Here is a 115343-nt window from a genome sequence, read left to right on the forward strand (position 1 = left end):
CGATGTCATTGCCTTTGCCGCTGAAGGCCCCCGTGCCGGTAAAGGTCATGCGCTCGATGTTCGCCGCCAGGGTGTGTTCCTTGTAGCTGACGCGCACCTCATCGTTGCCGCCACCGACTTGCTCAATGGCTGTTACGCCGCCACCGTTGACGAAGTAGATGTCGTCACCAGCACCGCCCTCGAAGGTCGCGTAGCTGATAGCCGCAGCAGTGAAGGTATCGTTGAAAGCCGAACCGACAACTTTATCAATGTTGGTAAAGGTGTCGCCCTGCGCATCACCGCCGGTGGCCACTGAAGAAGTGCCCGGGCGAATTTCGACGTTGACCGCCTCGGCAGACGCCGAGTAATCCACGGTATCCCAGCCAATACCGGCACCACCGTCAAACGCGATCACGCGGCTGTCGGCGAAAAACGTATCGTTGAGCTTCGAGCCGGTAATCCCCTCGATGCTGTTGTAGACGTCACCCGCACCAATACCCGAGTTGATCCCGGTTTTCAGATTGATGGTCACGCCCACGGTGCTGTCGTCATAGGACACGATGTCCATTCCCGCGCCGCCGAAGAACTGATCGGCACCGCCACCGCCCTGCAGCGTGTCGTTACCCGCGCCACCGGTGATGATGTTGTCGATGTCATTGCCTTTGCCGCTGAAGGCCCCCGTGCCGGTAAAGGTCATGCGCTCGATGTTCGCCGCCAGGGTGTGTTCCTTGTAGCTGACGCGCACCTCATCGTTGCCGCCACCGACTTGCTCAATGGCTGTTACGCCGCCACCGTTGACGAAGTAGATGTCGTCACCAGCACCACCCTCGAAGGTCGCGTAGCTGATAGCCGCAGCAGTGAAGGTATCGTTGAAAGCCGAACCGACGACTTTATCAATGTTGGTCAAGGTGTCGCCCTGCGCATCACCGCCGGTGGCCACTGAAGAAGTGCCCGGGCGAATTTCGACGTTGACCGCCTCGGCAGACGCCGAGTAATCCACGGTATCCCAGCCAATACCGGCACCACCGTCAAACGCGATCACGCGGCTGTCGGCGAAAAACGTATCGTTGAGCTTCGAGCCGGTAATCCCCTCGATGCTGTTGTAGACGTCACCCGCACCAATACCCGAGTTGATCCCGGTTTTCAGGTTGATGGTCACGCCCACGGTGCTGTCGTCATAGGACACGATGTCCATTCCCGCGCCGCCGAAGAACTGATCGGCACCGCCACCGCCCTGCAGCGTGTCGTTACCCGCGCCACCGGTGATGATGTTGTCGATGTCATTGCCTTTGCCGCTGAAGGCCCCCGTGCCGGTAAAGGTCATGCGCTCGATGTTCGCCGCCAGGGTGTGCTCCTTGTAGCTGACGCGCACCTCATCGTTGCCGCCACCGACTTGCTCAATGGCTGTTACGCCGCCACCGTTGACGAAGTAGATATCGTCACCATCGCCACCTTCATAAGTCGCGTAAAGGTAAGCGTCAGTGGTGAAGCTGTCGTTGAACGCCGAACCGATAACCTTCTCAATGCCGGTCAGGGTATCGCCTTGCGCATCGCCACCAACACCTGCCAGACCAGTGCCCGGCCGGATGTCGATATTGACCCCTGCTGCGGAAGCCGAATAATCGACCGTATCAAAATCTGCGCCACCGTCGATCTTGTCCGCACCGGCACTGCCCTTGATCAGGTCGTTGCCACCCAGACCATTCATCTGGTCATCGCCACTGGTACCGATCAGCGTATCCGCGCCGTTTGTCCCATTTATCACTGCCATTACTTCTTCCTTGCCTTGTTAAGAACCGGTACCGGCTCGCGGTCGATCAAACGTCATCGCAGCGAACACCAAAGACTCGTGAATGTGTTGATATCGACAGGAAATGATCGAAGCTTGAGGCCCTGCAAAAAATTGTATCGAGATTGATGCAATACGATTTTCGCAGGCAAAAAAAGGCGACTCGAAAGTCGCCTGTTTTTTTGGGGAGGTGTTGCGCGAATCTGTCAGTCCGCCAGCCAGCCATACTCCCAATACCGCAGGTTATCGCCGCGCAGCACGTAATCGCGCAACACCACCTCACGTAATTCGTCACCCATGCGGTAACTGGCGTCCGGGTCGGCCAGGTGCATGCGGATCGCTTGCAGCCACTCGTCCGTGGTGTTGGTCTTGACCCGGGTACACGGCAAGTAGCCACGATAGGCCTCGGTGTCGGTACAGATCACTGGGTAACCGCAGGCACCGTACTCCAGCAGACGCAAATTGCTCTTGCAGTCGTTGAAGATGTGGAACTCCAGCGGGGCCAAGGCCAGATCGAGATTGAGGCTGGCCAGTTTCGCCGGATACTCATCCAGCGCGATCACCCCGTGAAACTCATGCATGTACGGACGCAGATCATCCGGGCACATACCGAAGAACACCCAGTCGACCTCACTGGCCAACTCTCGAACCACATCGGCAATCACCGCCAGGTCACCGTGGTGACTGGTACCACCACCCCAACCGACGCGGGGCTTTTTCGAGGTACGGCGTTTACTGCGCAGGTTGCTCCACAAGTCTTTGGCGAGCATGTTCGGTACGACACGAATATCGTGGTGCATGTCCGAGAGCACGTTGGCCAGAGGTTGTGTCGATACGACCACGCGATCACACAGACCGATGGCACGGCGGACCATGCGCTCCATTTCCTGTTTGCTCGGCATGTTGCGGATGTGCGCATTGCGATGAGGAACGTCGATGACATAGTCATCAAGCTCGTAGATCCGCCGGGCATTGAAATACTTCTTCAGCGGGGGAATTTCATCAATCGCGGGTTCCGAATAGCGCCCCTGCAGAACGATCACATCGGGGGACTGGCGCTCGATATCAATGATCGACGGCAAACCGTAGCAAATACGCCCTTCGATTCTGTTGGCCGCCTCCAGCTCGATCAGCGGCTGGCTCATGCGGTAATGGCCTATGGCAGAGGCATTGATCGGCACAGCCAGGACATTCGGCAACTGCGCCTTGGAAAATGCCCTCCAACCGGTACGCAAGCCCGGCTCAAGACTGAAACAGGTTGCCCCGATACCGTGCAACGCCAGGTTAACGTTGTAAGCCGGGTCATGCGCAATGAGTGGCAGCCAGCGCTGGTAAAACGCATCCTGCTCGCGCTCGTGCCGTTGTTGCTCTTCGCTCGTTGCCACGGCGACCGGACGCGCGCCCACAGCCAGCCGGGCATGTGGATTCCACACCACCAGATAACCTTCGCGACCGATTCGCAGGCACAGATCGACGACGTTGTACGCGACCTTCAAGTGCTGTTCGTCGAGCCCCGCGACCTCCTCGAAGACCGACTTGCGAATCATCAGGCAATCGCCGCCTACTGCGCTGAGGTCATGCACTGCCTGCAGACGAAACATGTACCCGTCCGCCTGCATCGGCTGACCATAGAACGGCAAACCGACCGGTCCCTGCAAACCGAGAATCAGGCCAGCGTGCAGCAAACAACCGTCCGGATTGAACAACTTGGCACCGACCACACCGACTTCCGGACGCTGCGCGTGATTAAGCAGTTCGTCCAGCCAATCGGCCTGGGTGATCACCGCGAAGGAGTTGAGCATCAACACGTACTCGCCGCGCGCCTGCCCTACCGCAAAGTTGTGCAAAGCCGCAGCGTTGCCCTTTTGCGGGTAGCTCACCACGCGAATCCGGTCACTGCCCAACTGCGCCATGCCTTCCAGCCAGGCCTGCGCTTCGGCGCTTTCGCTGGCGTTGTCGACCAAGAGCAATTCGTACTCGGTGTAAGCGGTCTTCTCCAGTAGCGTCTCGACACAGCGCTGCAAAGCGGCGGTCTGATCCTGAGTGACAATGATCACCGACACCAGCGGGCGTCGAGCGTGATGATAGTCAACCCGATTGAGCAACTCGCAGTTGCCGCGGCGAATTTCATGAGCAATTCCCAGACGCTGCAGATGCGCTTCGAGCAGCCGCGGGTTTTGCTTCATTACACCGGGTTCGGCAAGCCATTTGGAGAAATCGAACTTCGACTCCAGCAACACTTCGGCGATATGACCGACGACTTGTATGCCGTCGCTCTCAACCATCCGCCACAACACATCATGGGGGGCCAACTCGACGAACGTCGGTTCAAACCCGCCAAGCGCCAGAAACCGTTCACGCTGGAACGCCAGGGCACGCCCAACGTACGGATAACTGCGCATCAGGTCCAGGTTGAAGTCAGGTTTGAAAGCAGGCTCCGCCGGCTCGCCACTGCGCAGACTGCCTTCGTCGCTGTACAGACAGGTCAGCGTCGGGGTGTGAGCGATCCGGTCGGCCATGACCAACAACGCTGGCATTACCGGGCGATCCCCCGCCTGCAGCAGGTAGAACCAGTCGGCGCCATCCAGTTGCGCCAACAATGTGTTGATCTGCTCAAGGCCCTCGCCCTGCAACGGCATGCGAAACACTCGCCCGTCCAGCTCTGCCTCGGTACAGGAAGCAGACAGCACCAGAATCAGTTCTGGCAGGTAGTCCTGTGCGGCGAGTGCCTCCAGCGTGCGCTCAAGGCCATCGCGACTGCCCTTGGCATCGACGATGATCGGTACTATGCGGGGTTGCTGCGGCCAGCCGGCGAGCGTTTCCGGCAACAACTTGCGCTGCCCCTCGGTGAGCACCCGGCATTGCAACCACTGCGCGTAGAGTTCGCCAAAACTATTGCTGTCGACACCGACGCTCCACTCCTGACGGCTCTGCTTGGTGCCGAGTGTGCGACTCAGGGGCAGCTCCTCCCAGACCCGAGGATTCTCATCGGCTTTGGTCAAGGGAATGTAGCGAACCCAGCCCTGCGCAGGTGCCGACTCGCCGCTACGCACCTTGAGCATTTGCGTGAGCCATTCACGCTCTACTTCAACCGCATCCTTCATCGATTGTGTCGCGCTCAAACGCTCCGGATAGAGTCGCTCGGCACTGAGTACATTATTGGATACCGCCAGATTGCCGCGCCGCAGCAGGCAGACGTACAGGGCAAAATCCAGAGTCGCGACGAAGCAGCAGTCTTCTTGAGTCAATGCCGGCAACAGCTCGACAACATCGGCGCGCCGGAACAATGCATTACTGAATCCGCCGAGGACGTTGACCGGGAATTTCTCAAATATCCCCAATACGTCATCCCCATTGAGCAATCCGCTGGACGGCGACAACGAGGTATTTTCCAGACGCGTCGGCAGGATGATGTCGTTTGCATCCCAGAGCAGTCGCTGAGCGGTGACCAGACTGACTTCGTCGCGCAACATTTCATGCGCCTGCTGCTCGATGCAGTTCGAATATAGAAGATCGTCGTCACACAAAAACTTGATGAACTCGCCCTGCGCCTGTTCAAGGCAGGCTTTCAGATTGCCGACAAACCCCAGCGTACGCGGGTTACGCACATAGCGAACGGCGCCGCCTGTCTGCTCGATGACCGCGCCAACGATCTCTTCGATCTGCTGACCACGACTGTCATCACAAACAATGATTTCAAGATTGCCGTAACCCTGACCGACAGCACTGCGCAATGCCCGCTCGAAAAAGCGCGGATTGAAGGCGGGAATGACCAGACTGACAAGGGGAAGTGAATTCACGGCGGACTCGCAAGCGGCGGGAACCCGCCCGGAACAGCGAGCCCTCTGAAACCGCAAAAAAAGACAATTAAATACTCAAGAACCAAAGCAAACGGGCGCTCACGCGCCCGTTGACCATCAGATCTTGTTGAACAGGCCCAACTGGCTGATCTTGCTGAAAGCCAGCTGCGCGGCCTGCAGCATGGTTTGCTGCAGAGTCAGACGGGTCATCACCTCTGCCGGATCCGAATCGCGGATCGAGCCTTGAGTCGTGGCGTTCGCTGTGCTCAGACTCTGGTTGGTGACGGTCTGCGCGTCCAGAGACTGGCCACGGGCACCGATCGCAGTAACGGCGGCGCCGACCTGGTTGGTAGCGGCGTCGATGTTGCCGAGACCCGACTCCATGACACCCTGAAACTTCTGCTTGGCAACATCATCACCGTCAATTGGCGTATTCAATCCCGCAACCATCTGGCCCAGCGTATCGAGGATGTTCTGGGTCTGGTGGTTGTTTGACTGAATCGAAAACTGGTCACCGGCTGCCGGAACGTTACCCAGTGCGAAGGTCACGCCTGCGGCGGTCGCATTGCCACCGGCAACTGTACCCGACGACACCGGTTTGCTGTCGGCAGTGACTGGCGCAGCGTACAGATCGAAGGCCGTGGCGCTGGTGAACTTGAGCACTGCCCCGCCCTGCGGGAAGGCATTGTTGTACGCCGTCTGGTCAGTGATGCTGGAACCGGTGATCACGGCAGTCGACGGGTTACCCGGGCTGCGCGCCGTGGTGAACGAGTCAGGCGTAGCCACCAACTGGAAACTGTGCCCGGCAATCACTGCATCCGGGTTGGTGTCACCAGACTTCAGGTTGATGTTCAGCTTCATGTCGACACCACGAAAGCTGACCGTCTGATTGGCGCCGCTGCTGTTGGTGATAGCACCATTCTGGCTCGCCTCGGCGGTAACGTCGTTGCCCAGGGCATCCGTGATTTTCAGCTGGGTGCTGCTGAGGAAACTGACGGTGTAAGGCTCGCCACCGGTAAACTTGGAGTTGTAGCTGGCCGCAGAGCCGACCGTACCGTTGGACAACACTACACGACCGTCATCCACTGCCGGCGAAGTCATGGTGGTGTTGGTGCGACCGGTATTGATGGTCTGCTGGAAGGCATCCCAACCGGTGGTGTTGGTGCCGACCGTCATACCGTCGCCGATGCCCAGGTTGATCGTGGTCTGGTCACCGTTGTAGGAGTAGGTGCCGTCGGGATTCTGGGAGTATGGCGCGGTATCGGTTTTCGAACCGGAGAACAGATAGTTGCCGTTGGCGTCCTTGGAGTTCATCAGGCCCAACACCTGCTGCTGGATCTGCGACAGTTGCGCAGCGTAAGCCTGGCGATCCTTGTCGGTCAGGTTGCCGTTGTTGGCGGCCAGGGAGATTTCCTTGGCACTCTGCAACGCCGTGGTGATGGAATCCAGAGTGGTTTCCTGCACATTCAACGAATTTGTGGTGGTGTCGACATTGGTCTTGTACTGATCCAGCATCGCGGCCTGCTGGCCGAGTTGCAGCAAACGACCGGCACCGATCGGATCATCGGACGCATTGGTGATGCGCTGCAGGCTGCTCGCCTCGCTGGCGGTGGCGACAGCCTTGTTGAAGTTACGCTGATAGTCCGACGCTTGCGTGCCGTAATACTGGGCGGTGGAAATGCGCATGAATTACGACTCCTTAAAGGCTGTTGATCAGCGTGGCGAAAGTTTCCTGCGCAGCTTTGATGATCTGCGAAGACGCTGTGTAGTACTGCTGGTATTTGACCAGGTTGCCGGTTTCTTCATCCAGGTTGACCCCGGACAGCGAATCGCGGGCGCCTTTGGCGTTATCCAGAATCGCCGTGGTGGCGGCACTGTCGGACTTGCCTTGGGCAGTCTTGGTACCGACGTTGGTCACCAGTTTGTTGTAAGCATCAGTCAGGCTGATGCCCTTGCTTGCCGAACCGGTGTCCACGGTTTGCTTGGTTTGCAGACCGACCAGTGCCTGGGCATTACGGTTGTCGGACGAAGCCGCACCGGTCAGGTTCATGGTGAAGGTTTCGCCGGACTTCGGCGTGCCGCCCACGGTGGTCTGCACGTTGAAGGTTTTCTGCACCGGCGGCACAACACTGTTGTCCATGACCTTGTTGCCGTTGGCATCAAGGACGCCCACTTTCAGGTTCAGGGTGTTGGCCTGCCCAGGAACAATGGTACCGGTACCGATGGACTGACCCTTGGCGTCGACCATGGTGTAGGTCTGGCTGCCGCCGCTCGCATCACCGAACACCAGCTTTACGGGTGTCGAGTTCTTCAGCGCCGCCTGCAGATCGGCCTGGGCCGCCGGATCATAGATATTGATCGTGTCGCTGAGCACTGGCTGGGTGTAAGTGCCAGAGTTGCTGGCGCTGGCCACACCGGTCAATGGACCTGCCGCAGCGATTTTCTTTGGATCGGTGAGGACAGTCTGAATGCTCGCTGCGGCGTTACGGGTCGGGGTCACCTTGAAGGTGTCGCCCGCGCTCAACGCACCGCCATTGAGTGCCAGGGTGAAGCCGTCGATTACCGGTGGCGGATTGGTCGTCGTGCTGAAGGCGCCCATGTCGGTGCCGTCCGAACGCTTGACGGTGTAGTCGGTAGCGCTGGTGAACGTCACCTGATAATCGCTGGTGGTCAGCTTGCCGGTGTCCTTGATGGTAACGTCAAGGTTGCCCGAGCCGGTGCTGTTGCCCGACTGCGCGATACTGCGCTGACTGATCAGCGCAGCACTGTTGATGTTGTTGAAAATCGCCGCGCCGAAGTCACCGTTCTTGTCGATGCCCTGTGCTTGCTGGCTGTTGACCTGATCAGCGATCACCAGTGCCACTCGGCCCAGCTCGTTGAGCGACGGGTCAAGGACCTCTTTGCGGTAAGTCAGCAGGCCGCCGATTTCACCGCCGGTCATCGCCGAGGTGATGTCGATGGTGCTCGAACCGCGATCCATCTGGATGGCCATGCGCGACGGATCGTCTTTGCTTGCGACCATGCTCAGGGTGTTAGTGGTGTTGCCGATCACCAGCGGCTGACCGCTGCCGATGTAGACATCGAAACTGGTACCACGCTCGACGACCTGTGCACCGGTCAGCTCGGAGAGCTGACGTACCGCTTCGTTACGGCTGTCGAGCAGATCGTTCGGCGCCCCACCGCTGGTGGAGATCTCGCCGATCTTCTGGTTCAAATTGGCAATCGAGGTGGCCAGTTTGTTCACCTGGGACGTCATGTCGCCAAGGCTGCCATTGATGGTGGTGTTCTGATCGTTGAGCTGTTTGGCGATGGTGTTGAAGCGGCTGGTCAGCGCTTGCGCACCGGTCAGCACCGATTGACGGGAGGTGTCATCGGTCGCCGACGTCGAGACGCCCTGCATCGTGGTAAAGAATTTTTGCAGCACACCGGTCAGGCCGGTGTTGGTGTCCGACAGCATGGAATCCAGCGGCGTGGCCTGCGCCAGAAACGCGGCCGACTCGCTGTCGAGCGAGGTGGCCGTGTGCAGTTGGCTTTCCAGGTACGAGTTGTACACCCGGCGCACGTCAGCCAGGGTGGTGCCCGTACCGATGAACACGGTGCCGAATTGCTGCGAGGATTTGGTGCCCTGCACGGTTTGCTGACGTGAATAACCGGCGGTGTCGACGTTGGCAATGTTGTTGCCTGTCGTAGCCAAAGAAGCTTGGCTAGCCGACAGCCCCGACATCCCGATATTGAGCAAACTCATGGTTCAGACCTTATACCTTGTGCCTTATAAAGGCGTGGTGGATACACCCGCCGCAGCGTAGTTTTCAAAACTGTTCATCTGCTTGGCAATCTGCGAAATCTTTGTCGCGTAGTTCGGGTCGGTGGCGTAACCGGCCTTTTGCAACTCACGTACAAACTGTTCTGGGTTATCGGCCGACTTCAGCACATCTTGATAGCGATTATTGCTCTGCAGCAAAGTCACCAGATCGTGGAAGCTGTCCTTGTACGAGGCGTAGGAACGGAACTCGGCCGTCTCCTTGACCATCGCGCCATTGCGGAACTCGCTGGTGATTGCGCGGGCGGAATCGCCCTTCCAGTTACTGCTCGCCTTGATGCCGAACAGGTTGTGGCTGCTGCTGCCATCCTGGGCGCGCATGACTGACTTGCCCCAGCCGGTTTCCAGTGCCGCTTGCGCCACGAGGTAACGCGGATCGACGCCGATGCGGTCGGCGGCTTCTTTGGCCATCGGCAGCATGGTGTTGACGAATTCGTCGGCAGAACTGAAGGCTTTTTTCGCCGGCGCCAATGGAATCTGCGCCATGGCGCGACCGTAAATCTGCATCTGGCCGCCGGAAGCTTTGTCGCTTTCAGCGCGAGCCAGCCAATCGCCGTTGTACAGGGCGCCAGAACCGGTCGCAGCGGTGGTAGCTGTGGTGGTGGCGCGTTGCGGCAGCTGCGTGTTGGTCGCCGTTGTCGTGGCGGATGGCACCAGCCCGGCGAGCAAACGATCGGCCAGTTTCGGCGGCAAGGCCAGACGACGCTGGTTGATCATTGCCATGTCGTTGCTGTGCGCCAGCTGCGTGTTCGGCGCCTTCACCGAACGCGATGCCCACAACGGACGCTCACCATTGAGGCGCGACAACGGGCCATTGGTGGCGACGGTGCCAGCGGCAATCGGCGTCTGCACGGCAGTGGCCTTGGCCAGGGCCGCTTCCTGCTTGGCGGCGGACGCGGCTGCAGCCTCACCCGGCGCCATTGGTTTGTTCTTCGACATCTGGCGCATCAGCACGTCAGCCAGGCCGATACCTCCGCCCTCCCGGGACATGGAAATGGCCAGTTGCTGGTCGTACATTTCCTGATACTGCTTGGCGGCCGGCGTGTTGAGCGGGTTGTCCTGCCCCAACGTTTCAGTGGCCGAGCGCATCGACTTGAGCATTTCGCCGAGGAAAAGCGATTCGAATTCCTGCGCCACCTTGCGCATGTTCGCATCGCTGTTCTTGTCGCCGACCTTGAGCTGATTCAGGCGATTAAGGTCAGAGTAAGAACCCGAATCGCTACTGCTGACCAGACCACTTTTGCGCATATCCATGATGGTCGGCCTCAGATCACAATCAGGTCGGCTTGCAATGCGCCGGCCTGCTTCAGTGCTTCAAGAATCGCCATCAAGTCACCCGGTGCTGCGCCGACCTGGTTCACCGCACGTACGATCTCGTCGAGGGTGGTGCCCGGGCCGAACTTGAACATCGGTTTGGCTTCTTGCTCGGCATTTACGCGCGAGCGCGGCACGACAGCAGTCTGGCCGTTGGACAACGGGCCTGGCTGGCTGACGATCGGATCTTCGGTGATGGTCACGGTCAGGCTGCCATGGGTCACGGCGGCTGGCGAGACTTTGACGTTCTGGCCGATGACGATGGTGCCGGTGCGCGAGTTGATGATGACTTTCGCCACTGCCTGGCCCGGATCGACCTCGAGGTTTTCCAGGATCGACAGGTAGTCGACGCGCTGGCTAGGATCGAGCGGTGCAGTCACACGCACCGAACCACCGTCGATGGCTTGCGCCACGCCAGGGCCGAGCATGTCGTTGATCTTGTCGACGATACGTTTGGCGGTGGTGAAGTCGGAACGGTTGAGGTTCAGCGTCAGGCTGTTGCCCTGGTTGAAACCGCTCGGCACCGAGCGCTCCACCGACGCACCACCAGGGATGCGACCGGCCGACGGAACGTTGACGGTGATCTTCGAACCGTCACGGCCTTCAGCGTCGAAACCACCCACCACCAGGTTGCCCTGAGCGATGGCGTAGACGTTGCCGTCGATACCCTTGAGCGGGGTCAGCAACAGGGTGCCGCCACGCAGGCTCTTGGAGTTACCGATCGAGGAAACGGTGATGTCGACCTGCTGACCCGGTTTGGCGAACGCCGGCAGATCCGCGCTGACAGACACTGCCGCGACGTTTTTCAACTGCACGTTGCCCGATCCCGCCGGCACCTTGATGCCGAACTGCGAGAGCATGTTGTTGAAGGTCTGCAGGGTGAACGGGGTTTGCGTCGTCTGGTCACCGGTGCCATTGAGCCCGACCACCAGGCCGTAACCGATCAACTGGTTGGAACGCACGCCGGAAATGCTGGCGATATCTTTCAGCCGCTCGGCGTGGGCACCAAAGGCTGCGGACATCAGTGCCGCAGCCAGCATCAGGTGTTTGAAATTCAACGTGGCCACCTAGAAAGGGAACAGCGGGCTGAGGAAGAAACGGTCGAACCAGCCTGGCTGACTCGCATCGGCGAACGAGCCGGTGCCCGAGTAGGTGATGCGCGCATCGGCGACCCGCGTCGAAGAAACCGTGTTGTCGGTGGCGATGTCATCGGCGCGCACCAGACCGGCAATCCGCACCAGTTCATCGCCCGTGTTGAGGGTCATCCACTTCTCGCCGCGCACTGCGATGATGCCGTTGGGCAAGACGTCGGCAACGGTCACGGTGATCGAGCCGGTCAGGGTGTTGCCCTGCGCAGCCTTGCTGTCACCCTTGGTCGCACGATCGCCTTCGTAACTGGCGCTCAGGCTCAGGTCATTGCCACCCAACGGATTGTTGGTCGTGGCGCTGCCGCCGAACAACGAGGTCAGACCAATGCCGGTTTTGCTGTTCTTGGCCACTTGCGAGTTGGCGTTTTTGCTTGCCTGCGTCCGCTCGTTCAGGGTGATGGTGATGATGTCACCGACCCGGAATGCCTTACGGTCGCCGTACAGGTTCTGCTCGAAGCCGGCCTGATAGATCGAGCCGTTATTGGCCGCAGCCGGCAACGGCGTGCGCGGCAACACCGGAGCGTAGTAAGGGTCATTGGGCTTGGGCGTCGGAGCGACGCAGCCCGCGAGCGAGACGACTCCACTCAATGCCAGAACAGATACGAAACGATTCATGACCCTACCTCACGGTGTTGCAGGCGACCTCATGGTCGCCTCATAGACTTGATTACAGATTCTGCGTTACGAACGAGAGCATCTGGTCGGCGGTGGAGATCACCTTGGAGTTCATCTCGTAAGCGCGCTGAGTGGTGATCATGTTGACCATCTCTTCAACGGTGCTGACGTTGGAGGTTTCCAGGGTGTTCTGCAGCGTGGTACCGAAACCGTTCAGACCCGGAGTACCGACTTGCGGTGCGCCGGAAGCTGCGGTTTCCAGGAACAGGTTGTTACCCACGGCTTGCAGACCGGCCGGGTTGATGAAGTCGGCGGTTTGCAGGTTACCGATCACTTGCGAAGCCGGGTTGCCGGCGATGGTGATCGACACGGTGCCGTCGCGACCGACCGTGAAGGTCTGCGCGTTGTTCGGGATGACAATCGCGGGTTCCAGGGCGAAGCCGCTGGCGTTCACGACCTGACCGTTGGAGTCGAGGTGGAAGGTACCGTCGCGGGTGTAGGACGTGGTGCCGTCCGGCTGCAGGATCTGGAAGAACCCACGACCGTCAACAGCCAGGTCGAGCGGCTGCTCGGTGGTTTGCAGGCTGCCGGCAGTGAAGTTTTTCTGCGTGCCGACGATGCGCACACCGGTACCCACTTGCAGACCCGACGGCAGTTCGCTGTCCTGGGTCGACTGGGCGCCTGGCTGACGCTTGATCTGATACAGCAGGTCCTGGAACTCGGCGCGGTCACGTTTGAAGCCCGTGGTCGAGACGTTTGCCAGGTTGTTGGAAATGGTGGTCAGGTTGGTGTCCTGGGCGGACAGACCGGTTTTGGCAACCCATAGAGCCGGAAGCATTCGATTCTCCTCGTGCGCCTGTTTTACGGCGCGACGTTCTGATAATTAGCTGATCTGCAAGACCCGAGCCATGGCCTGGTCGTCGTCTTTGGCGGTGTTCATCATCTTGACGTGCAACTCGAACTGCTTGGCCAGCGCCAGCACCGAGGTCATCTCTTCCACGGCATTGACGTTGCTCGACTCGAGGAAACCCGACACCAGTTTGACGTTGGCATCGGCCGGCGCCGGTTGGCCGTCCTTGGTGTAAATCGAGCCGTCGAGGCCCTTGTTCATGTTCTTGATGTCCGGGTTGACCAGTTTGATCCGGTCGACTTCAGCCATGACGCGCGGGCCTTCGCCCATCGCCCGAATGCTGATGGTGCCGTCTTCGCCAACTTCGACCTGCTGCTCAGGCGGCACGGCGATCGGACCGCCATTACCCATGACTGGCATGCCGTTGCCGGCGCGCAGTACGCCAAGGGCGTCGATATTGAGGCTGCCGGTGCGCACGTAGCTTTCGCCGCCGTTAGGGTTTTGCACGGCGATGAAACCGTTGCCGGTCACGGCAACGTCGAGGTCACGACCGGTCTGCACCAGCGAGCCCGGCGTGAAGTCGGTGGCGGGCCGTTCGCTCATGGCAAACGCGCGCGCCGGAAAGCTGTCACCAAACACCGGCATCGAACGCGCCTGCTCCAGATCGCGCTGAAAACCGTTGGTGGAGATGTTCGCCAGGTTGTTGGCATGAGCCTTTTGCGCCAGTGCGTTCTGGCTGGCGCCGGTCATTGCCACATAAAGGTACTTGTCCACACTCTTTCCTCTGCATGCCGGACGTTTGCCGCCCACCGCTGTACTGCTGAGCCTTAAGCAATTTGCAGACCAACTTTTTTCTGACGGCGCGAGGCCCGGTAAACAAAGGACTTGGAGGATTGAGAGGGGAAATTTGAAATGTATCGAAGTCGAAAAACCGGCGGTGTTATGCCGCTAGGCGGCAATCCCGATCTCTGAGGCAGATGCAAAACCTCGTGGCGAGGGGATTTATCCCCGTTGGGCTGCGAAGCCGCCCCAATACCGATGAAAGCGGCCCACCGGATACAACGCATTGGATGGCCTTGGGGGCTGCTTCGCAGCCCATCGGGGATAAATCCCCTCGCCACAGGAGTTTTACTTAGCTTTCGGGGTCTTTGCCGACTTCGTATTCACGCAGCTTGTTGGCAATGGTGGTGTGCGAAACCCCCAGCCGCTTGCCCAACTGGCGACTGCTCGGATGCTCGGAATACAGCCGCTCCAGCACTGCCTTCTCGAACCGGCCGACAATTTCGTCGAGCCCGCCCTCCAGCGAAAAATCGCCAAGCGGCTGACGCACGCCGTAATCCGGCAATCGAATGTGCTCAGCCTTTACCGTGCCGCCATCGCACAACGAAACCGCCTGAAACAGCACGTTCTCCAGCTGCCGTACGTTGCCTGGCCAGTGATAGTGACTGAGCCGTTCCATCGCTGCCGGCGCCAGTTTCGGCAGCGAACAACCGATCTGCCGGCTGGCCTGATCAAGGAAATGCTCGACCAGCGGCGTCAACCCGTCGAGGCATTCGCGCAGTGGCGGAATGTGCAGCGACAGCACGTTCAAGCGGTGATACAAATCCTGGCGAAACTCGCCGCGCGCGCACAGTTCGGACAAATCCACCTGCGTCGCGCAAATCACCCGCACGTCCAGATACACCTCTTCGTCGCTGCCGACCCGGCGAAAGCAACCATCTTGCAGGAAGCGCAGCAGTTTCACCTGCAAGCGCGGGCTCATTTCGCCGACGCCATCGAGAAACAGCGTGCCGCCCGCTGTCAGTTCCAGCAGGCCGAGCTTACCCTCCGCACGGGCGCCTTCGAACGCGCCAGGGCCGTACCCAAACAGCTCGGTCTCGGCCATCGATTCCGGCAAACCCGCACAGTTGAGCGCCATCAGCGGCGACTGCCCGCGCGGACTGGCGAGGTGGCAGGCGCGTGCCAGCAATTCCTTGCCGGTGCCGGTTTCACCCTCAATCAATAAAGGCGCATCGAGAGGCGCCATGCGCCGCGCTTCACGCACCACGGCGGCCATGACTTTCGAACTCTGGAAGATGCTGTCGAAGCCACGCAACTCTTGTTTGCGCACGTTATAGATGCGTTCGCCAACACGATCCGCACGGTGCAACGTCAGTACGGCACCGGCCATGGCCTCACTGTCGTCATGCTCTGATTGCAACGGCGCGATGTCAGCCAGAAAGACGTCGCCCTTGACCTTGACCCGCATGCCATTGATGCGCGATTTGTTCGCGCGCACCAGTTCCGGCAAATCGAAATCTTCGGCGTAACGCGACAGCGGAATCCCCGGCACCTCATCCACGCGCACGCCAAGCAACTGCGCCGCCGCGCGGTTGGCGGCGACAATCGAGCCGCCCATGTCGATCGACAGCACCGGAAACTCCAGCGCGCCGAGCAGCGCATTCAACTCCATGTGCCGCCGCTCGCTGGGCATCAGCCCTACCCGCTTGACGCCGAACACACCGGCGATCGACTCAAACTTGGGCCGCAGCGCCTGGAACTGGATGTTGATCAGGTTCGGACAATGCAGATAAATCGCGTTGCCATGCTCACCGCCGACTTCGCCGCGCGCGACGTTGATCCCGTAGGCCACCAGCAGGTTGAGAATGTCGCGCAGGATGCCGATGCGGTTCTGGCAGTGGACTTTGATGCGCATATAAATGACCCGACAATTTGGGGAATTAAACACAACTTCCTGTGGGAGCGAGCCTGCTCGCGAAGGCGCTAGCACATCCACCAATAGAGGCGTCAGGCAGATCGCATTCACGAGCAGGCTCGCTCCCACAAGGGACAGCGCCGCCAGTTTTCTTCGGTGGCGCGCAAACAGTTGTCAAGATTATGTGACAGTCGCCAACCTTTTCAAACCCGCCAATCGCCGCAAACGCGTGATATCGGCCAAAGCGTAACGAATACTTTACGAAATACCGGGAAATTTCCTACGCCAGCATGATTTAACCTACTGCACACCACCCCACTCTCAGGTAATTCTGAATCCATCGCTGGACATAACAAGAACGAATTCCCCTAGCAGGAGAGCAGTATGAAGCAGACGCAATACGTGGCCCGCGAGCCCGATGCGCAAGGTTTTATCGACTACCCCGCCGAAGAACACGCGGTGTGGAACACGCTGATCACTCGCCAACTGAAAGTGATCGAAGGGCGTGCCTGCCAGGAGTACCTGGACGGTATCGAAAAACTCGGTCTGCCCCACGACCGCATTCCGCAACTCGGCGAGATCAACAATGTGCTCGGCGAGACCACCGGTTGGCAGGTCGCCCGTGTACCGGCGCTGATTCCCTTCCAGACCTTCTTTGAATTGCTCGCCAGCAAGCAATTCCCGGTTGCCACGTTTATCCGCACCCGCGAAGAACTGGACTACCTGCAAGAACCGGATATTTTCCACGAGATCTTTGGTCACTGCCCGCTGCTGACCAACCCGTGGTTCGCAGAGTTCACCCACACCTACGGTAAACTCGGTCTGCAAGCGACCAAGGAAGAACGCGTGTACCTGGCGCGTCTGTACTGGATGACCATCGAGTTCGGCCTGGTCGACACCCCGCAAGGTAAACGCATTTACGGCGGCGGCATTCTGTCCTCACCCAAAGAAACCGTTTACTCACTGTCGGATGAGCCTGAGCATCAAGCCTTCGATCCGCTCGAAGCAATGCGCACGCCATACCGCATCGACATCCTGCAACCGCTGTACTTTGTCCTGCCGAACCTCAAGCGCCTGTTCGATGTGGCCCATGAAGACATCATGGCCATGGTCAAACAAGGCATGCAGTTGGGTCTGCATGCGCCGAAATTTCCGCCAAAGCCGAAAGCGGCCTGAACCGTCGCTTTTAGTGACAAGTGAGTCTGTCCGTCGTCGCGGCTTTGGTTTAGCGTGACGGCATTGACGCCCGTAACAGTTCTTATAAAAAAGACACCCGATCTCAGGAATCCAATCATGTCCACATTGAACCAAGCCCACTGCGAAGCCTGCCGCGCCGATGCGCCACAAGTCAGCGACGAAGAACTGCCGATCCTGATCAAGCAGATCCCTGACTGGAACATCGAAGTTCGCGACAGCATCATGCAGCTGGAGAAAGTTTTCCTGTTCAAGAATTTCAAGCACGCGCTGGCGTTCACCAACGCTGTCGGCGAGATCTCCGAGGCCGAAGGTCACCACCCGGGCCTGCTGACCGAGTGGGGCAAAGTCACCGTGACCTGGTGGAGCCACTCGATCAAAGGCCTGCACCGCAACGACTTCATCATGGCTGCGCGCACTGACGAAGTGGCCAAGACCGCAGAAGGACGCAAGTAATGCACTTCGACGCCATCGGCCGGGTCCCCGGCGACCCGATCCTCGGTTTGATGGAGGCGTATGCGCAGGACACTAACCCGCGCAAATTCGACCTCGGCGTTGGCGTCTACAAGGATGCCCAAGGCCTGACGCCGATCCCTGAAGCGGTGAAAATCGCTGAAGCGCGGCTGGTCGAAAGCCAGGACACCAAGACCTACATCGGTGGCCACGGCAATCCGTTGTTCGGCAAAGTCATCAATGAACTGGTGCTCGGTGCCGACTCGAAGCTGATCGCCGAGCAACGTGCCGGCGCCACCCAAACACCGGGCGGCACCGGCGCCTTGCGTCTGGCTGCGGACTTCATCGCCCAGTGCCTGCCGGGCAAAGGCGTATGGCTGAGCAACCCGACCTGGCCGATCCACGAAACGATTTTCGCCACGGCCGGGGTCAAGGTCAGTCACTACCCGTATGTGGGCAGCGACAATCGCCTCGACGTCGACGCCATGCTCGCCGTGCTCAACGACGTGCCGAAGGGCGATGTGGTGTTGCTGCACGCGTGCTGCCACAACCCGACCGGTTTCGACCTGAGCCACGACGACTGGCAGCGCGTGCTCGACGTAGTGCGTAGCCGCAACCTGCTGCCGCTGATCGACTTTGCCTACCAGGGGTTTGGCGACGGCCTGGAACAGGATGCGTGGTCGACACGGTTATTCGCGGCGGAGCTGCCAGAGCTGCTGATCACCAGTTCCTGCTCGAAGAACTTCGGCCTCTATCGCGACCGCACCGGTGCACTGATCGTCTGCGCGAAAAATGCTGACAAGCTCATCGACATCCGTAGCCAACTGGCCAACATCGCCCGCAACCTCTGGTCGACACCACCGGATCATGGTGCGGCTGTTGTCGCGACTATCCTTGCCGACCCGGAGCTGAAAGCGCGTTGGGCGGATGAAGTGGAAGCCATGCGTTTGCGTATCGCGCAGCTGCGCAGCGGTCTGGTCGAAGCGCTGGAGCCGCACGGTTTGCGTGAGCGCTTTGCGCACATTGGCGTGCAGCGTGGCATGTTCTCTTACACCGGTTTGTCGCCGGAGCAAGTGAAGCAACTGCGCGAGCATCACAGCGTGTACATGGTCAGCTCGGGCCGGGCGAACGTCGCCGGTATCGACGCCACGCGCCTCGCCCTGCTGGCCGAAGCCATCGCCAGCGTCAGCAAGTAAATCCCCCTGTAGGAGTGAGCCCTGTGGTGAGGGGATTTATCCCCGACCGGCTGCGAAGCAGCCGTAACCCATTGACCGCGGAGTATCAGACGCTCCGCGATTGCAGGGTTTGGGGCTGCTTCGCAGCCCATCGGGGATAAATCCCCTCGCCATAAAGGCTCGCTCCCACATTTGCATCCTCGGTGATCCTCTGTTCCGCCCCCTGCGGCCATCTGTCGCATTAATTTCAATTAAAAGTCTGATTGTCATTTTTCCTGCTGTATCCTGCGCAGGCTTTCTAAAAGCGCGGATCTACCAGATCTATCAACAGACTTAGCGAGGAGCGCAACCATGCACGAGATTCCTAATCTCCCCTTCCCAAGCCTGCACGTACCTGAGCAGACGACCACGCAACAAGCCGGCGCCCAACAGCCCGAGCCGAAAGAAGCCGTTGAGAGCCGTCCGGCCGACAACGAAGAGTAAGACCCCGTCGTACAGACCGTGTGGAAAGCGCTAACATGCGCTTTCCACACTGCCTGACCCCGAGCCTGCCATGACCGACGAATTCTCTGAAAACCAAGCTGCCATTCTGATCAGCGCCACCGAGAAAATGATCGAGATCTGGAACCGCCTCTCCCCCGAGAAACAAGCCGCCCTGCTCGCCCGTTTCGGCAGTGAAGAAAACGCCCTCGCTGCACTGGTCACCACGCAACTGGTCGCTCCGGCCAAACCGTGAAGTCGCCACCCGGCAAATAGTTTTACTTTTCCCGCCCCAGATTCGTCCGCGCCGGTATCATGAGCAGCCTATCTAATCTGCCGCTCCCGTGGATCGTTACCCATGTCGTTTTCTATGTCAGAGCCCCAGCGCCCCCTGGCGGTTACGCTGCAAGTCGTCTCCATCGTCCTCTTCACCTTTATCGGCTACCTGAACATCGGCATTCCGCTGGCAGTGTTGCCGGGTTACGTCCACAGCGACCTCGGTTTCGGCGCGGTGATCGCCGGGCTGGTGATCAGCGTGCAATACCTCGCCACCCTGCTTAGCCGTCCATACGCCGGCAAGATCATCGACAACAAGGGCAGCAAACTGGCGGTGATGTACGGCCTGGCCGGTTGCGGTTTGAGCGGTGTGTTCATGCTGATCTCGGCGTGGACGCCGAACATGCCGATGCTCAGCCTGATCAGTTTGTTGATCGGTCGACTGGTGTTGGGCAGCGCGGAAAGCCTCGTCGGTTCCGGTTCGATTGGCTGGGGCATCGGCCGCGTCGGCGCGGCGAACACCGCCAAGGTGATTTCCTGGAACGGCATCGCCAGTTACGGCGCGCTGGCAATCGGCGCACCGTTCGGCGTGTGGCTGGTCAGCCGTCTGGGCCTGTGGAGCATGGGCGTCAGCATCATCCTGCTGGCGATCATCGGCTTGCTGCTGGCGTGGCCGAAAACGGCGGCACCGATTGTTGTCGGCGAACGCCTGCCATTCATGCATGTGCTCGGCCGCGTCTTCCCTCACGGCTGCGGCCTGGCACTGGGCTCGATTGGCTTCGGCACCATCGCCACCTTCATCACCCTGTATTACGCCACGCAGCATTGGGACAATGCGGTGCTGTGCCTGAGCCTGTTCGGCGCCAGTTTCATCGGTGCGCGGCTGTTGTTCGGCAACCTGATCAACCGTCTCGGAGGCTTTCGCGTGGCGATAGCCTGTCTGTCGGTAGAAACACTCGGCCTGTTACTGCTGTGGCTGGCACCAGACGCTCACTGGGCGTTGGCCGGCGCGGCGTTGAGCGGTTTTGGCTTCTCGCTGGTATTCCCGGCGCTGGGCGTGGAAGCAGTGAACCTGGTGCCCGCCTCCAGCCGTGGTGCGGCGGTCGGGGCTTATTCGCTGTTCATCGATTTGTCGCTGGGCATCACCGGACCGTTGGCCGGAGCGATTGCGGCGGGATTCGGCTTTGCTTCGATCTTCCCGTTCGCCGCCCTCGCCTCGCTGAGCGGCCTGGGGTTGAGCGTCTATCTATACAAGCACACTGCCAAGTATCGCGAAGACTAGAAATCCACCTTGCCACGCCCGGCCTTGATGCTGCCGCGCTTGGTTTTCGATTCAAGCCGACGCTTCTTTGAACCAAGTGTCGGCTTGGTCGGGCGGCGTTTCTTTTCGACCTTGGTGGCGCTGAGAATCAGCTCGACCAGTCGTTCCAGCGCATCGGCACGGTTGGCTTCCTGCGTACGATATTGCTGCGCCTTGATGATCAACACGCCGTCGCTGGTGATGCGACTGTCGCGCAGCGCCAGCAGGCGTTCCTTGTAGAACTCGGGCAAGGACGAGGCCGGAATGTCGAAGCGCAAGTGCATGGCGCTGGAGACCTTGTTGACGTTCTGCCCACCGGCGCCCTGGGCGCGGATGGCCGTCAATTCGATCTCGGCATCCGGCAGATGCACATTGTTGGAAATCACCAGCATGGAAAAGCGTCCGTATTCAGAGCGCGCAGGATACCGCGAAACCGCTCCCGAACCTGCCGAAGATCCACTGTGCAAGCGAGCCTGCTCGCCATTTGAATCGGACCCTCACCGTGTTTGGGTTACCATTCAGGCTTTTGCACTCACTACATCAATGCAGGAAGCATAAGCATGACCAACAAAGCAGTTATCGTTTTCAGCGGCGGACAGGACTCGACCACCTGTTTGATCCACGCCCTGACTCATTACGATGAAATTCACTGCATCACGTTCGACTATGGTCAGCGTCATCACGCGGAAATTGAAGTTGCGCAGCAACTCTCCAAAAAGCTCGGCGTGACCGTACATAAAACGCTGGACGTGTCACTGCTCAATGAACTGGCCATCAGCAGCCTGACACGCGATAACATACCGGTCCCGACCGTGAACAGCTCCGGCGAAACGCTGCCAAGCACCTTTGTACCGGGGAGGAACATTCTGTTTCTGACCCTCGCCTCTATCTATGCTTATCAAATTCAAGCCAAAACAGTCATTACCGGTGTTTGTGAAACGGATTTCTCGGGCTACCCTGATTGCCGGGACGAGTTCGTCAAAGCACTGAATAAAGCCCTTGAACTGGGCATGGATTATAAGCTGCAACTGGATACGCCATTGATGTGGCTGAACAAGGCTGAGACTTGGGCGTTGGCTGATTACCACCATCAATTGGATCTGGTTCGCGAAGAAACACTGACTTGTTATAACGGCATCAAAGGTGTCGGCTGCTCCGATTGCGATGCCTGCAATCTTCGCGCAAAAGGTTTGAATGAGTTCCTGAACAATAAAGAGCAGGTTAGTCACAGCCTGAAAGCAAAACTAAACCTGAAATAAACCACAGCAAGAAGCGCTCACTCGGCATGACAACAACAACCTGCCGAGTGAGCGCTATCGCTTCTTTATTGCGTCTGAGCACCCGTCAGATATTTCTTGAACAAAGACCTTGCGCCGTAAGCAGGCAAGATATTGAAGAATGCGAAGCCTACCTTGATTGCGATCTGAACGTAGATCATGCCCAGAATCGCGCTATTCTCCATCGTTCCGTAAAAAGCGATGTAGCAGAAAAGAAAACTGTCGATGATCACCGCAAACAACGTACTTAAAAACACCCGCAAAAACAGGAATCTTGAATTTGTCAGCTCTTTGATTTTGCACAACAAATAAGAATTTATATTCTCCGAAACCAGAAACGATACAGAAGACGCTACCAGGACGGCGGACAACTGACTGATCACATCATTGTAGGCGCCATCGAGCTTCCAACCCGGCAGCCCTGGAAGATGCGTCGTAATGGCCAACAGAATGATAATGGCGGCGTTGCTGATGAATGCGAACAGTATCGCCTTTCGAGCAAGCCTTAGGCCAAACGTCTCATTGAGCAAATCCACGATCAGAAACGTCAGCGGATAAAGGAAGGTACCCGGCGTTACGACGATATCAAAATATTCCAGATAAATAGGCTTCGTCGCGGCAATACTGGTGAAGATATAGAGCGTGAACAACATCAGGTTCAGGATGATGTAGATCATCCAGGAACCCTCATGGCGGTCATTGATTTCGTAGGCGGTAAGTGCCCCGCCCTGGGAGTAGAATTTCTTGTAGAGGTTTTTCACTTCTATTTTATTCAGATTATCCATAATCTCACTATTCAACACTTCACTGAGCTTTATTTTAATTATCTTGCCTGTCGCAATCACCATGATAACGGCCAGGCTTTTTCCGTTTTCGAATCCCAGCAACTTGTACTTGCTGTTTTCCATTTCAACACTGCAATCCATTAAATCGTTCCTCGATTATATCCCCGATCACACACACCCGATCTGTATCAACGCCGCCCTCATGATTGATCGAAAACCTCCCTGTGATTTTGTCATACACCAGCTTTTCCCTGTCACTGTTCGAAGTTCCTTTCTGCACGATCAATAGATCGCCCACCTCGTGCAAACCACTTATTTCATTTTCCAGCAGCACGCCAATCAGATTAAAAGAAGTACCGAAGTAATAGGTCAATGGATAGAGGGTCGCCAACTCACCAATTCTTTTATCGAGACTCTGGATGACCAGACTTTCCTTGATCACCGGCACGGCGGCCGGGTTCATATTGCCCTGCGGAGAGATGCTGCTTTCGATGATTTCCTTTTCTTCAAAATCAATCGTTTCTATTTCCTCGTAGGACACCCCGAAGAAATCAGAAATCTTGCGAACCGTGGAATGCTGTACGTTGACCACCTTGCCTTCGAGAATGTTATAGATGGTCGTTCGGGTCAAACCACTGGAACTGCACAATGACAACTGAGTTTCGCCACGACTCTTTATCAAGTACTTGATATTGTTTTTGAGATTCTCCGATCTTTCTTTTCTGTGCATAAATGCTTACCATCTTTTTATAAAGGCAATTAGAAACACGCCACGAACGAGCATTCAGTGGTCACACAGGAAAACCATGCAGATAGTTGTACTGGTATTGGAACCGCCAGCGATCATAGCATTCTCCATCCTTGGTTTCGGTACAAACGTCAGTTACTTCACGACGTGTACCGACTCGTTAGTTCTGGCCGTCATCAACCGTACACCCTTCCCGACGCATTTTTACACCTTCCAGCACTAAAAAAAGAATCATTTTATTTGAACAATGTTCATTTTTCTGATTAATTTTCTGGCGTTCCTCACCGAAAAACCTATGATGCGTCGAGCTTCCCTTCTCCGATCAGCGATCGAAAACGCAGGAGCAGTGGTGGCTTGTACAGGCGTCAGTTTTGCGCGCATTGCCCGCAAAACACGGAATGCGCCTGTACCGGTTGGCACGTACGGATGTACGCACAGATGTGAAACCAAGGAAGCCGCGCTGTTGACCGCAGCGCGCAACATACATGGAAGGAATACAAGCAATGGCAGTCAATACTGAACCGCTCAAGAACCAGGCTGACTTAGTGCAACGTGGCCTGACGGATCTTCGTGCCGAAGACGCTGAGCTGGCGGCAATTCTCGATGCCGAAGTCACACGTCAACAGCGAACGCTGTCACTGGTCTCCTCCTGCGCAGCCCAGCCTCGAACCTTGGTGGCATCCGCCTCAGCGCTGGTCAACGTGACCGCCGAAGGCATGCCCGGCAGGCGCCAGGGCGCAGGCTGCGAGAACGTCGACCTGGTCGAAACGCTGGCCATTCGCAGAGCGCGAGAGCTGTTCGGCGCCCAATACGCCAATGTGCAATCACACTCGTCCTCGAACGCCACTTACCAGGTGCTCACGGCCTTGCTGGAGCCTGGAGATACCCTTTTGGGCATGGCCGTCGAACACGGCGGTGATCACACGCAGGGCAGCGCCGCGGCATTCTCCGGCGCTTACTACAAGGCGATTCAGTACGGCACGACGTCAGAAGGCCTGATCGATTACGACAAGGTACGCAGACTGGCGCTCGCTCATCGCCCGCGCGTCATCCTCTGCGGTGCGACCGCCTACTCGCGAGTCGTGGATTTCGAGCGGTTTCGCGAGATTGCCGATGAAGCCGGGGCGATCCTGCTGGCGGACATTTCGCAGATTGCCGGACTGGTCGCCACCGGGCGGCACCCGAGCCCGATCGACTTCGCACACGTCACCACGACGTGCACGCACACGCAACTCGCCGGGCCTCGCGGTGGCCTGATCCTTTCCGGTCGCGATGCCGATACCAAGATTCCCGGCTTGAGGACGACCTTCAGGCGCCTCCTCGATCAAGCCGTTTATCCACGCATGCAGGACGCGCCCGCCGCCAATATTATCGCGGCCAAAGCAGCTGCGCTGGGCTACGCGCAGTCCGCGCAGTTCGATGCCTGCATGGAGCGGATTCGACGCACGGCAGATGCAATGGCCAGCGCATTTCAGGCACAGGATTATGAAGTTGTCGGTGGCCGCAGTGAAAACCACACTGTGCTGATTCGCTTGCGTGGCGGCATCACTGGCGTCATCGCGCAGTCGGCGCTGGAGCAATGCGGGATCATCGTCAACAAATACCGCGTACCGGGTGAGACGCGATCTTCACTGATCACCAGTGGGCTGCGTATCGGCACCGCAGCCTTGGCGCAACGTTACCTTGATGGCGAAGAATGTCGCGCGGTCGTCGACTTGATTTGCCGGATCCTCGACAACGTGATGCCACTTGGCGAGCAGGATTACACGCTGGAATCTGCGCTAGCGGAACAGTTCCGATTGCAGGTCGAAGGATTGTGCACGAACTACCCCATCGCCGATTACGTGTAACCGCGCGATAGACTGGCGAACACAAAAAACCCGGCGCTCAGGCCGGGTTTCTTGTTTGTGCGTTAACGCTTACTTGGCAGCACCTGCCGCGTGCACGGCTTGCTGCGCACCGCGCTTGTTCTTGATCACGTAGCAGACCCACATGAACACGACCCACAGCGGAATCGCATACACCGAGATCTGGATGCCCGGGATCAGCAGCATCACACCCAGGATGAACGCCACGAACGCCAGGCAGACGTAGTTGCCATACGGATACCACAGGGCCTTGAACAGCGGCGTCTGGTTTGTCTTGTTCATGTGCTGGCGGAACTTGAAGTGCGAGAAGCTGATCATCGCCCAGTTGATCACCAGGGTCGCGACCACCAGCGACATCAGCAACTCAAGCGCGTGCTGCGGCATCAGGTAGTTGAGCAACACAGCAACCAGCGTTACCGCTGCGGAGGCCAGAATCGAACGCACCGGCACGCCGCGCTTGTCGATCTTCGCCAGACCTTTCGGCGCATCGCCCTGCTCGGCCATGCCCAGCAACATGCGGCTGTTGCAGTAGGTGCCACTGTTGTACACCGACAACGCCGCGGTCAGCACCACGAAGTTGAGAATGTGCGCGGCGGTGTTGCTGCCGAGCATCGAGAACACTTGCACGAACGGGCTGCCGCTGTAGGAATCGCCGGAAGCGTTGAGGGTTTCCAGCAGGCTGTCCCATGGGGTCAGCGACAGCAGAATCACCAGCGCGCCGATGTAGAAAATCAGGATCCGGTAGATGACCTGATTGATCGCTTTCGGGATCACGGTTTTCGGCTTGTCGGCTTCCGCTGCGGTGAAACCGAGCATTTCCAGGCCGCCGAAGGAGAACATGATGATCGCCATCGCCATCACCAGCCCGCTGACGCCGTTGGGGAAGAATCCACCGTGCGACCACAGGTTGCTCACCGAGGCTTGCGGGCCACCGTTGCCGCTGACCAGCAGGTAGCTACCCAGCGCAATCATGCCGACAATCGCCACGACCTTGATGATCGCGAACCAGAATTCGGCTTCACCGAAGACTTTGACGTTGGCCAGGTTGATCGCGTTGATCAGCACAAAGAAAGCCGCCGCGGATACCCAGGTCGGGATGTCCGGCGCCCAGTAGTGAATGTACTTGCCGACTGCGGTCAGCTCGGACATGCCCACCAGAATGTACAGAATCCAGCAGTTCCAGCCCGACAGGAAGCCAGCGAAGCCGCCCCAATACTTGTGCGCAAAATGGCTGAAGGAACCGGCCACCGGCTCTTCGACGATCATTTCGCCGAGCTGGCGCATGATCATGAAGGCGATGAAGCCGCAGATGGCGTAGCCGAGGATCATCGACGGGCCCGCGGATTTCAGCACCCCGGCCGAGCCGAGGAACAATCCGGTACCGATCGCGCCACCGAGGGCGATCAGTTGAATGTGGCGATTTTTCAGGCCGCGTTTCAGCTCGCCTGATTGCGAGGGTTGTCCACTCATGAAAAAGGTCTCACGCAAGGTTTGATGATGTTCAGTAGACGTTGCTGCAAGGTTGCGATTTCAAGCAGCCCTGATCAAACCCCAGCGCAGGCACCAGGAGTTCAGCTTATTTACAACGGTCATGCGTCACCTGTTTGTTTTTATCTGTGACGAAATCGAACCCGACACGCTTGTGACGCGGCGGAGTGAACAAGGCGGATAGCCTTGAGATTTGCGCGATTACGCAGAGGGTCACAGTTAAAACGCGGCGCATTGTACACCGCTAACCCCCTGCTGCCAGACCCCGCTGGATCAGCGTGTCGGTTGCCGGGATTGCGTGTGTCCGCCTCGAGAGGTTCGAGCGGCTGCAAAATTTGAGTCAGGCCTTTGCAGGCCATCGACGGGGACGAGGAAAAAACCGTCCCACGGAGAGAAGTGGAGATCAGTCACGGCGTTCATTGCGCCTCCTTCTTGTTATGCGCCTGCACGACAGGCATGAGGCGCATCTCACCCTTCAAACGACTCTGAAACAAGCGCGCTAGAGCCCTGCGCAGCGCCTGACCCGACGGGCTTCGGCAGCTTTTCCTTACACCGGCGAATTGCGCGGTGTTCCATTGGGTTTTAGCGGGATTTTCGTAAACATTTATTTACAGTGCGTAACGTAAAATTTCCACTTCAGACATTTCCGTCAGACGTCTGCAAATTGACGGTAGCTAGCTTGCTAATGAAAACGGCCACTTAGTTTTTTGTTTTTAAATAAGAAAACAGCACTTGGAAAACAGAATAAAAAGTTCATTTAAAAATTAAATAAATAATTTTTTGCATTACAAAAGTCCCTGAACTAGGTTCTTCACGTCTTGCCGGCCACCTCGACCGGCCAGTCACAACCGTGAAAGTCATCTAGGAGATCGACCATGCAAGCACTGGAAAAAGACTTGGATACCGAACTGCAACTGGACGAATGGTTTGAAGCACCGACCCATGAGGCCGCCGTAGAAATGATGCAAGCTGATGCGGTCGTTCCGTTCGGCACGGCGATGTGGCCTCTGTAAGACATCCCGGGCAGGCACGATCCGGCCGGTCGTGCCTGCCGCTTTTTTCTCGGTCAGTCAGGGAGGACTCATGGATAAGCCCCGCGCGATCTCGCATTTCCTTTACTACCTCGAACATCACCCTGCCCTCGCCGGTCTCGAATCGGCGCAGGTATTGCTCGGCCACACTGCCGATTACGAGGCATTGACGGGCGCTATCGCCGAACAGGCTGGCGACCATCCCCGCTTCCAATTCAGCGCACGGCGCCTGGATCTGGAAAGCACCGCAGCGCTGACGGCGGCAATTACCGACAGCGATCTGTACATTTTCTTCTACGACTCTTCCACCCTGCCCCACCCACGTCCCGACGGCCCGGAGTTCGTCCGTGCGCTGCAAGCGGTGATGGCGGAAAACTGGAAGAAGTCGCTGCTGTTCAAGGATTACGGCGATTATTTCTACGATACGTTCAGTGTCACCCCGCAACGCATCGCGGGCTTGAACAGCCATTTGATTCAGCGCATGTCCCAGGCGACGACGCTGAGTTTCAAAGATGACGAGGGCTCATGGTTCGAAACGCCGTTGAGCAGCATCAAGAAGTGGACGGACATCAATGGCGTCGGCAACTTCGACCTGGCGCCCGGTGAGATCGCCACCCACAGTGAAGAAATCAATGGCCATGTGAAGTTCAAGGGCACCTTCCTCAGCACCATTCCGTTTGCACGCAAATATGGCGTACTCGAATCACCGCTGGAGCTATGGATCGAAAACTCGACCATCAGCCGCATCGCCACGGATGTGCCGGGACTGGAGCTTGATTTCAACAGGTACCTGGACGCCAATCCGTCGAACCGGCGGATTGAGGAACTGGGGATTGGCACCAATGAAGGCGTGAAGGATCTTTATGCGCGCAATGCCGGGTTTGAAGAGCGCCATTGTGGGTTGCACCTGGGGCTTGGGGGCGGGGCCAAGGGCAGCCATCATCTGGATCTGATCTTTTCTGGCGGAGTGTTGGCGCTGGATGACAAGCCGTTGTTTGACGGACGGTTTGTGTTCTAAGTCTGGAATCGATGGTGCTGCTTCAGGCCTCATCGCTGGCAAGCCAGCTCCCAGAGGGTTTTGTGTTATTCACAGATGTTATGTGCACCAATGAAACCTGTGGGAGCGAGCCTGCTCGCGAAGAGGCCGGATCGGGCAACACAAATCTTCTGGCAGACGAAAAAAAACGCCAACGCTGCGGTTGGCGTTTTCGCTTTAGCTTGAAGCTTGTCGCTAGAAGCTCACAGCTGCCTTATTCCGGCTTTTTGCGACCGAAACCTGGACGCTGACCGGAACCTGCCGGTGCACCGCGTCGCTTGCCCGACGGCTTGTCACCGTCGACCAGCTTGATGCCCGGACGCTTCGGCGCAGGCTTGGCCGGACGCTTGTTGGTAGTGTCCGCTGGACGATCCGCCACTGGCGTACCACGACCGGCAGGAGCCCCACGTTCGCCACCCTCAGTGCGACCGTTGGCCGGACGCGGAGCGCGCTCGCCGTCACGGGCGACTGGCTTGCGACCTGGGCGCTCGCCTTCGATCTGCGGCTCACGGCTCGGACGAGGGCCAGTCGGCGCGCCAGCGGCTGGACGCAGCGTGCGTACGCGCTCGGTCTTGCCCATCGGACGCGACGATTTACGCTGCATACGCTCAAGTTTGTCTTTGCTCTTGGCGTTCAGTTGCGGCATTGCCACCGGCGTCAGGCCGACTTCAGCACTCAGAATGTCGACTTCGTACTGGCTCATTTCGCGCCAGCGGCCCATCGGCAGGTCAGAATTGAGGAACACCGGACCGAAACGCACGCGCTTCAGACGGCTGACCACCAGACCTTGCGATTCCCACAGACGACGAACCTCACGGTTACGACCTTCCATCACCACGCAGTGATACCAGTGGTTGAAGCCTTCGCCACCCGGTGCCTGTTTGATGTCGGTGAACTTCGCCGGGCCGTCTTCCAGCACGACGCCGGCCTTCAGGCGCTCGATCATTTCGTCGTCGACTTCACCGCGTACGCGCACGGCGTATTCACGGTCCATCTCGTAGGACGGGTGCATCAGGCGGTTGGCCAGCTCACCGTCGGTGGTGAACATCAGCAAGCCAGTGGTGTTGATGTCGAGACGACCGATGTTGATCCAGCGGCCTTCTTTCGGACGCGGCAGCTTGTCGAACACGGTCGGACGGCCTTCCGGGTCGTCACGGGTGCAGATCTCGCCATCGGGTTTGTTATACATGATCACGCGGCGGACCGATTCGGCAGCCTCTTCGCGCTTGATCACCTTGCCATCAATGGTGATGGCGTCGTGCATGTCGACGCGCAGACCGAGGGTGGCGTCTTTGCCATTGACCTTGATCCGGCCCTGGCTGATCCAGGACTCCACGTCACGGCGCGAGCCAACGCCGATACGGGCGAGGACTTTCTGCAGTTTTTCGCCTGCTGGGCCGATTTCCTGGTCGTCTTTCTGATTGATGTCACTCATCTGGGCACCTCCCGGTGTGGTCTGTTCAACCGCCCGGAGTTGGGCGCCTGAAGCATAAAAATCTGGGTTCTTCGCCGAAGGGATCAGCAAAGGGTCGCGAATCATACGCGGATGTGAGCCGTCGCGCATCAGAGACTAGTCGATCACAACACGGTTATTTCTTTTTCCGCCGACCGGCGCCGCCGAGTTTGATCAGGCGCAGTGCAGCTTCGGCCAGCACGGTGCGCTTGTCGTCCTTGTCGAGTTTCTTCCAGGCTTTGATTTCGCGTTTACTGCGGCCGCAACCGACGCAGATGTCGTCGGTGAATTTGCAGACGCTGATGCACGGGTCTTTTGTTGAGCTCATACCTATCCTTCAACACAATTCCTGTAGGAGCTGAGCTTGCTCGCGAAAGCGCTGTGTCAGTCACATTAATGGTGTCTGACACTCCGCTTTCGCGAGCAAGCTCAGCTCCTACAAAAGAACGAGCAGCGGTCAGTCTTCGAACTCGCGGCGTTCGGCTTCGATGGCTTCGGCCAGGGCGCGGGCTTCGGCTTCTTCTTCGCTCAGTTCGGGTTCTGGCGCGGATTGTCCGAGGGCGGCGACAGCGGCCAACAGCTTTTCGCGGGCTTCGGCGACGCCAAGAATGTCCTCTTCCCGTTCGGCTTCTGGCTCGGCTTCAAGTTCAACTTCGATGGTTGGCTCGGCGATCTGTGGTTCAGACTCAGTCTTGATTTCTGCTTCAACCGTCGGTGCCTCGCCATCGGCGGCATCACGCAGCAAATCGTCGAAGTCGGTCTTGATCCCCTCTTCCATGCTGTCCAGTTCGAGCAGCAAGGTATGGAAACTGGTCTCTTCCTTCTCCTCTTCCGGCTCGGCGCTGGCGTCGACCCGTTCCTGCAAGCTCTGCGGCACCGGGGCGTCGTCGAAATCGAGCACCGGATCGGTTTCCATTTCGCGCAGTTCGGCCAGCGGCGGCAGGTCTTCAAGGTTCTTCAGGTTGAAGTGATCGAGAAATGCTTTGGTGGTAGCGAACATCGCCGGTTTGCCCGGCACGTCGCGATAGCCGACGACGCGAATCCACTCGCGTTCCAGCAAGGTTTTGACGATGTTGCTGTTGACCGCCACACCGCGCACGTCTTCGATCTCGCCGCGGGTGATCGGTTGGCGATAAGCGATCAACGCGATGGTTTCCAGCATCGCACGGGAATAACGCTGCGGACGCTCCTCCCAGAGTCGGCCGACCCACGGCGAAAATCTCTCGCGGATCTGCAAACGGTAGCCCGACGAGACTTCCTTGAGCTCGAACGCGCGGCCCTCGCAGGATTTGCCCAAGAGGGTCAGGGCTTTTTTGAAGACCGCAGGCTCGGGCCGTTCGCCTTCTTCGAACAGTTCAAAGAGGCGTTCCAGGGATTGCGGCTTTCCCGAGGCCAACAGAAAGGCTTCTAGCAGGGGCGCCAGCTCGCGGGGTTCAGTCAGGTTCATGTTTCGACTCGTTATTCGGCTCGGGCTCGCACGTGGATCGCGGCGAACGGCTCATTCTGCACCAGCTCGACCAAGGATTCCTTGACCAGTTCAAGGATCGCCATAAAGGTCACCACCACACCCAAGCGACCCTCTTCGGCGGTAAACAGCTCGACGAACGGTACAAAACCGCCGCCCTTGAGCCGCTCCAGCACATCGCTCATGCGTTCGCGGGTAGACAGCGCCTCACGGCTGACCTGGTGGCTTTCAAACATGTCACCACGGCGCAGCACTTCGGCCATGCACATCAAAATCTCTTCCAGCGCGACATCCGGCAACAGCTTGCGCGCGCGGGCTTCAGGCGCGTCGAGTTTGGGCACGATCACGTCGCGGCCAACCCGGCTCAGGCCATCGATACCTTCGGCGGCCGCCTTGAAACGCTCGTATTCCTGCAAGCGGCGGATCAGTTCGGCGCGCGGGTCATCCTCTTCGTCTTCGACGGTTTCGGCCCGTGGCAGGAGCATGCGCGACTTGATCTCGGCGAGCATCGCGGCCATTACCAGGTACTCGGCGGCGAGTTCCAGGCGCACCGACTGCATCAACTCGACATACCCCATGTACTGGCGGGTGATTTCCGCCACAGGGATGTCGAGGATGTTGATGTTCTGTTTGCGGATCAGGTACAGCAGCAGGTCGAGCGGGCCTTCAAAGGCCTCAAGGAAAACTTCCAGCGCATCCGGCGGGATATACAGGTCGAGCGGCATTTCCATGACCGCCTGGCCGTAGACCATGGCAAACGGCAGTTCCTGCTGGGCGCCGGCCTGGGGATCGACAACGGTTTCCACTGCGGACATTCAGGCCTCGACCATGAACGGCGTCGGATCGCCGCAACCGACGCGAACCACTTCCGGATCGTCGCCAGTCAGGTCGACTACCGTGGAGGCTTTGATGCCACCGAAACCGCCGTCGATGATCAAGTCCACCTGGTGTTCAAGCAACTGGCGCATTTCGTATGGATCGCTCAACGGATCTTCATCACCCGGCATGATCAGCGTGACGCTCATCAGCGGCTCGCCCAGCTCTGCCAACAACGCCAGCGCAATCGGATGGCTGGGCACACGCAGGCCGATGGTGCGCTTCTTCGGATGCAGCAGCAGGCGCGGCACTTCGCGGGTGGCGTTGAGAATGAAGGTGTAAGGCCCCGGCAGATGCGCCTTGAGAATGCGAAAGGTGCCGGTGTCGATCTTGGCGTAGTTGCCCAGTTGTGAGAGGTCACTGCAGATCAGCGCGAAATTGTGCTTTTCATCGAGCTGGCGCAGGCGTCGCACGCGCTCGATCGCGGTCTTGTCGCCGATCTGGCAACCGATGGCGTAGGAAGAGTCCGTGGGATAAACCACCACCCCGCCCTTGCGGATGATCTCGACCGCCTGTTTTATCAGGCGCGCTTGTGGGTTCTCCGGATGTATCTGGAAAAATTGACTCACATTTTCTACCTGTTCAGACGGCGGCAATATCTGTGTCATGTTTGAACCGACACCACAGGGGTGGAAGGTCCTCGGGAACCGGCCGGTACTGGCCGATCTCGGACCAGCCGCCAGGACCATGGAAGTCACTGCCGGCACTGACCAGCAGACCGAACTCACGGGCAAGGATTGCCAGGCTGCCGACCTGTTCCGCAGGCTGATGGCCATTGACCACCTCGATTGCATGCCCGCCCGCTTGAATATAGTCGGCAATCAGCTTTCGGCGCTTGCTGCGGGTGAAATCGTAGTGCCATGGATGCGCCAGGCTGACCCAGGCGTTGGCGGCACGCAGCGTGCCGACGGTGTCTTCAAGTGTCGGCCAGTGCAATTTGACGTCGCCCAGCTTGCCGGCGCCCAGCCACTTGCGGAACGCCTCGGCGCGATCCTTGACGAAACCTTCACGCACCATCCAGTCGGCGAAATGCGGACGGGCCGGCGCGTTGCCGCTGTCGCCCAGTTCCTGCTGGATCTTGCGGGCGCCGTCGAGGGCGCCGGGCATGCCTTTGAGGGCGAGCTTGCGGCTTATTTCTTCCGACCGCAGCCAGCGGCCATCGTGCAATTTGGCGATGGCCTCGACCAATGGCGCGGCGTTGACGTCGAAGCCGTAACCCAGCACGTGAATGGTCGCGCCGCCCCAGGTGCAGGACAACTCGACGCCGTTGACCAGTTGCATGCCCAGTTCATTGGCGGCCGTGCGTGCTTCGGCGAGGCCTTCGAGGGTGTCGTGGTCGGTCAACGACAGGACTCGCACGCCGTTTTCGAACGCACGCGCAACCAGAACCGCAGGCGCCAGGGCGCCATCGGAGGCCGTGCTATGGCAGTGCAAATCAACATTCACGGGGAGTTGTAACCTCAAATCAGCTGGCGCTATCGCGCGCCCATATGTTTGTTATTATGCCGCCACATCCAGCTTCTGGCTCTCACTGTGAAACAATTCATCGATTTCATCCCGCTTCTGCTGTTCTTCATCGTTTACAAACTTGATCCACGGGTCGTTGACATCGCTGGCCATGAACTCACTGTAGGCGGTATTTACAGCGCCACCGCGATGCTGATCATCAGCTCCCTGGTGGTGTACGGCGTGCTCTTCATCAAACAGCGCAAGCTGGAAAAAAGCCAATGGCTGACCCTGATCGCCTGCCTCGTGTTCGGCAGCCTGACTCTGGCCTTCCACAGCGAGACTGTCCTGAAATGGAAAGCCCCGGTGGTCAACTGGCTGTTCGCGCTGGCCTTTATCGGCAGCCACTTCATCGGTGACCGCCTGCTGATCAAGCGCATCATGGGCCACGCGCTGACCCTGCCAGATCCGGTCTGGACCCGCCTGAACATCGCCTGGATCGTTTTTTTCCTGTTCTGCGGCGCTGCCAACCTGTTCGTCGCCTTCACCTTCCAGAGCATCTGGGTCGACTTCAAGGTGTTCGGCAGCCTGGGCATGACCGTCGTGTTCCTGGTCGCACAGGGTATTTACCTGTCACGCCATCTGCATGATGCCGATAACACAACAACTCCAAAAACCGAGGACTGACATGCTCTACGCAATCATTGCCACCGACGTCGCCAACTCACTGCAAGCACGCCTGGCCGCGCGCCCTGCGCATCTGGAACGCCTGCAAGCGCTCAAGGGCGAAGGCCGCATCGTATTGGCCGGCCCACACCCGGCCGTCGACAGCAATGATCCGGGCGCAGCGGGTTTCACTGGCAGCCTGATCGTTGCCGAGTTCGATTCCCTGAGCGCCGCTCAGGCCTGGGCTGATGCCGATCCGTACATCGCCGCGGGTGTGTATGCCAACGTGGTCGTCAAACCGTTCAAACAAGTCCTCCCTTAAAAGTCCTGCGGTGAGGGGATTTATCCCCTCACCGCCTGCGACATTGCCTCTGGCAATGAACCTTCCTGGTTCTTGCCGCTCTCAATCGCTCATTATTCTCGTTTGCCTGCCGACAACCTGCCCAATATCCATTTGGAAGCAGGTGTCGCGATGCGCAAGGGTCCGTTGTGTCTGATGTTGGTCACGTTGTCGATCATGGCCCCCGCCCATGGTGAGGAAACCACCGAAGGCGGCAGCTCCACGCCATTGTCGTTAAGCGCCGGCAGCCAGATCACCGAGTTGCAGCAGCGCCTGAAAGCGAGCGAGCAGCAGCGGGAAGAGTTGAGCAAACAACTGCAAAGTGCCGACACTGCGCGCGAAAGCGCACAGCTTGCCCGGTTGCGCCAAGAGAACCAGCGCCTCAAGCTGCAACTCAAGGAAGCCCAGGCGAGTCCCCTGCCGCGTCTGTTGACCGATCAACAGCAGTGGTTCGTCACGGGAGCCGGAGTAGCGCTATTGGCGCTGCTCTGCGGTATCTTTGCCAGTGGAGCAAGCCGAAAACGTCGGCAATGGCTAAATTGAGTGAGTCATGAGCGAGCTGTTATTGATTGATGATGACCAGGAGTTGTGTGAACTCCTGAGTAGCTGGTTGAGCCAGGAAGGCTTCCAGGTGCGCGCCTGCCACGACGGTCAGAGCGCCCGCAAGGCGCTGGCCGAAACCGCCCCGGCGGCGGTGGTGCTGGACGTGATGCTGCCCGACGGCAGTGGTCTGGAACTGCTCAAGCAATTGCGTGCCGATCACGCCGACCTGCCAGTGCTGATGCTCTCGGCCCGTGGCGAGCCGCTGGATCGTATCCTCGGCCTGGAACTCGGCGCCGACGATTACCTGGCCAAACCGTGCGACCCGCGTGAACTGACCGCCCGCCTGCGCGCCGTGTTGCGCCGCAGTCACCCGGCTGCCGTCTCGACGCAGCTGGAACTGGGCGACTTGAGCTTCAGCCCGGTGCGTGGCGTGGTCAGCATCGACGAGAAAGAACTGACCCTCACCGTTTCCGAAAGCCGTCTGCTCGAGGCCCTGCTCAAACAGCCGGGCGAGCCGCTGGACAAACAGGAACTGGCGCAGATCGCCTTGGGCCGCAAGCTGACCCTGTACGACCGCAGCCTCGACATGCACGTCAGTAACCTGCGCAAAAAGATCGGCCCGCACCCGGACGGTCGCCCACGCATCGTCGCCCTGCGCAGCCGCGGTTACTACTACAGCCTCTGAAGCAGCACATCCTCCCGCACATGGAGATAACGAAACATCGCCGCCTCTGTAGGAGCTGCCGAAGGCTGCGATCTTTTGATCTTGTTCGTTAAAAGCAAAATCAACAGATCGCAGCCTTCGGCAGCTCCTACATGGCATGTGTGTAAGGTTGGGCGCGAAGCGTCTTTACCCAAGCTTTACGTAGCGCTGACCGCCGCTGACCTTGATCTCCGTAATCTGAACTCATCCGGAACGTACCGGGAACGAGACAAGGAGATACACCATGCGCAAGACTCTTATCGCTCTGATGTTCGCTGCCGCTCTGCCAACCGTCGCCATGGCCATGCCGCAAGATGGCGGCCCGATGGGTGGCCCGATGGACGGCGCTCGCCACGGCGGTCAGATGCACGGCATGCACGGCAAAGGCCCGTACAGCCAACTCGACCTGTCCCGCGAACAGCGCGAGCAGATCCGCAAGATCATGGGCGAGCAGATGCACGAGCGTAAGCAAGTGGTCGACAAGTACCTGGAAAAACTCTCGCCAGCCGACCAGAAAGCCCTGAAGGACGAGATGGCGGCCAACCACAAGAAAGCCGAATCCGATGTCCGCGCCGTGCTGAAACCGGATCAACAGAAGAAATTCGACGAGATCCAGAAGAAACAGGCTGAGCGTCGCGCCGAATGGGCCGAGTTCAAGGCGTGGAAAGCGCAACAGCCGCAAAAAGCGCAATAATGCAGTAACCCCGAACCCGACGGCCAACGCCGTCGGGTTTGCCTTTGTGGCGAGGGGATTTATCCCCGTTCGGCTGCGGAGCAGTCGCCAAATCATTGCATGCGATATTTCTGATGTTTCTCAATCGCAGGTTTTGGGGTCGCTGCGCGACCCAACGGGGATAAATCCCCTCGCCACAGGAGCCGCATCCAACATGGGCTTTTATGTTTGATTGAGGATTTTCTGTGCGTTCACTGTTCTGGCGTATTCTCGCGAGCTTCTGGCTGGCCATTGCATTGGTGGCCGGGTTGTCCATTTTGCTCGGGCACATGCTCAATCAGGACGCGTGGATTCTCAGCCGTCACCCGGGCCTCAACACTCTGGCCGCTGAATGGACGCAGTCCTACGAAGCCCAGGGCGAAGAAGCTGCCCAGGACATCCTCGAACAACGCAAACGCCAATATCACATCGACGTCCAGGTGCTCAACGAATCCGGCGATCCGGTGGTGCGCGGCACCTTCCCGCGTCGCGCCGCGGCGTTTGAAGCGAGGCAGAACAACGATGACCGTCGCCTGCCATGGCGGCGCCTGACCGACGAATTCACCAGCGACAAAACCGGCGACACCTACCTGTTCATCTACCGCATCCCACACCCGGAACTCGACGCCTGGCACCGCGAAAGCCTGCTCTGGCCCCTGAGTGCGCTGGGCATTGCGCTGGTGGTGCTGACGTTGTTCAGCTTGTTGGTGACCTTCTCCATCACCCGTCCGCTCAGCCGATTACGCGGCGCGGTGCATGATTTGGGACAAGCCACTTATCAACAGAACAGCCTGGCGAAACTGGCCAATCGTCGCGATGAGTTCGGCGTGCTCGCCACCGATTTCAATCGCATGGGCGCACGCCTGCAAAGTTTGATCGGCAGCCAACGGCAACTGCTGCGCGATGTTTCCCATGAGCTGCGCTCACCGTTGGCGCGGTTGCGTATTGCTTTGGCGCTGGCCGAGCGGGCCAATCCTGAGGAGCGTGAGAAACTCTGGCCACGGCTGACTCGCGAGTGCGATCGGCTGGAAGCGTTGATCAGCGAAATTCTGGTGCTGGCGCGGGTCGATGCCGATAACGCCAGCGCTGAAGACGTAGACCTGAATGCGCTGCTCGGCACGCTGCAGAAGGATGCGCAACTGGGCTCACCGGAGCAGACCGTCCGCCTGGACGCCGAACCCCAGCTGAACCTCAAGGGCTGGCCGACGATGATTGAACGAGCCGTCGACAACCTGCTACGCAATGCCCAGCGCTTCAACCCTGAAGGTCAGGCGATTGAAATGCGGGCTTCCCGTCAGGGTGAAAAAATCACTGTGAGCGTGCGCGACCATGGGCCGGGCGTGCAGGCAGAGCATTTGAGCCAGTTGGGCGAGCCGTTTTATCGTGCGCCGGGGCAGACGGCGGCGGGGCATGGTTTGGGTCTGGCGATTGCCCGCCGAGCAGCGGAACGGCATGGCGGGAGTCTGACGCTGGCCAATCATCCGCAGGGCGGGTTTATTGCCAGCCTCGAATTGCCGCTGGTGCCCGGTGCAGTGGTTCAGCCGTAGATTTTCGATGATGCAAAAAGATCGCAGCCTTCGGCAGCTCCTACAGGAAAACGCATTCCAATGCAGGAGCTGCCGCAGGCTGCGATCTTTTGATTTCAGGGCTTGGCGGGCCAGGCGCTGACGAACTCGGTCAGATCAACCTTTTCCGCCACACGCGGTTCTTTCTGTGGCGTGCCGAGGTAGAGGAATGCAATCACCTCTTCGCCCTCTGCCAGGCCCAAGCCTTTGGCCACATGCTTCGAGTAAGCCAGATCACCGGTACGCCACACCGCACCAATCCCCTGCGCATACGCCGCCAGCAAAATCCCGTGCGCCGCGCACCCGGCCGCGAGCAATTGCTCGGCCTTCGGATACTTCACGTGATCCTGCAGCCTGGCGACCACCACAACCACCAGCGGCGCACGCAGCGGGCCATTGCGCGCCTTGTCGATCATCGCTTCAGTGACTTCGCCTTCCTGTTGCTGCGCGGCTTCAGCGAGCAACTCGCCCATCTGCTCGCGCGCCGCGCCTTCGATGGTCAGGAAACGATACGGCTGCAAATGCCCGTGATCCGGCGCACGCAATGCAGCACCAAACAACGCTTCGCGCTGCTCGGCAGTGGGGGCCGGTTCGACCAGTCGTGGAACGGAAACACGGTTGAGCAACGCGTCGAGAGCCTGCATCGGCCACCTCCAGAGAAAAATGTGCGGCTATTCTAGCGGTATCTGCCCACAGGATGCCGGTTTACATGCCCTGCCCCACGGGTAGAATGGCGCCCTTCCTACATCAGCCCGAGCGGACTTCATGGCGTTGCCGACCTTACGGATCATTGGTTTCATCATCGGCATCTTCCTGATCACCTTGGCCGTCGCCATGGTCGTGCCCATGGCTACGCTGGTGATTTTCGAGCGCACCAGCGACCTGCCGTCGTTCCTCTGGGCAAGCATGATCACCTTCGTCGCCGGCCTCGCGCTGGTGATTCCGGGCCGGCCGGAACACATTCATCTGCGCCCGCGCGACATGTACTTGCTGACCGTCAGCAGTTGGCTGGTGGTGTGCATTTTTGCGGCGCTACCGTTTCTGCTGACCCAGCACATCAGCTACACCGACTCGTTTTTTGAAAGCATGTCCGGCATCACTGCCACCGGCTCGACCGTACTCAGCGGCCTCGACACCATGTCCCCCGGCATCCTGATGTGGCGTTCGCTGTTGCACTGGCTAGGCGGCATCGGTTTTATCGGCATGGCAGTAGCGATTCTGCCGCTACTGCGCATCGGTGGCATGCGCCTGTTCCAGACTGAATCTTCCGACCGATCGGAAAAGGTCATGCCGCGCTCGCACATGGTGGCGCGCCTGATCGTGGCGGCGTACGTCGGCATCACCATTGTCGGTAGCCTGGCGTTCTGGTGGGCCGGGATGAGCCCGTTCGATGCAATCAACCACGCGATGTCGGCGATTTCCACCGGCGGGTTCTCGACCTCCGACCAGTCGCTGGCCAAGTGGACGCAACCGGCGGTGCACTGGGTTGCGGTGGTGATCATGATTCTCGGCAGCCTGCCATTCACCTTGTACGTGGCGACGATGCGCGGCAACCGCAAGGCGTTGCTCAGGGATCAGCAGGTGCAGGGTTTGCTCGGCATGTTGCTGGTGACCTGGCTGGTGCTCGGCACCTGGTACTGGTGGACGACCAACCTGCACTGGCTCGACGCACTGCGTCATGTCGCACTGAACGTGACGTCGGTGGTCACCACCACCGGTTTTGCCCTCGGTGACTACAGCCTGTGGGGCAACTTCTCGCTGATGCTGTTCTTCTATCTGGGGTTTGTCGGCGGCTGTTCCGGCTCGACGGCGGGCGGGATCAAGATTTTCCGTTTCCAGGTTGCCTACATCCTGCTCAAGGCCAACCTTAACCAGCTGATTCATCCGCGTGCAGTGATCAAGCAGAAGTACAACGGTCACCGTCTCGACGAAGAAATCGTCCGTTCGATTCTTACCTTTTCGTTCTTCTTCGCCATCACCATCTGCGTGATCGCGCTGCTCCTGTCTTTGCTTGGTGTCGACTGGATGACCGCACTGACCGGCGCCGCCAGTACCGTGTCGGGCGTCGGCCCCGGTCTGGGTGAAACGATTGGCCCGGCGGGCAACTTTGCGACCCTGCCGGATGCGGCGAAGTGGATCCTGTCATTCGGCATGCTGCTTGGCCGACTGGAGATCATTACGGTGTTTGTGCTGTGTATTCCGGCCTTTTGGCGTCATTGATCGCGTTCGGCGCCTGCAACAACCGCGTCCGGTAATCGCCGGGCGTGGTGTCGAACCAGCGGCGGAAGGCGCGGAAGAAGTTGCTCGGATCGGCAAAACCCAACAGATAAGCGATCTCCAGCAGCGTCATGCTCGGCTGCGCCAGATATTGCTCGGCCAGTTCGCGGCGGGTGTCATCGAGCAACTGCTGAAAACTCGTGCCCTCCTCCTGCAACCGCCGCTGCAAGGTGCGCTGCGACAGGTGCAGCGTCTGCGCCACGGTATCGCGCTTCGGTTCGCCCTGCGGCAGTAAGCGGCAGAGCACTTGCCGCGCCTTGTGGGTCACGCGGCTTTCTGAAAAACGTGCCAGATATTCCCCGGCAAAGCGGTCGTGCAGCAGCGCCATCGCCTCGTTGGCGGTGGGCAGTGGCGCCTCCATGTCGGCACGTTCGAAGATCAACGCGTCGTACGGCGCGTTGAACATCAGCGGCGCGTGAAAGGCTTGTTTATAGGGTTCCAGGTCATCCGGTTCAGCGCCCTGCACCAGCACTTTGACCGGGTGCAACGTGCGCCCGGTCAGCCATCCGCACAGGCCCAGCGCGCAGGCCAGCGAAGCCTCGGCACTTTGCCGGGTCGGCGGCAGGTGATCGCCGTGCACCGTCAGAATCAGTGCGTAACCTTCTTCGAGCAGACGAAAACTCAGGTCGGCACTTTCGGCGATGATCCGCTGATAACGCACCAATCGCTGAAAGCCTTCGGCGAGGGTATTACTCGACATCAAGGCATAGCCGGCGACATGAAACGAGGCCGGGCGCACGACTTTGCCCATGTTCAGGCCAATCGCCGGATTACCGGACAGTTCAACTGCCCGTTGCCACAGACGCGTCATGGAATCTTGCGGGAAGCGCGCATCCGGATCATCCAGGGCGGAGTAATCGAGCCCCAGTTGTTTGAACAGAACCCGGCAATCCAGGCCGTCCATCTCCAATGCTTTGACAATCCCCATCGCCCAGCTAGCAGAAGTCGTTCGTTCACTCATGGCATTTTTCTTTTACATGAGGGGCCGCATGTTACGGCCTGATTTGCGAAGGATACTAAAGTGGCGCCGATTGTCACTGGCCCACGCCAATGATCACTCTAGACTCAAATAAGCTACCCGCAGAACAACTCGTCGCCAGAACAATAACCACAGAGATCGCGGTCGTGGAAAACATCAAGCAATTCAACAGCTTCGCCGAGTTCTATCCGTATTACCTCAGCGAACACAACAACAGCACCTGCCGTCGCCTGCATTTCATCGGCACGACGCTGGTTATCTTCATTCTTGCCATGACCATCGCCAAGGGCGCCTGGCTGCTGTTATGGGCCTTGCCGCTGGCCGGTTACAGCTTTGCCTGGATCGGGCATTTCTTCTTTGAAAAGAACCGCCCGGCAACGTTTCAGCATCCGCTGTACAGCCTGCTCGGCGATTTCGTCATGTACCGCGACATGATTCTCGGGCGCGTGGCGTTCTGAACAACAAGAATTGATGAGGATGGCCGATGAACGCCAATGCCCGCTTCACCCATATGCAGGACGGTACGCAAGAGGACTGGGCGATCATCGCCGCCGACTTCAGCGCCTACGCCAAACAATTGCCCTCGCGGATCATGACCCACCTGAAATTGCTCGAAGGCGATTTCGGCGGATTTCCGGTGGACCGCCTCACCCACTCCCTGCAAACCGCGACCCGCGCATGGCGCGACGGACGCGACGAGGAATACGTGGTCTGCGCGCTCTTGCATGACATTGGCGACACCTTGGGCTCCTATAACCACCCGGACATTGCCGCGGCGATTCTCAAGCCGTTCGTCAGCGCCGAAAATCTGTGGATGGTCGAGAAACACGGGGTGTTTCAGGGTTACTACTTCTTCCATCACCTCGGCATGGATCGGCACCTGCGCGAGCAGTTCAAGGAACATCCACAGTTTCAGGCAACCGCCGAGTTTTGCGCCAAGTACGATGCGGCGGCGTTTGATCCGGCGTATGAGACCCTGCCGTTGAGTTTTTTTGAGCCGATGATGGAAAGGCTGTTTGCCTATCCGAAGAACTCGATCTACAAGGCTGCTATGGAAGAACACACCACAGCCTGAATTTGTCCGGAACCGCTGCGCGGCTCATCGCGAGCAGGCTCACTCCTACAGTTGACCGAATTTCCCCTGAAGGACCTCAGTTAACTGTAGGAGTGAGCCTGCTCGCGATGAGGCCCTCCAACCACCCGAGAATCAGGCGAGTTCGGCGACTTTGGCGGCCTTTAGCTCGGCCTCGCGCGCCTGCGCATCCGCCAGCCGATACAACTCGATCGTGCCATCCCAGTGTTCGATCAGCGCCGTGCACGACTCCACCCAATCGCCGCAATTGAGGTAGTCCACCTCGCCGACCTTGCGGATCTCCGCATGGTGAATGTGCCCGCACACCACGCCGTGCAGTTCGCGCTTCACGCATTCATGGGCGATGGCTTCTTCAAAATCGCTGATGAAACTCACCGCCGTCTTCACCTTGTGCTTCAGGTACGCCGACAACGACCAGTAACCGTAGCCATAACGGGCGCGCCAATGGTTGAGCCAGCGATTCAGCGTCAGGGTGAATTCGTAGGCCGAGTCGCCGAGAAACGCCAGCCAGCGGTGATAACGGGTGATCACATCAAACTGATCGCCGTGAATCACCAGCAGGTGGCGGCCGTCCGCCGTGACATGCACCGCTTCATCGACCAACTGAATGTTGCCCAGAATCAGCTTCGAGTAACGGCGCAGGAATTCATCGTGATTGCCGGTGACGTAAATCACTTCCGTGCCGCGCTTGCTCATGGTCAGCAAGCGGCGGATCACGTTGGTGTGCGCCTGCGGCCAGTACATGCCGCCGCGCAGCTTCCAGCCATCGATGATGTCGCCGACCAGGTAGATCTTGTCGGCGTGATAGCCCTTGAGAAACGTCGACAAATGTTCAGCCTGGCAATCGCGCGTGCCAAGGTGCACGTCGGAGATCCACAGGGTTCGCACCCGTTGTTTACGGCTGGGTTTGGCGAGCTCGGCGCTGGTCATGGGCAACCCTCTGGGATGTTTTCGCCAGCGTGCGCCCGCTCGGTTAATCGACCATGACAGGCGCGAGTCAGTCCTGTGACAGCGCACTCGCGGCACGCCGGTGTAGACTGTCGACCTGCCCGGAGACCTGCTCATGCGCCCGATCCTCACTTTGCGTCAGTACACTCACGACCTGATCGTCCACAGCCACGAGCACGCCCAATTGGTGTTCGGGCTGTCCGGCGCGCTGGATTTCGAGGTCGAGGGCTGTGGCAGTCAGGTGCGTCAGCAGAGTTTTGTCGTTATTCCGTCGGGCGCGCATCATGCGTGCGGCAGTCCCGATGGCAGCCGCTGTCTGGTGATGGATATTCCCGACGGACAATGGCTGGTTGACTCGCTGGGCGATCATGCCGACGCCAGCCGCCGTTTGCTTGATTCGCCTGCGCGCTTGTCGCTGGATTCGGGGCAGAGTCAGTTGGTCAGTTGGCTGGCGAACAGCCCGGTCAGCGATCCGTTGATCGCACAGCAAGGCGCGGTGCTGCTGTTGGCCAGCCTTAATCATGCGCAACCAGCCGAGCTTGCCGCCCGTCGTTTGCCCTATGCGGCGCTGGATGCACACATCGAGCAAAACGCCGCTTATCCGCTACAGGTTGCCGATCTGGCGCGGGTCGCCGGGCTCTCAAGCGCGCGCCTGCATGCACGCTTCATGGCCGAATGCGGGCAGACGCCGATGGATTACATCCGCAGCCGGCGGCTGCATCTGGCCGTGCAAATGCTCCGCGACACGGTTTTGCCGATGGGCGAAATTGCCAACCGCGTCGGTTACAGCTCGCAGAGTGCCTTTTCAGCGGCGGTTCTGCGTGAGTTCGGCGCATCACCCGGCCAGATTCGGCGCGACTCCTGCGACAAACGACGATAGTCCGCCGACAGACTTACTGACCTCTACACGCTTAAATGTAGGAGCTGCCGCAGGCTGCGATCTTTTGATCTTGTTTGTTTCGAAGCAAGATCAAAAGATCGCAGCCTGCGGCAGCTCCTACATTTGAGATAGAAGGATTGCAATGACTCCGCGTACCGCCCTCGGCGCCCTGCACATTGGTGCTTTGATGTTTGGCCTGACCGGTGTGTTCGGCAAACTCGCTGCGGCGTCGCCCGCCGTGATCGTGTTCGGGCGCGCAGCTTTCGCCGTGCTTGCCCTGGCATTCTTCGCCCGTTTCGCCAGCCAGAGCGGCTGGCAGAAACTTCAGGCCGTGGACTGGCGACGACTCATCCTCAGTGGTGTGTTGTTGGCCGGGCACTGGGTGAGCTTTTTCATTTCGGTGAAAGTCGCCGGCGTCGCCATCGCCACCCTGGGGTTTGCCAGTTTCCCGGCGTTCACGGTGATTCTCGAAGGGCTGATCTTCCGCGAGCGCATCCGCGCCAACGAAATCCTCCTGGTGGTGTTGGTCAGTGTTGGCTTGGTGCTGGTGACGCCCACCTTCGATCTGGCCAGCGGCTCGACCGTCGGCCTGCTCTGGGCGGTGTTGTCCGGGTTGCTGTTTTCCCTGTTGTCATTGACCAACCGCGCCAGTTCCGGGCGCATTCCGGCGGTGCAGGCGGCGTTGTGCCAAAACGTCGTGGTGGCGTTGTGTCTGCTACCGGTCGCGGCGCCGCAATTGAGCGAGGTGCGCGCACTGGACTGGCTGTGGATCGCCCTGCTCGGCGTGTTCTGCACCGGCGTCGCCCACAGCCTTTTCGTGGCCAGCCTGGCGGTGATCAAAGCGCGCACCGCCGCTGTGGTGTTCGCCATGGAGCCGGTTTACGGCATCACCATTGCCTGGTTGCTGTTCGATGAAAACCCGACACCGAAGATGCTCATCGGCGGTGCGCTGATCATCGTCGCCATCGTAGTGTCGGCGCGGATGTCAGGCCATGCTGACAAGAAAGCCGTCGCCGCCGAGGCCGCCTCTCACTGAGTGCGGTCGTTGTGGCCGAGGTCGCGCTCAGGATCAATCTGATCGCGCACCCGCTGCTTGAGCACCTTGGCCTCCGGAAAACCACCGTCGGCCTTGCGTTCCCAGATCTGCACGCCGTCGCAGGTAATGTGAAACACCCCGCCGGTGCCGGGCACCAATGAGACTTTGCCAAGATCATCACCGAAGGTGCTGAGCAGTTCCTGCGCCAGCCACGCGGCGCGCAGCAGCCACTGGCATTGCGTGCAATAAGTGATGACAACTTCCGCTTTGGCGACAGTCATGTTCGTTGAAACTCCTGAGACAGAGGGCGCCGCTATAATAGCCGGCTTTATCGCTTGCCCCGAGACTCACAATGCGCCGTCTGCTGTTCTGCCTGCTGCTTGGTTTCCTTCCATTTCTTGTTCACGCCAGCGTTCCGGCCAGTGAGGCAACGCGGCCGAAAGTCGGTCTGGTGTTGTCCGGCGGTGCTGCACGCGGGCTGGCGCACATCGGCGTACTCAAGGCGCTGGAAGAGCAAGGCATCAAGATCGACGCAATCGCCGGCACCAGCATGGGCGCGGTGATTGGCGGGCTGTATGCGTCGGGGTACAAGATCGATGAGTTGGAAAAACTCGCGCTGAACATCGACTGGCAGCAGGCGCTGTCCGATGCGCCGCCGCGTGAAGACGTGCCGTTCCGGCGCAAGCAGGATGACCGCGACTTTCTGGTGAAACAGAAACTGAGCTTTCGCGACGACGGCAGCCTCGGCCTGCCGCTGGGGGTGATTCAAGGTCAGAACCTCGCGCTGCTGCTGGAAAGCCTGCTGGCCCACACCAGCGACACCCGCGATTTCGACAAACTGCCGATCCCGTTCCGTGCCGTCGCCACCGACATCGCCAATGGCGAAAAAGTGGTGTTCCGCAAAGGCCACCTGCCCCAGGTTATCCGCGCCAGCATGTCGATCCCGGCGGTGTTCGCCCCGGTCGAACTCGACGGACGGCTGCTGGTGGACGGCGGCATGACCGACAACATCCCCCTCGATGTCGCGCGGGAGATGGGCGTCGATGTGGCCATCGTCGTCGACATCGGTACGCCGCTGCGCAATCGCAAGCAATTGACCACCGTCGTCGATGTGCTGAACCAGTCGATCACTCTGATGACCCGGCGTAACTCGGAGGAGCAACTGGCAGCGCTTAAACCTACCGATGTGTTAGTCCAGCCGGCGCTGGCAGCGTACGGCGTCACCGATTTCGGCAAGGCTCAGGAGATGATCGACGCTGGTTACCGTGCCACCCGAATCCTCGACGCACGCCTTGCCATGCTCAAACCCAAAGAGTCCCAGGACGCCGAGCTCAATGCCGCCCGCTCGCCGGGCCAGCGCACGCCAATCATCACCGCGATCCGCGTCGAGAACGACTCGAAAGTCGATGACGATGTGATCCGCTACTACATCCGTCAGCACATCGGCGAGCCACTGGATCTGGGACGCCTGCACTCGGACATGGGCACCTTGTACGGCCTCGACTACTTCGAGCAGGTGCAATACCGCGTGGTTCACAAGGGCCAGGATCACACGCTGGTGATCAGCGCTCGCGGCAAGCGCAGCGGCACCGATTACCTGCGGGTCGGTCTGAACCTGTCGGACGACATGCGCGGCGACAGCGCCTTCAACCTCGGCGCCAGTTACCGCATCAACGGGATCAACCGCCTCGGCGCGGAATGGCTGACCCGCGCGCAGATTGGCGACAAACAGGAGCTGTACACCGAGTTCTATCAGCCGCTGGACGTCGGTTCGCGCTACTTTGTTGCGCCGTATGCCTCGTTCGAAGCGCAAAACGTCGATTCGGTGCTCGATAATGATCCGATCGCGCAGTACCGCGTGGAGCGCTATGGTTTCGGTCTTAACCTGGGTCGGCAAATCGGCAACAACGGCGAAGTGCGTTTCGGTGTCGGCGAGGCGTGGGGCAAGGCTGATGTGCGCATTGGCGACCAGGATCTGCCGAGCGAGAGTTTCACCGAAGGCTTCTACTCCTTGAAGTACTCGTACGACTCACTGGACAACGTTTACTTCCCTCATGAAGGCAAGGACATCAGCCTGACACTGATGCAGTTCGAACCGGGCCTGGGTTCAGACACGCGCTACCGGCAGTGGGAGTTCAAGCTCGATAAAGCGATGAGCCATGGGCCTGACACGCTGATTCTCGGGGGGCGTTACGGCCGCACGCTGGACAATGCCAATGTGGTGACGTCGAGCTTTTTGCTAGGCGGCGCGCGGCAGCTGTCGGGCTTCCGTGAAGATGCGATTTCCGGGCAGAACGTCAGTCTGATGCGCGCCGTGTATTTCCGTCGTTTGACGCCTCGCTCGTACCTGCCGCTGGACTTCCCGCTGTATGCCGGCGCCTCGCTGGAACGCGGTCGGGCCTGGAACAACGACAATGAGTTCGACAGTGGCTACATCAATGCGGCGAGCGTGTTTATCGGCTTCGATACGCCGTTGGGGCCATTGAATTTCAGTTACGGGCTGAATGATGCGGATGAGCAGGCCGTGTACCTCAACCTCGGCCAAACCTTCTGATCAAGATTCAGAGTGGGGCTGCCTGTTCTATTGCCATCCCGGGCTTGCCCGCGATGACGTCGTTTAGAACACCACATCAGTGTCGGTACGCCTGGGTCAACGGATGCCTGCCAGAAGGGTCCTGGCGGTTTGCTTCAATGGCTCATCGCCTTCCTTGAGCAGCTCATTGAGCAAGGCAATCGCGCTGTCGATGTCACCGTCATCGATGCACGTCTGTGCCTGTTCGAGCTTGCCAGCAGCGGCCTCATCGACAGGATCGGCCAGTTGCAGATCCAGCGGCTCCAACGCCAGCGACGACGGCGGATCAGCGAACTCATTGAGAAAGTCATCGTCCAGCGGTTGCGCATCGGGCTCGGGAATCCATTCCAGCTCGGCTTCTTCACTGGCCGCCACCTGAGGCAGTTCGAAGTCCTGCGGCAGCACTTGCAGGCGTGCACCGAGACCCGACGCAGGTGCCGATGGCTCAATGGCTGCTGTTCGACTGTCGTCCAGATCCCAACTGGAGTCCATCGACAGCTCACCCAGATTCAATTCGAAATCATCCTTGACCGGCGCAGGTTCAGAGTCGGCTGCGACGAGGGGCACGACACTGGCGACCACTGGCGCAGCAGCCGCCAGCGGTGCAGCATTCAGCAGTTTCGGATAACGCTCGCGGATGGCATGCAATTGCTGCTCATCGACGCCCTGCTGCCGCAGCTGACTTTCCTGCTGCTCGTACGCCGCGCTATCGCCCTGTCGCCCGAGCACTTCCAGCAATTGCACACCGAGGTCGATGCGTTCCGGCTCTTTGTGCAAGGCTTCGCGCAGCAAACCGACAGCCTCCCCCAAACGCCCGTAGGCCAGATAAATCCCCACCGCTTCCAGCACATCGCCCGCCGCCGGCTCTTCTCGCTGTTCAGCCACAGCGTGAGCCGTGACGGAACGGCTATCTTCGGTTTCATCAACATCCGGATCATTGCGCAGCGGCAGGATCGGCAGCGGTGCAACGCCTTGCAGCTGCTGTTGGCGTCGGCGATGAACAAACAACGCGGCCAGCACCCCCAGCAACAACACCAGCCCCCGAGCAGCGGCCAGCTCAAACCTTCATCCGGGGATTCGACGGGTGCAGCAACAGGCGTTGGCGTCGGTGTGACGACCGGCGCGGGCGGTGCTTTTTGCAGCTCGACCAGGCGCGTTTGCAGTTCGCTCATCTGCTTTTTGCCGTCAGCGATCAGCGCCTGTTGCTCCTGCAGTTTGGCATTCAACTCATCGATGGTTTTTTGCTGTTGCTGGTTCTGCAGCACGCTGGCGGCCAGTTGCTCGGCGAGCGCATCGTTGGCGGGTGCCGCGAGTGGTGGTTGCGTCGGGACTGTTGCGGGCTTGCCCTGCGCTGCCTGGGGAGGCGCCGTGGCAGGTTCGACGGTGGGAAATGCGGAAGATTGCGGGCGCGGATCCGGCTCATCGGTAGCCGGCACGATAGCGGATGAGCCCGGTGGATCGATCAGCACGGTGTACTCACGCAGCACTCGGCCGTTGGGCTGATTAAGCTGCACGAGAAAATTCAGAAAGGGTTCATTCACCGGTTTGCTCGACGTCACCCGGATCATCTGGCGATTGCCATGCAGAATCGGCGCGAACTTGAGGTCGTTGAGGAAAAACACCCGTTCGACGCCGGCCTGACCGAACTCGTCCGCCGTGGCCAGGCTCACCGAGATATCGTTTTGCGTCAGCGCACCGACATCCACTAAAGCGATGTCAGCCTTGAGCGGCTGATTGAGGGCTGAATGGACGGTGATGTCACCCAGCCCCAACGCCATCGACCCGGTCGAATAGCTGAATACGCCAGCGATCAGCAACCTTTTGGCGCCACCGCGCAGTACCACGTGCCAACTTGCGAGCATGAGCATCCCTTAAATAAGCAAAACCGACTTCTATGCGTTCGCACATCCGGTACGAACACGATATTGCCCAGTAGTTCTTATAGTCTGCTCAGCGCGATCTCTCAAAAAAACGGCACGGGGTTGTGCCTCAAGATTTTTCCAGATTAGCCAGAATGTGCCCGTGAACACGCATGCACACCTTCAAATCCGCCTCGTCGACGCCGTCGAATAATTCGTGACGCAGTTGCGTGGCAATGGTTTCGATCTGTTCGATCAGCGGCAAGGCCGGAGCGCAGAGGACGATTTTTTTCGCCCGACGGTCTTCCATCACAGACTGGCGTTGCACCAGACCCTGGCTTTCCAGACTATCGAGCAAGCGTGCGAGGGTCGGGCCTTCAACGCCGACGCTTTGCGCCAGCTCGCGTTGAGTCGGCGCGTCTTCGAAACGCGCCAGATGCAGCAGCACCAGCCAGCGCGCCTGTGACAGGCCGAGGCCGGCGAGCCGGCGGTCCAGTTCGGCACGCCAGCCACGTGACATCTGGGCCAGTTGCATGCCAAAGCGGTGTTGATCGGTTAACGGCATAAAACACTCACGGTTAGACTGAAAATAAAGAATTTCTAATTATTAGCCAGCTAAGCATGAGCTGCAGTTATAGGCAAGAGTGGCTCTGTACTGAATCGTTACAACTGTATGGGGCTTGGCGCATACGTCGCCTCACATTTCAAATTCCGATTGCAACGCAGCCCGCACGCAATAAAGCACGCCTTCCGGAACCCGCCCGGCAAACAGCTCGGCGATTTCGGCGACCGACGGCAACTCGCCTTCGCCATCGAGGAACGCGTCCTGCACTTCGCCCATCAGTTCTTCAGGCAAGTCCAGCGCTTGCTCCAGCGACAACTGCTGCTTGCCAATCGCTTCGGCGAGCATGGTGTAAACGTTCTTTTCCGAGCACTGCAACTGACCGGCGATCTGCAACGGCGTCATGCCGGCGCGGGCCAGAGTGATCAGTTCGTGGCGAACATCGGCGACTGCTTTCGGCGCCTCGACTGCGCCGCCCAACACTTCCAGGAAGGCCTCGCCATAACGTTCCAGCTTGCGTGCACCGACGCCGCTGACCGTGGCCATTTCCGCCAGCGAGGTCGGCTGGCTGCGGAGCATTTCGAGCAGCGTCGAATCGGGGAAGATGACGTACGGCGGCACACCGTGCTCTTCGGCGAGTTTGCGTCGCAACGCACGCAGCGCTTCCCACTGTTCGCGTTCTTCGCCACGCACCAGTTGGCTGGCCGGGCTCTTGCTGTTGGTCTTGGCGGCAACTTGCGGTTTCAGATCGCGGCGCAGTTCCAGGCTCACTTCGCCCTTGAGCAGCGGCCGGCAACTGTCGTTCAGGCGCAGACCGCCATAACCCTCGTGATCGACATCCGCCAGCCCGCGCGCCACCAATTGGCGAAACAGCGAGCGCCACTCGCTCTCGCTCAACGCCTTGCCAACGCCCCACACCGACAGGTGCTGATGGCCGAAACTGCGGATTTTCTCGTTGTCCTTGCCCAGCAGCACATCGACCAGGTGACCGACGCCATAACGCTGGCCGGTGCGGAAAATCGCCGACAACGCCTGACGTGCAGGCTCGGTGGCGTCCCAAGTCTGCACGCCATCGACGCAGTTGTCGCAATGGCCGCACGGCTCGGGCATGTCTTCGTCGAAGTACGCCAGCAGCGTCTGGCGACGGCAGCGGGTTTCCTCGCACAGCGAAAGCATGGCGTCGAGCTTGTGCTGCTCCAGACGCTTGTGCCGCTCGTCGCCTTCGGAGTTTTGCAGCATCTGCTTGAGCATCACCACGTCTTGCAGACCGTAGGCCATCCACGCATCGGCCGGCAGACCGTCACGGCCACCGCGACCGGTTTCCTGGTAATACGCTTCAAGGGATTTCGGCAGATCGAGGTGCGCGACGAAGCGTACGTTGGGCTTGTCGATGCCCATGCCGAACGCCACGGTGGCGACCATGATCAGACCTTCCTCGTTGAGAAAGCGCTTCTGGTTGAAGGCGCGCAAATCATTGGGCAGACCGGCGTGATACGGCAGCGCCGGGAAGCCTTGCTCGCTCAAGAATGTCGCGACTTCTTCGACTTTCTTGCGCGACAGGCAATAAACGATGCCTGCATCGCTACGGCGCTCGGCAAGGAACGCCAGCAACTGCTTGCGCGGCTGCTCCTTGGGCACGATGCGGTAAAAGATGTTCGGACGGTCGAAGCTCGACAGAAAGCGCTCGGCGTTCTGCAGATGCAGGCGGGTGACGATTTCTTCGCGGGTACGCTTGTCGGCGGTCGCGGTCAGGGCGATGCGCGGCACGTCCGGAAACAGCTCGGCCAATTGGCCCAGTTGCAGGTATTCCGGACGGAAGTCGTGGCCCCATTGCGATACGCAATGCGCTTCGTCGATGGCGAACAAGGCGATGTTCAAGCCTTGCAGGAACGACAGCATGCGCGGCTGCACCAAGCGCTCGGGCGCCAGGTACAGCATCTTTACTTCACCGCGCTTGATCCGCGTGGCGAGGTCGCGCTGCTGCTCGGCGCTCAACGTCGAGTTCAACGCAGCAGCGGCCACCCCCAGTTCTTCGAGGGTGGCGACCTGGTCGTCCATCAACGCGATCAACGGCGACACCACCACCGCCAGGCCTTCGCGCAGCAGTGCCGGCACCTGGAAGCACAGGGACTTGCCGCCACCGGTAGGCATCAGCACCAGCGCATCACCGCCACTGGCCACGCGCTCAATGATTGCACCCTGACGGCCACGGAAACTGTCGTAGCCGAAGATGTCCTTGAGGACGCGTTGAGCCTGTTCGAGCATAAAAACTCCAAAAATCACAAAAACATCCCTGCAAGGCTGGTTCATGACGGGCAAAGCTGCACCGCAGAATCGTAAGAACGCATTGCATGACAGCCGCAATACGGGCAGGGAGCGCAAAGCGCGGCAGTATACCCGAGCCCTCCCCTGCACAGGGCGCCGCTTATACCTTCAAATCAAGTCATGCCCGGTAGGAGCTGCTGCAGGCTGCGATCTTCTGATCTGGATCTTGATGTTGATCTTGAAAAAATAAAATCAAAAGATCGCAGCCTTCGGCAGCTCCTACAGGGGATATGCAGGGCGCAGCGGGGCAAATCTGCCGTGCGGCTGGCTTGAGCGCTCAAGAAGGCCTAGAATTCCCGCATTGTTTATTCCCCCAAGGTAGCCCCGTAATGTCCTTCGCTGAGCAACTGACCCGCCTGCAAGTTTTCCTCGATGCCGACGAGCTGCACGACGAGGCGCTGGATTACGTGGCCGCTCACGGCTACCTGACCGCGCTGTCGATCTGCGCCGAAGACGTACCGGAGCGTGAATGGATCGACGCCCTGTTCGCTGAAGAGCCGCATTACAGCAGCGACGCCCAGCGCGAAGAAATCGAAGCCACCCTGATCGGCCTCAAGGCGCACATCGCCCGTCAACTCGCTTCCGACGAAGAATTCGAGCTGCCATGCGAACTGGATCTGGGCGAAGAGCCGGACGATTCCGAACTGCGCGGCTGGTGCATCGGCTTCATGGAAGGCGTGTTCCTGCGTGAAGCAGCCTGGTTCGAAACCGCCGAAGAAGAAGTCAGCGAGATGCTCCTGCCGATCATGGTCGGTTCGGGCCTGTTCGACGAACAGCCAGAGTTCGAAGACATCGCCAAGGACGCCAACCTGATGGACGACATGATCGTGCAGATCCCGGAAGCCCTGACCGCGCTGTACCTGCTGTGCCAGGCGCCAGACGAGAAGCCGGCGATCCTCAAACCACGTCATCACTAAGTCGCAGCCTATGGACAATCCCATAGGCAACCGCTCCCTGATGTTGCGCTACCTGCTGCTGGCCATTGGCTGGCTCAGCGTGGCATTAGGGGTGATCGGTATTTTCCTTCCTGTCCTGCCCACCACCCCTTTCCTGCTCCTCGCGGCCGCGTGCTTCGCGCGCAGCTCTCCGCGTTTCTATCAATGGCTGGTCGAGCATCCGCGACTGGGGCCATGGATCCGCGATTACCTCGATGGCAACGGCATTCCGCTCAAGGGCAAGGTCTATGCGATCGGCCTGATGTGGGCGAGCATTCTGTTCTCGTGTTATCTGGTGCCACTGCCGTGGGCGCGGGGGTTCATGCTGACGAGTGCGGTATTGGTGACGATTTATATTTTGCGGCAGAAGACGTTGCACAAGCCCTGACCGCCCGGGACTGACCGTTCGTCTTAAACCGTCGACTACCTGTCAGATCTGACAGTAGGCAAGCACTGGCGCTGGTTATCTAATGCTGAGCACCTCTCAAAGAAGGTTCTCAGCCATGACCAGCCAACCGGTGAATATTTCTTCAGCCAGCGACGAACAACTGGTGGTTTTCCCACCTGATCGAGGCCTCGGGATTCTTGCCGTCTCCCCGCCCTTCCCGATTGGTTTCAAACCGCAACAAGACGGCGCCTTGGGTATCAATATCAATCTGGTGCACGGTGATCGTGATGGACTGCTGGTGTACATCCTCGCCTACTTGAATATGTCTGTTGGCGACAACATCAGGGTGTTCATTGAAAACAGGAATGTTCCTGTCGCCGAGTTTTCGGTCACCGATGCGCACTTCGAAGTTGACGGCACAGCGAAAAACATACCGTTCTACATTTCAGCCGACATCATGGAAGCCAGATTCGATTTCCTGAAACCACAAAACAAGGATTTCTGGGTCGACATCCAGCGAGTCAGCGGCAACCCCTCCGACCCCTCGATCCCCGTCTCGTTGTTTTACAAATACCCCGCGCCCGGTGAGGCCGATACCGATGGTGGAAAACCTTTCAACCAGGGCCTCAAGCTACCCGTCGCTTCGGAAACGGTCGTCGACCAGACCGTGATCGACGAGGGCATGTTCGTAACGGTGCTGGAGTACTTCAATCAATGTGTCGGCGATGTCGTGGTGCTGGCCTTTGGTTCTCTATTGCTGGAGACCACTGTCAGCGAATTGGGTGATGTGCTCTTTGAGCTGAGCCCGGATCAGCTCGCCACCCTAAAGCCCACCAATAGCCTGGTGGTGCGTTGGGAAGTGTTCGATGTGGTGGAAAATGCCAGCGGCTGGTCGGACTCGCTCATCCTCACGTTCAAACCTGGCGTTGTGTTATTGGCCGCGCCGATTTTCGAACAAGCAGATGCTGATGATGTAGTGGACCACAACAATCTCGCAGGCGGCCCTTTGAATATCCTGGTCACCGGGATATTTGCCGTCAATGACGTGATTGATTTGACTCTGCAAGGACTGACCAAAGGTGGCGACAGTGTCAGCCACACCTACAGCCAGAGACTCAGCGCTGCTAGCAGGCTGCTGACTTTCCCCGTCGAGAATGAGCGCGTGCGCAATCTGATCGACGGGTCGGCGCGCGCGTCCTACCTGTTGACCAAGGCAGGCAAGACCCAGCCCTCCAAACCCGCTGATGCCACGTTCACAGGCACCTCCCAACCACTGGGCCAACCGATTGTCGAGCCGCTGGTGGATGGCAAGTTGCCGGCCGACACGGCCATGGCTACCGTGACAGTCGCCCATTACTGGCCGTTGAAAAACGGCGCGAAGGTCGAGCTTCGCTGGCAGACCACCGACCTCGACGGAGTGGCAACGCTGTTCATTTTTGCTCTCATCGTCACCGACCCGACGCAAGCGGTTTTCTTCAAGGTGCCGGCAAGGTATATCGCGCCCTTCGCGGACACGCCTTTGACCGTACAAAACACCATCACCAATCCGGGTGAAGTCGAAGTATTTTCTGAGCTGGCACAATTGAAATTTGGCGAGGGTAAAAAGCCGTTTGCGGCTTGGGCTGGACGTTCCCGAGATACATTGAATCGTTGGCACAAAGAGGCGAAGTCGGTCTGACCGCGCAAATCCGTGCGGTCATGGCCCGTTGCTACTTTCAACCCTGGTTCGCATGGAGAGCAGGCCCAACGTATCCCGAACTGGCCAATGCCTGGACCAGCACCGTGAGTGGCAGCTCGGCAGAGGTTTACAACACTGATACCCGAAGCTTCGGATGGTTGGCGCAAACGGCCGACCCTCATGACGGATTGAGCTTTTCATTGCGCAATGCGGGCGCACTGGGAGGTCTGAGCAATAACGAGGAGGATGTGGATGCCCGAGAGATCATTTGATCTCGAATGATACGGCCGTCCCGAATCAAATGACCGCTGCCTTCGGCGTGTCCGGCGGTAGAAGACATTGCGCGAGCCCTACGCCGATCGGCTGTATCAAGCCTACTTCTACCGTCCGTCTGAATACCTCCTGCATCTGTCAGATCTGACAGGTATTCAGCTCCAGTCCAACGCGTTCTAATGACTCCTCTACGCGGGCCGCTACTTTGCAACGGCGCTTCTTATGGAAGGTAAGCAAACAAGAACAGCACGATGAACGCCGACTCGACCTCCAATCAACAAGTCGTCTTTCCGCCTGATCGCGGCCTCGGCGTGCTCGCTCTGGTCCCCCCTATCCGGTCAACTTCAAACCACAGGCAGACGGCGCGCTGGGGATCAACATCAACATGGTGTACGGCGACCGGAAAGGGCTGCTCGTCTACATCCTGGCCTACCTGAATATGGCCGTCGGCGACAGCCTCCGAGTGTTCATCGACACCGACAGAGTACCGGTGGCCGAGTTATCGGTCACCGATGCACATTTCGATGACCAAGGGCTGGCGAAAAACATTCCCTTCTACATTTCGGCCCAGAACATGGAAGCCCGTTTTGCGCCACTGAAGAACGAGAACAAGCTGCTCTGGTTCGTGGTTCAGCGCGTGAGCGGCAACCCCGGCGAGTCGTCACCGCGCGCACCGTTGTTTTACAAATATCCGGCGCCGGGCGAGGCCGACACAGATGGTGGCAAGCCATTCAATCAGGGTCTCAAGCTGCCCGTCGCCTCAGAGACCGTGGTCGATCAGTCGGTCATTGCCGAAGGCATGACGGTGACCGTCGCGCAATACTTCAATCAGTCCATCGGGGATGTGGTGGTGCTGGCCTTCGGCTCTCTGACGCTTGAGCAAACTGTCACTGCGCCAGGTGATGTGCTCTTCGCAAGCAGTGCTGTTTCCGGTGCGCACCTATTTGATCAAATCACTGGAACTGATAGCGCCCCAGCTCCTGGACTTGTCCAGTCCGAACGTGGATTTTGACGACATTGTCGATTCAGGGGCCCGCATTCAAGTTCCGGCTTACACCGGAATGGCGGTTGGGCAATCAGTCAAAGTCGAACTGGCCGGGACAGGGGCCAACCACACAACTGACCCACTCGATGTCTTGGCCATCCAACCGTTGATCTTCTCGATCCCTCGATCAGTATTCACTGCGAATGCAGGCCGGTCTGTCGCAATCACTTATCTGGTGTCTGCCAGCGGTCACGCCGCCCCCTGCGCTCGCCGCCACTACCGCTGAACGTTCTTGCGGACTCCTGGCAAGACTCCGTCACTCTTTTCAACGGTAATGCCGGGAACTGGAAGTTTGGATCAGCCTCAAGAACCGCCAGGATTGCCAACGGTTACTACGAAAACCTGACCTATGATGCTGCAGGCAACGCCGGTGTTTTACTGAGCCAGACCTTTCAGTTCAAGGCTGCAAGAACTTACCGATTCGTCTATAACGTGGCGAATGTAAGCCCGCAACCTGACAACGTTGCACCGGTACTCAGCGTCAGTACTTCCAGCGGAATAGCGCTTGTGGGACGCTTTACTGTTCCCAGAAACAGAGTCTACTACGAGCAATCAGCTGACTTCAGAGTACCCGTCAGCGGCCCTTACACGATTTATATTCAAAACCACGAGGATCGTGGCGGCCATGGCGGCGCGCAGGGCGGGAACGACTTCTTTATCAACGCCATTTACGTTCAGCGATATCAATAAAGCCGGCCGCAGAGGTCAGGGAAAACTATTGTCTGGCAGGTATCGCTGACAAGCCGTAAATGATGTGGACGTGGGCAAGTCCGCTCCCATAGAGAGCTGCGTCGGTCACACATTTCTATCACGCCACAGAGTCTGTGGGAGCGCGCTTGTTCGCGAATGCGACCTCCCAGACAAAATATGTCGTCAGGCAGAAAAAACCCGCCACCCCATTGAACCGGCACGGCGGGTTTTGTCGTTTCAGACCTCGATCACACGGTATCCACCTTCAACGAATGATCATTCAGCATCCCGCTGATGATCGTCGCCGTGTCGTGCCCGCTGGCGATCATCCCGCCCGCCCCAGGCGTTACGCCGTAGTGGCTGGCAAGGTTGACGCCGGCGAGGTCGATGGTCTGGTTCGGCGTAGCGCCGGCCATCGCGCTGACGTCGATGCTGGTCACGACTGACGCGCCGGTACCGGTGACGGTGAAGTGCAGGTAGTCGTCCAGCGACGCTGTGGTGCCGTTTTCGCCTTGGAGCAGTTGCGACAGGTCGAGCTTGTCGGTGCCGGGGGTGAAGTCGGTGATGGTGTCGTGGCCGCTGTTGCCCTTGAGCCACTGGAAGGTGTCGGCTCCCGGCCCGCCAGTCATCGTGTTGTTGCCCATGCCGCCGATCAGCAAGTCATCGCCGCCACCGCCGTTGAGGATGTCGTTGCCCAATCCTCCGTTGATCACGTTGTTATTGTTGTCGCCGGTCAGGGTGTCGTTGAAGTTCGAGCCGACGAGGTTTTCGATGCCGGTGAGGGTGTCGGTGCCGGCACCGATGGTGTTTTGCGCACCGAGCAGGCTCAGGTTGACCGTCACCCCCGCTGTGGCGTGGGCGTAGCTGGCGGTGTCGATGCCGGTGCCGCCGTCGAGCAGGTCATTGCCCGGACCGCTGTAGAGCAAGTCGTTGCCGGCGCCGCCGTGCAGTTCGTTGTTGCCACTGCCTGCGGTGAGCACGTCGTTGCCGTCGCCACCGTTGAGGATGTTGTCGCCAGTACCGGCCACCAACACGTCATCCCCCGAGGTCCCGGTGAGAGTGTGGCCGTCCTGATAAGTGATGGTCACGTTGGCCGTGTCGCTGCCGCCATGGTTGTCGTTGGCGGTGTATGTGCCGTGGTAGTCCGGGGTGATGTCGTGCGCCCCGGCGTAGTTGACCGTCATGGTCAGTTGATAATTTTCCGCCGCCGTCGGGTTGCTGCCGCTGGTGTTGGTAATGTTGGTGATGTGGATCTGGTAGGTACCATCGGCGCTGGCGGTGATGGTGCCGCCGTCGGCAATGGCGACGAACGCGCCGCCATTGAGCGAATACTCCATGGTGATGTGCCCGGCCGCCAGGTTGTGATCCAGGTTGAGGGTTTCGCCCTGTTTCAGTTTGACGGTAATCAGGTCTTCATCGTTGGCATTGGCAGTGTTTACCGCGCCGAGATAGCCGCTGACCACAAGCATGGCGGTCATCGCCGCGGTGTTGGCGGCGAACGAATTGCGCACGTCGGCCAGGCTCTGGTTGGCTGCAGTGTTGCCCGTACCATTGAAGGTGATCGCACCTGTGCCGGTGAAGTCCGCACCTTTGGCGGCCCAACCGGTGTTGAAGGTGGTCGGCGAGGCGTTGAGCGTGTCGCCATTTGGATCGGTGTCGTTGGCCAGCAGCAGTTCGCCTGGCACGACGATGTTGCTCGACAGCACGTTGGTGATGACGTGGTCATCCGCTGCCACCGGAGGCGCGTTGGGGATCACTTTCACCGTCAGCGTCGAGCTGGCGAGGTCGCCGTCGTTGTCGCTGAGGGTGAAACCGATGTTCTCGGTGATCACCACCGCCGTGGTTTTCTGCGAGGTGTAGGTGTAGTCGCCGGTGTCGAGGTTGATCACCAGCGTGCCGCTGTTGTTGGTGGCGATGCTCAACGTGTTGTTCACAGTGTTGAAGGTGCCGTGGTTGACGCCTCCGGTCGCGGTCAACGAGCCTTGGCCGCTCAGGGCTTTCGGATCGTAGGTGTAGGTGGTGCCGTCAACGACGATGGATTTGATGAAGCCGCCATCGGCGCCGAACGTACCGCCCTCGCCCAACAGCGAACCGGTGACTGGCGCGCCTTCCACGGTGCCGGACAACACCGAGTTGAGCTGGTTGAGATCGGTGACCACCACCGCATTGGTGTTGGTGTGGCTGATGCCGTCATACGCCAGTGGATCCAGGTTGGCGTTGCTCACGCCGCTGCCGAGGCCGATCGCGTAGTTCTTGATGTTGTTGGCATCAAGGAACGCTTTGAGCGTGGCTTCATCGCTGGTGCCGATGTCCTGGCCATTGGTGGGTTTGCCATCGGAGAAGAAGTACCCGACGTTCTGCGCCCCGGTGAGTTTGCCCGAGGTGTTGAACGCGTTGTACATGGTCGCCACCGCGGCGTCATAGTTGGTGCCGCCACCGGCATTCAGGCCGGCGAGCAAGGCCTTCGCCGTCGCGACGTCGACCCATACCGAGGTGCGGTCGGTGGCGCTGCTGCTGAAGGTCACCAACTGTACTTTCACATCACCGAGATCATCGTATTTGTCGAGCAAGGCGCTGATCGCCTGTTTGGCCAGATCCAGCCGTGACAGGCCCGGCACGCCCGAGGCATCGGCCATACTGCCGGAGATGTCGAGGACGATGAGGATGTTCGAGTCGATCTCCACGGCGGCCACCGAACGATCCGAAGCGACCGCTTTCGGTACGTCGTCGACGATGTTGACGACGATGGTGCTGGTGGTGCTGTTGCCCAGTGCATCAGTGGCTTTGTAGGTGAAACTTTCGCTGAGGGTGTTCGCGCCGTCGTTGGCATTCGGCGTGGTTTTCGGTGCCGAGGTCAGCGTGTAGGTGTAGGTGCCGTCGGCGTTGAGCTGGATCTGCCCGTAAGTGCCGGTGGCGCTGCCGACCAGGGTGTAAGTGATCGCGCCGCTGCCGCCGGTGACTGCGCCGACCAGCGTGCCGGTGGCGGTTTCACCGGTGTTGGTCGGATCGCTGCCGGTGACCGTGCCGGGGGCCAGATCCTGGCCGTCCTTGGTCAGGTCGAGGGCTTTTTCGTAGACCGTCACGTCCTGGTCGACCGAGGCCACCAATTTGCTGTCGGCGACGTTGACGGTGATGGTCGTGGTGCTTTCGTCGCCGTCACCGTCGCGGATGGTGTAGGTGAACGTGTCGGTCGCACCCGGTGGGCTCACCGAGTTCGGATTGCTGTGATAAACGGCGTTGCCCAAAGCATCCAGGGTCAGGTAACCGAAGTTGCCGTTGATGTTGCTGTTGAGTCCGCCGATCGCCGACGTCGCGGTGTTGCTGCCGGCGCGCACGCCCACCACCGCACCGCCCGCCGCTGCGCCATCGGCACCGGTGACGTCGTTGCCGAGCACGCTGATATTGACCGTGCCGCCCTCCGTCACCGAACCAGTGTCGGCTTTGGCGGTAGGCAAATCATCGATGATATTGACGTTGATCTGCCCGGACGCGGTGCTGCCGTCGCCGTCGGTGGCGACAACGTTGAAGTTCTCAGTGAGGCTGTTGGCACCGTTACCGGTCGGATGCGCTTCGTTATCGACCAGGGTGTAGCTGTAGCTAACGACGCCAGTGCTGGCGTTATAACCGGTGATGGTCAGCGTGCTGCCCAGCGGCGTGGTAACCGATTGCGGGAAGCCTGCGGCGACACCGTTGGTGACGACGGCAATGCCGCCCACGGTCAGGGTTTGCAAGCCATCGAGTGCGGTGACGGTGAAGGTGCCGCTTTGGGTCAGCGCCGTCGGGTTGGGGCTAGTGCCGTCGCTGAGGTTTTTCTCGTAGACGGTGAGTTCACCACCATTGACGTCGAGGCCGTTGAGGATCACCGGGTCGTCGTTGTTGTGGATGTTCAGCACCAGATTGGCAGTGCTGGTATCGCCGTCCGAATCGGTGATGGTGTAGGTGAAAGTTTCGGTGCCGTTGCCATTGCCGTGCAGGTTTTTGAAATCGGTATCGTTGGTGTTCAGCGTGTAGGTGTAAGTGCCGTTGGCATTCAGCACCAAGGTGCCGTAGGTGCCGGTGAAGGTCCCAGCGGTGACCGGGCCAGTCGGTACTCGGTCGGCGCCTTGTACGTCGTTGGTCAGGACATTGCCGGTGAGGATCAGATTGGTTTCCGAGGCGGTGCCGACGTTGCTGTCGTTCACGGCTTTTGGCAGGTCGTCGATGATGTTCACATCGAGCGTCGCGTTGGCGGTGGTGCCGTTGTCGTCGACCACGGTGACGGCGAACTGCTCAGGCAAGTTGTTCGCGCCGTTGGCGGATGGATGCGCTTCGTTGTCGACCAGGGTGTAGCTGTAGCTGACAACGCCAGTTGTGGCGTTGAACCCGGTGATGGTCAACGTGCTGCCCAGCGGAGTGGTAACCGATTGCGGGAAGCCTGCGGCCACGCCGTTGGTAACGACGGCAATGCCACCGACGGTCAGCGTGGTGACACCGTCCAATGCGGTGATGGTGAACGTGCCGTTTTGGGTCAACGCAGCGGAATCGGGTGCACTGCCGTCGCTGAGGTTTTTCTCGTAAACCGTCAGCTCACCACCGTTCACATCGAGACCGCTGATGACCACTGGATCGTCGTTGTTGTGGATCTGCAGGACGAGGTTCGCAGTGCTGGTGTCGCCATCGGAGTCAGTGATGGTGTAGGCGAAGGTTTCGGTGCCGTTGCCACCGCCGTGCAGGTTTTTGAAGTCGGCGTCGCTGGTGTTGAGGGTGTAGGTATAAGTGCCGTTGGCATTCAGCACCAAGGTGCCGTAGGTGCCGGTGAAGGTCCCGGCAGTGACGGGGCCGCTGGGAACGCGGTCGGCGCCTTGCACATCGTTGGTCAGGACGTTACCGGTGAGGATCAGATTGGTTTCCGATGCGGTGCCGGTGTTGCTGTCGTTCACCGCTTTTGGCAGGTCGTCGATGATGTTCACATCGAGAGTCGCGTTGGCGGTGGTGCCGTTGTCATCGACCACGGTGACGGCGAACTGCTCAGGCAGGTTGTTCGCGCCGTTGGCGGTTGGATGCGCTTCGTTGTCGACCAGGGTGTAGCTGTAGCTGACAACCCCGGTAGTAGCGTTGAAACCGGTGATGGTCAGTGTGCTGCCCAGCGGTGTGGTGACCGATTGCGGGAACCCGGCAGCCACGCCATTGGTGACGACGGCGATGCCACCGATGGTCAGCGTGGTGACACCGTCCAATGCGGTAATGGTGAACGTGCCGTTTTGGGTCAACGCAGCGGAGTCCGGGGCACTGCCATCGCTGAGGTTTTTCTCGTAAACCGTCAGCTCACCACCGTTCACATCGAGGCCGCTGATGACCACTGGATCGTCGTTGTTGTGGATCTGCAAGACGAGGTTCGCAGTGCTGGTATCGCCATCGGAATCGGTGATGGTGTAGGCGAAGGTTTCGGTGCCGTTGCCACCACCGTGCAGGTTTTTGAAGTCGGCGTCGTTGGTGTTGAGGGTGTAGGTGTAAGTGCCGTTGGCATTCAACACCAAAGTGCCGTAGGTGCCGGTAAAGGTCCCTGCGGTGACCGGGCCAGTCGGTACGCGGTCGGCGCCTTGTACGTCATTGGTCAGGACGTTGCCGGTGAGGATCAGATTGGTTTCCGAGGCGGTGCTGACGTTACTGTCATTCACCGCTTTTGGCAGGTCGTCGATGATGTTCACATCGAGAGTCGCGTTGGCCGTTGTGCCGTTGTCATCGACCACGGTGACGGCGAACTGCTCAGGCAGGTTATTCGCGCCATTGGCGGTTGGATGCGCTTCGTTGTCGACCAGGGTGTAGCTGTAGCTGACGACACCGGTTGTGGCGTTGAACCCAGTGATGGTCAACGTGCTGCCCAGCGGTGTGGTGACCGATTGCGGGAACCCGGCAGCCACGCCATTGGTGACGACGGCGATGCCACCGACGGTTAACGTTGTCACGCCATCGAGTGCTGTAATGGTGAAGGTGCCGTTTTGGGTCAACGCAGCGGAATCCGGCGCACTGCCGTCGCTGAGGTTTTTTTCGTAAACCGTCAGCTCACCACCGTTCACATCGAGGCCGCTGATGACCACCGGATCGTCGTTGTTGTGGATCTGCAAGACGAGGTTCGCCGTGCTGGTGTCGCCATCGGAGTCAGTGATCGTGTAGGCAAACGTCTCGGTGCCATTGCCGCCGCCGTGCAGGTTTTTGAAGTCGGCGTCGTTGGTGTTCAGCGTGTAGGTGTAAGTGCCATTGGCGTTGAGCACCAATGTGCCGTAGGTGCCGGTGAAGGTGCCTGCGGTGACGGGGCCAGTCGGCACGCGGTCGGCGCCTTGCACATCGTTGGTCAGGACGTTGCCGGTGAGGATCAGATTGGTTTCTGATGCGGTGCCGGTGTTGCTGTCACTCACGGCTTTTGGCAGGTCGTCGATGATGTTCACATCGAGGGTCGCGTTAGCGGTTGTGCCGTTGTCATCGACCACGGTAACGGCGAACTGCTCAGGCAGGTTGTTCGCACCGTTGGCGGTTGGATGCGCTTCGTTGTCGACCAGCGTGTAGCTGTAGCTGACGACACCGGTTGTGGCGTTGAACCCAGTGATGGTCAACGTGCTGCCCAGCGGTGTGGTGACCGATTGCGGGAACCCGGCAGCCACGCCATTGGTGACGACGGCGATGCCACCGACGGTTAACGTTGTCACGCCATCGAGTGCTGTAATGGTGAAGGTGCCGTTTTGGGTCAACGCAGCGGAATCCGGCGCACTGCCGTCGCTGAGGTTTTTTTCGTAAACCGTCAGCTCACCACCGTTCACATCGAGGCCGCTGATGACCACCGGATCGTCGTTGTTGTGGATCTGCAAGACGAGGTTCGCCGTGCTGGTGTCGCCATCGGAGTCAGTGATGGTGTAGGTGAAGGTCTCGGTCCCATTACCACCACCGTGCAAATTTTTGAAATCAGCGTCGGTCGGATTCAGCGTATAGGTGTACGTGCCATTGGCATTCAGCACCAAAGTCCCGTAGGTCCCGGTAAACGTACCCGCAGTCACCGGGCCGGTCGCTACACGGTCTGCGCCCTGCACATCGTTGGTCAGAACGTTGCCGGTCAACGTCAGATTGGTTTCCGACGCCGTGCCCGCATTCGAGTCATCCACGGCTTTTGGCAGGTCATCGACAATGTTCACGTCCAGCGAGGCATTGGCAGTGGTGCCGTTGTCATCGACCACCGTCACCGCGAACTGTTCGTTGAGCGTGTTGGCGCCATTGGCTGTCGGGTGCGCGTCGTTGTGATCCAGGGTGTAGCTGTAACTGACAACACCGGTCGCAGCGTTGAAACCGGTAATGGTCAGTGTGCTGCCCAGCGGCGTGGTGACCGATTGCGGGAACCCGGCAGCCACGCCATTGGTGACGACGGCGATACCACCAATGGTCAGCGTTGTGACGCCATCGAGTGCCGTGATGGTGAACGTGCCGTTTTGCGTCAACGCCGCAGAATCCGGTGCACTGCCGTCGCTGAGGTTTTTCTCGTAAACCGTCAGCTCGCCACCCTCGACGTTCAAGCCGTTGATGATCACTGGGTCATCGTTGTTGTGGATCTGCAAGACGAGGTTTGCGGTGCTTTTGTCACCATCCGAATCGGTGATGGTGTAGGTGAAGTTCTCTGTGCCGTTGCCGCCGCCGTGGAGGTTTTTGAAGTCGGCGTCGTTGGTGTTCAGCGTGTAGGTGTAAGTGCCGTTGGCGTTGAGTACCAGCGTGCCGTAAGTGCCGGTAAAAGTGCCAGCGGTGACGGGGCCGGTCGGTACGCGGTCGGCGCCTTGCACGTCATTGGTCAGCACGTTGCCGGTCAGCGTCAGCGAGGTTTCCGAAGCCGTCGAAGCGTTGCTGTCATCCACTGCTCTGGGCACGTCATCGGTGATATTGACGTCGAGCGTGCCAGTCGCGGTGTCGCCATTGCTGTCGCCGGCAATCACCGTGAACTGTTCGCTGAGGTTGTTCGCGCCATCACCGGCAGCGTGGGCCTCATTGCCGTTGAGGGTGTAGCTGTAAGTGACCACGCCGGTGGCCGGGTTGTACCCGGTGATGGTCAGGGTGTTGCCCAATTGTGTGGTGATCGACTGCGGAAAACCGACCGCCACCCCTGCATTGATCAGGTTGATGCCGCCAACACTGAGGCTGCTCAAACCGTCCGGCGCCGTCACCGTGAAGCTGCCGCTCTGCGTCAGCGCACCGGGATTGGCAGCCGAGCCGTCAGGCAGATTGGCTTCATTGAGAGTCAACTCACCGCCAGGCACGGCCAGGCCGCTGAGGGTCACGATGTTGTTGATCGGTGGCGGCACGATGGGCGCCGGGGTGCCGTTGTCGACGACAACGTTGTGCCGCTCTTCGGGAAACTCGGGAATACCGCCGAACCCGGCAGTCGGGAAGCCAATGATCGGGTCTACCCGCCCGCCGACTTCCGTCAGCAAGACAAAACTGTGACCGCCGCCCAATTCTCCAGGCGCGCCGCCCGGTGCGTTGGGGCCGGCGGCGGTGGCTTCAGCGGTTTTGGTCGGGTCGTCACCGGCGGCAATGGCTTTCTGGATCTGCTCGACGTCGGTCAGTTGCGCTTCGCTCGGCGTCACCGCCTCCGGCGCATTCACATGCGCGGCCTGATCGGCGAGCAATTGGCCGGTCATGGTCAGGCTGCTGTCGCGGCCCAGGGTCAGTTCCTGGCCATTTTGCAGATGAACGGCAACGGCGCCTTCCGCCCCGGTGATCAGTTGATCGCCGGCAAACAGGCGGTCGCCCTCAACCAGAGCACGACGGGTGCCGTCGGTTGCCTGGGCGAAAACCTGGCCAATGACTTTAATGACTGTACCGATGAGCGTTGCCATGTGAAATCCTCCGCTGCCGACCACCGTCGGCACTGGTAAGCGAAGCAGCCCATGGCTCAATCGGGTTGTCGGGGCGACGCTCGCACCCTCGACAGTTCGTTTCGCAGGTCGCGCCCGATGAGGAAATTTCAGTGCTATCAAGCACTTCCGAGCCCTGATCAAGACCGCTTGCCTGCTAACGCTACGTAACGGCGGTGAATCACCCGAGTGACAAAAAACTGTCGCTCATTTGCCGCTACGCGTCCCTCCCCTTCAGCAGTACTTCGCCGTATGTCGCAAAGTGAGTGGAACTTTCCTCAAGCCTTTTTGCGCTCCCTAAAGCACCTAAAACAAAGGCTTTCGTGCTGAACAATGTGCCGGTTTTTACAAAGCGCATAAGTTTTTTTCGGCATAAGCCTTATGAAAATTTTTTCTTAGCTACGCTTCAGGATGTTCTTAGCTCTGTTGTTACAAGAGTGAAACGCTTACAGCTAAAAATATCGTCAAATATTTGGCGACAGTAACACACCATCAGGACTCAGGGAGATGCACCCATGCGCGTTCTAACCCCCCTCTGCAGCGCGGTTTTGCTGGCCATGGCTTGCACTTCTCAAGCCCAGGCCATGAACCTCACCGAGGCGATCCAAAGCACCATCGCCACCCACCCGGAACTCGCCTCGCGCGTGGACGCCCGCCTTTCAGCTGATGAACAAGTCAAAGTGGCCAAGGGCGGGTTCTATCCGTCCGTCGACTTGAACGCCGCTTACGGTCGCGGCTACAGCGATAACACCAACACTCGCGCGTTTGGCAATCACGACACGCGCATTCTCAATTACACCCAGTCCGAGCTGCGTCTGCGGCAAATGCTCTTCGACGGTTTCAACACCGCCAACGAGGTCGAGCGCACCAAGGGCGTGTCCAACTCGCGCGCTTACTACGCACAAGGCACTGCTCAGGATCTGGCGCTGCGCACCATTGAGGTCTACCTCGAAGTGCTCAAGCGCCGCGAACTGGTGACACTGGCCCGGAACAATTTGCAGGCGCACTTGCGGGTCAACGATCAGATCGGCCTGCGCACCGAGCGCGGCATTGGCAGCACCGCCGACTCCGATCAATCGGTCGCCCGTAAAGCGCTGGCGCAAAACAACCTCGACACTGCCGAAGTCGACCTGGCGGATGCCGAGTCGAATTTCTACAGCGTGGTCGGGCGCATGCCCGACGAGTTGGAAGCGCCACCGTCGACCCGTGGGGAATTGCCCACGAGCCTGCCTGAAGCCCAGCAGAGCATGGTCGAGAACAACCCGTATCTGAAATCGGCGCAGGCTGACGTGCAATCGGCCGAGAGCCAGTACGAAGTTGCCAAGTCGCCGTTTTATCCACGCTTCGACGCTGAAGCAGCGGTGGGCGCGAACAACAACGTGCAGGGCGACGAAGGCCACGACAACGAATGGCGTGTCGGCGTGATCATGAACTACAACCTGTTCCGTGGCGGCAGCGACAAGGCCCGACTGGCCTCCGACGCGCACCAGATCAATCAGGCGATGGACATCCGCAACAACGCCCTGCGTCAGCTCAACGAAAACATTCACCTGGCCTGGAACGCGATGGTCAATGCCAAGAAGCAAACCCCGACCGCCCGCGAATACGCCGAAACCACCAAACGCGTACGCGCCGCGTATCAGGATCAGTTCGGCCTCGGCCAACGTACCCTGCTCGACTTGCTCGACAGCGAAAACGAGCTCTACAACGCCAACCGCCGCTACACCGAAATTCGCTACACCGAGGAATACTCGATGTACCGCGTGCTGGCGAACATGGGTCAGTTGTTGAGCAAACAACGGGTGGTATTGCCAGCGGATGCGATCGCCGCGACCGAGGTGAAAAACGAAGCACGCCTGCCGGAACTGAAGTAAGCGAAAACCTTGTGGCGAGGGAGTTTGCTCCCGCTTGAGTGCGCAGCACTCAAGCTCTCGACACCGTTGGTTTCATGGGGCTGCTGCGCAGCCCATCGGGGATACATCCCCTCGCCACAGGTAATTGGGCAGCCATCAAGAGGGACGATCAATATGACCAGCATGGAACCCGGCCACTCCGGGGTCGATCCGCGGCTGAGCTTCGATGATCCGTTACTCGACGGTCTGTTGATCCTCTGCAAACTCCATGGCGCGACAGTCAGTCGTGCCAGCCTGAGTGCCGGGCTGCCGTTGAACAAACAACGCCTGAGCCTCGACCTGCTGCCCCGCGCCGCCGCCAGGGCCGGTTTGCAGGCGCGGATTTTGCGCCGCGAACTGAAAAACATCTCGCCACTCAACCTGCCGATCCTGTTATTGCTCAACGACGGTCGCACCGCCGTGTTGCGGCGTTTTGGCGATGACGGCAAAGCGCTGATCCTGCCCAGTGAAGCCGATGGCGGCGAGCAGTGGGTCAGCCGCGACGAACTCAGCGAACACTACAGCGGCCAGGCGCTGTTCGCTCGGCCCCGGCATGAACTCGAAGACCTCCGTTCGCCGCTGGTACCCCGCGTGCATGCCTGGTTTCGCGACACCTTGAAGCTATCGAAATGGCTCTACAGCGACGCGATACTCGCCAGTTTCCTGATCAACCTGTTGGGCCTGATGGTGCCGCTGTTCGTCATGCAGACTTACGACCGCGTGGTGCCGAATCAAGCCACGTCGACCCTGTGGGTGCTGTCGATCGGCCTGCTCATCGGCACCGGTTTCGAACTGGTGCTGCGGGTGGTGCGCGCGCACTTGCTCGACACCGCCGGGAAGAAAACCGATGTGATTCTTTCTGCGACGTTGTTTGAACGCATCACTGGCATGTCGATGAAGGCACGGCCGGCGACCATCGGCGGTTTCGCGCAGAGCATTCATGACTTCCAGGGCCTGCGTGAGTTTCTGACAGCGGTGACGTTGACCAGCCTGATCGACTTGCCTTTTGTTGTACTGATGCTGGTGGTGATCGGTTTGCTCGGCGGCTGGCTGGTGGTCATTCCGTTGCTGGCGTTTCCGATCACCATCATCTTCGCGCTGGCGATTCAAGTGCGTCTGCGCGACACCGTACAGAAGAGCCTGAGCCTGGGCGCCGAACGTCAGGCGGTGCTGATCGAAACCCTCGGCGGGCTGGAAACCCTCAAGGCCTGCAGCGCCGAAAGCGAGCGTCAGCACAAATGGGAAAGTACCCACGGCGCCCTCACCCGCCTCGACAGCCACGCGCGCAATCTGTCGGCGCTGGCGACCAATGGCACACTGTTCATTCAGCAGTTTTCCGGGATGGCGACGATTGTTGCCGGGGTTTACAGCATCATCGCCGGCAACCTCAGTGTCGGCGCACTGGTCGCCAGTTACATGCTCGGCAGCCGTGTACTCGCGCCGCTGGGGCAGATCGCCGGGCTGATCACCCGTTACCAGCAAGCGCAACTGACCATGAAAAGCACCGATGCGCTGATGTCGCTGCCGCAAGAGCGCGACGGCAAACAGCGACCGCTGGAACGCACACAACTGCAAGGCGCTCTGGACGTGAGCGGCGTGACTTTTCACTACAACGGCCAGAATGCGCCGGCCCTGAGCAATGTCAGTTTCAGCCTCAAACCGGGTGAGCGGGTCGGCATCATTGGCCGCAGTGGTTCGGGCAAAAGCACCCTGGCGCGACTGGTGATGGGCTTCTACGAACCCGAAGAAGGCCAGTTGCTGCTCGATGGTCTTGACCTGCGGCAACTGGATGTCGCCGACCTGCGCCAGCAGATCGGATACGTCGCCCACGACCTGCCGCTGCTGGCCGGCAGCCTGCGCGACAACCTGACCCTCGGTGCGCGCTACATCAGCGATTCACGCATGCTCGAAGTGGCGGAGCTGACCGGTGTCACCGAGTTGGCCCGCCAGCATCCGCAAGGTTTCGACCGGCCAGTGGGCGAACGTGGACAACTGCTCTCCGGGGGGCAACGCCAAGCGGTGTTGCTGGCGCGCTCGCTGCTACTCGACCCGCCGATCATGTTGCTCGACGAACCGACCAGCGCCATGGACAACAGCAGCGAAGACCAACTGCGGCAGAAACTGCATGACTGGGTACAAGGCAAAACCCTGCTGCTGGTCACCCACCGCACCTCGATGCTGAGCCTGGTGGATCGGCTGTTGGTGCTGGACAACGGTCGTGTCGTCGCCGACGGCCCGAAAGACGCGGTCATCGATGCACTGCGCAAGGGCCGCGTCGGCTCGGCGGCGGTGTAGATGCGTACACATGATCATGGCTTTCACCAACCCAATGGTTTGCATAGAACCTGTGCCTGCACAGAACCTGTGGCCTGCACAGAACCTGTGGCGAGGGGATTTATCCCCGTTTGGGTGCGCAGCGCCCATAAGATTTTTGGGGCTGCTGCGCAACCCAACGGGGATAAATCCCCTCGCCACGGGGAAACTCTCTGGCCACAGAGAAGTTTTCTGGTCACTGGGAAATTCTCTGGCCCACAGGGAAGCTTTCTGCTCACTGGGAAGCGTATGGGTCACTGGTTTGTCATGCAGTTTGATTTTTCTTAATTGAGGGGTATCGCCCCATGTCGGCTTCTTCAGATAGCAAATCACGCGGCTACTTCGACAGCTTCGGCAAAAGCGCCGAGGCCGAGTTCATGCCGGAAACCGCCGGCGCCTCGTTGCAGGATTCGCCGCGCTGGTCGCGCGTTACCGTGTGGCTGGCGGCGGCGTTGCTGATCAGCGCACTGGTCTGGGCCAAGTTCGCCGTGCTCGAAGAAGTGACCATGGGCGAAGGCAAGGCGATTCCATCGAGCAAGGTCCAGGTGATCCAGAACCTTGAGGGCGGCATCGTTACCGAAATCTTCGTGCGTGAAGGGCAGATGGTGAACAAGGGCGACAAGCTGTTGCGCCTGGATGACACGCGTTTTCTATCGAACAAGGGTGAAAGCGAGGCCGATCGCTATGCGCTGACCGCGCAGGTTGAACGCCTCTCCGCCGAAGCCGAGGGACGTCCGTTCAAGCTGTCTGACGAGGTGGTCGCCAAGGCGCCACAGGTCGCCGAAGACGAACGGGCGCTGTACGACCAGCGCCAGCGCCGGCTGGCCAGTGAGCAACGCACCCTCACCGAACAACTGCGCCAGAAAACTCAGGAGCTGGCCGAATTTCGCTCCAAGCAAGGCCAGTTCAGCTCCAGCCTCGCGTTGCTGCAGCAAGAGATGAACATGTCGGCGCCGCTGGTCGGCACGGGCGCGGTATCGCCAGTGGAAATCCTGCGGCTCAAGCGCAGCGCGGTGGAAATTCGTGGCTCGCTGAACGCGACGACGCTGGCGATCCCCCGGGCGGAATCGGCGATCAACGAGATCAAGAGCAAGATCGACGAATCGGAACAGACCTTCCGCTCCGACGCGGCCAAGGACCTCAATCAGAAACGCACCGACCTGTCGAAAATCACCGCTTCCAGCATCGCCATCGACGACCGAGTCAGCCGCACAACCGTCACTTCGCCGGTGCATGGCGTGATCAAGCAACTGAAGGTCAACACCATCGGCGGCGTGGTTCAGCCGGGCAGTGACATGGTCGAAATCGTGCCGCTGGAAGACAATTTGTTGATTGAAGCCAAGGTGCGGCCGCAGGACGTCGCGTTCCTGCATCCAGGTCAGAAAGCCATGGTCAAGTTCAGTGCTTATGACTACACGATTTACGGTGGGCTGAGCGCCAAGCTTGAGCTGATCGGCGCTGACACGATTACTGACGACAAGGGCAACAGCTTCTATCTGATTCAGGTCAGGACCGATAAAAACCATTTGGGCGGGGACGTGAAACCGTTGCTGATCATTCCGGGGATGGTGGCGACGGTGGATATTATTACCGGGGAGAAAAGTGTCCTGGATTATCTGCTGAAACCGGTGCTGAAGGCACGGACCGAGGCGATGCGCGAACGATAGATATCGCCGTAATCTGCGTTGACTGTGCAATTGCTATCGCGAGCAGGCTCACTCCTACATTTGGAATGCGTTCCCCTGTAGGAGTGAGCCTGCTCGCGATAGCGCCGGCCCAACCGACAATTATTTATCGCCATGATTACGCTGAAAGGTCTCCTCCCCCATCGCCGCAATCTGCCCCTCGATCAATGCCTCGAACGGCTTCAGCAACGGCGCAAACGTCGTCGGCGCTTCGAGAGTTTCCAGCGCCTGCACAATCGCCTCAACCGTCGACAACGCTCCCGGCCCCGGAGCCTTGCGCAATCGATAGCGCGATATGCCCCCCTCGGTCAGCGTCACCCGTGGCAACGCCGCCAGCAGCGGATTGAGGTGCAGCATCTTGCGCGCCTTGCGCCATGTGCCGTCCGGCACGACCAGCAACAGCGGCTCAGCAGACTCGGTGTAAGCCTGCATCGGCTGCGCATCGTCCGCCGGAAACAACAACCGCGCCCGATACCCCGGCCGGTTCAGCAACGTCGGCAAATCCTCGAACACTTCACCGACAATCAGTTCGGCATTGGTCAACCCGAGTGCCGCCAACCGCGCCGTATTCAACGCATGATTGACCTCGCTCGGATGCTGCAACAGCAGCACCCGTGTGCGGCTGTCGAGGCTCGGGATCAGCGCGCACAGGCAATGGGTTTGTGGGCGCAGGCAGCGCGGGCATTGAATTCTGGGCATCGTTCTTAGGCCTGATTGAGCTGTGCTTTGAGCAAATCACGGAAGGTCTGGATCAGCGGCTCACGGCTACGACCGCGGCGCATGATCATTGAAAACGGTGCCTGATAGCCAAACGTCGCTGGCAACAAAACCCGCAAATCACCCTTGTCGGCCCATGCCTGAGCGTAGTGCTCCGGCAGATAACCGATATAGGCCCCGGACAGCACCAGAATCAGCTGCGCCTCCATACTTTCCACGGTCGCGGCGCTGTGTTTGAAGCCGTGCCGGGCGAGTTCCGCCTGGCTCCAGTAACCGCGCCCGACCATGCGTTGCTGAGTGATGACCTGCTCTGGAATGCGCCGTTCATTGAACAATGGATGCCGACTACTGCAATACAACCAGTGCTGCTCACGGTACAGCGGCATGTAGACCAGACCGCTCATGCGCGTGGAAAACGCGCCGATGGCCAGATCGAGGCGGTTGTCCTGCACACCGAGTTGCAGCTCATACGGGCTCATCACCGACAAATGCAAATGCACCGCCGGGTGTTCCTGACTGTAGGCGCCGATGGCTTCGGCGAACGGCAGGGCCTTGTCGCTGACAGTGGAGTCGATCACGCCGAGGTTGAGCGTGCCGCGCAGTTCGCCCTTGAGCGCGGCGGCGTATTGCTCGAAGCCTTCGAGTTCGGCGAGCAGGCGCAGGGTTTCCTGATGGAACAGTTCACCTTTGCTGGTCAGGCTGAACCCGCCACGCCCGCGATGGCACAGCACGAGCCCAAGCGCGGCTTCGAGCTGGCTCATGTAGGTGCTGATCGCCGAGGTCGACAGGTTGAGTTCCTGCTGCGCGTTGGCGAAACCCTGATGGCGCACGACGCTGACGAAGATGCGTAATAGTTTCAGGTCGGGTAAAGCGTTGGCCATGCGGCTCTCCAAACATCTGTCGAACACTGATAACTTTGTGGTGAGGGGATTTATCCCCGATGGGTGGCGAAGCCGCCCCACGCCTGCAAATCGATTCATCAGGCATGCCGCGAGCAACGAATTTACGACTGCTGCGCAGCCGATCGGGGATAAATCCCCTCGCCACAGGGGTATCGGTGCAGGTTCGGGAAGTCTATCTCCAGCCTTGGCATTAGTTTAGAAAAATCTGAACTAAGTTTTTGCCCGTAGCGATTCTTTCGCCGCACTACATTTCGCATCATCGGCCCCACAGCGGCGTCCGAACCTTTGCTGAACGGTGCGCCGACATAAATAAAACAAAGACGATGAGGCCTTACCCGTGGACAAGATTCTTCACCAACCACTGGGCGGCAACGAAATGCCGCGCTTCGGCGGCATCGCCACCATGCTCCGACTCCCACACGTACCCACTGCTGCCGGTCTGGACGCTGCCTTCGTTGGCGTGCCACTGGACATCGGTACTTCGCTGCGCCCAGGCACACGCTTCGGGCCACGCGACATCCGCACCGAATCGGTGATGATTCGCCCGTACAACATGGCCACCGGCGCTGCGCCGTTCGACTCGCTGGCGGTGGCCGACATCGGTGACGTGGCGATCAACACCTTCAACCTGCTCGACGCCGTGCGCATCATCGAAGAAGCCTACGACAACATCCTCGAGCACAACGTGATCCCGATGACCCTGGGTGGCGACCACACCATCACCCTGCCGATCCTGCGTGCCATTCATAAAAAGCACGGCAAGGTCGGTCTGGTACACATCGATGCCCACGCTGACGTCAACGATCACATGTTCGGCGAGAAAATCGCTCACGGTACGACCTTCCGTCGCGCTGTCGAAGAAGGCCTGCTGGACTGCGACCGCGTGGTGCAAATTGGTCTGCGTGCGCAGGGCTACACCGCCGATGACTTCAACTGGAGCCGCGATCAGGGCTTCCGCGTGGTGCAGGCCGAAGAGTGCTGGCACAAGTCGCTGGCGCCGTTGATGGCCGAAGTCCGCGAGAAAGTCGGCGGCGGTCCGGTATACCTGAGCTTCGACATCGACGGCATCGACCCGGCCTGGGCGCCAGGCACTGGCACCCCGGAAATCGGTGGTCTGACGACCATTCAGGCGATTGAAATCGTCCGTGGCTGCCAAGGCCTCGACCTGATCGGTTGCGATCTGGTAGAAGTCTCGCCCGCTTACGACACCACCGGTAACACCTCGCTGCTGGCCGCCAACCTGCTGTACGAAATGCTCTGCGTACTGCCAGGCGTAGTCCACCGCTGAGGATCGGGTCATGAACGAACGTGATCAGGTTTTGCACGCGGCCGCCGAGCTGGTAGCCGCCTTCGCCCGTAACGATCGCGACGCTTACTTCGGTGCGTTCAGCACCGACGCGAGCTTCGTCTTCTACACCCTCGAACAGCCTTTGCTGTCGCGCGATGCCTATCAGGCCTTGTGGGACAACTGGCGCGCCGAGGATGGCTTCGAGGTGCTCTCGTGCACCTCGAGCAACGCCTTCGTCAGCCTGCAAGGTGACGTGGCGATTTTCATCCATGACGTGGCCACCGAGCTGCGCATGCAAGGGGAGCAACACTTCAGCCAGGAGCGCGAGACGATTGTTTTCAAGAAACAAGCGTCGAGCCTAGAACAACAAGGCCATTGGCTGGCCTGCCACGAACATTTGTCCGCAATGCCGGAAGGGCTGCCATCCCCTTAGCCAAGACAGGTGACGTTCACGCACGATGAACGCGCCTTTATGATCGGAGCAGATCATGAATAACAACAACAACGACCAAAGCCTTACGCAGATTGAAACCCACGGGGTCGAACAGATCCCGGACAACGAACGCACCGCAGGCCCGACGGACTTGTTCCGGATGATCTTCGGTGGTTCGAATACCTTTGCCACCGCCGTGCTCGGCAGTTTCCCGGTGCTGTTCGGTCTGTCGTTTCAGGCCGGCGTCTGGGCGATTGTGTCGGGCGTATTGCTCGGCTCGCTGATCCTCGCACCGATGGGCCTGTTCGGCCCGCTCAACGGCACCAACAACGCCGTGTCGTCCGGTGCACACTTCGGCGTGCACGGGCGGATCGTCGGCTCGTTCCTGTCGCTGTTGACCGCTATCGCGTTTTTCTCGCTCTCGGTGTGGAGTTCGGGGGATGCGCTGATCGGTGGTGCGAAACGCCTGATCGGTCTGCCGGAAACCGACCTGACCCTGGGCCTGGCCTACGGCCTGTTCGCGATCCTGGTGCTGACCGTGTGCATCTACGGCTTCCGCTTTTTGCTGTGGGTGAACAAGATCGCGGTGTGGAGCGCCAGCCTGTTGTTCCTGCTGGGCATCTTCGCCTTCGCTGGTCCTTTCGACGCGCACTACGCTGGCACCGTCAGCCTCGGTCAGCCGGGCTTCTGGGCGGCGTTCATAGGCGCTGCGCTGGTGGCGATGAGCAACCCGATTTCCTTCGGGGCGTTCCTCGGCGACTGGTCGCGCTACATCCCGCGTGACACCTCCAAGCAACGCATCATGGCGGCAGTTGTGCTGTCGCAGATCGCTACGTTCATCCCGTTCCTGTTCGGCCTGACCACGGCGACCATCGTTGCGATCAAGGCACCGGACTACATCGCCGCGAACAACTATGTCGGTGGTTTGCTGGCGGTGTCGCCAAGCTGGTTCTTCCTGCCGGTGTGCCTGATTGCGGTGATCGGTGGCATGTCGACCGGCACCACCTCGCTGTATGGCACCGGCCTGGACATGTCCAGCGTGTTCCCGCGCGTGCTGTCCCGCGTGAAAGCGACGCTGCTGATCGGCGTACTGTCGATTGCCTTCATCTTTATCGGGCGCTTTGCAGCGAACCTGGTGCAGAGCGTGTCGACTTTCGCTGTACTGATCATCACCTGCACCACGCCATGGATGGTGATCATGATCATCGGTCTGCTGGTGCGTCGCGGCTTCTATTGCCCGGATGACCTGCAAGTGTTCACTCGCGGCGAACAAGGCGGACGCTACTGGTTCAGCCACGGCTGGAACTGGCGTGGTCTGGGCGCGTGGATCCCGAGTGCGGCAGTCGGCCTGTGCTTCGTCAATCTGCCGGGGCAATTTGTCGGCCCACTGGGCGAGATGGCGGGTGGCATCGACATCAGTTTGCCGGTGACCCTGGGCCTGGCTTCGGTGGTGTACCTGACGCTGTTGAGCCTGTTCCCGGAACCGCGCGAAGTGTTCGGCCCGAAGGATGCCCGCAGCCAATTCATAGAGAAACCTGAACTGCGTCAAGCCGCCTGACGCCGATCCCCTGTGGGAGCGAGCCTGCTCGCGATGACGGCGGCACATCCAACAATGATGTGGCTGACAGACCGCTATCACGAGCAGGCGAAGGCCTACAAAGGGCAGTCCTACAGAACCAATTTGTTTCACCATAAAAAAGACAATCGGAGACACGCCATCATGGCTTTGGATTTATTCGTCGTACTCATCTACGCCGCCGCGATGTTGATTCTTGGCTATTACGGCATGCGCAAGGCCAAGACCAACGAAGACTTTCTGGTTGCCGGTCGTAACCTCGGCCCGACCTTGTACATGGGCACCATGGCCGCGACCGTACTGGGTGGCGCGTCCACCGTCGGCACCGTGCGTCTGGGTTATGTGCATGGCATCTCCGGTTTCTGGCTGTGCGCAGCATTGGGTTGCGGCATCGTTGCGCTGAACCTGTTCCTCGCCAAACCACTGCTGAAACTGAAGATCTACACCGTTACCCAGGTGCTGGAAAAACGCTACAACCCGATGGCCCGCTCGGCGAGCGCGGCGATCATGCTGGCCTACGCACTGATGATCGGCGTGACCTCGATCCTCGCCATCGGCACTGTGTTGCAAGTGCTGTTCGGTCTGCCGTTCTGGGTGTCGGTATTGCTCGGCGGTGGCGTGGTGGTGATCTACTCGGCCATCGGCGGCATGTGGTCGCTGACCCTGACCGACATCGTCCAGTTCGTGATCAAGACCGTAGGCCTGATGTTCATCTTGTTGCCGATCTGCCTGTACCGCGTTGGCGGTTGGGACGAACTGGTGCTGAAGCTGCCGGCAGCCGCCTTCAACTTCACCACCATTGGCTGGGACACGATCATCACCTATTTCATGATCTACTTCTTCGGCATCCTGATCGGCCAGGACATCTGGCAACGGGTGTTCACCGTCAAGAATGAAAAAGTCGCCAAATACGCCGGCAGCTTCGCAGGTGTCTACTGCATCCTCTACGGTCTGGCCTGCGCCCTGATCGGCATGGCAGCACACGTACTGATCCCGGATCTGGACAACGTCAACAACGCCTTTGCCGCCATCGTCAAACTGTCGCTGCCGGACGGCATCCGTGGTCTGGTGATCGCTGCTGCACTGGCCGCGATGATGTCCACCGCCAGCGCCGGCCTGCTGGCGGCGGCCACCACCCTGACCGAAGACCTGCTGCCGAAACTGCGCGGCGGTAAACAGTCGAGCCTGCGCATCAACCGCCTGTTCACCCTGCTGACCGGCGTCGTCGTGCTGGGCATCGCGCTGGTAGTGAACGACGTCATCAGCGCTCTGACGCTGGCCTACAACCTGTTGGTGGGTGGCATGCTGATCCCGCTGATCGGGGCGATCTTCTGGAAACGCGCGACCACTGCCGGCGCCATCGCCAGCATGGGCCTGGGTTTCGCCACCGCGCTGCTGTTCATGTTCAAGGACGGTCTGGATGCCAACACACCGATCTACTACAGCCTGGCCGTGAGTCTGGTGAGTTTTGTGGTGGTGAGTCTGGTCTCCCCTCGCCCGGCGACGGTGGCGAGTGCGATCTAAGCTTTGATGTAACGACTTGATGCTTTCTTCGACGGGTGTGGCGTCGGTTGCCACACCCGTTTTTTTCGTCTGGAGAAAATGATTTATGAAGATCGTTTCTCGCGATCAGTGGTTTGAAGTGCAACACCTGAGCAATGGCATTCGGCTGATTCACGAGCCGTACATTCGCCCGTTCTACCGCTGCAACCTTTGGCACGTTCAGGGACGCGACAAAGACCTGTTGCTCGACAGCGGTTCGGGGCTGGTCAGCCTGCGCGAACAATTGCCATGGATTACCGAACGACCACTGGTGGCAGTCGCCAGTCATTGCCACTTCGACCATATCGCCGGTCATCATGAGTTTGCTGAACGGCTGGTGCATCGCGCCGAAGCGGACATTCTTGCGGCGCCCGACGGTGAGAATGATCTGAGCCGTGCGTTCGTCGGCGATGACATGTTTGAGGCGCACCCGGATTGCCCGTTGTGCTACGCCGAATACCGGGTCAAGGCTGCGCCGGCGACCGGTTTCGTCGAGGACGGTGATGTGCTCGATCTGGGCAATCGCACGCTGCAGGTGCTGCATACGCCGGGCCATTCGCCGGGTGGCATCAGCCTGTATGAAGCGGCGACTGAAACCCTGTTCAGCGGCGATATCATTTACGACGGGCCGTTGATCGAAGACGCCTACCATTCCAATCTGCAGGATTACGCGGCCAGTTTGCGCCGTTTACAGGCGTTACCGATTCGGACGGTGCATGGCGGGCATTTCGGCAGTTTCTCCGGTGGACGTTTGCGTTCGATGATTGACGAATGGTTGCGCGGACACGCCTGAGGCCTGCTGTAATCAGTCGAAACAACAATGAATTATTTGTCATGAGAAGAGCTGCCGTGCGTGCCGCCGTACACCGATTTATCCGGCGCTTGCTGGAAAACCGCGAATTCAATGACCACACCAGCCTGGTGCAGTTGGGATTGGAAAAAGCGGATATCGAGGATCTGATCTTTCATCTTGAAGATGAATTCGGACTGACGGCGTTCACCGCAGAAGAGGACCGCATGCTCAAGACCGCGAAGACCGCGAATGACTTGAGTCGGTTTTTAATTGAGATTGGACAGCATTGAGAAGGAATGCCAAATACATCCATCAGGATGTTAGAGATCCCTGTGGCGAGGGGATTTATCCCCGTTGGGCTGCGAAGCAGCCCCATTCGCAGCAATCACATTTTTACAGGTCGAACCGGGTTTAATGGTTTTGGGGCTGCTGCGCAGCCCAACGGGGATAAATCCCCTCGCCACAAATAACCCCATTCACCTGATGCTTACGTGTGCCTACCGCCGACGAGGCTGGCGCCGACGCTGCTCGTCATCGGTGCGGATCGGTACAGGTTGCAGAGGCGGTTCGATCAAGCCGAGGGCAACACCTAAATCGTGCAGCCAGTTTTGAATTTTCTCTTTCATCGTCATGCCCCCTTCAGGGTGGTGCTGAGCGGCCGGAATTCTGAGGCCGCTTCGCACTGATAATAGTCCGAAGTCCTACGCAATGCTCGGCCAAATCCGCAATGATCTGTTACTGAATTGAACAGAGTTCGCCGGCATTGGTTCAGGCGGTTTCGCGGGTTTCGATCTGAGCCGCAGGATAGACAGCTTGTTGCACCTCAACCCAGGCATTGAGGTTGGCGCCGACCATGCCTTTGCGCCACATGAGCCACGTTGTCGCACCCACAAATGGTTCGGCCAACGGATGCACTGCGACACTGTCGCGCCCCGGCAGACTGGCGAGCATCGACTCCGACATTAGCGCCACGCCGCTGCCGGCAATCACGCAGGCAAGCATGCCCTGATACGACTCGATCTCCATCGCCCGGCCCATTGCCGCGTGATAATGCGCAAACCAGGCTTCGAGGCGCATGCGATAGGAGCAGCCCCGGCGGAAAGTGAACACTGAACGCCCCTCTACATCTCGGGCGCTGCGAACCGGCGGATGATCAATTTCAGTGATCAGCACCAGTCGCTCCTCGCACAAGGGCACGCCATCCAAGCCGGCCAACTCCAGCGGGCCATCGACCAGTGCGGCATCAAGGCGCCCGGTCAGCAGGCCTTCGAGCAACTCCCCACTGGGTGCCGACTGCACTTGCAGATTCACCGCCGGATACTGCTTGTGATAGCGCGCCAGCAACGCCGGCAAATGGATCGCCGCCGTGCTGTACATGGTACCCAGCACGAAATCCCCCGCCGGCTGCCCGCCCATCACTGCCGCACTGGCCTGATCACGCAACGCGAACAACTTGCCGGTGTAGTCCAGCAGGACTTTTCCCGCAGGCGACAACTGCAAACGCTGACGTTCACGGACGAACAATTCGACACCCAGTTGCTCTTCCAGCTGTTTGACCCGCGTCGACAGATTCGACGGCACCCGATGCAAACGTTCGGCAGCGCGGGTGATCGAGCCTTCCTCGGCCACGGCCTGAAAAATCCGCAGTTGGCTGAATTCCACAAGCTTTCTCCATAACAGAACAAGTTACTCACTATTATTCAATTTTAAAGAAAGTCAATCAGTCCTAGCCTAATGGTCATTGAAGCCCTTACGGAATTCGCACCATGTCACCCGTCATTCGCTTATCCGCCTGCTTCGTGGCCCTGATGCTGGCCATGGGTATCGGCCGTTTCGCCCTCACACCGCAAATGCCACACCTGCTCAGCGAAGGGCAGTTCGACCTGACGGCCGCCGGTCTGATTGCGGCGGCCAACTACCTCGGTTATCTGATTGGCGCAGTGGAGGCGATGTTCGCGCGCCGTCCTCAGCAAGTGCAGCGACGCCTGCATGGCGGCTTGTGGTTGTGCGTGTTACTGACACTGGCGTCGTTCTGGGCCAATGGGTTTTGGTCGCATCTGCTGCTGCGCTTCGGTACTGGGGTCGCGAGTGCCTGGGTGGTGGTGATGATTACGACACTGAGTCAGCCGCTGGCTGCGGCAGCGGGTCGTCCACGACTTGGGGCGCTGGTATTTGCCGGGCCGGGAATGGGGATTTTTCTGACGGGGTTGCTGGCGCTGGTCTCACATCTGCTGAATCAGACGTCCGCGACGCTGTGGCTGATTTATGCAGCAGCCGCGTTGGTGATGATGCTGGGGGTCTGGCGCCTCCTGCCGCAACCAGTTGCCACCAAGGCAGTTGCGGCAGTGGCCGTCAGTCCGTCGGATCGTGGCATCGCTCGGCTGGCGGTGATCTACGCCCTGTACGGCGTCGGCTACATCATCCCGGCAACGTTCCTGTCACAGATGGCCAACGCGCAATTTCACGGGCAATGGCAGGCAGATCTGTTCTGGCCGAGCTTCGGCCTGTGCGCGGCCATCGGGGTGCTATTGGTGAGCCTGCGCCGCCACGATCCGCAGACCACGCGTCACTGGTTGATGGCGACGTTGTGGCTGCAAGCGGCCGGTGTTTTTGCCTGCCTGCTGAGCAGCGGTTGGGGCCTGGCACTCGGCGTAATCCTCTGCGGCACGCCATTCCTGGCCTGCATGCAACTGGTCATGCAACGCTCGCGGGAACTGGCGCCCCACGCCACGCAACGTAATGCCGGCATGCTCACCGCCTGCTTCGCCGTCGGCCAGCTCAGCGGCCCGCTCTTGGCTGCGCTGAGCACTCATTACAGCGCAAGCCTGCACCCGGCCTTGCTGATCGCCGGCAGCGGCTTGCTGATTGCCGGCGGCCTGGCAATGCAGTCGATTACTGCTGGCCGAGCGCCTTGCGCAAACGTCGACGTACCCATTGCTCGGCGCTGACAAACGTGATGCCGAGCAACACCAACACGGCACCGATCACGAAGTTCAGACTCAACTGCTCGCCCAGCAGCAAGACGCCGAAGGTCACGCCGAACAGCGGCGTCATGAACGAAAACACCGACAGATTCGCCGCCAGATAACGCCGCAGCAGCCAGAACCAGACCAGGTAACTGAAGAACGACACCACCAGCCCTTGGAACAGCACACTGGCCACCGCCACGGTGGTCAGGCTGACGTGGCTGATCTGACCACTGAACAATGCGATCAACAGCAGGCCGACAAAACCGACGATCAATTGATAAAACAGGGTCAACGTCACCGGCGCGTCCGACAGACGCGAAGCGCGCACCACTACCGTGGTTGCGCCCCAGCAGGCGCCGGCCAGCACGCCAAAGGCATCGCCCAGCAACATGCGCCGGTCAAGGTTGTCCCACGACACACCTCCGGCGAAGGCAATCGCGATACCGATGAACGCGAGCAGAATGCCCAGCCATTGCAAAGGTCGCAGGCGTTCGCTGGCCAACAGAAAATGCACGCCCAATGCGGTGAAGATCGGCGCGGTGTAGAGGAACACCGACATGTGCGCAGCCGTGGTCAGTTGCAAGCCTTCAGAGATAAAGAAGAATTCCAGACCGAACAGCGCACCGGCCAGCAATCCGCCGCGCCAGGTATTGCCAACCTGATCCCAGCCGCCCTTCCAGCAGATCAGCAACCCGACCAGTAGCGCGGAAATCCCCGAGCGCGCCGCCGCTTGCATCACCGGTGCAATGTCCGGCGCCGCCCATTTGATCATTACTTGCTGCACGCCCCAGATCAGGCAGAGGCCGACCATCACCTGCAAGGCAAAACTGTCGGCATTACGCCGCTCGATACTCACCGCAACACCTCGAACACACACAACATGGCAGGCCATCCAATGGTCAGAAATCAGTGTCGAGGATTATCAATGACTCGGGCGGAAAAAGCCGTCTGGAAAAGACATTTAGTTCTTCCGTTGCGTCAGCGGTGAATGGCTGTCGGCTGCGCCGCCAATCGCTGGCAAGCCAGCTCCCACAGTGACCGGGTTGCTCACTGATGGTTTATTCAACACCAAACCCTGTGGGAGTCTGGCTTGCCAGCGATGGCGTCAGTTCAATCAACCCTGCTCAAGGATTTGAATTCAGAAGTCGTTTAGCTAGCAAAAACCCGACGGTACACGCCACCGCCGTGGCAAACGTGCCCCAAGCCCAATCCAGCACCGTCACCTGCACCGACCAGCCGCGCAACGTCGCCCAATTGGTCAGGTCATACGTGCCATACGCTACCAGCCCCAACAACGCGCCCATCTTCGCCGCGCGCTGCCAGCTCAGCGCCGGCAGCACCACGAACTGCACACAACCAAAAACATACAGGCAATAAAAAACCGCTGCGGGCACCAGCAGCGGTTTTTCGAGCATCAGCGAACCGAGCAGTTCGCGATAGGTCGGCGCCATCAACAGGCCGAGCCAGATGCCATCAAGCAGAAGAAACGTCACCAGCGTGGCCACGTAAGCCATCAGCATTCTTTTCATTTACCCGACCTCATGTGAGCCCATGCAACATGGGCCACACCAGGCTCAGCTTAGTTCAATGCGATCCGCGTGAATGACGATCTTGCCTTCCTTGTACAGCGCACCGATGGCCTTCTTGAAGTTGCCCTTGCTGACGCCGAACAGGCTGCTGATCAACGCCGGATCGCTTTTGTCGCTGACCGGCAACGAACCGTCATTCTCGCGCAACTTGGCGAGGATCTTCGAGTTCAGGCTGCTGGCTGCTTCCTGACCTACCGGTTGCAGGCTAAGGGCAATCTTGCCGTCGGCGCGCACTTCCTTGATGAAGCCTTTCTCGATCATGCCGGCACGCATGAACTTGAAGATTTCGTTCTTGTGGATCAAACCCCAGTGCTTGTTGTTGATGATCGCCTTGAAACCCATGTCAGTGGCTTCGGCAACCAGCAGGTCAACTTCCTGGCCTTGGCTGTAGTTGGCCGGGGTCTTGTCGAGGTAGCGATCCAGACGCGCCGTCGCGGTGATGCGGCGGGTGTGTTTGTCGAGGTAGACGTGCACCACGCAGTACTCGCCAGCGGTCATCTGGCGTTTTTCTTCGGAATACGGCAGCAACAGATCCTTCGGCAGCCCCCAATCGAGGAACACACCGATGCTGTTGACTTCAACAACTTTCAGACTGGCAAATTCGCCGACCTGTACTTTTGGTTTTTCTGTGGTGGCGAGAAGTTTGTCTTCGCTGTCCAGATAAACAAAAACGTTGAGCCAATCTTCATCTTCGCTGGGAATATCTTTAGGGATATAACGGTTGGGCAAAAGAATCTCGCCGTCGGCACCGCCGTCCAGATATAAACCGAAGTTAGTGTGTTTAACCACTTGCAAACTGTTGTAACGCCCGACTAAAGCCATTTCCAGAACCCTCATTACGTGGGCGGCATTCTACCCGTTTTTGCCGGGAACGTTTGGCGGCAAACCGGCGAGGCCGCAAATTCTGTGACAAGCCTTGATTTTCCTTGGTCGCCGGCCCACAACCTGCCGCTCGTCAGTCTGATTCTGCGCCTCGCCGTCAAGCATGCCTGCGCTTCAGAACATAAATGTTGTTATTTAAAACAGCAGGTTAGGCGGATATTGCGAATATTGAATCGAGAATAATGCAGCAACGCGGTGGGTTATTCCGGGGGATATTTACCAAGCAATTGTCAAGTTATTACTGTACGATGCCTGGCCGAGTTACTTTTCTACAGGTTAATGGCCGCCATGCGTGTAAAAGCATCCACCAGCAAAGCAAAGCCAGCTCCAGCCGTTGAAACCAGCGAATCGATCAACGATCAGATCGCAGCGTTCCTCAAGTCCGGCGGCGAGATCCAGCAAATTGCCAAAGGCGTCAGTGGCCAGACGTTCGGCCCGTCCAAGCAGATTAGCCTGGGCAAAAAGTAACACCCGGTTTTACACCCGTCCAGAGGCGCTTTGAGCTTCGAAGCGTCTGGACTGGCACCGCGCAATCCCCTCCCGCTTTAAACAAAAATCCTTGTAAATCGACGAACGGCCATCAATGCCGATCATTCGCCGGTATCCTTGCACGCGTCTAGATCAAGCGTTTCAACAGGCTCACCGGCCTGTGCTCGCTGTTCATGGAGTGACGCATGCGCAAAACTTCCTGTTTATTGCTCGTAGGCCTGCTGACAGGCACGACCGCGCACGCGCAAATTTTCCAGCGTGAACTCGGCGATTTCGACCTCAAACTCGGCACCACGCCGACGCGCAGCATGGCCCAGGGTCTGGTCAAACCGGCGGCGGCCGGCTCGTTCCACGGCGGTCTCGACCTGAGCCACGACAGCGGCCTCTATGTCGGCCAGTACGCACCGAGCATGGGTATCACGCCAGGCAAAAACCTCGAAATAGATTCCTACGTCGGCTTTAAACAGCCCTTCGATCAAACCCTTGGCTATGAAGTCGGGATGATCCACTACAGCTACCCGAGCGTCGAAACCCTCGACAGCCAGGAACTGTTCGGTGGCCTGACGCTGCTCGGCAGCCGCTTCGGCGTGGCTTTGAGCAACGATCCGGATAAACAGAACAACACCTTGTTCGCCGACCTTGGCGGTAACCAGCCGTTCGGCATCGGTGTCAGCATGAAATACACCACCCATCAACTGAACACTCCGGTAGCGGTGGACGGTGGTTATGTCAGCAGCTTCACCGATTGGTCAGTGCAATTGTCACGACCGTTCATGGGCGTCGATCTCGACTTGATCTACAGCAACTCCAGCCTCAGCGGCAGCGATTGCTCGGCCTATTCCGGGCACAACAGCCAGTGCGACGGCCTCGTCACCCTCAAGGCCGTACGCGCGTTCTATTGATTGGCTGAACTGCCGAGCGCATCCTGCATCACATAAGAATCAGATCTTCGAAGCCAGGCCACCGCAAGGATTCGCTCATGTCTCGCTGGTTCAAGCACATTGCCGCTCTGCTGTTGTTCACCCTCGCCCTCGGCGCTTGCAGTCGCGTCGGGCTGGCCTACCGTAACCTCGACGTGATCATTCCCTGGACGCTCAGCGACTATGTGGATATGCATGGCGAGCAAAAAGACTGGTTCAACGAACGCCTCAAGGAACACCTGAGCTGGCACTGCACCACGCAACTGCCGGGTTATCTGGATTGGCTGGATCGTTTGCAGACCATGGTCGAAACCAATCAGGTAACCGACGCCGCGCTCCAGGCGCGTACTGCGGAAGCCAAACAAGCCATCGCCGAAACCGCCCAGGCAATCACCCCTTCGGCAATCGAACTGCTGCAAGGGCTGGATGACAAACAGGTTGCCGAGATGAATGACGCGTTTGCCAAGGATCTGCGCAAGCGTCAGCAGGATTACGTCAATCCGCCACTGACAGAACAAATCGCCGAGCGCGGCGCACGCATGGTTAAACGCTTGAATGACTGGCTCGGGCCTTTGAGCGCGACCCAGGAACAACGCGTGATGGCATGGTCAACAGCGTTGGGCGATCAAAACACCCAGTGGATCGCCAACCGTGCGCATTGGCAGAAGCAATTCAGTGCCGCGGTTGCACAGCGCAAGAGCCCTGAATTCCCACAGAGAATCGAGACGCTTCTGGTTAATCGCGAACGTTTATGGACACCGGAATACCAGAAGGCCTACGCCAACACCGAAGCGCAAGCACGCGCGCTGGCGGTCGACCTGATGGCGGAAAGTACGCCGCAACAGCGTCAGCGGTTGCTGAAGAAGATTGATGGCGTACGCAAGGACTTTAATGACCTCAAGTGTCTGAAAGCCAGCAAATCCCCGTAATCCAGCGATCTGCAGGAGCAAAGCTTGCTTGCGAAAGCGGCGTGTCATTCAATGAAACTACTGAATTTGATGGCGCTTTCGCGAGCAAGCTCTGCTCCTACAGGATCCTCTGGGATCAGGCGATTTGGGCTTTTGAAGCCACCACATCAAACGTCGACTCATCCAGCGCATCGGCCTGCTCATCCAGCACCTGACGCGGGTGATCATTGCCAGGAATGCTGCTGTCGATCAGGCTCAACAAGCTCGATCCACGCGCCGTCAGCACAAAATTGTTTCCTGTGCTGCCCTCTTCATCCGGACGCGGTGCGATATAGCCGCGCAAAAGCAGCAACCTTTCATAATCGCAGGCCAGCGTTTTCAGATGATCCAGATTCCCGATCGGCTCGCCAGCGCTGGCTTTCTCCGCTGCATAGTCCTCGGCATACGCGCGAGGGGCAAAACTGTGGCCCGCGCTGTTCTGCACCTCGTGCAGCAAGCGCTCAATCAAATCCCAGTTATAAGTCGTCATCCTGATTCAACCTCCGGTGCGCGTGATTAGTGGCGCATACATAGGTTGTGACCGGAGCCTTGCGCAGCCGTTCAGCCGCATTGTTACCAGCGACCGACCGGCGGTCTGTCGATTGGCCTGAGGGTTAAACGACTAATCTTAAACAGACGGTTTCAACCCGCAGGAGAAATCATCATGAACGTTGAGAATCATCCGGTGGTGTCGCGCGAAGAATGGCTCGCCGCCCGCAAACAACACTTGGCCAACGAAAAAGCGTTCACCAGGGAACGTGATCGCCTCAGCGCCGAACGGCGCGCACTGCCATGGGTGAGAGTCGACAAGGACTATCGCTTCCAGGGCCCAGACACTGAAATGAGGCTGGCCGATCTGTTCGGCGAACACAGTCAGTTGGTGGTTTACCACTTCATGTTTGCCAAGGACTGGGAAGAAGGTTGCCCGGGTTGTTCGTTCCTCAGCGACCACATCGACGGCGCCAATCAACATCTGGCGCATCACGATATTGCGGTGGTTGCGGTTTCTCACGCGCCATTCAACGAATTTCAGGACTTTAAACGGCGGATGGGCTGGAAGTTCGATTGGCTGTCGTCAGCCGATTCCGATTTTAACTACGACTTTGGCGTGTGCGCCAAGGCTGAGGACGCAGAGGCCGGAAAGGCTACGTACAACTACGAAAAAACTGACAGCGCCGAGGAAGAAATGCCGGGGTTGAGTGTGTTTTATCGCAATGACAACGGTGAGATTTTCCACACCTACTCAACCTACGCCCGGGGACTGGACATGCTGGTGGGGGCCTACAACTTTCTCGACCTAACGCCGAAAGGCAGAAATGAGGACGAGATCATGGAATGGGTTCGGCACCATGATCGGTATGAAGGTGAGAAAGCGTCCAGTTGCTGCCACTTAAAATGAGCAGCGAGGAGATGTAAGCGATGGTGACGGACTGGTGAAAGGCTCCCACCGTCACCTCTACCCAAGTATCTGTTCAGGCCGGCTGAAGACTCTAATCATCGATTGATGGCGTATGACTACTTTTCCGGGGCAGGAAAAGTCTGGCGGCGAACCAACACGTCGCCAGTGATGCGAAAAACACGCCCGACAGTTCAATTAGATAATCCGAAACTCCGCCGCCCTTGATGTCCGTGTCTCGCACCACGAGCAAGACAAAACAAAGCACCCACCCTGTGGCGATACTGGCACCGCTCAGAGCTACCAGAAAACAACTCATCGCTGTCCTCCTGACCCTCAGTAAGGTAATCACCGTTGCAAAGAACAGGAAAGGCAGAAAGAAAATCAGTTGCGCAAGAAATGGCGCCAAAAACGGCATCAGAACAAGTTCGCCCCCGCGGACTTCGCCTAATAGCTTCGGGGTATTTACCAGGTGAGCAAGCAGTGTGATGGTCTTGATGACCCCCCACGAATCCCAACACAAACGGGCATAAAAGAAACGCCAGAAAAACCCTGCGGCGTGGATACTCCGTATGACTCATGGTGCGCAACCCTGGCTTTTCGAAAGACCCAGCAATTTACAGCCATATTCGACCCTTGAGTCGTAATTCAGAATAATCACGCCACCATCGACACCCTGTTTGTCGCCAATAAACGGATTGAGTGATGTATCCGTCGCGTACTTGCCAACCTTTTGAAAGAACGTGTGATCACCCAGAAACTTCTCATGAATGGTCTGCAACAAAGACTGTTCGTTCTTCAATTGTCTGATATCCCAAGTCGCCGGATCCGTAGCATTTTTATTGTAGAGGTCCTTGAAGTTATCAAACCCGCCTGTGATCAACGCATCGCCAGCCGCTTTACGCCAGTCATAAACCGGCGCCAGGAACCAGCCCACACCAAAGCTGAGGAACGACGCATTGCCGTCTGCGCCCAAACCGGTCAACGGCGCTCGGGAAACCGTCTCAGCCCCGCCGAACCATGACGCGCCTATTCCAAGCTGTTGCTCATACATATTGCTCGCACCAAAAAAGTTGGCTCGATTGTCGATCGTGTTGAGATAGGTCACCAGACGATCGGAGGCGCCTTGGGTGTTGTAGAGATAGTCAAAGGTCGTTTGCGATGTACGGGCAACGTCTTTGTGCATGACATTCCACGCGTCCTGCATGGCAATATATTTGAGCGCCGCGTTGACTGCTGTGCGGCAGCCATCACTTTGAGGGGCCTTGTCACACATGCTGCGCATTTCTGAATCGAGAAATTCGCTGAGCTTTTCCGCCTTCGCGATGGCAGCGTCTTTCTGTTCCTTCGTCGTGCAGGTTTTGCCATTGAGGCAGTTTTCGACTTCTTCGAAGGCCTGGTGAGACAAGTAGTTGTAAAGCGTTCCATTGGCGGCCACCGAAGCGGCGATACCCACATCGCCCCCGGAAGCGGCAGCCCCCAATACCCCCACTATTTGCGAAACGGCCAGTAGATTGGCCTGCGCCTGAATGTATTCAGGGGTTCCTGGAACATAGTTTTCCGGCAAGAGCTTATCGCCTAACAAGCCGACCAGAAACTCGTTGGCGCCACCGGCAATCGCTCCGGTGCCGAAATCCCCGCCCATGGCTTTGGACACCAGACCGCCGAGTCCGGCATGCAGGAGAATTTTCTCCAGACTGCCCTCGGGCAGTTTCAGATCGCCAATTTCCCCAGCGCCCATGGCTGCACCGATGCTGGTCAGCGTTCCAGCCGCAGAGCTGACCAGATTGTCCTTGAAACTGCCTCCGTAAACGACGGTTTTGATCAATGCATCGGCAGTCACTTTGGTCGCCACGGCCTTGAGCCCCTCGGGCGTCAGAGTGATATTGCCGACATCGAACTTCATACCCTGAGTAACACCTGCAGTTGCCGCCGCCACGACGTAACTTTTCAAGGCATCTTCGGACGTAACGTCCTTGAGCACTTTCCCCAAGTTACCGCGGTTGTCGATCGTGCTGACCGTCGCCTTGGTTGCGGCAGTAATGGCAACCCCCTGCAACATCGTGTTCATGCCGGCCATCATCGGTCCGAGAATGGCGGCCATGGCGATCGCAATGATCAGTTGTGAAGCAGGACCCAATCCGGAGTTCTGGTACTTGAAAGACTCGTGAATCTCCTTGACCTGCCGCCAGTCCACATCGCCACGTTCTTCTGCCTGTTTCAGCCAGGCCATCTGTGGATCGGCCTTGACCATGGCATCGATGGACTCGCTGACCGTTTGCTGATTCACCTGCTTTACATCGATTTTCAGGCCATCGACCGCTTTGATAACGATGTCGCCCTTGGCGAACATCTGCGTCTGACGGAACGTTTCGTCGGTATTGCCCTTACCTTTGGAAGAGTTCCAGAACGCGTTATTGTTGGTTTTCGTATGGCTCTCATCGTGCAGATCCTTCACGCCTTCAAAGGCAATCTGCCCACCACTGTCCAACAGGATATCGCCACCGCTGTTGAGTTTCGCGACTTGGAATCGTTGATCGCCACCACTCACCACAGCCAGGTTTCCACCGGTCGTAATCTCACTGCCAACGTTGGTCACCTGCGTGACTTCATCATGCTTCAACTTCTTTTTGCCAAAACTGCCTTTGTCTTTTTTGTCGTACAAAGAGTAGTCCGTGTCTTGTGCGGCAAGCACTTGGATATCGTTCTTCGCCACCAGATAGGCTTCATCGCCAGCCGTGATTCGACTGGAGATCAGCGCCAGATCATTACCTGCCCGGATCGCGACATCACCACCGGCAGTGATCGTGCTGGCAATCTGTTTGACGTGATCCTCCTGAGTCGTGAGTTTTTTTGTTTTTGAATACGAATGACTTTCATCGGCTGCTGAAGCAATCGTCACATCACCCTCTGCAACGAGGGTGAAATTGCGCTTGGCATTCAAGTCACTGCCCACGGCGGCAAAGTCACGGCCGGCGCTCATCAAGATGTCGCGTCCGGCATTGATGCTGGATCCGTACTGCGTGATGGAGCTGCGTTGTTCCTTGCCGCCGCTGTCAACGCTCAGCTGTTGGGCCGAAGCGATGGCGATATCTCGACTGGCCTCGATGCGCGTGTCCCCCCGCTGGACATGGCCCCACCGATGCCAAGCACGTCCCGGCCCGAGAAGATGGTCAGATCATTTGCCGCTTCGATACGTGCAGCGCTATCAACGTAGTCACGTTGCTGGATTTGGCCCTTGTTGTTGGAGACCGTGCTGTTGACCGTGCGCTCGTTGATGACGTCTCCGGTCAAAGTCACCATGGTGACATCGCGTCCGGAAATGACACCACCCGATTTATTGATGATGTCATGGGTGGCTAGCAGCCCGAGCCGATTCCCTGCCTCAATCAAGCCACTGTTAGTCAGGTCTTGCCCGGCACTGGCCGCCAGATTATTGGTAGCGCGCAACGTTCCTGCGTTGGTCAGGTTCTGGCCCGCGATCAGGTCAACATCATTGCCCTGGATCAATGCGCCATTCGGCGCCAGGCGGTTATCGGCGTGGGCCAGATACAGCACCGGCACCAGCACTTTTTCACCATTCACTTCATGCTCTTCGAGCCAGACGATGTCGTGGGTCAGCGCCGCCACTTGCTGTGCCGTCAGGGTCACGCCCATCGACAGGTTGAGCTCGTTTTTGCTGGCGACGGCGTTGTTCATCAGGTACTTGAACATCGCTTCGTCAGAGGTCTGACCGTCGATGAAGCGCTGGCCGGTGCGGGCCACCACAGCTTGTTGCACCAGGCGTTGTTCAAACAGGCCATCGCCCAGACGCTTCGCGCTGTTGTCGGGGTCATAGCCAAGTTTTGCCAGCAGGTAATCGGAACTCATGAACTGCTTGAGATCGGTCAGCGCCGGGTTGGTCTCTATCAGATATTTGTGCGGGTTGGAGCGCACGCTGGTGTCGGGCAAGCCCTGAACACGCGGAACATCGAATGAACCATTGCCACGATTTGGCAGCATCACACCCACCGGCCCGTCACCGGCGACACCACTGACATTGACTTGCACGACCTTGTCGTTGAGATTCAGCGACGGGCGAGCAGCCAATGCCAATTCACGATTTTTTACTGACACCGGGTCGTTGACGTCGAACTGGAAATCGCTGCCCTTCCTGACCGGCATGCCGCCCGCATGCTCCGTTGTTGCGGCAGTGATGGAGCCAATGGTCCAAGACTGCCCCGGGACCATTGCCGGCTCGCTGCCACCCTTGCCACTCAGACGGAACAGACCGTTATCACCGGTCGGCAAGGTGAACCCTGGCAGTGTCAACGGGTTGACTTGTTGTTGCGCGAGATCTGGAGGCAATTGTGGGTTCAGAAAGACCACGGTGGGCTTGGCCGAGTTTTTCACCCCGGTGTCCGCCGTGTCTTTTACCGTGCCGCCGAAGTTGGTGTACGGGTTCAGGTTGCCGTTGTTGATGGTGGTTTTAGCATTGATCTGCACGGCTTGGCCCGCTTGCACAATGGACGAAACGCTGCCACCGCCGTTGGTGAAAATGCGATCATCCTGCTGCTTCGTACCGGCCAGGATCGGTGAAGGCACCGCAACTTCAGGACCAATGCCGAACTTGGTATTGATCTTGTTGAGCAACTGCTTGTTCAGCGCCTGGTAATCCCAATGCATTCCGCCTTTGTCAGGCTCATGCCAGGAGTCGATGTAGTCGTATTGATACTTCGAGTTTCGGTCGGCATACGCCTGTAATTCAGTGCTGACCCAGCTCGATTGTGGTTTGTTTGGAAGTCCGGCAACTTTGTAAACCCGCTTGCGGGTAAAGCTGCCCGACTGCAGACCAAAGTTATCGAAGGTGTCGACGTCGAGCTGGATATTCTTGCCCGCTGAAATCAGCGATGCCGTGTTGGTGAAGGCACCGACATTCCCGGTCAGGTTTCCCGCCACCGAAAGCGACGCTTGCGGGCCCGTGATAGTGGAGGTCGACTCAAAATTTTCATTTACGTAAAAAGTGGTACCGCTGAAAGTGATATCCCCGGAGATAAATTTCTCCTCACCAATCACCCCTTCAGTCTTGTTATTGAAACTATTAGACGACAGCGAAAAATCACCATCGACATTGATCGACGCCGCAAGGTTGTTGACGCTGTTCGCCCGCCCGCCGTACTGCCCGCCAATCGTCAAATTGCCAATGCTGTAGACATCACCGGTCTGGTTGGTGAAGTCATTGACCAGCAGGTTCATGTTGCCGCCGCTGAACACCAGGCCGCGGTTATTGGTGAGACTGGCCGTTCTGATCGTCAGATCCTGAGCCGCACCCAGCGTACCGGTATTGCTCACGCCACCGGCATTGATCGTCATCGTATTGTTGGACGTCAGTCGTCCGCCGACATTGTTCAGCAGGCCACCAATGTTGAATGTGCCCTGCCCGCCACTGCCAATGCTCGAAGCACTGTTCAGGCCCAGTTGCGCAGCATTGAAGGTCATGTCCCCCAGGCTGCTGACCCGACCATTGCCGCCGTAAGTGCCGCCGATCTGGAAGTCCATGCCGCCATCACTGGCGATCAACCCGTCGTTGTTCCAGTTACCGCCACGCACCACCAACTGGTTCGAAGCCAGTAACTGACCGCTCGCGGTCTGCACGAAGTTACCGACGTTGACCGTCAACCGTCCGGCCTGAATCACGCTGCTGTTGGTCCAGCTGTCCGCGTTCAGGGTCAGGCCGCCACGGGTCACCAGTGAGCCGCCGGCGTTCATCACGTTGGCCGTCGAGATGCCGAACTCACCCAACCCGACATGTGTCACCGAACCGCCGGCGTTGAGGAAATTTGGCGCAGCGAGGGTGAAGTCAGTGTTGGCGGTTTCCACCAGACCGTTACGGTTGTCGAACTGGCTGCCGATCTGGAAATCGGTTTTGCCACTGGTGCCGAGCGCGCGCAGTTTGCCGCCCTGGTTGTCGAGATTGGCAGCGCGAATCGCCAAGGTGCTGGCGCTTTCGATCAGGCCGCTGCGGTTGCTCAGATTGCCGTCGGCACCCAGCTCGATGCTGCTGCCGCTGATCTGGCCGTTGTTGTTGCTCATCGAGCCCGCGATGGTTTTCACCACACCCCGGGCATAGATCCCGCCGCCGCTGTTGTCGAGCATGCCGCCACCGGCATTGAGCTGGATGTTTCCGGTGTTGGCGGCAATTCGACCGCCGTCACTGTAAATGCCACCCAGTGCTTGCAAGTCCAGGCGACTGCCTTCGATCTTGCCGCCCTGACCGTTGCGTAACACGCCGTTCAGGCGGGTTTGCAGCAGGCCTTTGAGGCTTGAGAGCACCCCGCCACGGCTGTCGAGGCTGGCGGCGGTGAGGGTCAGGTCGCCGTTCTGGGCGATGATCTTGCCGCCCTGGTTGTCGATGGCGCCAGTGCCCGTGTTCACAGTCAGCGCAGTCATGCTTTGCACCGCGCCTTTGGAGTTGTTCAGTGCGGCGGCGGTGATGGACACGCCGGCATCGCGGCTGGAGAGCAGGCCGTCGGCGTCGTTGCGCAACGTGCCGCCGGCGGTGAGGTCCAGTTGGCCGTTGGCCGAGACGGTACCGCGCTGGCTGTTGTTCAGATCGCCACTGGTGAGCAGGCTCAGCAGGGTCTGGCTGATCAATTGACCGCCCCGGTTATCAATGCTGGCGGAGCGGTTGATCAAGAATCGGCCGGTACTGCCCAGAGCACCATTGGTATTGATCAAGGCACCGAGCAGGTCGAGGGTGACGCTGTCATCGCCAACCAGACTGCCGCGGGTGTTGTTCAGTTGCGTACCGGTGAAATTGAGGGCTTTCGTGGCGCTGATTCTGCCGGAGGTGTTGTCCAGCGTGGCGGCGCGGATATCCAGTGCGTCGCCACTTTCGATCAAACCGCCCGCAGTGTTGCTGATGTTGCCGCCGTTGATCGTCAACGTCTGCTTGCCGCCGCTCGTGACGGTGCCGCCGCTGTTATCCAGACTGGCGGCGGTGATGCTTACCTCGCCGAGACCACCGATGCCACCTTTGCTGTGGTTGAGCAGTGCGCCGCTCAGGTCGATGTTGACGTTGCCGAGCTGGCTGGAGATCGCACCTTCCAAACTGTTGTCGACGGCGCCGCCGTTGACGTTTACGCCCTTCCAGCCGGAGACCAGACCGCCCTGGTTGTTCAGATCGGCCGCCGTAACAGTCAACTGATCGTTGCTGATCAGGTTGCCGCCACGGTTATCGAGGTTGTTGCCGCTGAGGCTGAAGCTGTTGACGCTGGAGATTTCGCCCTGCTGGTTATTCAGGTCACGCAGGGTGGCGATGCTCAGCACGCCTTTGCTGTTGATCACGCCATTCTGGTTATTGAGATCGCGCAGATGGGCAATGCTCAACAGCCCTTTGCTGCTGATCAGGCCGTCCTGATTGTTCAGGTCCTGCGCGGTGGCGCCCAGATCGATCGCGGCAGCGGAAACACCCACCAGTGTGCCGCCCTGATTATTCAGACCGGTGCTGTTGAGGGTCAGTTGTTGCGCGGCGCGGATGCTGCCTTTGTTGGTGTTTTTCAACAGGCCATCGACGCTGACCTCGATATCGCTGTCACTGAGCAATACACCGCCGTCGCTGTTGTCCAGACTCGCGGCGCGAACCTGCAACGCCGCAGCAGCAATGGTGCCTTTGATCGAGGTCAGCGCGTTGTCGAGGGTCAGGGTGAGCTTGTGGTTGCTCAGCAGTTGCCCGCCGCTGTTGTCCAGCGACTTGGCGATCAGTTCAAACGCCTTGTCGCTGGAAATCTCGCCGCCACGGTTGTTCACGTCGGCGAGGTTTTTCAGCAGTAACTGGCCCGGCGCGCTGAGGGTGCCGCCCTGGTTGTTCAGTGCGCCGCCATTCAGATCCACAGTGACCGTGCCGTTGCTGCTGAACAGCTTGCCGCCCTGTTGATCGAGGCCCTGGATATTGGCGATCAGCGAGTTGCCGGCGCCGAGGCTGCCCGTCGCGTTGGTCACTTGGCCGGCGCGGATCTCCAGTTGATCGGCGGCGTAAATGCTCGCCCCATCGTTGTTATTCAGTGCGCCGGTGCTGATGCCCAGTTTGGCCTTGCTGCTGATCACACCTTTTTGCTGGTTATCCAGCGCACTGCTGTTGAGGGTGAGATTGCCGTCGGTCAGCAGGTTGCCGCCCTGGTTGCTGACCGCACCGCGAGTGTCGACGGTGAGCGCTTTGGCGCTGGAGACGGTGCCGGCGTTGTTGTTGAGGCTTTGCGCATTAATCGCCAAAGCGCCTTCGCTGACGACACTGCCCTTTGCGTTGTTCAGATCCGCCGAGAGGTTGATCGCCAGATCTTTCTGGCTGGTCAGACGCCCGCTGTTTTCCAGCGTCTTGCCGGTCAATGTCAGCCCGGTGTCACCGGACAGCAGGCCCTTGTTGCGGTTGATGACGTCGTTGACGGTCAGCGCCAGATTGCCACCGGCGAGCATGTAACCGCTGTCGCTGTTGTCGAGCCAGGCACCGATCAGGCTGACATCGCTCTTGCTCGACAGCTCACCGTTGCGGTTGTCGACACGGTCGACGCTGAGGTTCAGCGCTTTGGTTGAACCGATCAGGCCTTCCTGACGGTTATCCAGAGTGGCGGCGATGATCGTCAGGCCGTTGTCGGCGATGACCACACCGTCCTGGTTATCGAACATTGCGGTGACGCTGAAGTCGACATCGCCACGACCACGTATTTCACCGTGGCTGTTGTCCAGACTGGCACTGCGCGATTCAAGGCCAGCCGAGGCGATCAGACCTTTGACGTTGCTCAGGGCACGGTCGATAACCAGGCTGAGTTTTTCATTGCTCAGCAGTTTGCCGCCGTCGTTGTTCAGACTTTGCGCGTCGACGGCCCAGGCCTTGGCGGCAGAGATTTCGCCGGCGCTGTTGTTGACGTCCTTGAGGTTTTTCAGCAGCAACTGACCCGGCGTATGGATGTTGCCGCGCTGGTTGTTGAGCAGACCGTTGTTCATGTCCAGGGTCAGGTCGCCGTTGCTGAACAGCTCGCCGCCGTCCTGATCCAGCGAAGTGACCGAAGCGTCCAGCTTCTTCTGGCTGCCGATAGTGCCGCCGGAGTTGTCCAGGTGCGCGGTCGTGAGCAACAGCGTGCCGTCGGTGGCGAGGCTGCCGCCCTGCCGATTCTTGAAGTCGCCGGTGGTCAGGGTCGAATCGGCCTTGGCGCTGATGATGCCGTTGTCGCTGTTATCCAGACTGGCACTTTTGAAGGTCAGGCCTTTCTGCGAGGCGATCAGGCCGCCCTGGCTCAGCACGGAACCGGAGGCGGTCAGCGCCATCGCTTCAAGGCTCGACAGTTTGCCCAAGCGGTTATCGAGGCTGCCAGCGGTGAGGGTCATCTGCCCTTCGCTGCTGATCAGGCCTTGCTGGTTGTCCAGGGACTCGTCGAAGGTCAACTGCAGATTCTTCTGGCTGACGATGCGCCCGCCGACGTTGCTCAAGCCGATACCGCTGAGGGTGCTCGCGCCTTTGCTGAAAATCAGGCCGTTGCTGGCGTTGATGATTTGCGCGACTTTCAGGCCCAACGTGGTGTCGGAGAGCACCTTGCCGCCCTCGCTGTTGTCGAGGCGTGCGCCGTTGATGTGCAGGTCCAGTTGGCTGGAGAGTGTGCTGGCGCGGTTGTCGATCTGATCGACGTTGACGGTCAGGGTCTTGAGCGAACCGACCAGACTGTCCTGATGGCTGTTGAGGGTTTTGCCGGTGAGTTTCAGATTGCCTTCGGCGACCAGTTCACCGTGTTGTTGATTGAGGCTGTCGATGTTCGCGTCGATATCGCCCTTGGCGGAGATCCGGCCGCCATCGTTAGTCACGGCTTTGGCTTTGAGGCTCAACACACCGGTCGAAGTCAGCAGGCCGCCATTGCTGTTGTCGAGTGTGTTGCCGTCGAAGCTCAGCGCGGTCTTGCTTTCGAGGCGGCCCTTGTCACGGTTGTCCAGCGTGTCGATCAGCAGTTTCGCCGCCTGATCGGCGCGAATGGTTCCGCCACGGTTGTCGGTGTTGGCGCTGCTGACCGTCAGGGTATCGAGGCTGGAAACCTTGCCGGCGCGGTTGTCCAGACGCGTGGCCTGCACGTCCATGGCGCCGTTGGCCTGAATCAGGCCCTTGTTCTGGTTGTTCAGTTGCTCGCTGATTCGGGTGGTCAGCGTGCCTTCGCTGGTCAACTGGCCCTGCTGGCTGTTGTCGAGCTGCCGGGCTGTTACCGTGAGGTTTTGTTTGGCGCCGATCTTGCCGGTGCGATTGTTGATCGCGCCGAGTGCGTTGATGTCGAGCAAACGGCCAGCGGTCATCAGGCCGGAGACGTTATCCAGCGAGGTGACGGTCAGTATCACGTCGGTCTGGCTGCCGAGTTCACCGTTGCTGTTGATCAGTTGACCGATGTTGGCGGTAAGGCCGGCGTTGCTGTTGATCACGCCTTTATTGTTCAGCACCTGAGCGGCGTTGAGGTTCAGCGTACCGTTGCTCTGCAGTTTGCCGGCGTTGCGGTTGTCCAGCGTGCCGGCGGTGATGACGGCGGTTTGGCCGCTGAGCGTACCGCCCTGGTTAGTCAGGGTTTGCGCGGTGTTGACGGTCAGATGGCGGCTGGCGGTGAGGCTCTTGCCGCTGTTGTCGAGGTTCTGCGCGGTCAGGCTCAGATCACCGTTGGCGTTGCGGCTGCCATCGGCGTTAACGCCGGCTTCGATGGCGCCGGCGTTGGTCAGTTGACCGCCAGCGCTGAGGGTGATGCTGTCGCGGGCGGCGAGGGTCTGGCGGTTGCTCAGGTTGCCCTCGGTTTGTACGTTCAGCGCGGTGCCGGCGTAGACCGGCCCGCGTGCATCGAGACTGGCGGCTTTGACGTTGACTGCGCCGGTGGCCGAGGTGTCGGCCAGGCTCAGTTGACCATTGGCATCGAGCTGAATGTCGCCGCCGCTGGCAATCAGTTTGCCGTCGAGTTTCACCCCGACACCGGCCTCGGTGCCAACCAGTTTGATCGCGCCAGCGTACATGCCACCCAGCGCCGAGGAGTCGATGGCCAGTTGCGGTTTGCCGCTGCCGTCATCGGCGCGGGCGGTGGCATTCAAGGTTTGCGCGTTAACGTCGTTGCGACCGGCGACGATCGTCAGATTCTGCGCCTGAAGCTGTGCGTTGATCTTTGCGCTGCGGGTGATGATTTCGAAGCGATCAACGTTGCTCGCGTTGAGTCCCGCGCCCTCGATGGCGACAGAACCCTGATCAACCTGGAAGCGATCCAGTCGACCGTTGTCGAGCACCGGTTTGCCGGTGCTCAACGTCACCCGTGGCGCGTTGATGAAGCCGCAACCGTTGCAGGTAATGCCATAAGGGTTGGCGACGATCACGCGCGCCGACTGCCCCGCCACTTCGGTGTAACCACGCAACTGGCTCGGGTTGCCGCTGATGACTTCGTTGAGAATCGTCTGCGCCGAACCGCTGTTTTTCAGGTTCGGGTTGTCGATGATGTGCCCGCCCAGTTGGGTGAGATTATTCTGCGTCGAGCCGTTGTTGAGGATCAGCCCCTGCGCGCCGACGTTGTAATCATGAAACTGGTTATGCGACAGCCCGCTGCCATTGGGCGTGGCGATGTTGATGATCGGCACGCCATTGCCGGCGCGATCCAGTGAGGTGTTCGGGTTGGCCACGACAATGCCGTCGGCCTGCGCCCACATCGGTTGCCAGAACATGACGTTCGCCAAGAGAAACGCCAGCCCGCGCTTGGGCATGCCCAGAAAGTGCTCGCGGTTTTTTCGGCAGCAGCAGGCTGACGAGCAAGAAAGGCGTATTGGCGAACGTCCATGTTTAACTCTCAATTGCAACGGCAAAGGGGTCGGGGAAAACGACAGGCAAAGCAATCCCTGCCCGGTAGGAAACAGTCCTGCCGGAAGAGTGAAAGAACCAAGTGGGGATAAATGCGCGCTTTGGTCAGAACGTCCAAAACGGTGCGAAACATTCGCAAGATAGCCTGCGAAAAGTCTGCTCGATCCCTCGAAAACGCACGCTGATATCAATGTGATGGCGCGATGGTAGATTGCCATCATTCTGACGTCAATAAGTCGTAACGCAGCTTTTTCGTCGACCGCTCTAGAACGCGGCTTTGCGTGACAATTCTGCTTTTTTGGCGGAAATGGCGACTCGTTAGTCACACAATACGAAGTTACTGCCGCAGCAAACCACTGAACTTTTTACGACCGGAAACCCTCAACCGGTTAACCCGCCTTAACCGGAACTGAGGCCCATCCCATGAAAACCCTGATCAAACTGACCCTCGCCGCCACCCTCGCCTGCGCCCTGCCCGTCTGGGCCTGTACGCCAGAAGAGGCCACCGCCAAACGTGAACAATTGGCCAAGGAAGTCGCCAAGCTCACCGAGCAGAACCCGACCAAGGCCAAGGAAATCAACGCAGAACTACAGAAGATGGATCTGGGCACCGCCAGTGCGGATTTGCCGGACAAGTGCCAGTTGATTGATCAGCGGTTGAAAGAGCTGGATTCCGCAGAGAAGAAGACCGAGGGCTAACAGCAAAATCAAAAGATCGCAGCCTTCGGCAGGTCCTACATCGCCCTGTAGGACCTGCCGAAGGTTGCGATCTTTCAACCCTGAAAATGCATAAATGCATTTATTTATTTGCACAAACGCATATCCATGACTACGGTTACTTCGAGCAAGGAGATCGGCACCGGCCATCGAAGATGGCAACCGTTGAACACCGATCGCTCAGCAACAGCGCTACATCCACACAAGCTGGACGCTTGTTTTCACTCATGGAGGATTGAAAAAATGTTAACCAATGAAGCAACCCGATTTACTGGCGAAACACTGCCAAGGTGTCTTGTCGGCCATCTGCTCGACGCGCAACTGGTCGAGGTCGAAGCCGCTGAACACGCTAGCGCATTGGCTGCCAGCAGCCTCAACTTCAGCATGCAGCAACAAACTCAGACCAACTGGTGCTGGGCGGCCGTTTCCGCTTCGGTCGGCAACTATTACGGCACAGGGAACTGGACTCAGTGCGGTGTTGCCAGCTCGGAGCTCAACCGCAACTGCTGCAATCAACCGGGGCCGTGCAACGTCTACGGCTATCTGGATACCGCCCTGCGCACCACGCGCAGCTACAACGGCATGAATCAGGGTTCGTTGCAGATGTCGGCCATCCAGAACCAGATCAACATGGGCCGCCCTGTCGGCCTGCGTTGTGCCTGGTATGGCGGCGGCGCGCACTTCCTGACGATCTACGGCACCAACGGCAACTACGTACTGGTGGCGGACTCGATCTACGGCTATTCGACGCGTGCGTTGAATTCGTTCCCCGGTTCGTACAACGGCGGCGGCAACTGGACCAACACCTACTTCACCGCAAAAAACTAGGAGGGCGACATCATGCAACTGACTTATCCAAAGGCGCCTTCCAACGGCGTACAGACCCTGCGTCCTGCGCTGCAAGCCGCACTGCAAACCCAAGGATTTGGTGCCAATCGCCAGTTTGCCAGCGCTGCGCCGGCGAAGATCAGCCTGAGCGAGGCCTATCGCGGTTATTCGCTCAGCCTCGATGACTTGAGCCAAGGCAAAGGTCTGCACGATGCGCGGATCGGCGACTGGCATTACCTGGTGTTTGCCGACGGTGTGACGATTGCCGATGCGCAGTTGGCCGAGGTCCGCGGCCATGTCGAGTTCGCCTCGCTGAACCACGGGACGCACGCCGCCGCAACAGTCGGTGCGCTGAAACTGGCCGAGCAATCGCCGCAATTGCACGGCAAATCCGTGGAACTGCGGGTGTTGTTTGTGTCGGCACTGCACGTTGTGGTGATGTGGCTGCACGCGGACGGTGAAGATGTGCTGATTCCAATCGAGCCGACGCCCAAGGAATTAGGCGGCACCCGGTTGTACAGCGAGGCGGCGCTGCTCGCGCTGTTGAAACCGGCGGCTGACAAAGCCAGGCAGCGCTTTGACGCCGACACCAGCGGGCTACTCGGGAGCTGACAAATCCCGGCCATAAAAAACCCGGACACTGTCCGGGTTTTTTCTGTGTGCCTGAAACGACTTACTCAGCCGCAGGCTCTGCCGGCTTGCGGCGCTTGAGCGGCGCCATGCCGTCGCTGCTCACCAACGAGTCAGGCTTGGGACGGTTGGCGCTCTTGCGCTTGGTCGGCGTCTTGGCGGCGGTTTTCTTCTTGTCGCCCTTGGCGTCGGTCTTTTTCTTCTTCACGCCAACGGCTTTGCCCGAGGCCTTGACCTTTTTCGGTCCGCCGTAGGTGCCTTTGACTTCCTTGATGGTGCGGCGCTCGAAGCTCTGCTTCAGATAGCGCTCGATGCTCGACATCAGGTTCCAGTCGCCGTGGCAGATCAGCGAGATCGCCAGACCGTCATTGCCGGCGCGGCCGGTACGACCGATACGGTGTACGTATTCGTCGCCGCTGCGTGGCATGTCGAAGTTGATCACCAGATCCAGACCATCAACGTCCAGACCACGGGCCGCCACGTCGGTGGCAACCAGAATCTTCACGCCGCCCTGCTTCAGGCGGTCGATCGCCAGCTTGCGATCCTTCTGGTCTTTCTCGCCGTGCAGCACGAACGCCTTGTATTCCTGAGCCACCAGACGGCCGTAGATGCGGTCAGCCATGGCGCGGGTGTTGGTGAAGACGATGGCCTTCTGATAGGTCTCGTTGGCCAGCAGCCAGTTCACAATCTGTTCTTTGTGCTGGTTGTGGTCGGCGGTGATGATCTGCTGACGGGTCGTCGAGTTCAGCTGGCTGACTGCGTTGAGCTGCAAGTGCTCAGGGTTGTTCAGCACCTTGGCGATCATCTCGCGCAGGCCGGAACCACCGGTGGTGGCGGAGAACAGCATGGTCTGTTGACGGTTCGGGCATTCATCGACCAGACGCTGTACGTCTTCGGAGAAACCCATGTCGAGCATGCGGTCAGCTTCGTCGAGCACCAACACTTCGACTTCTTTGAGGTCGAGGTTGCCGGCGTTGAGTTGCTCGATCATCCGGCCCGGCGTACCGATGAGGATGTCCGGCACCTTGCGCAGCATCGCCGCTTGCACCTTGAAGTCTTCACCGCCGGTGATCAGGCCGGACTTGATGAAGGTGAACTGCGCAAAGCGCTCGACTTCCTTCAACGTCTGCTGGGCCAGCTCGCGGGTCGGCAGCAGGATCAGCGTCTTGATGCTGACGCGAACCTTGGCCGGGCCGATCAGGCGATTGAGGATCGGCAGGACGAAAGCGGCGGTTTTGCCGCTACCGGTTTGCGCCGTCACCCGCAGATCACGCCCCTGGAGCGCCAGCGGAATGGCCGCGGCTTGCACAGGCGTTGGCTCGACAAATTTCAGCTCGGCCACAGCTTTAAGCAGGCGTTCGTGCAGGGCGAATTGGGAAAACACGGGTGCTACCTCGAAGATATGCAAAAAAACAGCTGCATAGGTTACCGGTTTCGAGCGCTCAGGCCGAGTTTCTTTATACAAACGGACGTAATCAGTGGCTTTTTTGTTGCTCGATTTGTCTCTTACGGTAATACACAGCGGCTTAAATGCTCTAATCGCCCATCGCGTCTCACAGAAGAATCGTTTCTCTTATGGATTTCAAACAGCTCTGGCTCAACGCCCAGGACCTCTGGGGCACCCTCGAACAACACCCGCTTCTGCAATCCGGCCTGGCGCTGATGTTGCTGTTGGTGATCGCGCTGGTGCTCGGACGAGTGGCGCGATATCTGATCCTGCACGCCAGTCGCATGCTCGGTCGCCAGCCGTCCCTGCACTGGATCAACGACTTTCGCCACAACAAGGTGTTTCAGCGCCTGGCGCAGATGACGCCATCGCTGGTCATCCAGTTCGGCTTGCACCTGGTACCCGAACTGAGCAAAACCGCGATGACGTTCCTTGGCAACGTCGCGCTGTCGTTCACCATTCTGTTCCTGCTGCTGTCGGTCAGCGCCTTGCTCAACGCGCTGCTGGATATCTACGCCCGTACCGAACACGCGCGCACTCGCTCGATCAAGGGCTACGTGCAATTGGCAAAAATGGTCCTGTACGTGTTCGGCGCGATCATCATCGTCGCCACGCTGATCGACCGTTCGCCGCTGTTGCTGCTGTCGGGTCTGGGTGCGATGTCGGCGGTAATTCTGTTGGTCTACAAGGACACCCTGTTGTCGTTCGTCGCCAGCGTGCAACTGACCAGCAACGACATGCTGCGGGTCGGCGACTGGATCGAGATGCCGCAAGTCGGCGCCGACGGTGACGTGGTCGACATCACGTTACACACGGTCAAGGTGCAGAATTTCGACAAGACCATCGTCTCGATCCCGACCTGGCGGCTAATGTCCGAGTCGTTCAGAAACTGGCGCGGCATGCAGCAATCCGGCGGGCGACGGATCAAGCGCAGCCTGTTCATCGACGCCAGCGGCGTGCGCTTCATCCGTGACGATGAAGAGGAAAAGCTGAGCCAGGTGCATCTGCTGAGCGGCTACATGAGCCGCAAGAAAGCCGAGCTCAAGGCGTGGAACGAGGCGCAGGGCAACGTCGCGGCGATGTCGGCCAACCGTCGACGCATGACCAACATCGGCACCTTTCGCGCCTATGCATTGGCCTATCTGAAGAGCCACCCGGAGGTGCAACCGAACATGACCTGCATGGTTCGCCAGATGCAAACCACGGCGCAGGGTATTCCGCTGGAAATCTACTGTTTCACCAGCACCACGGTGTGGGCCGATTACGAGCGGATTCAGGGGGATATTTTTGACTATCTGCTCGCGGTGCTGCCGGAGTTCGGGTTGAGTCTGTATCAACAGCCGAGTGGTGGCGATTTGCGTTCGGGGCTGTTGCCGGCCGTACTCGGCTCAGCCCACATTCCCGAGCCACAAAAACACCTCCTGTAACCCAAAGCCCCAATGTAGGAGCTGCCGAAGGCTGCGATCTTTGATCTTGTTTTTTAGAATCAACGTCAAAAGATCGCAGCCTGCGGCAGCTCCTACATGGGTTATGCGGTGCGTCGGATGCCCAATCGGCTGATCCATACGGCGGCGAGGATGACGCTACCGCCGAGGAACAACCTGCCCAGTTCCTCATGCTGATTCCAGATCAGCAGGTTCAGCAGCAAGCCCACCGGCACATGCAGGTTGTTCATCACCGCCAGCGTGCCGCCGTTGACCATGCATGCGCCTTTGTTCCACCAGTACATCCCCAACGCTGTCGAGACCAGACCGAGGAACAGCAACACGCCCCATTGCAACGGCGCTTCCGGCAGGAAGTTGGCTTTGCCGAACAAAAGGAATGCCGGCAATACCACCGCCAGCGCGCCGAGGTAGAAGAAGCCGAAGCGCCGATAATGCGGCAGATCGCTCGGGTGCTTCGCCACCAGATGTTTGTACATCACCTGGCCTGCGGCGTAGGTGAAGTTGGCCAGTTGCAGCAGCAGGAAACCCATGAAGAAGTCCGGGTTGATGCTGTCAAAACGAATCACCGCTGCACCGCCCACCGCCACCAGCGCGGCGACCAGCGCCCATGGATTGAAGCGCCGGTTGAGCGCGTCTTCGATCAGGGTCACGTGCAACGGCGTGAGGATGGTGAACAGCAACACTTCCGGCACGGTCAGCACGCGGAAGCTCAGGTACAGACAGACGTAGGTCACGCCAAACTGCAAGGCGCCGATCATCAGCATGCCGCGCATGAATGACGGTTCGACCGAGCGCCAGCGGGTCAACGGAATAAACACCAGCCCGGCCAACACCACGCGCACCAGCACGGCGAAGTAACTGTCGACATGACCGGCCAGGTATTCGCCGATCAAGCTGAAGGAAAACGCCTGGATCAGCGTGACAAAAAGTAGATAGCCCATGGTCGCCTCTGTTTCGAATGGCGGCGACGATAGCGGGTTTTGCATTCTGCAACCAACACAAATCCCCGGTAGGAGCTGCCGCAGGCTGAGATCTTTTGATTTTAAAAAACAAGATCAAAAGATCTCAGCCTGCGGCAGCTCCTACAGGGGATTTGTTTGAGGTAGGGGAATCACAGGCAAAAAAAAGCCCGATCTCGCTAAAGCGTTCAATCGGGCTACAGCACTCAGGAGCAACAAGTGCAAAGGGAGGTTCGATGCGCGTGGAACCTTGAAGGGGTTGCGCCAGAGCACTAGACCATCCAGTGATTATCTGGCGATTAACATATCAAGCGACCTGGGCCAGTTTGGCGTTGGCCTGGTTCAAGCCTTTCTCCTGGAAGTCGCCCCCCAGGTTCATGCCTTCAGCGTGGATGAAGGTCACGTCATGGATGCCGATGAAGCCCATGACCTGACGCAGGTACGGTTCCTGATGGTCGGCCGGGCCGCCGGCGTAGATGCCGCCGCGAGCGGTCAGCACGTAGGCACGTTTGCCGCTGAGCAGACCTTGCGGGCCGGTTTCGGTGTATTTGAAGGTCACGCCGGCACGCAGGACGTGGTCGAGCCAGGCTTTCAAAGTGCTCGGGATAGCGAAGTTGTACATCGGCGCGGCCATCACCAGCACATCGGCGGCGAGCAATTCATCGGTCAACTGGTTGGAGCGGTCCAGCGACGATTGTTCGCTGTCGCTGCGCTGTTCGGCGGGTTTCATCCAGCCGCCCAACAGGTTGCTGTCCAGGTGCGGAACCGGGTTCACGGCGAGGTCACGCACGCTGATCTGATCGGCCGGGTGCGCCGCTTTCCACTGGCTGATGAAGGTCTGGGTCAGTTGACGGGATACCGAATCTTGCTGGCGGGCGCTGCTTTCGATGATCAGAACGCGGGACATGGTGTGTAGCCTCCATCCGAGAATGTTGTAGGTCGATGGAGTGAAGGTTAACCAGGGTTGTATCGATGAAAAAGCGCAAATAATTGCTGCAAAGCATCGAATAATTCGTTTAGATGCACCCAGAGCATGTGAGAGCGAGCCTGCTCGCGAAAGCGGTGTGTCAGTCAAGGAATGTGTCGACTGACACTACGTCTTCGCGAGCAGGCTCGTTCCCACAGGTAAATACAGTGTTATTTCGGGGTGCAGCTCAGTTCGATGCGCAGCTTGATGATGGAGCGGGAAAACTTGGCCGTGGCGTTTTTATGCTTACCGGCCGGCACCTCGATACTGCGGGTGCGTGGCGCTTCCGGGCCATTGCTGAACACCGCTTTGCAGAGTGCATCGACATCACCGTAGTTGACGACTTTGATGGAGCCGATGTCGTTATCGGTATCGTAGGTTTCGTAGTCGATCTTCATGCCATTGAGGTTTTTCTGCACGTCGATCGGATATGCAAAAGCGGTCAGCGGAAGCAGCGCCAGCAGCACACAACAGAATTTTTTCATTCGGCAGTCTCCATGAGGGACGGCCAGCTTAGGACAAGAGGAGCTAATGATGAAAGCGCCCCGCGTGACCCTTGATCAATGGCGAACATTGCAGGCCGTGGTCGACCACGGCGGATTCGCCCAGGCCGCCGAGGCCCTGCACCGTTCGCAATCGTCGGTGAGCTACACCGTCGCCCGCATGCAGGACCAGCTCGGCGTGCCGCTGCTGCGCATCGATGGGCGTAAAGCGGTGCTCACCGAGGCCGGCGGCGTGTTGCTGCGCCGCTCGCGGCAACTGGTGAAACAGGCCAGTCAACTGGAAGACCTTGCCCATCACATGGAGCAAGGCTGGGAAGCTGAAGTACGGCTGGTGGTCGATGCCGCTTACCCGAGCGCGCGTATCGTGCGTGCGTTGACCGCGTTCATGCCGCAGAGCCGTGGCTGCCGGGTGCGACTGCGTGAAGAAGTGCTGTCGGGTGTCGAAGAAGTGCTGCTTGAAGGCGTGGCCGATCTGGCAATCACGGGGCTGAGCATTCCCGGCTACCTCGGTGCAGAGTTGAGCGATGTCGAGTTTGTCGCCGTCGCCCACCCGGATCACGCCTTGCATCGGCTTAATCGTGAACTGAGCTTTCAGGATCTGGAAACCCAGATGCAAGTGGTGATCCGCGACTCTGGTCGCCAACAACCACGCGACGTTGGCTGGCTCGGCGCCGAACAGCGCTGGACCGTCGGCAGCCTCGCCACCGCCGCCACGTTTGTCAGCAGTGGCCTGGGGTTCGCCTGGCTGCCACGACACATGATCGAACGCGAATTGAAAGAAGGCACGCTCAAGCTGCTACCGTTGGATCAGGGCGGCAGCCGCAACCCGAGCTTCTATCTGTATTCAAACAAGGACAAACCGCTGGGCCCGGCCACGCAAATCCTTATCGAGCTGCTGCGCACTTTCGATACATTGCCTTTGGACGCGCCGTTTGCCGCCCCCGAACAAGCCTGACACGGAGTTCACCGATGGCCTATTTCGAACATGAAGGTTGCAACCTGCACTACGAGGAATATGGCCACGGTACGCCGCTGCTGCTGGTTCACGGGCTCGGCTCGAGCACGCTGGACTGGGAAATGCAGATCCCGGCGCTGGCCGCGCACTATCGGGTGATCGTCCCGGACATCCGTGGCCACGGTCGCTCGGACAAACCGCGTGAGCGATACAGCATCGCGGGATTCAGCGCCGATATGCTGGCGCTGATCGAACACCTGAAGCTTGGCCCGGTGCACTATGTCGGACTGTCGATGGGCGGCATGATCGGTTTCCAGCTCGGCGTCGATCAGCCGCAATGGCTCAAGAGTCTGACCATCGTCAACAGCGCCCCCGAAGTCAAAGTGCGCAGCCGCGACGACTACTGGCAGTGGTTCAAACGCTGGAGCCTGATGCGCGTGCTCAGTCTGGCGACCATCGGCAAAGCGCTGGGCAGCAAACTTTTTCCGAAACCGGAACAAGCCGATCTGCGGCAGAAGATGGCCGAACGCTGGGCAAAAAACGACAAACGTGCTTATCTCGCCAGCTTCGATGCGATTGTCGGTTGGGGGGTTCAGGAACGACTTTCCCGAGTGACCTGTCCAACCCTCATCGTCAGCGCCGACCGCGACTACACACCGGTGGCACTGAAAGAAACCTATGTAAAACTGCTACCGAATGCGCGGCTGGTGGTGATCGCCGATTCGCGCCACGCCACCCCGCTCGATCAACCCGAACGCTTCAATCAAACGCTGCTGGAGTTTCTTGCCGCAGCCGATATTCAATCTCAGGATCACTGACCCATGTTGAAAAAACTCGCCCTCGCCGCCGGTACCGTGCTGTTCGCCGCCAACCTGATGGCTGCCACGCCAGCCAAGGCACCGCACGTGCTGCTGGAGACCACCAACGGCCAGATCGAAATCGAACTGGATCCGGTCAAGGCGCCGATCAGTACCAAAAACTTTCTGGATTACGTGAACAGCGGCTTCTACAACAACACGATTTTCCACCGAGTGATCCCGGGCTTTATGGTCCAGGGCGGCGGTTTCACTCAACAGATGCAGCAAAAAGAAACCAAGGCTCCTATCAAGAACGAACACAAAAACGGTCTGGCCAACGTTCGTGGCACCTTGTCCATGGCTCGCACTTCCGTACCTGATTCGGCGACCAGCCAGTTCTTCATCAACGTCAAGGACAACGACTTCCTCGACCAGGGCGATGGCTACGCAGTGTTCGGCAAAGTGGTCAAAGGTATGGACGTCGTCGACATCATCGTCAACTCCCCAACCACCACCAAACAAGGCATGCAAAACGTGCCTTCCGACCCTGTGTTCATCAAGTCGGCCAAAGTCATCGACTAAGCTGTACAGGGCGTATCGAGCGGTGTGAACTCAACCTCACGCCGCTCACACCGATAAAAGGAGAGCCCGTGCTCCGGGCGGTTATCTGATGCTCTATCGCCGTTTCGAACAACTTATCGACATCTTCCGTGACGCCCCCACCGCTTCCCCGCCGGATCGTGTCTGGCCCTTCTATACCTATTACCTGAAGCAGGTCTGGCCGAGCTTTGCGGCCCTGCTGGTCGTCGGCTTGTTCGCCGCGCTGATCGAAGTGGCGCTGTTCAGTTACCTGAGCCGCATCATCGACCTGGCGCAAGGCACGCCGAACCCGAATTTTTTCAGCGACCATGCCCTCGAACTGACGTGGATGGTGGTGGTTGCCCTCGTGCTGCGCCCGATCTTCTTCGGCCTGCACGACCTGCTGGTGCATCAGACCCTGAGCCCCGGCATGACCAGCATGATCCGCTGGCAGAACCACAGCTATGTGCTCAAGCAGAGCCTTAACTTCTTCCAGAACGACTTCGCCGGGCGCATTGCCCAACGCATCATGCAGACCGGCAACTCGCTGCGCGATTCGGCAGTGCAAGCGGTCGATGCGCTATGGCACGTGGTGATCTACGCGATCAGTGCGCTGGTGTTGTTCGCCGAGGCCGACTGGCGTCTGATGATCCCGCTGCTGGTGTGGATCGCCGCTTACATCGGCGCGCTCTACTACTTCGTGCCACGGGTGAAAGAACGTTCGGTAGAAGCTTCCGACGCCCGCTCGAAGCTGATGGGACGGATCGTTGACGGTTACACCAACATCGCCACGCTGAAGCTGTTCGCCCACACCAATTTCGAACAGCACTACGCCAGGGAAGCCATCGAAGAACAGACCGTCAAAGCGCAAATGGCCGGTCGCGTAGTCACCAGCATGGACGTGGCGATCACCACCATGAACGGCCTGCTGATCGTCGGCACTACCGCTCTGGCGTTGTGGCTGTGGACGCAGTCGCTGATCACCGTCGGCGCGATTGCCCTGGCGACGGGTCTGGTGATCCGCATCGTCAACATGTCTGGCTGGATCATGTGGGTGGTCACCGGCATTTTCGAAAACATCGGCATGGTTCAGGACGGTTTGCAGACCATTTCGCAACCGGTCAGCGTCACCGATCGCGAGCAGGCCAAACCGCTCGCCGTGGCGAGTGGCGAAGTGCGTTTCGAGCACGTGGATTTTCACTACGGCAAGAAGAAAGGCATCATCGGCGACCTCAACCTGACTATCAAACCGGGTGAAAAAATCGGCCTGATCGGGCCGTCCGGCGCCGGTAAATCGACCTTGGTCAACCTCTTGCTGCGCCTCTACGACGTCGAGGGCGGACGCATCCTGATCGACGGCCAGAACATCGCCGACGTCGGCCAGGAAAGCCTGCGAGCACGGATCGGCATGATCACTCAGGACACCTCGTTGCTGCACCGTTCGATCCGCGACAATTTGTTGTACGGCAAACCGGATGCCACCGATGCCGAGTTGTGGGACGCGGTGCACAAGGCGCGCGCCGATGAGTTCATTCCGTTGCTGTCGGATGCGGAAGGCCGCACCGGCTTCGACGCGCACGTCGGTGAGCGCGGGGTGAAGCTGTCCGGGGGTCAACGTCAACGCATCGCCATCGCACGGGTGCTGCTCAAGGATGCTCCGATCCTGATCATGGATGAGGCGACCTCGGCACTCGACTCGGAAGTCGAGGCGGCGATTCAGGAAAGCCTGGAAACCCTGATGCAGGGCAAAACCGTGATCGCGATTGCGCACCGGCTCTCGACCATCGCCCGCATGGATCGGCTGGTGGTGCTGGAGAACGGCAAGATTGCCGAGAGCGGCACCCACGCCGAACTGCTGGCGCATCGCGGGTTGTATGCGCGTTTGTGGGCGCACCAGACCGGAGGGTTTGTCGGGATCGACTGATTCCGACAATCACCACAACCCCTGTAGGAGTGAGCCTGCTCGCGATAGCGGAGTATCAGCCAAGCTTAACGGAACTGACACACCGCTATCGCGAGCAGGCTCACTCCTACAGGTGTAATAAGCACCGTATAAAACCGCCACAGCCCGCCAACCACGGGCGCTGGCGGTTTTTTCATGGCCGCTGGAAATCCGTTAAAACCCTGCTGTACTCAGCCAAGGCTTCGGAACGGAGCCTGTCGTAAGTCTGCAAGGACGCACAACCCGATGCAGTCTCGATAGCAGCGCTATCAAGGACTCTTCTCATGTCTCTGTTCAAACGTTCAGTCACGGAGTTGCTGGGTACGTTCTGGTTGGTATTGGGTGGGTGTGGCAGTGCGGTGATCGCCGCGTCGTCGCCACTGGGAATCGGCGTGCTGGGGGTGGCCCTGGCCTTTGGTTTGACGGTGTTGACCATGGCGTTCGCCATTGGTCACATCAGCGGATGTCATCTCAACCCGGCCGTGTCGGTCGGTCTGTTTGTCGGAGGTCGGTTTCCGGCCAGAGAACTGCCCGCCTACATCATCGCCCAAGTGCTGGGCGCGATTCTGGCCGCAGCGCTGCTTTACTACATCGCTAGCGGCAGGGAGGGTTTTGACATCGCCGCCGGCCTCGCCTCCAACGGTTATGGCGAGCACTCGCCGGGCAAGTATTCGATGGCGGCCGGGTTTGTCACGGAACTGGTGATGACCGGGATGTTCGTGATCATCATCCTTGGCGCCACCGACAAACGAGCGCCTGCGGGGCTGGCACCGATTGCCATCGGCCTGGGCCTGACCCTGATCCACCTGATCTCCATTCCCGTCACCAACACCTCGGTCAACCCGGCGCGCAGCACCGGGCCGGCGCTGATGGTCGGCGGCTGGGCGATCGCGCAGTTGTGGATGTTCTGGGTCGCGCCGCTGCTGGGCGCGGTGGTGGGCGGCGGGATCTACCGCTGGTTGGGCAAAGAAGAGTAACCAAGGCAAACACTTAACCCTGTAGGAGTCGAGCTTGCTCGCGAAAGCGTCGCGTCAGTCGATACTTGCGCGACTGACCCACCGCTTTCGCGAGCAAGCTCGGCTCCTGCAAGGAATCTAGGTTTGGCGGTAGGGCAAGGCGGTTTTCGCTTCTTCGGCATAGGCGAGGATGCCGGCGCGTTCCTGTTGCAGGAAATCCTTCACTGCTGCTTTCAAACCCGGATGCCGCAGGTAGTGCCAGGAATGGGTGATCACCGGTTCGAAACCGCGAATCAGTTTGTGCTCGCCTTGAGCACCGGCATCGAAACGCTGGTAACCCTGCGCTATCGCGTAGTCCATGCCCTGGTAAAAACACGTCTCGAAATGCAGCCGGTCAAACTCCGCCAGACACCCCCAATATCGCCCGTAGAAACTGTCGCCACCGACCAGACTGAACGCCATCGCCACCGGCCGTGATCCCTGTTTCGCCAGCACCACGCGAATCGATTCAGGCATACGTTCAGCCAGCAAACTGAAAAATTCCCGCGTCAAATAAGGCGTTTGCCGACGCACCGCATAGGTATTGGCGTAACAGGCATAGACAAAATCCCACTGCGCTTCGTCCAGTTCGCGCCCTTGCAGCCATTCAAACTCGAAGCCCTGCGCCGCCACTTGCTCGCGTTCCTTGCGCATCTGTTTGCGCTTGCGCGAACTGAGCACATCAAGGAAATCCTGAAAGTCGCGGTAACCGCGATTCTGCCAGTGATACTGACAGCCGATGCGCTGTAACCAATCCGATTGCTCGGCCATCGCGGCATCGGTGAACGGGTCGGTGAAATTGATGTGCGCGCTGGAGAGCCCTTCGATTTCGAGATACCCCGGCAAGCTCTTCAGCAGCTCGAAACCGTCCTCGACGTTCGCCGCCAACAGCCTCGGCCCGCTGACCGGGCTGAAGGGTACGGCGGTCAACAGTTTGGGGTAGTAATCAATCCCGGCGCGGGCACAGGCATCGGCCCAGCCATGATCAAACACGTATTCGCCGTAGGAATGCCACTTGCGGTAGCAGGGCAACGCGGCTATCAGCCGGTCGTCTTCCATGTGCAGCAAGTGCTCCGGTTGCCAACCGGTGTGGGGGCCGACGCTGCCGCTGTCTTC

The 115343-nt window shown here is 59.0% G+C and carries 92 protein-coding genes and 1 pseudogene (2 of these 93 cut by a window edge); 49 read left to right on the top strand and 44 right to left on the bottom strand.

Annotated features, from left to right (window positions below):
- From JFT91_RS27645 to JFT91_RS27690, 10 genes are all read right to left on the bottom strand, one after another.
- On the bottom strand, window positions 1–1750 hold the beginning of the coding sequence (locus tag JFT91_RS27645) for a beta strand repeat-containing protein (protein WP_201234455.1). It extends 2564 nt beyond the left edge of the window; only the first 1750 of its 4314 coding nucleotides appear in the window; it begins with the start codon at window positions 1748–1750; the stop codon falls past the left edge of the window.
- A 224-nt stretch (window positions 1751–1974) separates the two neighbouring features.
- Window positions 1975–5568 (bottom strand): glycosyltransferase, encoded by a 3594-nt coding sequence (locus JFT91_RS27650; RefSeq protein WP_201234456.1) that lies wholly within the window; start codon window positions 5566–5568, stop codon window positions 1975–1977.
- A gap of 117 nt (window positions 5569–5685) precedes the next feature.
- Window positions 5686–7254: a flagellar hook-associated protein 3 gene (locus JFT91_RS27655; protein ID WP_201234457.1), complete on the bottom strand. Its 1569-nt coding sequence runs from the start codon at window positions 7252–7254 to the stop codon at window positions 5686–5688.
- A 13-nt stretch (window positions 7255–7267) separates the two neighbouring features.
- Entirely contained in the window at window positions 7268–9313 is a 2046-nt protein-coding gene (gene flgK, locus JFT91_RS27660) for a flagellar hook-associated protein FlgK (protein WP_201234458.1), read from the bottom strand.
- A gap of 24 nt (window positions 9314–9337) precedes the next feature.
- Window positions 9338–10642: a flagellar assembly peptidoglycan hydrolase FlgJ gene (flgJ, locus tag JFT91_RS27665; RefSeq protein ID WP_201234459.1), complete on the bottom strand. Its 1305-nt coding sequence runs from the start codon at window positions 10640–10642 to the stop codon at window positions 9338–9340.
- An 11-nt stretch (window positions 10643–10653) separates the two neighbouring features.
- Window positions 10654–11742, bottom strand: coding sequence for a flagellar basal body P-ring protein FlgI (locus tag JFT91_RS27670; protein WP_201228087.1), 1089 nt, complete (start codon window positions 11740–11742; stop codon window positions 10654–10656).
- A 27-nt stretch (window positions 11743–11769) separates the two neighbouring features.
- Window positions 11770–12465, bottom strand: a complete 696-nt coding sequence (gene flgH, locus JFT91_RS27675) for a flagellar basal body L-ring protein FlgH (protein ID WP_201227474.1) — start codon at window positions 12463–12465, stop codon at window positions 11770–11772.
- 52 nt (window positions 12466–12517) lie between these two features.
- Complete coding sequence (gene flgG / locus JFT91_RS27680; RefSeq protein ID WP_201149122.1) at window positions 12518–13303, bottom strand: flagellar basal-body rod protein FlgG; 786 nt, start codon at window positions 13301–13303, stop codon at window positions 12518–12520.
- Between the two features lie 45 nt (window positions 13304–13348).
- Window positions 13349–14089, bottom strand: coding sequence for a flagellar basal-body rod protein FlgF (locus JFT91_RS27685; protein WP_103305337.1), 741 nt, complete (start codon window positions 14087–14089; stop codon window positions 13349–13351).
- Between the two features lie 358 nt (window positions 14090–14447).
- Window positions 14448–16010 (bottom strand): sigma-54-dependent transcriptional regulator, encoded by a 1563-nt coding sequence (locus JFT91_RS27690; RefSeq protein WP_201234460.1) that lies wholly within the window; start codon window positions 16008–16010, stop codon window positions 14448–14450.
- A 384-nt stretch (window positions 16011–16394) separates the two neighbouring features.
- On the opposite strand from JFT91_RS27690, the gene phhA reads away from it, so the two are divergent.
- From phhA to JFT91_RS27715, 6 genes are all read left to right on the top strand, one after another.
- Entirely contained in the window at window positions 16395–17186 is a 792-nt protein-coding gene (gene phhA / locus JFT91_RS27695; protein WP_201234461.1) for a phenylalanine 4-monooxygenase, read from the top strand.
- 117 nt (window positions 17187–17303) lie between these two features.
- On the top strand, window positions 17304–17660 hold the full coding sequence (locus tag JFT91_RS27700) for a 4a-hydroxytetrahydrobiopterin dehydratase (RefSeq protein ID WP_003222798.1): 357 nt from the start codon (window positions 17304–17306) through the stop codon (window positions 17658–17660).
- Window positions 17660–18853, top strand: coding sequence for an amino acid aminotransferase (locus tag JFT91_RS27705; protein ID WP_201234462.1), 1194 nt, complete (start codon window positions 17660–17662; stop codon window positions 18851–18853). Before JFT91_RS27700 ends, JFT91_RS27705 begins: the two co-directional genes overlap by 1 nt.
- Window positions 18854–19183: 330 nt before the next feature.
- Window positions 19184–19315 (top strand): hypothetical protein, encoded by a 132-nt coding sequence (locus JFT91_RS29900; RefSeq protein ID WP_008088845.1) that lies wholly within the window; start codon window positions 19184–19186, stop codon window positions 19313–19315.
- A gap of 70 nt (window positions 19316–19385) precedes the next feature.
- A complete protein-coding gene (locus JFT91_RS27710; protein ID WP_201149128.1) occupies window positions 19386–19568 on the top strand; it encodes a hypothetical protein in 183 nt (60 codons plus the stop codon).
- 114 nt (window positions 19569–19682) lie between these two features.
- On the top strand, window positions 19683–20870 hold the full coding sequence (locus JFT91_RS27715; protein ID WP_201234732.1) for an MFS transporter: 1188 nt from the start codon (window positions 19683–19685) through the stop codon (window positions 20868–20870).
- Here the strand turns inward: JFT91_RS27715 and arfB are convergent.
- The gene (gene arfB, locus JFT91_RS27720; RefSeq protein WP_007920134.1) at window positions 20867–21280 is read right to left on the bottom strand and encodes an alternative ribosome rescue aminoacyl-tRNA hydrolase ArfB; all 414 of its coding nucleotides are present in this window, start codon (window positions 21278–21280) and stop codon (window positions 20867–20869) included. The genes JFT91_RS27715 and arfB overlap by 4 nt on opposite strands.
- Window positions 21281–21448: 168 nt before the next feature.
- Here arfB and queC point away from each other — a divergent pair, with 168 nt between their 5' ends.
- Window positions 21449–22147 (top strand): 7-cyano-7-deazaguanine synthase QueC, encoded by a 699-nt coding sequence (queC, locus tag JFT91_RS27725; protein WP_201201697.1) that lies wholly within the window; start codon window positions 21449–21451, stop codon window positions 22145–22147.
- A 65-nt stretch (window positions 22148–22212) separates the two neighbouring features.
- On the opposite strand, the gene JFT91_RS27730 is transcribed toward queC, so the two are convergent.
- Both JFT91_RS27730 and JFT91_RS27735 read right to left on the bottom strand, forming a co-directional pair.
- Window positions 22213–23091 carry a queuosine precursor transporter gene (locus JFT91_RS27730; protein WP_201201690.1) on the bottom strand — a complete coding sequence of 293 codons (879 nt, stop codon included), beginning with the start codon at window positions 23089–23091 and terminating at the stop codon, window positions 22213–22215.
- On the bottom strand, window positions 23075–23680 hold the full coding sequence (locus JFT91_RS27735) for a helix-turn-helix transcriptional regulator (RefSeq protein WP_201201688.1): 606 nt from the start codon (window positions 23678–23680) through the stop codon (window positions 23075–23077). The genes JFT91_RS27730 and JFT91_RS27735 overlap by 17 nt, the downstream gene beginning before the upstream one ends.
- A 521-nt stretch (window positions 23681–24201) precedes the next feature.
- Between JFT91_RS27735 and glyA the strand changes: the two genes are divergently transcribed.
- Complete coding sequence (gene glyA / locus JFT91_RS27740; protein WP_201234463.1) at window positions 24202–25548, top strand: serine hydroxymethyltransferase; 1347 nt, start codon at window positions 24202–24204, stop codon at window positions 25546–25548.
- A gap of 69 nt (window positions 25549–25617) precedes the next feature.
- Here the strand turns inward: glyA and JFT91_RS27745 are convergent, their stop codons facing one another.
- The gene (locus JFT91_RS27745; protein WP_201234464.1) at window positions 25618–27036 is read right to left on the bottom strand and encodes an amino acid permease; all 1419 of its coding nucleotides are present in this window, start codon (window positions 27034–27036) and stop codon (window positions 25618–25620) included.
- 893 nt (window positions 27037–27929) lie between these two features.
- Between JFT91_RS27745 and JFT91_RS27750 the strand changes: the two genes are divergently transcribed.
- Together JFT91_RS27750 and JFT91_RS27755 are read left to right on the top strand one after the other, a co-directional pair.
- Entirely contained in the window at window positions 27930–28067 is a 138-nt protein-coding gene (locus tag JFT91_RS27750) for a hypothetical protein (protein WP_003222780.1), read from the top strand.
- 70 nt (window positions 28068–28137) lie between these two features.
- Window positions 28138–29103: a M29 family metallopeptidase gene (locus JFT91_RS27755; RefSeq protein ID WP_201234465.1), complete on the top strand. Its 966-nt coding sequence runs from the start codon at window positions 28138–28140 to the stop codon at window positions 29101–29103.
- A 232-nt stretch (window positions 29104–29335) separates the two neighbouring features.
- On the opposite strand, the gene rluB is transcribed toward JFT91_RS27755, so the two are convergent.
- The 6 genes from rluB to JFT91_RS27785 all read right to left on the bottom strand — a co-directional run bounded on the left by rluB (window position 29336) and on the right by JFT91_RS27785 (window position 34361).
- Window positions 29336–30556 (bottom strand): 23S rRNA pseudouridine(2605) synthase RluB, encoded by a 1221-nt coding sequence (rluB, locus tag JFT91_RS27760; RefSeq protein WP_201234466.1) that lies wholly within the window; start codon window positions 30554–30556, stop codon window positions 29336–29338.
- A gap of 154 nt (window positions 30557–30710) precedes the next feature.
- Window positions 30711–30902 carry a DUF1289 domain-containing protein gene (locus JFT91_RS27765; RefSeq protein WP_201227483.1) on the bottom strand — a complete coding sequence of 64 codons (192 nt, stop codon included), beginning with the start codon at window positions 30900–30902 and terminating at the stop codon, window positions 30711–30713.
- 129 nt (window positions 30903–31031) lie between these two features.
- Window positions 31032–32021 (bottom strand): SMC-Scp complex subunit ScpB, encoded by a 990-nt coding sequence (gene scpB, locus JFT91_RS27770; protein WP_201234467.1) that lies wholly within the window; start codon window positions 32019–32021, stop codon window positions 31032–31034.
- Between the two features lie 11 nt (window positions 32022–32032).
- The gene (locus tag JFT91_RS27775) at window positions 32033–32854 is read right to left on the bottom strand and encodes a segregation and condensation protein A (protein ID WP_024012074.1); all 822 of its coding nucleotides are present in this window, start codon (window positions 32852–32854) and stop codon (window positions 32033–32035) included.
- A complete protein-coding gene (locus JFT91_RS27780; RefSeq protein WP_126361175.1) occupies window positions 32855–33484 on the bottom strand; it encodes an L-threonylcarbamoyladenylate synthase in 630 nt (209 codons plus the stop codon).
- A 13-nt stretch (window positions 33485–33497) separates the two neighbouring features.
- The gene (locus JFT91_RS27785; RefSeq protein WP_053118270.1) at window positions 33498–34361 is read right to left on the bottom strand and encodes a PHP domain-containing protein; all 864 of its coding nucleotides are present in this window, start codon (window positions 34359–34361) and stop codon (window positions 33498–33500) included.
- A gap of 87 nt (window positions 34362–34448) precedes the next feature.
- Between JFT91_RS27785 and JFT91_RS27790 the strand changes: the two genes are divergently transcribed.
- From JFT91_RS27790 to JFT91_RS27815, 6 genes are all read left to right on the top strand, one after another.
- Window positions 34449–35048, top strand: coding sequence for a septation protein A (locus JFT91_RS27790; protein WP_201227486.1), 600 nt, complete (start codon window positions 34449–34451; stop codon window positions 35046–35048).
- 1 nt (window position 35049) lies between these two features.
- The gene (locus JFT91_RS27795; RefSeq protein WP_201227487.1) at window positions 35050–35349 is read left to right on the top strand and encodes a YciI family protein; all 300 of its coding nucleotides are present in this window, start codon (window positions 35050–35052) and stop codon (window positions 35347–35349) included.
- Window positions 35350–35499: 150 nt separating this feature from the next.
- Window positions 35500–35910, top strand: a complete 411-nt coding sequence (locus tag JFT91_RS27800; protein ID WP_008088823.1) for an SH3 domain-containing protein — start codon at window positions 35500–35502, stop codon at window positions 35908–35910.
- Window positions 35911–35917: 7 nt separating this feature from the next.
- Window positions 35918–36595 carry a response regulator transcription factor gene (locus JFT91_RS27805; RefSeq protein ID WP_201227488.1) on the top strand — a complete coding sequence of 226 codons (678 nt, stop codon included), beginning with the start codon at window positions 35918–35920 and terminating at the stop codon, window positions 36593–36595.
- A gap of 262 nt (window positions 36596–36857) precedes the next feature.
- Window positions 36858–37307 (top strand): Spy/CpxP family protein refolding chaperone, encoded by a 450-nt coding sequence (locus JFT91_RS27810; RefSeq protein WP_129390772.1) that lies wholly within the window; start codon window positions 36858–36860, stop codon window positions 37305–37307.
- A gap of 224 nt (window positions 37308–37531) precedes the next feature.
- Window positions 37532–38872, top strand: a complete 1341-nt coding sequence (locus tag JFT91_RS27815) for an ATP-binding protein (protein ID WP_201234468.1) — start codon at window positions 37532–37534, stop codon at window positions 38870–38872.
- Window positions 38873–38967: 95 nt separating this feature from the next.
- On the opposite strand, the gene JFT91_RS27820 is transcribed toward JFT91_RS27815, so the two are convergent.
- Window positions 38968–39534 carry a nitroreductase family protein gene (locus JFT91_RS27820; RefSeq protein ID WP_201227491.1) on the bottom strand — a complete coding sequence of 189 codons (567 nt, stop codon included), beginning with the start codon at window positions 39532–39534 and terminating at the stop codon, window positions 38968–38970.
- A gap of 121 nt (window positions 39535–39655) precedes the next feature.
- Here JFT91_RS27820 and JFT91_RS27825 point away from each other — a divergent pair, with 121 nt between their 5' ends.
- Window positions 39656–41110 carry a TrkH family potassium uptake protein gene (locus tag JFT91_RS27825; protein WP_201227492.1) on the top strand — a complete coding sequence of 485 codons (1455 nt, stop codon included), beginning with the start codon at window positions 39656–39658 and terminating at the stop codon, window positions 41108–41110.
- On the opposite strand, the gene JFT91_RS27830 is transcribed toward JFT91_RS27825, so the two are convergent.
- Window positions 41067–42128 carry an AraC family transcriptional regulator gene (locus JFT91_RS27830; RefSeq protein WP_201227493.1) on the bottom strand — a complete coding sequence of 354 codons (1062 nt, stop codon included), beginning with the start codon at window positions 42126–42128 and terminating at the stop codon, window positions 41067–41069. The two genes, JFT91_RS27825 and JFT91_RS27830, sit on opposite strands and share 44 nt — an antisense overlap.
- A 164-nt stretch (window positions 42129–42292) precedes the next feature.
- Here JFT91_RS27830 and JFT91_RS27835 point away from each other — a divergent pair, with 164 nt between their 5' ends.
- Both JFT91_RS27835 and JFT91_RS27840 read left to right on the top strand, forming a co-directional pair.
- Window positions 42293–42604 carry an Mpo1-like protein gene (locus tag JFT91_RS27835; protein ID WP_201148330.1) on the top strand — a complete coding sequence of 104 codons (312 nt, stop codon included), beginning with the start codon at window positions 42293–42295 and terminating at the stop codon, window positions 42602–42604.
- Window positions 42605–42630: 26 nt separating this feature from the next.
- Window positions 42631–43221 carry an HD domain-containing protein gene (locus JFT91_RS27840; protein ID WP_201234469.1) on the top strand — a complete coding sequence of 197 codons (591 nt, stop codon included), beginning with the start codon at window positions 42631–42633 and terminating at the stop codon, window positions 43219–43221.
- Between the two features lie 132 nt (window positions 43222–43353).
- Here the strand turns inward: JFT91_RS27840 and JFT91_RS27845 are convergent, their stop codons facing one another.
- A complete protein-coding gene (locus JFT91_RS27845; RefSeq protein WP_201148332.1) occupies window positions 43354–44169 on the bottom strand; it encodes a UDP-2,3-diacylglucosamine diphosphatase in 816 nt (271 codons plus the stop codon).
- A gap of 133 nt (window positions 44170–44302) precedes the next feature.
- On the opposite strand from JFT91_RS27845, the gene JFT91_RS27850 reads away from it, so the two are divergent.
- Complete coding sequence (locus JFT91_RS27850) at window positions 44303–45067, top strand: AraC family transcriptional regulator (RefSeq protein WP_201234470.1); 765 nt, start codon at window positions 44303–44305, stop codon at window positions 45065–45067.
- A gap of 142 nt (window positions 45068–45209) precedes the next feature.
- Window positions 45210–46103 carry a DMT family transporter gene (locus JFT91_RS27855; RefSeq protein ID WP_201234471.1) on the top strand — a complete coding sequence of 298 codons (894 nt, stop codon included), beginning with the start codon at window positions 45210–45212 and terminating at the stop codon, window positions 46101–46103.
- Here JFT91_RS27855 and JFT91_RS27860 read toward each other — a convergent pair.
- Window positions 46097–46384 (bottom strand): Rdx family protein, encoded by a 288-nt coding sequence (locus JFT91_RS27860; protein WP_201227497.1) that lies wholly within the window; start codon window positions 46382–46384, stop codon window positions 46097–46099. The two genes, JFT91_RS27855 and JFT91_RS27860, sit on opposite strands and share 7 nt — an antisense overlap.
- A 71-nt stretch (window positions 46385–46455) precedes the next feature.
- Here JFT91_RS27860 and JFT91_RS27865 point away from each other — a divergent pair, with 71 nt between their 5' ends.
- Window positions 46456–48657 carry a patatin-like phospholipase family protein gene (locus JFT91_RS27865; RefSeq protein WP_201234472.1) on the top strand — a complete coding sequence of 734 codons (2202 nt, stop codon included), beginning with the start codon at window positions 46456–46458 and terminating at the stop codon, window positions 48655–48657.
- A gap of 96 nt (window positions 48658–48753) precedes the next feature.
- On the opposite strand, the pseudogene JFT91_RS27870 reads toward JFT91_RS27865, so the two are convergent.
- The 3 genes and pseudogenes from JFT91_RS27870 to recQ form a co-directional block, all read right to left on the bottom strand.
- Window positions 48754–50537 (bottom strand): annotated as a pseudogene (locus tag JFT91_RS27870) (motility hub landmark protein FimV).
- 127 nt (window positions 50538–50664) lie between these two features.
- Entirely contained in the window at window positions 50665–51099 is a 435-nt protein-coding gene (locus JFT91_RS27875) for a MarR family transcriptional regulator (RefSeq protein WP_201148334.1), read from the bottom strand.
- A 132-nt stretch (window positions 51100–51231) separates the two neighbouring features.
- On the bottom strand, window positions 51232–53361 hold the full coding sequence (gene recQ, locus JFT91_RS27880; protein WP_201227500.1) for a DNA helicase RecQ: 2130 nt from the start codon (window positions 53359–53361) through the stop codon (window positions 51232–51234).
- A 389-nt stretch (window positions 53362–53750) separates the two neighbouring features.
- Between recQ and JFT91_RS27885 the strand changes: the two genes are divergently transcribed.
- The 4 genes from JFT91_RS27885 (at window position 53751) to JFT91_RS27900 (ending at window position 57707) form a co-directional block, all read left to right on the top strand.
- The gene (locus JFT91_RS27885; protein ID WP_007919726.1) at window positions 53751–54338 is read left to right on the top strand and encodes a UPF0149 family protein; all 588 of its coding nucleotides are present in this window, start codon (window positions 53751–53753) and stop codon (window positions 54336–54338) included.
- Window positions 54339–54348: 10 nt separating this feature from the next.
- Entirely contained in the window at window positions 54349–54744 is a 396-nt protein-coding gene (locus tag JFT91_RS27890) for a YbaN family protein (RefSeq protein ID WP_201234473.1), read from the top strand.
- Window positions 54745–54859: 115 nt separating this feature from the next.
- Entirely contained in the window at window positions 54860–56422 is a 1563-nt protein-coding gene (locus JFT91_RS27895; RefSeq protein WP_201234474.1) for a hypothetical protein, read from the top strand.
- Window positions 56423–57080: 658 nt separating this feature from the next.
- The gene (locus JFT91_RS27900) at window positions 57081–57707 is read left to right on the top strand and encodes a hypothetical protein (RefSeq protein ID WP_201234475.1); all 627 of its coding nucleotides are present in this window, start codon (window positions 57081–57083) and stop codon (window positions 57705–57707) included.
- Window positions 57708–58678: 971 nt separating this feature from the next.
- Here JFT91_RS27900 and JFT91_RS27905 read toward each other — a convergent pair.
- The gene (locus JFT91_RS27905) at window positions 58679–67282 is read right to left on the bottom strand and encodes a retention module-containing protein (protein ID WP_201234476.1); all 8604 of its coding nucleotides are present in this window, start codon (window positions 67280–67282) and stop codon (window positions 58679–58681) included.
- 533 nt (window positions 67283–67815) lie between these two features.
- Here JFT91_RS27905 and JFT91_RS27910 point away from each other — a divergent pair.
- The 3 genes from JFT91_RS27910 to JFT91_RS27920 all read left to right on the top strand — a co-directional run bounded on the left by JFT91_RS27910 (window position 67816) and on the right by JFT91_RS27920 (window position 73172).
- The gene (locus JFT91_RS27910; RefSeq protein ID WP_201201628.1) at window positions 67816–69174 is read left to right on the top strand and encodes a TolC family outer membrane protein; all 1359 of its coding nucleotides are present in this window, start codon (window positions 67816–67818) and stop codon (window positions 69172–69174) included.
- A gap of 153 nt (window positions 69175–69327) precedes the next feature.
- Window positions 69328–71487, top strand: a complete 2160-nt coding sequence (locus JFT91_RS27915) for a type I secretion system permease/ATPase (RefSeq protein ID WP_201234477.1) — start codon at window positions 69328–69330, stop codon at window positions 71485–71487.
- Window positions 71488–71810: 323 nt separating this feature from the next.
- Window positions 71811–73172 (top strand): HlyD family type I secretion periplasmic adaptor subunit, encoded by a 1362-nt coding sequence (locus JFT91_RS27920; RefSeq protein WP_201227509.1) that lies wholly within the window; start codon window positions 71811–71813, stop codon window positions 73170–73172.
- A gap of 120 nt (window positions 73173–73292) precedes the next feature.
- Here the strand turns inward: JFT91_RS27920 and JFT91_RS27925 are convergent, their stop codons facing one another.
- Complete coding sequence (locus JFT91_RS27925) at window positions 73293–73889, bottom strand: tRNA-uridine aminocarboxypropyltransferase (protein WP_201234478.1); 597 nt, start codon at window positions 73887–73889, stop codon at window positions 73293–73295.
- A 5-nt stretch (window positions 73890–73894) separates the two neighbouring features.
- A complete protein-coding gene (locus JFT91_RS27930) occupies window positions 73895–74788 on the bottom strand; it encodes a LysR family transcriptional regulator (RefSeq protein ID WP_007956593.1) in 894 nt (297 codons plus the stop codon).
- Between the two features lie 358 nt (window positions 74789–75146).
- Between JFT91_RS27930 and speB the strand changes: the two genes are divergently transcribed.
- The 6 genes from speB to JFT91_RS27960 all read left to right on the top strand — a co-directional run bounded on the left by speB (window position 75147) and on the right by JFT91_RS27960 (window position 80731).
- Window positions 75147–76097 carry an agmatinase gene (gene speB / locus JFT91_RS27935; RefSeq protein WP_008086245.1) on the top strand — a complete coding sequence of 317 codons (951 nt, stop codon included), beginning with the start codon at window positions 75147–75149 and terminating at the stop codon, window positions 76095–76097.
- Window positions 76098–76107: 10 nt separating this feature from the next.
- Window positions 76108–76530 carry a YybH family protein gene (locus JFT91_RS27940; protein ID WP_201227512.1) on the top strand — a complete coding sequence of 141 codons (423 nt, stop codon included), beginning with the start codon at window positions 76108–76110 and terminating at the stop codon, window positions 76528–76530.
- Between the two features lie 55 nt (window positions 76531–76585).
- Window positions 76586–78088: a purine-cytosine permease family protein gene (locus JFT91_RS27945; RefSeq protein ID WP_201234479.1), complete on the top strand. Its 1503-nt coding sequence runs from the start codon at window positions 76586–76588 to the stop codon at window positions 78086–78088.
- A gap of 162 nt (window positions 78089–78250) precedes the next feature.
- Window positions 78251–79630: a sodium:solute symporter family protein gene (locus tag JFT91_RS27950; RefSeq protein WP_201227514.1), complete on the top strand. Its 1380-nt coding sequence runs from the start codon at window positions 78251–78253 to the stop codon at window positions 79628–79630.
- An 85-nt stretch (window positions 79631–79715) separates the two neighbouring features.
- On the top strand, window positions 79716–80441 hold the full coding sequence (locus tag JFT91_RS27955) for an MBL fold metallo-hydrolase (RefSeq protein WP_201234480.1): 726 nt from the start codon (window positions 79716–79718) through the stop codon (window positions 80439–80441).
- 41 nt (window positions 80442–80482) lie between these two features.
- Window positions 80483–80731, top strand: coding sequence for an acyl carrier protein (locus JFT91_RS27960; protein ID WP_201228090.1), 249 nt, complete (start codon window positions 80483–80485; stop codon window positions 80729–80731).
- A 207-nt stretch (window positions 80732–80938) separates the two neighbouring features.
- On the opposite strand, the gene JFT91_RS30035 is transcribed toward JFT91_RS27960, so the two are convergent.
- On the bottom strand, window positions 80939–81067 hold the full coding sequence (locus tag JFT91_RS30035) for a PA1414 family protein (RefSeq protein ID WP_003184145.1): 129 nt from the start codon (window positions 81065–81067) through the stop codon (window positions 80939–80941).
- A gap of 142 nt (window positions 81068–81209) precedes the next feature.
- Window positions 81210–82103: a putrescine utilization regulator PtrR gene (gene ptrR / locus JFT91_RS27965; protein ID WP_201234481.1), complete on the bottom strand. Its 894-nt coding sequence runs from the start codon at window positions 82101–82103 to the stop codon at window positions 81210–81212.
- Between the two features lie 104 nt (window positions 82104–82207).
- On the opposite strand from ptrR, the gene JFT91_RS27970 reads away from it, so the two are divergent.
- Complete coding sequence (locus JFT91_RS27970) at window positions 82208–83389, top strand: MFS transporter (RefSeq protein ID WP_201234482.1); 1182 nt, start codon at window positions 82208–82210, stop codon at window positions 83387–83389.
- On the opposite strand, the gene JFT91_RS27975 is transcribed toward JFT91_RS27970, so the two are convergent.
- The 3 genes from JFT91_RS27975 to JFT91_RS27985 form a co-directional block, all read right to left on the bottom strand.
- Entirely contained in the window at window positions 83334–84266 is a 933-nt protein-coding gene (locus JFT91_RS27975; protein WP_201234483.1) for an EamA family transporter, read from the bottom strand. The two genes, JFT91_RS27970 and JFT91_RS27975, sit on opposite strands and share 56 nt — an antisense overlap.
- Window positions 84267–84534: 268 nt before the next feature.
- Complete coding sequence (locus tag JFT91_RS27980) at window positions 84535–84939, bottom strand: DUF2177 family protein (RefSeq protein ID WP_201234484.1); 405 nt, start codon at window positions 84937–84939, stop codon at window positions 84535–84537.
- A 45-nt stretch (window positions 84940–84984) separates the two neighbouring features.
- Window positions 84985–85821 carry a CvfB family protein gene (locus JFT91_RS27985; protein WP_201234485.1) on the bottom strand — a complete coding sequence of 279 codons (837 nt, stop codon included), beginning with the start codon at window positions 85819–85821 and terminating at the stop codon, window positions 84985–84987.
- A gap of 339 nt (window positions 85822–86160) precedes the next feature.
- Here JFT91_RS27985 and JFT91_RS27990 point away from each other — a divergent pair, with 339 nt between their 5' ends.
- The 3 genes from JFT91_RS27990 to JFT91_RS28000 all read left to right on the top strand — a co-directional run bounded on the left by JFT91_RS27990 (window position 86161) and on the right by JFT91_RS28000 (window position 88219).
- Window positions 86161–86349: a PFL_1563 family small protein gene (locus JFT91_RS27990; protein WP_016985943.1), complete on the top strand. Its 189-nt coding sequence runs from the start codon at window positions 86161–86163 to the stop codon at window positions 86347–86349.
- A gap of 206 nt (window positions 86350–86555) precedes the next feature.
- Entirely contained in the window at window positions 86556–87272 is a 717-nt protein-coding gene (locus tag JFT91_RS27995) for a TorF family putative porin (protein WP_201227521.1), read from the top strand.
- Between the two features lie 77 nt (window positions 87273–87349).
- Window positions 87350–88219 carry a DUF6279 family lipoprotein gene (locus JFT91_RS28000; protein WP_201227522.1) on the top strand — a complete coding sequence of 290 codons (870 nt, stop codon included), beginning with the start codon at window positions 87350–87352 and terminating at the stop codon, window positions 88217–88219.
- Window positions 88220–88334: 115 nt separating this feature from the next.
- Here the strand turns inward: JFT91_RS28000 and JFT91_RS28005 are convergent, their stop codons facing one another.
- On the bottom strand, window positions 88335–88727 hold the full coding sequence (locus tag JFT91_RS28005; protein ID WP_201234486.1) for a transcriptional regulator: 393 nt from the start codon (window positions 88725–88727) through the stop codon (window positions 88335–88337).
- A gap of 174 nt (window positions 88728–88901) precedes the next feature.
- Between JFT91_RS28005 and JFT91_RS28010 the strand changes: the two genes are divergently transcribed.
- On the top strand, window positions 88902–89636 hold the full coding sequence (locus tag JFT91_RS28010; protein ID WP_201234487.1) for a DUF899 domain-containing protein: 735 nt from the start codon (window positions 88902–88904) through the stop codon (window positions 89634–89636).
- A 91-nt stretch (window positions 89637–89727) separates the two neighbouring features.
- Here JFT91_RS28010 and JFT91_RS28015 read toward each other — a convergent pair whose 3' ends face one another.
- From JFT91_RS28015 to JFT91_RS28020, 3 genes are all read right to left on the bottom strand, one after another.
- Window positions 89728–90051 carry a hypothetical protein gene (locus tag JFT91_RS28015; protein ID WP_242489378.1) on the bottom strand — a complete coding sequence of 108 codons (324 nt, stop codon included), beginning with the start codon at window positions 90049–90051 and terminating at the stop codon, window positions 89728–89730.
- A 159-nt stretch (window positions 90052–90210) separates the two neighbouring features.
- The gene (locus tag JFT91_RS30040) at window positions 90211–92742 is read right to left on the bottom strand and encodes a DUF637 domain-containing protein (RefSeq protein ID WP_518524904.1); all 2532 of its coding nucleotides are present in this window, start codon (window positions 92740–92742) and stop codon (window positions 90211–90213) included.
- Window positions 92697–101369, bottom strand: a complete 8673-nt coding sequence (locus JFT91_RS28020; RefSeq protein ID WP_347340655.1) for a two-partner secretion domain-containing protein — start codon at window positions 101367–101369, stop codon at window positions 92697–92699. Before JFT91_RS28020 ends, JFT91_RS30040 begins: the two co-directional genes overlap by 46 nt.
- A 517-nt stretch (window positions 101370–101886) precedes the next feature.
- Between JFT91_RS28020 and JFT91_RS28025 the strand changes: the two genes are divergently transcribed.
- From JFT91_RS28025 to JFT91_RS28035, 3 genes are all read left to right on the top strand, one after another.
- Window positions 101887–102162, top strand: a complete 276-nt coding sequence (locus JFT91_RS28025) for a hypothetical protein (RefSeq protein ID WP_201227525.1) — start codon at window positions 101887–101889, stop codon at window positions 102160–102162.
- A 261-nt stretch (window positions 102163–102423) separates the two neighbouring features.
- On the top strand, window positions 102424–103008 hold the full coding sequence (locus tag JFT91_RS28030) for a C39 family peptidase (protein ID WP_201234488.1): 585 nt from the start codon (window positions 102424–102426) through the stop codon (window positions 103006–103008).
- A gap of 12 nt (window positions 103009–103020) precedes the next feature.
- A complete protein-coding gene (locus tag JFT91_RS28035; RefSeq protein ID WP_201234489.1) occupies window positions 103021–103620 on the top strand; it encodes a hypothetical protein in 600 nt (199 codons plus the stop codon).
- Window positions 103621–103681: 61 nt separating this feature from the next.
- On the opposite strand, the gene JFT91_RS28040 is transcribed toward JFT91_RS28035, so the two are convergent.
- A complete protein-coding gene (locus tag JFT91_RS28040; RefSeq protein ID WP_201234490.1) occupies window positions 103682–105022 on the bottom strand; it encodes a DEAD/DEAH box helicase in 1341 nt (446 codons plus the stop codon).
- Window positions 105023–105213: 191 nt separating this feature from the next.
- On the opposite strand from JFT91_RS28040, the gene JFT91_RS28045 reads away from it, so the two are divergent.
- Window positions 105214–106512 carry a mechanosensitive ion channel family protein gene (locus JFT91_RS28045; RefSeq protein WP_201227528.1) on the top strand — a complete coding sequence of 433 codons (1299 nt, stop codon included), beginning with the start codon at window positions 105214–105216 and terminating at the stop codon, window positions 106510–106512.
- A 101-nt stretch (window positions 106513–106613) separates the two neighbouring features.
- Here JFT91_RS28045 and JFT91_RS28050 read toward each other — a convergent pair whose 3' ends face one another.
- From JFT91_RS28050 to JFT91_RS28060, 3 genes are all read right to left on the bottom strand, one after another.
- Window positions 106614–107471: a carboxylate/amino acid/amine transporter gene (locus JFT91_RS28050; RefSeq protein ID WP_201234491.1), complete on the bottom strand. Its 858-nt coding sequence runs from the start codon at window positions 107469–107471 to the stop codon at window positions 106614–106616.
- Window positions 107472–107796: 325 nt separating this feature from the next.
- Window positions 107797–108396, bottom strand: a complete 600-nt coding sequence (locus JFT91_RS28055; RefSeq protein WP_201234492.1) for an FMN-dependent NADH-azoreductase — start codon at window positions 108394–108396, stop codon at window positions 107797–107799.
- Between the two features lie 230 nt (window positions 108397–108626).
- Window positions 108627–108941 (bottom strand): 3-phosphoglycerate kinase, encoded by a 315-nt coding sequence (locus JFT91_RS28060; RefSeq protein WP_201146977.1) that lies wholly within the window; start codon window positions 108939–108941, stop codon window positions 108627–108629.
- Between the two features lie 49 nt (window positions 108942–108990).
- On the opposite strand from JFT91_RS28060, the gene JFT91_RS28065 reads away from it, so the two are divergent.
- The 5 genes from JFT91_RS28065 to aqpZ all read left to right on the top strand — a co-directional run bounded on the left by JFT91_RS28065 (window position 108991) and on the right by aqpZ (window position 114209).
- Entirely contained in the window at window positions 108991–109914 is a 924-nt protein-coding gene (locus JFT91_RS28065; protein WP_025110609.1) for a PA3225 family LysR-type transcriptional regulator, read from the top strand.
- Window positions 109915–109928: 14 nt separating this feature from the next.
- The gene (locus JFT91_RS28070) at window positions 109929–110732 is read left to right on the top strand and encodes an alpha/beta fold hydrolase (RefSeq protein WP_201227532.1); all 804 of its coding nucleotides are present in this window, start codon (window positions 109929–109931) and stop codon (window positions 110730–110732) included.
- A gap of 3 nt (window positions 110733–110735) precedes the next feature.
- On the top strand, window positions 110736–111293 hold the full coding sequence (locus tag JFT91_RS28075; protein WP_201146975.1) for a peptidylprolyl isomerase: 558 nt from the start codon (window positions 110736–110738) through the stop codon (window positions 111291–111293).
- Between the two features lie 88 nt (window positions 111294–111381).
- Window positions 111382–113214, top strand: coding sequence for an ABC transporter ATP-binding protein (locus tag JFT91_RS28080; RefSeq protein WP_201234493.1), 1833 nt, complete (start codon window positions 111382–111384; stop codon window positions 113212–113214).
- A gap of 302 nt (window positions 113215–113516) precedes the next feature.
- Window positions 113517–114209 carry an aquaporin Z gene (gene aqpZ, locus JFT91_RS28085; protein WP_201201580.1) on the top strand — a complete coding sequence of 231 codons (693 nt, stop codon included), beginning with the start codon at window positions 113517–113519 and terminating at the stop codon, window positions 114207–114209.
- Between the two features lie 117 nt (window positions 114210–114326).
- Here the strand turns inward: aqpZ and JFT91_RS28090 are convergent, their stop codons facing one another.
- Window positions 114327–115343, bottom strand: partial view of a GNAT family N-acetyltransferase gene (locus JFT91_RS28090; protein WP_201234494.1) — the 3' portion only. It continues 108 nt past the right edge of the window; the window shows 1017 of its 1125 coding nt (coding positions 109–1125); the start codon falls outside the window, past its right edge; its stop codon occupies window positions 114327–114329.

This window comes from Pseudomonas sp. TH08 (assembly GCF_016651275.1).
Classification (GTDB): domain Bacteria; phylum Pseudomonadota; class Gammaproteobacteria; order Pseudomonadales; family Pseudomonadaceae; genus Aquipseudomonas.

Coding starts and splice junctions, on each gene's coding strand:
- JFT91_RS27860 (WP_201227497.1), bottom strand. CDS start 46,384: ATGACTGTCGCCAAAGCGGAAGTTGTCATCACTTATTGCACGCAATGC.
- JFT91_RS27915 (WP_201234477.1), top strand. CDS start 69,328: ATGACCAGCATGGAACCCGGCCACTCCGGGGTCGATCCGCGGCTGAGC.
- JFT91_RS27945 (WP_201234479.1), top strand. CDS start 76,586: ATGAATAACAACAACAACGACCAAAGCCTTACGCAGATTGAAACCCAC.
- JFT91_RS28080 (WP_201234493.1), top strand. CDS start 111,382: ATGCTCTATCGCCGTTTCGAACAACTTATCGACATCTTCCGTGACGCC.
- JFT91_RS27895 (WP_201234474.1), top strand. CDS start 54,860: ATGACCAGCCAACCGGTGAATATTTCTTCAGCCAGCGACGAACAACTG.
- JFT91_RS29900 (WP_008088845.1), top strand. CDS start 19,184: ATGCACGAGATTCCTAATCTCCCCTTCCCAAGCCTGCACGTACCTGAG.
- JFT91_RS28060 (WP_201146977.1), bottom strand. CDS start 108,941: ATGAAAAAATTCTGTTGTGTGCTGCTGGCGCTGCTTCCGCTGACCGCT.
- JFT91_RS27985 (WP_201234485.1), bottom strand. CDS start 85,821: ATGGCTTTAGTCGGGCGTTACAACAGTTTGCAAGTGGTTAAACACACT.
- JFT91_RS28045 (WP_201227528.1), top strand. CDS start 105,214: ATGGATTTCAAACAGCTCTGGCTCAACGCCCAGGACCTCTGGGGCACC.
- JFT91_RS28030 (WP_201234488.1), top strand. CDS start 102,424: ATGTTAACCAATGAAGCAACCCGATTTACTGGCGAAACACTGCCAAGG.
- JFT91_RS27775 (WP_024012074.1), bottom strand. CDS start 32,854: ATGTCCGCAGTGGAAACCGTTGTCGATCCCCAGGCCGGCGCCCAGCAG.
- JFT91_RS27845 (WP_201148332.1), bottom strand. CDS start 44,169: ATGACCAGCGCCGAGCTCGCCAAACCCAGCCGTAAACAACGGGTGCGA.
- glyA (WP_201234463.1), top strand. CDS start 24,202: ATGGCAGTCAATACTGAACCGCTCAAGAACCAGGCTGACTTAGTGCAA.
- JFT91_RS27910 (WP_201201628.1), top strand. CDS start 67,816: ATGCGCGTTCTAACCCCCCTCTGCAGCGCGGTTTTGCTGGCCATGGCT.
- JFT91_RS28005 (WP_201234486.1), bottom strand. CDS start 88,727: ATGACGACTTATAACTGGGATTTGATTGAGCGCTTGCTGCACGAGGTG.
- JFT91_RS27715 (WP_201234732.1), top strand. CDS start 19,683: ATGTCAGAGCCCCAGCGCCCCCTGGCGGTTACGCTGCAAGTCGTCTCC.
- JFT91_RS27730 (WP_201201690.1), bottom strand. CDS start 23,091: ATGGATTGCAGTGTTGAAATGGAAAACAGCAAGTACAAGTTGCTGGGA.
- JFT91_RS27810 (WP_129390772.1), top strand. CDS start 36,858: ATGCGCAAGACTCTTATCGCTCTGATGTTCGCTGCCGCTCTGCCAACC.
- JFT91_RS27890 (WP_201234473.1), top strand. CDS start 54,349: ATGGACAATCCCATAGGCAACCGCTCCCTGATGTTGCGCTACCTGCTG.
- JFT91_RS27655 (WP_201234457.1), bottom strand. CDS start 7,254: ATGCGCATTTCCACCGCCCAGTATTACGGCACGCAAGCGTCGGACTAT.
- recQ (WP_201227500.1), bottom strand. CDS start 53,361: ATGCTCGAACAGGCTCAACGCGTCCTCAAGGACATCTTCGGCTACGAC.
- flgK (WP_201234458.1), bottom strand. CDS start 9,313: ATGAGTTTGCTCAATATCGGGATGTCGGGGCTGTCGGCTAGCCAAGCT.
- JFT91_RS27805 (WP_201227488.1), top strand. CDS start 35,918: ATGAGCGAGCTGTTATTGATTGATGATGACCAGGAGTTGTGTGAACTC.
- JFT91_RS27990 (WP_016985943.1), top strand. CDS start 86,161: ATGGCCGCCATGCGTGTAAAAGCATCCACCAGCAAAGCAAAGCCAGCT.
- JFT91_RS27750 (WP_003222780.1), top strand. CDS start 27,930: ATGCAAGCACTGGAAAAAGACTTGGATACCGAACTGCAACTGGACGAA.
- JFT91_RS27745 (WP_201234464.1), bottom strand. CDS start 27,036: ATGAGTGGACAACCCTCGCAATCAGGCGAGCTGAAACGCGGCCTGAAA.
- JFT91_RS27670 (WP_201228087.1), bottom strand. CDS start 11,742: ATGCTGGCTGCGGCACTGATGTCCGCAGCCTTTGGTGCCCACGCCGAG.
- JFT91_RS28065 (WP_025110609.1), top strand. CDS start 108,991: ATGAAAGCGCCCCGCGTGACCCTTGATCAATGGCGAACATTGCAGGCC.
- JFT91_RS27755 (WP_201234465.1), top strand. CDS start 28,138: ATGGATAAGCCCCGCGCGATCTCGCATTTCCTTTACTACCTCGAACAT.
- JFT91_RS27710 (WP_201149128.1), top strand. CDS start 19,386: ATGACCGACGAATTCTCTGAAAACCAAGCTGCCATTCTGATCAGCGCC.
- JFT91_RS27950 (WP_201227514.1), top strand. CDS start 78,251: ATGGCTTTGGATTTATTCGTCGTACTCATCTACGCCGCCGCGATGTTG.
- JFT91_RS27970 (WP_201234482.1), top strand. CDS start 82,208: ATGTCACCCGTCATTCGCTTATCCGCCTGCTTCGTGGCCCTGATGCTG.
- JFT91_RS27795 (WP_201227487.1), top strand. CDS start 35,050: ATGCTCTACGCAATCATTGCCACCGACGTCGCCAACTCACTGCAAGCA.
- flgG (WP_201149122.1), bottom strand. CDS start 13,303: ATGCTTCCGGCTCTATGGGTTGCCAAAACCGGTCTGTCCGCCCAGGAC.
- scpB (WP_201234467.1), bottom strand. CDS start 32,021: ATGAACCTGACTGAACCCCGCGAGCTGGCGCCCCTGCTAGAAGCCTTT.
- JFT91_RS28010 (WP_201234487.1), top strand. CDS start 88,902: ATGAACGTTGAGAATCATCCGGTGGTGTCGCGCGAAGAATGGCTCGCC.
- flgJ (WP_201234459.1), bottom strand. CDS start 10,642: ATGGATATGCGCAAAAGTGGTCTGGTCAGCAGTAGCGATTCGGGTTCT.
- aqpZ (WP_201201580.1), top strand. CDS start 113,517: ATGTCTCTGTTCAAACGTTCAGTCACGGAGTTGCTGGGTACGTTCTGG.
- JFT91_RS27955 (WP_201234480.1), top strand. CDS start 79,716: ATGAAGATCGTTTCTCGCGATCAGTGGTTTGAAGTGCAACACCTGAGC.
- JFT91_RS28055 (WP_201234492.1), bottom strand. CDS start 108,396: ATGTCCCGCGTTCTGATCATCGAAAGCAGCGCCCGCCAGCAAGATTCG.
- JFT91_RS27920 (WP_201227509.1), top strand. CDS start 71,811: ATGTCGGCTTCTTCAGATAGCAAATCACGCGGCTACTTCGACAGCTTC.
- rluB (WP_201234466.1), bottom strand. CDS start 30,556: ATGAGTGACATCAATCAGAAAGACGACCAGGAAATCGGCCCAGCAGGC.
- phhA (WP_201234461.1), top strand. CDS start 16,395: ATGAAGCAGACGCAATACGTGGCCCGCGAGCCCGATGCGCAAGGTTTT.
- JFT91_RS27700 (WP_003222798.1), top strand. CDS start 17,304: ATGTCCACATTGAACCAAGCCCACTGCGAAGCCTGCCGCGCCGATGCG.
- JFT91_RS27980 (WP_201234484.1), bottom strand. CDS start 84,939: ATGAAAAGAATGCTGATGGCTTACGTGGCCACGCTGGTGACGTTTCTT.
- JFT91_RS27800 (WP_008088823.1), top strand. CDS start 35,500: ATGCGCAAGGGTCCGTTGTGTCTGATGTTGGTCACGTTGTCGATCATG.
- JFT91_RS27850 (WP_201234470.1), top strand. CDS start 44,303: ATGCGCCCGATCCTCACTTTGCGTCAGTACACTCACGACCTGATCGTC.
- flgH (WP_201227474.1), bottom strand. CDS start 12,465: ATGAATCGTTTCGTATCTGTTCTGGCATTGAGTGGAGTCGTCTCGCTC.
- JFT91_RS27735 (WP_201201688.1), bottom strand. CDS start 23,680: ATGCACAGAAAAGAAAGATCGGAGAATCTCAAAAACAATATCAAGTAC.
- JFT91_RS27705 (WP_201234462.1), top strand. CDS start 17,660: ATGCACTTCGACGCCATCGGCCGGGTCCCCGGCGACCCGATCCTCGGT.
- JFT91_RS28035 (WP_201234489.1), top strand. CDS start 103,021: ATGCAACTGACTTATCCAAAGGCGCCTTCCAACGGCGTACAGACCCTG.
- JFT91_RS27825 (WP_201227492.1), top strand. CDS start 39,656: ATGGCGTTGCCGACCTTACGGATCATTGGTTTCATCATCGGCATCTTC.
- JFT91_RS27865 (WP_201234472.1), top strand. CDS start 46,456: ATGCGCCGTCTGCTGTTCTGCCTGCTGCTTGGTTTCCTTCCATTTCTT.
- JFT91_RS27855 (WP_201234471.1), top strand. CDS start 45,210: ATGACTCCGCGTACCGCCCTCGGCGCCCTGCACATTGGTGCTTTGATG.
- JFT91_RS27900 (WP_201234475.1), top strand. CDS start 57,081: ATGGTGTACGGCGACCGGAAAGGGCTGCTCGTCTACATCCTGGCCTAC.
- JFT91_RS27940 (WP_201227512.1), top strand. CDS start 76,108: ATGAACGAACGTGATCAGGTTTTGCACGCGGCCGCCGAGCTGGTAGCC.
- JFT91_RS28075 (WP_201146975.1), top strand. CDS start 110,736: ATGTTGAAAAAACTCGCCCTCGCCGCCGGTACCGTGCTGTTCGCCGCC.
- JFT91_RS27690 (WP_201234460.1), bottom strand. CDS start 16,010: ATGCGCATCAAAGTCCACTGCCAGAACCGCATCGGCATCCTGCGCGAC.
- JFT91_RS27995 (WP_201227521.1), top strand. CDS start 86,556: ATGCGCAAAACTTCCTGTTTATTGCTCGTAGGCCTGCTGACAGGCACG.
- JFT91_RS28015 (WP_242489378.1), bottom strand. CDS start 90,051: ATGCCGTTTTTGGCGCCATTTCTTGCGCAACTGATTTTCTTTCTGCCT.
- JFT91_RS27930 (WP_007956593.1), bottom strand. CDS start 74,788: ATGGCCAACGCTTTACCCGACCTGAAACTATTACGCATCTTCGTCAGC.
- JFT91_RS27885 (WP_007919726.1), top strand. CDS start 53,751: ATGTCCTTCGCTGAGCAACTGACCCGCCTGCAAGTTTTCCTCGATGCC.
- JFT91_RS27905 (WP_201234476.1), bottom strand. CDS start 67,282: ATGGCAACGCTCATCGGTACAGTCATTAAAGTCATTGGCCAGGTTTTC.
- queC (WP_201201697.1), top strand. CDS start 21,449: ATGACCAACAAAGCAGTTATCGTTTTCAGCGGCGGACAGGACTCGACC.
- JFT91_RS27960 (WP_201228090.1), top strand. CDS start 80,483: ATGAGAAGAGCTGCCGTGCGTGCCGCCGTACACCGATTTATCCGGCGC.
- JFT91_RS30035 (WP_003184145.1), bottom strand. CDS start 81,067: ATGAAAGAGAAAATTCAAAACTGGCTGCACGATTTAGGTGTTGCCCTC.
- JFT91_RS27875 (WP_201148334.1), bottom strand. CDS start 51,099: ATGCCGTTAACCGATCAACACCGCTTTGGCATGCAACTGGCCCAGATG.
- JFT91_RS27830 (WP_201227493.1), bottom strand. CDS start 42,128: ATGAGTGAACGAACGACTTCTGCTAGCTGGGCGATGGGGATTGTCAAA.
- JFT91_RS28050 (WP_201234491.1), bottom strand. CDS start 107,471: ATGGGCTATCTACTTTTTGTCACGCTGATCCAGGCGTTTTCCTTCAGC.
- JFT91_RS27820 (WP_201227491.1), bottom strand. CDS start 39,534: ATGCAGGCTCTCGACGCGTTGCTCAACCGTGTTTCCGTTCCACGACTG.
- JFT91_RS28025 (WP_201227525.1), top strand. CDS start 101,887: ATGAAAACCCTGATCAAACTGACCCTCGCCGCCACCCTCGCCTGCGCC.
- JFT91_RS27765 (WP_201227483.1), bottom strand. CDS start 30,902: ATGAGCTCAACAAAAGACCCGTGCATCAGCGTCTGCAAATTCACCGAC.
- JFT91_RS27840 (WP_201234469.1), top strand. CDS start 42,631: ATGAACGCCAATGCCCGCTTCACCCATATGCAGGACGGTACGCAAGAG.
- arfB (WP_007920134.1), bottom strand. CDS start 21,280: ATGCTGGTGATTTCCAACAATGTGCATCTGCCGGATGCCGAGATCGAA.
- JFT91_RS28070 (WP_201227532.1), top strand. CDS start 109,929: ATGGCCTATTTCGAACATGAAGGTTGCAACCTGCACTACGAGGAATAT.
- JFT91_RS28000 (WP_201227522.1), top strand. CDS start 87,350: ATGTCTCGCTGGTTCAAGCACATTGCCGCTCTGCTGTTGTTCACCCTC.
- JFT91_RS28020 (WP_347340655.1), bottom strand. CDS start 101,369: ATGCCCAAGCGCGGGCTGGCGTTTCTCTTGGCGAACGTCATGTTCTGG.
- JFT91_RS27925 (WP_201234478.1), bottom strand. CDS start 73,889: ATGCCCAGAATTCAATGCCCGCGCTGCCTGCGCCCACAAACCCATTGC.